The organism is Streptomyces sp. NBC_00247 (assembly GCF_036188265.1).
Taxonomy (GTDB): Bacteria; Actinomycetota; Actinomycetes; order Streptomycetales; family Streptomycetaceae; genus Streptomyces.
In genome coordinates this window covers 2,591,324-2,705,740 of record NZ_CP108093.1, presented here as the reverse complement: position 1 = coordinate 2,705,740, position 114,417 = coordinate 2,591,324, and the positions used below count along the sequence as shown (strand labels likewise).

98 protein-coding genes, 2 tRNA genes and 2 pseudogenes (2 of these 102 only partly in view) are annotated in these 114,417 nt (G+C 72.2%); 60 read left to right on the top strand and 42 right to left on the bottom strand.

The annotated features are described in order from the left end of the window. The 7 genes in view from OHT52_RS11255 to OHT52_RS11225 are tightly spaced (at most 44 nt apart) and all read left to right on the top strand, a layout consistent with a single transcriptional unit that may run on beyond the window. Positions 1 to 147, top strand: the 3' portion of a protein-coding gene (locus OHT52_RS11255) for a hypothetical protein (protein WP_328720005.1). Its footprint begins 27 nt before the window's first position; the window shows 147 of its 174 coding nt (coding positions 28-174); its start codon lies off the left edge, out of view; it ends in the stop codon at positions 145 to 147. A gap of 29 nt (positions 148 to 176) precedes the next feature. After that, a complete protein-coding gene (locus OHT52_RS11250) occupies positions 177 to 1,346 on the top strand; it encodes an MFS transporter (RefSeq protein ID WP_328720004.1) in 1,170 nt (389 codons plus the stop codon). Beyond that, positions 1,343 to 3,700 carry a molybdopterin oxidoreductase family protein gene (locus tag OHT52_RS11245; RefSeq protein ID WP_443046551.1) on the top strand — a complete coding sequence of 786 codons (2,358 nt, stop codon included), beginning with the start codon at positions 1,343 to 1,345 and terminating at the stop codon, positions 3,698 to 3,700. The genes OHT52_RS11250 and OHT52_RS11245 overlap by 4 nt, the downstream gene beginning before the upstream one ends. Before the next feature lie 6 nt (positions 3,701 to 3,706). Then, the gene (locus OHT52_RS11240; RefSeq protein ID WP_328720002.1) at positions 3,707 to 4,309 is read left to right on the top strand and encodes a 4Fe-4S dicluster domain-containing protein; all 603 of its coding nucleotides are present in this window, start codon (positions 3,707 to 3,709) and stop codon (positions 4,307 to 4,309) included. Then, the gene (locus OHT52_RS11235; RefSeq protein ID WP_328720001.1) at positions 4,306 to 5,049 is read left to right on the top strand and encodes a Rieske (2Fe-2S) protein; all 744 of its coding nucleotides are present in this window, start codon (positions 4,306 to 4,308) and stop codon (positions 5,047 to 5,049) included. The genes OHT52_RS11240 and OHT52_RS11235 overlap by 4 nt, the downstream gene beginning before the upstream one ends. Further along, a complete protein-coding gene (locus OHT52_RS11230) occupies positions 5,046 to 5,423 on the top strand; it encodes a hypothetical protein (protein WP_328720000.1) in 378 nt (125 codons plus the stop codon). The genes OHT52_RS11235 and OHT52_RS11230 overlap by 4 nt, the downstream gene beginning before the upstream one ends. Before the next feature lie 44 nt (positions 5,424 to 5,467). Beyond that, a complete protein-coding gene (locus OHT52_RS11225; RefSeq protein ID WP_328719999.1) occupies positions 5,468 to 5,713 on the top strand; it encodes a hypothetical protein in 246 nt (81 codons plus the stop codon). Between the two features lie 74 nt (positions 5,714 to 5,787). Here the strand turns inward: OHT52_RS11225 and OHT52_RS11220 are convergent, their stop codons facing one another. The 5 genes and pseudogenes from OHT52_RS11220 to OHT52_RS11200 form a co-directional block, all read right to left on the bottom strand. Further along, the gene (locus OHT52_RS11220) at positions 5,788 to 6,489 is read right to left on the bottom strand and encodes a hypothetical protein (protein ID WP_328719998.1); all 702 of its coding nucleotides are present in this window, start codon (positions 6,487 to 6,489) and stop codon (positions 5,788 to 5,790) included. 180 nt (positions 6,490 to 6,669) lie between these two features. Next, positions 6,670 to 7,554, bottom strand: coding sequence for an S-methyl-5'-thioadenosine phosphorylase (locus OHT52_RS11215; RefSeq protein WP_328723695.1), 885 nt, complete (start codon positions 7,552 to 7,554; stop codon positions 6,670 to 6,672). A 236-nt stretch (positions 7,555 to 7,790) separates the two neighbouring features. Beyond that, entirely contained in the window at positions 7,791 to 8,147 is a 357-nt protein-coding gene (locus tag OHT52_RS11210) for an FmdB family zinc ribbon protein (protein ID WP_328719997.1), read from the bottom strand. A 66-nt stretch (positions 8,148 to 8,213) separates the two neighbouring features. Then, positions 8,214 to 9,494: an MFS transporter gene (locus tag OHT52_RS11205; RefSeq protein ID WP_328719996.1), complete on the bottom strand. Its 1,281-nt coding sequence runs from the start codon at positions 9,492 to 9,494 to the stop codon at positions 8,214 to 8,216. Positions 9,495 to 10,285: 791 nt separating this feature from the next. Then, positions 10,286 to 11,725: pseudogene (locus OHT52_RS11200) on the bottom strand (potassium/proton antiporter); the annotation flags it as partial. A gap of 278 nt (positions 11,726 to 12,003) precedes the next feature. On the opposite strand from OHT52_RS11200, the gene OHT52_RS11195 reads away from it, so the two are divergent. Then, positions 12,004 to 14,763 carry a penicillin acylase family protein gene (locus tag OHT52_RS11195; RefSeq protein ID WP_328719995.1) on the top strand — a complete coding sequence of 920 codons (2,760 nt, stop codon included), beginning with the start codon at positions 12,004 to 12,006 and terminating at the stop codon, positions 14,761 to 14,763. Positions 14,764 to 14,790: 27 nt separating this feature from the next. Here the strand turns inward: OHT52_RS11195 and OHT52_RS11190 are convergent, their stop codons facing one another. Beyond that, positions 14,791 to 15,396: a 5-formyltetrahydrofolate cyclo-ligase gene (locus OHT52_RS11190; RefSeq protein ID WP_328719994.1), complete on the bottom strand. Its 606-nt coding sequence runs from the start codon at positions 15,394 to 15,396 to the stop codon at positions 14,791 to 14,793. Positions 15,397 to 15,490: 94 nt separating this feature from the next. Between OHT52_RS11190 and galU the strand changes: the two genes are divergently transcribed. The 7 genes from galU (at position 15,491) to OHT52_RS11155 (ending at position 21,101) form a co-directional block, all read left to right on the top strand. Then, positions 15,491 to 16,393: a UTP--glucose-1-phosphate uridylyltransferase GalU gene (gene galU, locus OHT52_RS11185; RefSeq protein WP_328719993.1), complete on the top strand. Its 903-nt coding sequence runs from the start codon at positions 15,491 to 15,493 to the stop codon at positions 16,391 to 16,393. A gap of 4 nt (positions 16,394 to 16,397) precedes the next feature. Next, entirely contained in the window at positions 16,398 to 17,708 is a 1,311-nt protein-coding gene (gene glp / locus OHT52_RS11180) for a molybdotransferase-like divisome protein Glp (RefSeq protein ID WP_328719992.1), read from the top strand. Positions 17,709 to 17,831: 123 nt separating this feature from the next. Then, positions 17,832 to 18,332 (top strand): cyclic pyranopterin monophosphate synthase MoaC, encoded by a 501-nt coding sequence (moaC, locus tag OHT52_RS11175; RefSeq protein ID WP_328719991.1) that lies wholly within the window; start codon positions 17,832 to 17,834, stop codon positions 18,330 to 18,332. Further along, positions 18,329 to 18,880 (top strand): MogA/MoaB family molybdenum cofactor biosynthesis protein, encoded by a 552-nt coding sequence (locus OHT52_RS11170; RefSeq protein WP_328719990.1) that lies wholly within the window; start codon positions 18,329 to 18,331, stop codon positions 18,878 to 18,880. Before moaC ends, OHT52_RS11170 begins: the two co-directional genes overlap by 4 nt. A gap of 17 nt (positions 18,881 to 18,897) precedes the next feature. Next, on the top strand, positions 18,898 to 19,503 hold the full coding sequence (locus OHT52_RS11165; RefSeq protein ID WP_328719989.1) for a GNAT family N-acetyltransferase: 606 nt from the start codon (positions 18,898 to 18,900) through the stop codon (positions 19,501 to 19,503). Positions 19,504 to 19,668: 165 nt separating this feature from the next. After that, the gene (gene sepX / locus OHT52_RS11160) at positions 19,669 to 20,898 is read left to right on the top strand and encodes a divisome protein SepX/GlpR (RefSeq protein ID WP_328719988.1); all 1,230 of its coding nucleotides are present in this window, start codon (positions 19,669 to 19,671) and stop codon (positions 20,896 to 20,898) included. Positions 20,899 to 21,027: 129 nt separating this feature from the next. After that, positions 21,028 to 21,101 (top strand) — tRNA-Ala (locus tag OHT52_RS11155). A 197-nt stretch (positions 21,102 to 21,298) separates the two neighbouring features. Here the strand turns inward: OHT52_RS11155 and OHT52_RS11150 are convergent. Further along, entirely contained in the window at positions 21,299 to 21,997 is a 699-nt protein-coding gene (locus OHT52_RS11150) for a response regulator transcription factor (protein WP_328719987.1), read from the bottom strand. Next, positions 21,994 to 23,250, bottom strand: coding sequence for a sensor histidine kinase (locus OHT52_RS11145; protein ID WP_328719986.1), 1,257 nt, complete (start codon positions 23,248 to 23,250; stop codon positions 21,994 to 21,996). The genes OHT52_RS11150 and OHT52_RS11145 overlap by 4 nt, the downstream gene beginning before the upstream one ends. Before the next feature lie 373 nt (positions 23,251 to 23,623). On the opposite strand from OHT52_RS11145, the gene OHT52_RS11140 reads away from it, so the two are divergent. Together OHT52_RS11140 and OHT52_RS11135 are read left to right on the top strand one after the other, a co-directional pair. After that, positions 23,624 to 24,580 carry a CPBP family intramembrane glutamic endopeptidase gene (locus OHT52_RS11140; RefSeq protein ID WP_328719985.1) on the top strand — a complete coding sequence of 319 codons (957 nt, stop codon included), beginning with the start codon at positions 23,624 to 23,626 and terminating at the stop codon, positions 24,578 to 24,580. A gap of 402 nt (positions 24,581 to 24,982) precedes the next feature. Further along, on the top strand, positions 24,983 to 25,885 hold the full coding sequence (locus OHT52_RS11135) for an RNA polymerase sigma-70 factor (RefSeq protein WP_328719983.1): 903 nt from the start codon (positions 24,983 to 24,985) through the stop codon (positions 25,883 to 25,885). A gap of 30 nt (positions 25,886 to 25,915) precedes the next feature. Here OHT52_RS11135 and OHT52_RS11130 read toward each other — a convergent pair whose 3' ends face one another. After that, positions 25,916 to 26,401, bottom strand: a complete 486-nt coding sequence (locus OHT52_RS11130) for a GNAT family N-acetyltransferase (RefSeq protein ID WP_328719981.1) — start codon at positions 26,399 to 26,401, stop codon at positions 25,916 to 25,918. A 49-nt stretch (positions 26,402 to 26,450) separates the two neighbouring features. On the opposite strand from OHT52_RS11130, the gene OHT52_RS11125 reads away from it, so the two are divergent. Together OHT52_RS11125 and OHT52_RS11120 are read left to right on the top strand one after the other, a co-directional pair. Beyond that, positions 26,451 to 27,266 (top strand): exodeoxyribonuclease III, encoded by an 816-nt coding sequence (locus OHT52_RS11125; protein WP_328719980.1) that lies wholly within the window; start codon positions 26,451 to 26,453, stop codon positions 27,264 to 27,266. A gap of 21 nt (positions 27,267 to 27,287) precedes the next feature. Next, positions 27,288 to 27,395: pseudogene (locus OHT52_RS11120) on the top strand (NUDIX domain-containing protein); the annotation flags it as partial. 126 nt (positions 27,396 to 27,521) lie between these two features. Here OHT52_RS11120 and OHT52_RS11115 read toward each other — a convergent pair. Together OHT52_RS11115 and OHT52_RS11110 are read right to left on the bottom strand one after the other, a co-directional pair. Beyond that, positions 27,522 to 28,010: a hypothetical protein gene (locus OHT52_RS11115; RefSeq protein WP_328719979.1), complete on the bottom strand. Its 489-nt coding sequence runs from the start codon at positions 28,008 to 28,010 to the stop codon at positions 27,522 to 27,524. A 32-nt stretch (positions 28,011 to 28,042) separates the two neighbouring features. Beyond that, a complete protein-coding gene (locus OHT52_RS11110) occupies positions 28,043 to 28,702 on the bottom strand; it encodes a MerR family transcriptional regulator (RefSeq protein ID WP_328723694.1) in 660 nt (219 codons plus the stop codon). Positions 28,703 to 28,869: 167 nt separating this feature from the next. On the opposite strand from OHT52_RS11110, the gene OHT52_RS11105 reads away from it, so the two are divergent. The 4 genes from OHT52_RS11105 (at position 28,870) to OHT52_RS11090 (ending at position 32,661) form a co-directional block, all read left to right on the top strand. Then, the gene (locus OHT52_RS11105; protein ID WP_328719978.1) at positions 28,870 to 30,477 is read left to right on the top strand and encodes a flavin-containing monooxygenase; all 1,608 of its coding nucleotides are present in this window, start codon (positions 28,870 to 28,872) and stop codon (positions 30,475 to 30,477) included. Beyond that, the gene (locus OHT52_RS11100; RefSeq protein ID WP_328719977.1) at positions 30,474 to 31,421 is read left to right on the top strand and encodes an alpha/beta fold hydrolase; all 948 of its coding nucleotides are present in this window, start codon (positions 30,474 to 30,476) and stop codon (positions 31,419 to 31,421) included. Before OHT52_RS11105 ends, OHT52_RS11100 begins: the two co-directional genes overlap by 4 nt. Continuing rightward, positions 31,418 to 32,302: an SDR family oxidoreductase gene (locus OHT52_RS11095; RefSeq protein ID WP_328719976.1), complete on the top strand. Its 885-nt coding sequence runs from the start codon at positions 31,418 to 31,420 to the stop codon at positions 32,300 to 32,302. The genes OHT52_RS11100 and OHT52_RS11095 overlap by 4 nt, the downstream gene beginning before the upstream one ends. Positions 32,303 to 32,469: 167 nt before the next feature. Beyond that, positions 32,470 to 32,661, top strand: a complete 192-nt coding sequence (locus tag OHT52_RS11090; protein ID WP_328719975.1) for a hypothetical protein — start codon at positions 32,470 to 32,472, stop codon at positions 32,659 to 32,661. 171 nt (positions 32,662 to 32,832) lie between these two features. Here the strand turns inward: OHT52_RS11090 and OHT52_RS11085 are convergent, their stop codons facing one another. Continuing rightward, complete coding sequence (locus OHT52_RS11085; RefSeq protein ID WP_328719974.1) at positions 32,833 to 36,393, bottom strand: S41 family peptidase; 3,561 nt, start codon at positions 36,391 to 36,393, stop codon at positions 32,833 to 32,835. A 179-nt stretch (positions 36,394 to 36,572) separates the two neighbouring features. Between OHT52_RS11085 and OHT52_RS11080 the strand changes: the two genes are divergently transcribed. Then, positions 36,573 to 37,145, top strand: coding sequence for a TetR/AcrR family transcriptional regulator (locus OHT52_RS11080; protein WP_328719973.1), 573 nt, complete (start codon positions 36,573 to 36,575; stop codon positions 37,143 to 37,145). Positions 37,146 to 37,267: 122 nt separating this feature from the next. Then, the gene (locus OHT52_RS11075; RefSeq protein WP_328719972.1) at positions 37,268 to 39,484 is read left to right on the top strand and encodes an MMPL family transporter; all 2,217 of its coding nucleotides are present in this window, start codon (positions 37,268 to 37,270) and stop codon (positions 39,482 to 39,484) included. A gap of 217 nt (positions 39,485 to 39,701) precedes the next feature. Here the strand turns inward: OHT52_RS11075 and OHT52_RS11070 are convergent, their stop codons facing one another. Next, positions 39,702 to 40,055, bottom strand: a complete 354-nt coding sequence (locus OHT52_RS11070) for an SsgA family sporulation/cell division regulator (protein ID WP_328719971.1) — start codon at positions 40,053 to 40,055, stop codon at positions 39,702 to 39,704. Between the two features lie 202 nt (positions 40,056 to 40,257). Between OHT52_RS11070 and OHT52_RS11065 the strand changes: the two genes are divergently transcribed. From OHT52_RS11065 to OHT52_RS11050, 4 genes are all read left to right on the top strand, one after another. Further along, the gene (locus OHT52_RS11065; RefSeq protein ID WP_328719970.1) at positions 40,258 to 41,340 is read left to right on the top strand and encodes an energy-coupling factor ABC transporter permease; all 1,083 of its coding nucleotides are present in this window, start codon (positions 40,258 to 40,260) and stop codon (positions 41,338 to 41,340) included. Positions 41,341 to 41,349: 9 nt separating this feature from the next. Then, complete coding sequence (gene cbiQ / locus OHT52_RS11060) at positions 41,350 to 42,111, top strand: cobalt ECF transporter T component CbiQ (RefSeq protein WP_328719969.1); 762 nt, start codon at positions 41,350 to 41,352, stop codon at positions 42,109 to 42,111. 76 nt (positions 42,112 to 42,187) lie between these two features. After that, positions 42,188 to 42,979 (top strand): energy-coupling factor ABC transporter ATP-binding protein, encoded by a 792-nt coding sequence (locus OHT52_RS11055; protein ID WP_328719968.1) that lies wholly within the window; start codon positions 42,188 to 42,190, stop codon positions 42,977 to 42,979. Between the two features lie 66 nt (positions 42,980 to 43,045). Then, complete coding sequence (locus OHT52_RS11050) at positions 43,046 to 44,206, top strand: serine hydrolase domain-containing protein (protein WP_328723693.1); 1,161 nt, start codon at positions 43,046 to 43,048, stop codon at positions 44,204 to 44,206. Between the two features lie 27 nt (positions 44,207 to 44,233). Here OHT52_RS11050 and OHT52_RS11045 read toward each other — a convergent pair whose 3' ends face one another. Then, positions 44,234 to 45,181 (bottom strand): CehA/McbA family metallohydrolase, encoded by a 948-nt coding sequence (locus OHT52_RS11045; protein WP_328719967.1) that lies wholly within the window; start codon positions 45,179 to 45,181, stop codon positions 44,234 to 44,236. 124 nt (positions 45,182 to 45,305) lie between these two features. On the opposite strand from OHT52_RS11045, the gene OHT52_RS11040 reads away from it, so the two are divergent. Next, a complete protein-coding gene (locus OHT52_RS11040) occupies positions 45,306 to 46,103 on the top strand; it encodes an SDR family NAD(P)-dependent oxidoreductase (protein WP_328719966.1) in 798 nt (265 codons plus the stop codon). 15 nt (positions 46,104 to 46,118) lie between these two features. Here the strand turns inward: OHT52_RS11040 and OHT52_RS11035 are convergent, their stop codons facing one another. The 3 genes from OHT52_RS11035 to OHT52_RS11025 form a co-directional block, all read right to left on the bottom strand. Next, positions 46,119 to 46,970 carry an EamA family transporter gene (locus tag OHT52_RS11035; RefSeq protein ID WP_328719965.1) on the bottom strand — a complete coding sequence of 284 codons (852 nt, stop codon included), beginning with the start codon at positions 46,968 to 46,970 and terminating at the stop codon, positions 46,119 to 46,121. Then, positions 46,967 to 47,503: a YbaK/EbsC family protein gene (locus tag OHT52_RS11030; RefSeq protein ID WP_328719964.1), complete on the bottom strand. Its 537-nt coding sequence runs from the start codon at positions 47,501 to 47,503 to the stop codon at positions 46,967 to 46,969. The genes OHT52_RS11035 and OHT52_RS11030 overlap by 4 nt, the downstream gene beginning before the upstream one ends. A 134-nt stretch (positions 47,504 to 47,637) precedes the next feature. After that, entirely contained in the window at positions 47,638 to 49,266 is a 1,629-nt protein-coding gene (locus OHT52_RS11025; RefSeq protein WP_328719963.1) for a penicillin-binding transpeptidase domain-containing protein, read from the bottom strand. Positions 49,267 to 49,564: 298 nt separating this feature from the next. Between OHT52_RS11025 and OHT52_RS11020 the strand changes: the two genes are divergently transcribed. Then, on the top strand, positions 49,565 to 49,750 hold the full coding sequence (locus tag OHT52_RS11020) for a hypothetical protein (RefSeq protein WP_328719962.1): 186 nt from the start codon (positions 49,565 to 49,567) through the stop codon (positions 49,748 to 49,750). 247 nt (positions 49,751 to 49,997) lie between these two features. On the opposite strand, the gene OHT52_RS11015 is transcribed toward OHT52_RS11020, so the two are convergent. Continuing rightward, positions 49,998 to 51,773, bottom strand: coding sequence for a dolichyl-phosphate-mannose--protein mannosyltransferase (locus OHT52_RS11015; protein ID WP_328719961.1), 1,776 nt, complete (start codon positions 51,771 to 51,773; stop codon positions 49,998 to 50,000). A gap of 146 nt (positions 51,774 to 51,919) precedes the next feature. Here OHT52_RS11015 and rsmI point away from each other — a divergent pair, with 146 nt between their 5' ends. Beyond that, positions 51,920 to 52,768 (top strand): 16S rRNA (cytidine(1402)-2'-O)-methyltransferase, encoded by an 849-nt coding sequence (gene rsmI, locus OHT52_RS11010; RefSeq protein ID WP_328723692.1) that lies wholly within the window; start codon positions 51,920 to 51,922, stop codon positions 52,766 to 52,768. An 18-nt stretch (positions 52,769 to 52,786) separates the two neighbouring features. Here the strand turns inward: rsmI and OHT52_RS11005 are convergent, their stop codons facing one another. From OHT52_RS11005 to OHT52_RS10985, 5 genes are all read right to left on the bottom strand, one after another. After that, on the bottom strand, positions 52,787 to 53,830 hold the full coding sequence (locus tag OHT52_RS11005) for a serine hydrolase domain-containing protein (protein ID WP_328723691.1): 1,044 nt from the start codon (positions 53,828 to 53,830) through the stop codon (positions 52,787 to 52,789). A gap of 104 nt (positions 53,831 to 53,934) precedes the next feature. Then, positions 53,935 to 54,858 (bottom strand): DUF6895 family protein, encoded by a 924-nt coding sequence (locus OHT52_RS11000; RefSeq protein WP_328719960.1) that lies wholly within the window; start codon positions 54,856 to 54,858, stop codon positions 53,935 to 53,937. After that, positions 54,855 to 55,865: a DUF6895 family protein gene (locus OHT52_RS10995; RefSeq protein WP_328719959.1), complete on the bottom strand. Its 1,011-nt coding sequence runs from the start codon at positions 55,863 to 55,865 to the stop codon at positions 54,855 to 54,857. Before OHT52_RS10995 ends, OHT52_RS11000 begins: the two co-directional genes overlap by 4 nt. Positions 55,866 to 55,975: 110 nt before the next feature. Beyond that, complete coding sequence (locus OHT52_RS10990) at positions 55,976 to 56,689, bottom strand: hypothetical protein (protein ID WP_328719958.1); 714 nt, start codon at positions 56,687 to 56,689, stop codon at positions 55,976 to 55,978. A gap of 10 nt (positions 56,690 to 56,699) precedes the next feature. Then, entirely contained in the window at positions 56,700 to 56,882 is a 183-nt protein-coding gene (locus OHT52_RS10985; RefSeq protein WP_328719957.1) for a hypothetical protein, read from the bottom strand. Between the two features lie 476 nt (positions 56,883 to 57,358). On the opposite strand from OHT52_RS10985, the gene OHT52_RS10980 reads away from it, so the two are divergent. The 4 genes from OHT52_RS10980 to OHT52_RS10965 all read left to right on the top strand — a co-directional run bounded on the left by OHT52_RS10980 (position 57,359) and on the right by OHT52_RS10965 (position 60,594). After that, positions 57,359 to 57,778, top strand: coding sequence for a hypothetical protein (locus OHT52_RS10980; RefSeq protein ID WP_328719956.1), 420 nt, complete (start codon positions 57,359 to 57,361; stop codon positions 57,776 to 57,778). Positions 57,779 to 57,867: 89 nt separating this feature from the next. Beyond that, positions 57,868 to 58,734 (top strand): TatD family hydrolase, encoded by an 867-nt coding sequence (locus tag OHT52_RS10975; RefSeq protein ID WP_328719955.1) that lies wholly within the window; start codon positions 57,868 to 57,870, stop codon positions 58,732 to 58,734. A gap of 55 nt (positions 58,735 to 58,789) precedes the next feature. Continuing rightward, positions 58,790 to 59,662 carry a 16S rRNA (adenine(1518)-N(6)/adenine(1519)-N(6))-dimethyltransferase RsmA gene (gene rsmA / locus OHT52_RS10970; protein ID WP_328719954.1) on the top strand — a complete coding sequence of 291 codons (873 nt, stop codon included), beginning with the start codon at positions 58,790 to 58,792 and terminating at the stop codon, positions 59,660 to 59,662. After that, a complete protein-coding gene (locus OHT52_RS10965; RefSeq protein ID WP_328719953.1) occupies positions 59,659 to 60,594 on the top strand; it encodes a 4-(cytidine 5'-diphospho)-2-C-methyl-D-erythritol kinase in 936 nt (311 codons plus the stop codon). Before rsmA ends, OHT52_RS10965 begins: the two co-directional genes overlap by 4 nt. Before the next feature lie 218 nt (positions 60,595 to 60,812). Here OHT52_RS10965 and OHT52_RS10960 read toward each other — a convergent pair whose 3' ends face one another. Next, positions 60,813 to 61,496 carry a lipoprotein gene (locus tag OHT52_RS10960; RefSeq protein ID WP_328719952.1) on the bottom strand — a complete coding sequence of 228 codons (684 nt, stop codon included), beginning with the start codon at positions 61,494 to 61,496 and terminating at the stop codon, positions 60,813 to 60,815. A 119-nt stretch (positions 61,497 to 61,615) separates the two neighbouring features. On the opposite strand from OHT52_RS10960, the gene OHT52_RS10955 reads away from it, so the two are divergent. From OHT52_RS10955 to OHT52_RS10940, 4 genes are all read left to right on the top strand, one after another. Further along, the gene (locus OHT52_RS10955; RefSeq protein WP_328719951.1) at positions 61,616 to 63,433 is read left to right on the top strand and encodes an ABC-F family ATP-binding cassette domain-containing protein; all 1,818 of its coding nucleotides are present in this window, start codon (positions 61,616 to 61,618) and stop codon (positions 63,431 to 63,433) included. Between the two features lie 425 nt (positions 63,434 to 63,858). Beyond that, a complete protein-coding gene (locus OHT52_RS10950; RefSeq protein ID WP_328719950.1) occupies positions 63,859 to 65,814 on the top strand; it encodes a PQQ-binding-like beta-propeller repeat protein in 1,956 nt (651 codons plus the stop codon). Positions 65,815 to 65,875: 61 nt separating this feature from the next. Further along, positions 65,876 to 67,819: an outer membrane protein assembly factor BamB family protein gene (locus tag OHT52_RS10945; protein ID WP_328719949.1), complete on the top strand. Its 1,944-nt coding sequence runs from the start codon at positions 65,876 to 65,878 to the stop codon at positions 67,817 to 67,819. Between the two features lie 251 nt (positions 67,820 to 68,070). Continuing rightward, entirely contained in the window at positions 68,071 to 68,799 is a 729-nt protein-coding gene (locus tag OHT52_RS10940) for a helix-turn-helix transcriptional regulator (RefSeq protein ID WP_328719948.1), read from the top strand. A gap of 49 nt (positions 68,800 to 68,848) precedes the next feature. On the opposite strand, the gene OHT52_RS10935 is transcribed toward OHT52_RS10940, so the two are convergent. Both OHT52_RS10935 and OHT52_RS10930 read right to left on the bottom strand, forming a co-directional pair. Then, a complete protein-coding gene (locus OHT52_RS10935) occupies positions 68,849 to 69,145 on the bottom strand; it encodes a hypothetical protein (RefSeq protein ID WP_328719947.1) in 297 nt (98 codons plus the stop codon). Between the two features lie 14 nt (positions 69,146 to 69,159). Next, positions 69,160 to 70,830 (bottom strand): sodium:solute symporter family protein, encoded by a 1,671-nt coding sequence (locus OHT52_RS10930; RefSeq protein ID WP_328719946.1) that lies wholly within the window; start codon positions 70,828 to 70,830, stop codon positions 69,160 to 69,162. Positions 70,831 to 71,075: 245 nt separating this feature from the next. Here OHT52_RS10930 and galT point away from each other — a divergent pair, with 245 nt between their 5' ends. From galT to OHT52_RS10910, 4 genes are all read left to right on the top strand, one after another. Then, on the top strand, positions 71,076 to 72,119 hold the full coding sequence (galT, locus tag OHT52_RS10925; RefSeq protein WP_328719945.1) for a galactose-1-phosphate uridylyltransferase: 1,044 nt from the start codon (positions 71,076 to 71,078) through the stop codon (positions 72,117 to 72,119). Further along, the gene (gene galE / locus OHT52_RS10920) at positions 72,116 to 73,099 is read left to right on the top strand and encodes a UDP-glucose 4-epimerase GalE (protein WP_328719944.1); all 984 of its coding nucleotides are present in this window, start codon (positions 72,116 to 72,118) and stop codon (positions 73,097 to 73,099) included. The genes galT and galE overlap by 4 nt, the downstream gene beginning before the upstream one ends. Next, entirely contained in the window at positions 73,096 to 74,280 is a 1,185-nt protein-coding gene (galK, locus tag OHT52_RS10915) for a galactokinase (protein ID WP_328719943.1), read from the top strand. Before galE ends, galK begins: the two co-directional genes overlap by 4 nt. A 428-nt stretch (positions 74,281 to 74,708) precedes the next feature. After that, positions 74,709 to 75,479 (top strand): response regulator transcription factor, encoded by a 771-nt coding sequence (locus OHT52_RS10910; protein WP_328719942.1) that lies wholly within the window; start codon positions 74,709 to 74,711, stop codon positions 75,477 to 75,479. Here OHT52_RS10910 and OHT52_RS10905 read toward each other — a convergent pair. Then, positions 75,438 to 75,935, bottom strand: a complete 498-nt coding sequence (locus OHT52_RS10905; RefSeq protein ID WP_328719941.1) for a MarR family winged helix-turn-helix transcriptional regulator — start codon at positions 75,933 to 75,935, stop codon at positions 75,438 to 75,440. The two genes, OHT52_RS10910 and OHT52_RS10905, sit on opposite strands and share 42 nt — an antisense overlap. Before the next feature lie 87 nt (positions 75,936 to 76,022). On the opposite strand from OHT52_RS10905, the gene OHT52_RS10900 reads away from it, so the two are divergent. Together OHT52_RS10900 and OHT52_RS10895 are read left to right on the top strand one after the other, a co-directional pair. After that, on the top strand, positions 76,023 to 76,826 hold the full coding sequence (locus tag OHT52_RS10900; RefSeq protein ID WP_328719940.1) for a trans-aconitate 2-methyltransferase: 804 nt from the start codon (positions 76,023 to 76,025) through the stop codon (positions 76,824 to 76,826). A gap of 104 nt (positions 76,827 to 76,930) precedes the next feature. Then, positions 76,931 to 77,641, top strand: a complete 711-nt coding sequence (locus tag OHT52_RS10895; protein WP_328719939.1) for a hypothetical protein — start codon at positions 76,931 to 76,933, stop codon at positions 77,639 to 77,641. A 334-nt stretch (positions 77,642 to 77,975) separates the two neighbouring features. Here OHT52_RS10895 and OHT52_RS10890 read toward each other — a convergent pair whose 3' ends face one another. Together OHT52_RS10890 and OHT52_RS10885 are read right to left on the bottom strand one after the other, a co-directional pair. Then, entirely contained in the window at positions 77,976 to 78,662 is a 687-nt protein-coding gene (locus OHT52_RS10890; RefSeq protein WP_328719938.1) for a TetR/AcrR family transcriptional regulator, read from the bottom strand. Then, positions 78,659 to 79,666: an acyl-CoA desaturase gene (locus OHT52_RS10885; RefSeq protein ID WP_328719937.1), complete on the bottom strand. Its 1,008-nt coding sequence runs from the start codon at positions 79,664 to 79,666 to the stop codon at positions 78,659 to 78,661. The genes OHT52_RS10890 and OHT52_RS10885 overlap by 4 nt, the downstream gene beginning before the upstream one ends. 350 nt (positions 79,667 to 80,016) lie before the next feature. Here OHT52_RS10885 and ppc point away from each other — a divergent pair, with 350 nt between their 5' ends. Beyond that, entirely contained in the window at positions 80,017 to 82,749 is a 2,733-nt protein-coding gene (gene ppc, locus OHT52_RS10880) for a phosphoenolpyruvate carboxylase (RefSeq protein ID WP_328719936.1), read from the top strand. A 132-nt stretch (positions 82,750 to 82,881) separates the two neighbouring features. Here the strand turns inward: ppc and OHT52_RS10875 are convergent, their stop codons facing one another. Beyond that, complete coding sequence (locus OHT52_RS10875) at positions 82,882 to 83,400, bottom strand: hypothetical protein (protein ID WP_328719935.1); 519 nt, start codon at positions 83,398 to 83,400, stop codon at positions 82,882 to 82,884. A gap of 139 nt (positions 83,401 to 83,539) precedes the next feature. Further along, positions 83,540 to 84,004 (bottom strand): hypothetical protein, encoded by a 465-nt coding sequence (locus tag OHT52_RS10870; RefSeq protein ID WP_328719934.1) that lies wholly within the window; start codon positions 84,002 to 84,004, stop codon positions 83,540 to 83,542. Between the two features lie 1,119 nt (positions 84,005 to 85,123). On the opposite strand from OHT52_RS10870, the gene OHT52_RS10865 reads away from it, so the two are divergent. From OHT52_RS10865 to OHT52_RS10850, 4 genes are all read left to right on the top strand, one after another. Further along, complete coding sequence (locus OHT52_RS10865) at positions 85,124 to 85,669, top strand: hypothetical protein (RefSeq protein WP_328719933.1); 546 nt, start codon at positions 85,124 to 85,126, stop codon at positions 85,667 to 85,669. Between the two features lie 352 nt (positions 85,670 to 86,021). Further along, positions 86,022 to 87,548, top strand: coding sequence for an FG-GAP-like repeat-containing protein (locus tag OHT52_RS10860; RefSeq protein WP_328719932.1), 1,527 nt, complete (start codon positions 86,022 to 86,024; stop codon positions 87,546 to 87,548). 321 nt (positions 87,549 to 87,869) lie between these two features. Beyond that, positions 87,870 to 91,307 carry a hypothetical protein gene (locus OHT52_RS10855; RefSeq protein WP_328719931.1) on the top strand — a complete coding sequence of 1,146 codons (3,438 nt, stop codon included), beginning with the start codon at positions 87,870 to 87,872 and terminating at the stop codon, positions 91,305 to 91,307. Between the two features lie 168 nt (positions 91,308 to 91,475). Continuing rightward, positions 91,476 to 91,862, top strand: a complete 387-nt coding sequence (locus OHT52_RS10850) for a hypothetical protein (protein WP_328719930.1) — start codon at positions 91,476 to 91,478, stop codon at positions 91,860 to 91,862. Between the two features lie 155 nt (positions 91,863 to 92,017). Here the strand turns inward: OHT52_RS10850 and OHT52_RS10845 are convergent, their stop codons facing one another. The 4 genes from OHT52_RS10845 to OHT52_RS10830 all read right to left on the bottom strand — a co-directional run bounded on the left by OHT52_RS10845 (position 92,018) and on the right by OHT52_RS10830 (position 97,395). Next, entirely contained in the window at positions 92,018 to 93,985 is a 1,968-nt protein-coding gene (locus OHT52_RS10845) for an amylo-alpha-1,6-glucosidase (RefSeq protein WP_328719929.1), read from the bottom strand. Continuing rightward, positions 93,982 to 95,415 carry an MGH1-like glycoside hydrolase domain-containing protein gene (locus OHT52_RS10840; protein WP_443046548.1) on the bottom strand — a complete coding sequence of 478 codons (1,434 nt, stop codon included), beginning with the start codon at positions 95,413 to 95,415 and terminating at the stop codon, positions 93,982 to 93,984. Before OHT52_RS10840 ends, OHT52_RS10845 begins: the two co-directional genes overlap by 4 nt. Then, the gene (locus OHT52_RS10835; protein WP_328719928.1) at positions 95,412 to 96,224 is read right to left on the bottom strand and encodes a sugar phosphate isomerase/epimerase family protein; all 813 of its coding nucleotides are present in this window, start codon (positions 96,222 to 96,224) and stop codon (positions 95,412 to 95,414) included. The genes OHT52_RS10840 and OHT52_RS10835 overlap by 4 nt, the downstream gene beginning before the upstream one ends. Before the next feature lie 124 nt (positions 96,225 to 96,348). Continuing rightward, positions 96,349 to 97,395: a zinc-dependent alcohol dehydrogenase gene (locus OHT52_RS10830; RefSeq protein WP_328719927.1), complete on the bottom strand. Its 1,047-nt coding sequence runs from the start codon at positions 97,393 to 97,395 to the stop codon at positions 96,349 to 96,351. Positions 97,396 to 97,529: 134 nt separating this feature from the next. Here OHT52_RS10830 and OHT52_RS10825 point away from each other — a divergent pair, with 134 nt between their 5' ends. From OHT52_RS10825 to OHT52_RS10800, 6 genes are all read left to right on the top strand, one after another. Then, positions 97,530 to 98,933: an ABC transporter substrate-binding protein gene (locus tag OHT52_RS10825; protein WP_328719926.1), complete on the top strand. Its 1,404-nt coding sequence runs from the start codon at positions 97,530 to 97,532 to the stop codon at positions 98,931 to 98,933. Between the two features lie 35 nt (positions 98,934 to 98,968). Beyond that, entirely contained in the window at positions 98,969 to 99,949 is a 981-nt protein-coding gene (locus OHT52_RS10820) for a carbohydrate ABC transporter permease (RefSeq protein ID WP_328719925.1), read from the top strand. Between the two features lie 77 nt (positions 99,950 to 100,026). Beyond that, positions 100,027 to 100,893, top strand: coding sequence for a carbohydrate ABC transporter permease (locus tag OHT52_RS10815; protein WP_328723689.1), 867 nt, complete (start codon positions 100,027 to 100,029; stop codon positions 100,891 to 100,893). A gap of 89 nt (positions 100,894 to 100,982) precedes the next feature. After that, positions 100,983 to 102,227, top strand: a complete 1,245-nt coding sequence (locus OHT52_RS10810; RefSeq protein WP_328719924.1) for an ROK family transcriptional regulator — start codon at positions 100,983 to 100,985, stop codon at positions 102,225 to 102,227. A gap of 41 nt (positions 102,228 to 102,268) precedes the next feature. After that, positions 102,269 to 103,186 (top strand): Gfo/Idh/MocA family protein, encoded by a 918-nt coding sequence (locus tag OHT52_RS10805; protein ID WP_328719923.1) that lies wholly within the window; start codon positions 102,269 to 102,271, stop codon positions 103,184 to 103,186. 498 nt (positions 103,187 to 103,684) lie between these two features. Then, positions 103,685 to 104,074 (top strand): hypothetical protein, encoded by a 390-nt coding sequence (locus tag OHT52_RS10800; RefSeq protein WP_328719922.1) that lies wholly within the window; start codon positions 103,685 to 103,687, stop codon positions 104,072 to 104,074. A 71-nt stretch (positions 104,075 to 104,145) separates the two neighbouring features. Here OHT52_RS10800 and pth read toward each other — a convergent pair whose 3' ends face one another. The 5 genes from pth to OHT52_RS10775 all read right to left on the bottom strand — a co-directional run bounded on the left by pth (position 104,146) and on the right by OHT52_RS10775 (position 108,523). Next, the gene (pth, locus tag OHT52_RS10795; protein ID WP_328719921.1) at positions 104,146 to 104,739 is read right to left on the bottom strand and encodes an aminoacyl-tRNA hydrolase; all 594 of its coding nucleotides are present in this window, start codon (positions 104,737 to 104,739) and stop codon (positions 104,146 to 104,148) included. A gap of 172 nt (positions 104,740 to 104,911) precedes the next feature. Further along, a complete protein-coding gene (locus OHT52_RS10790) occupies positions 104,912 to 105,499 on the bottom strand; it encodes a 50S ribosomal protein L25/general stress protein Ctc (protein WP_328719920.1) in 588 nt (195 codons plus the stop codon). Positions 105,500 to 105,796: 297 nt separating this feature from the next. Then, complete coding sequence (locus OHT52_RS10785) at positions 105,797 to 106,777, bottom strand: ribose-phosphate diphosphokinase (protein WP_327177466.1); 981 nt, start codon at positions 106,775 to 106,777, stop codon at positions 105,797 to 105,799. A gap of 120 nt (positions 106,778 to 106,897) precedes the next feature. Then, on the bottom strand, positions 106,898 to 108,343 hold the full coding sequence (gene glmU, locus OHT52_RS10780) for a bifunctional UDP-N-acetylglucosamine diphosphorylase/glucosamine-1-phosphate N-acetyltransferase GlmU (protein ID WP_328719919.1): 1,446 nt from the start codon (positions 108,341 to 108,343) through the stop codon (positions 106,898 to 106,900). 109 nt (positions 108,344 to 108,452) lie between these two features. Beyond that, positions 108,453 to 108,523 (bottom strand) — tRNA-Gln (locus OHT52_RS10775). A gap of 343 nt (positions 108,524 to 108,866) precedes the next feature. Between OHT52_RS10775 and OHT52_RS10770 the strand changes: the two genes are divergently transcribed. Further along, positions 108,867 to 110,339 (top strand): sensor histidine kinase, encoded by a 1,473-nt coding sequence (locus OHT52_RS10770; RefSeq protein WP_328719918.1) that lies wholly within the window; start codon positions 108,867 to 108,869, stop codon positions 110,337 to 110,339. A 103-nt stretch (positions 110,340 to 110,442) separates the two neighbouring features. On the opposite strand, the gene OHT52_RS10765 is transcribed toward OHT52_RS10770, so the two are convergent. After that, positions 110,443 to 111,828 (bottom strand): LCP family protein, encoded by a 1,386-nt coding sequence (locus tag OHT52_RS10765; protein ID WP_443046547.1) that lies wholly within the window; start codon positions 111,826 to 111,828, stop codon positions 110,443 to 110,445. 298 nt (positions 111,829 to 112,126) lie between these two features. Then, positions 112,127 to 112,381, bottom strand: a complete 255-nt coding sequence (locus tag OHT52_RS10760; protein WP_328719917.1) for a hypothetical protein — start codon at positions 112,379 to 112,381, stop codon at positions 112,127 to 112,129. Between the two features lie 359 nt (positions 112,382 to 112,740). Here OHT52_RS10760 and OHT52_RS10755 point away from each other — a divergent pair, with 359 nt between their 5' ends. Together OHT52_RS10755 and OHT52_RS10750 are read left to right on the top strand one after the other, a co-directional pair. Beyond that, positions 112,741 to 113,760 (top strand): SGNH/GDSL hydrolase family protein, encoded by a 1,020-nt coding sequence (locus OHT52_RS10755; protein ID WP_328719916.1) that lies wholly within the window; start codon positions 112,741 to 112,743, stop codon positions 113,758 to 113,760. Between the two features lie 98 nt (positions 113,761 to 113,858). Further along, positions 113,859 to 114,417, top strand: the 5' portion of a protein-coding gene (locus tag OHT52_RS10750) for a DUF6193 family natural product biosynthesis protein (protein WP_328719915.1). 185 nt of this gene lie beyond the right edge of the window; only the first 559 of its 744 coding nucleotides appear in the window; its start codon is at positions 113,859 to 113,861; its stop codon lies off the right edge, out of view.

Genomic DNA, 114,417 nt, shown 5'->3' with positions numbered 1-114,417 from the left:
GACATCGGCGGTGCCGCCGCTTTCGCCGCCTCCCTCGGCAACGTCTCCCGCCTCGACGTGCTGCCCTTCCACAAGCCGGGGGGAGCGGAGGCGGGCGCCCGCCATGCAGGGGATGCGCTCACCCAGGCGAGGCCTAAAACAGGGTAAAACTACCCATAGGTACCTACGGTGGTCGAGTGACCGAGCCACCAGAAGCCTCCGCCGCACCACCTACGCCCGGTGATCCCACCTCCTCGTCCGGCGTCTCGGCGCGGGTGACCACCGACGCGCCGCCCCCGTCCGGTCCGGTCGGTGCCCTCCGCAAGGCGGCAGCCGCCCTGCCCGGGTCCGTCAACGCGCGGGCGACCATGGTCGGCGCGGCCGTCTCGGCCCTGCTGATCCTCGCGATCGTCCTCGGCAGCCGACTGCTGGTGAACTTCGACTCAGCCCTGCTCCCCTACGCCGTCGCCAGCGTCTTCCTGGCCTTCGGCGTCGCCTACCGCTACACGGTCTGGATCTCCGCCCCCGGTGCCGCGCGGCTCTTCAAGCAGGGCTGGCGCAGCCTCTTCTCCGCCGAGAACTTCCGTCAGGCCCCCACCGCCCTGCCGAAGATGATCGCCACCTACCTCGGGTTCCAGAAGTTCCTCGGCGCTCGCTCGCACGCCCGCTGGGCCGCCCACCAACTGATCTTCTGGGGCTGCGTCCTGGCCGCCCTGATCACCTTCCCGCTGATCTGGGGCTGGTTCACCTTCACCTCGGGGTCCGGTTCCGGCCCCGGGTACGAGATGCGGATCTGGGGCTTCAAGATCCTCGGCTTCGACTCGCTCAGCTTCATCGGATGGGTGATGTTCCACGGCCTGGACCTCGCGGCCGTCCTCGTCATCCCCGGCGCCTCGTACTTCCTCTGGCGCCGCATGAAGGACCGCGGCGCCAGCACCGGACAGCGCTTCGGCTACGACCTGATCCCGCTGATCGCGCTGATCGTCATCTCCGTCACCGGACTGCTGCTCACCTTCTCGTCGATCTTCCTGCACGGCGGAGGCTACGAGTTCCTCGCCGTCCTCCACATGGTCGCCGTGGTCTTCACCCTCATCTACATCCCGTTCGGGAAGTTCTTCCACATCGTCCAGCGCCCGGCCGCCGTCGGCATGCAGCTGTTCAAGTACACCGCCCGCCAGGGGGACGAGATCTTCGCCTGCCGGCGCTGCGGACAGGACATCGACACCGGGCCCTACGTCGAGAACCTCCGCGGCACCATGCGCGACCTGCGGCTCGACTTCGACGAGTGGGCCGAGTACTGCCCGCGCTGCAAGCGGGTGCTGCGCGGCAGCGCCTACCTCACCCACGTGAAGAAGGGCTTCAAGTGACCGCGGACCCGCGAGCCGCCGACCACGGCGCGGCCGTTCCCCCCGTTTCGTCGGGCCACCGTGCCGCCGTGCCCCTCGACCCCTCCCTCGCCCCTCCCGGCACCCGCGCGTTCCGCGACGCCGGAGGCATTCCCGCCGACCAGTGGCACGCCGACCAGGACGGCGAGACCCTCGTCCCCACCCACTGCTGCTTCTGCGGCGTCCAGTGCGGGATGTACCTGCGGGTCGACCGCGGCGGCAAGGTCTTCGGCGTGGAACCCCGCAACCACGACATCAACCGGATGCGGCTCTGCCCCAAGGGCATCAACGCCTACCAGCAGGTCAACCACCCCGACCGGCTCACCGCCCCGCTGATGCGCCGCTCCCGCGACGAGGAGTTCGCGGAGGTCTCCTGGGACGAGGCGCTCGCCTTCACCGTCTCCGAGATCCGCCGCATCCAGGAGATGTACGGGAAGGACGCGTTCGGCCTCCTCGGCGGCGCCAGCCTCTTCTCCGAGAAGACCTACCTGGTCGGCAAGTTCGCCCGGGTCGCGCTCAGGACCAAGCACGTCGACTACAACGGCCGGCTCTGCATGGTCAGCGCCGCCGGGGCCAACAAACTCGCCTTCGGCATCGACCGCGCCGGCAACCCCTTCTCCGACATCCTGCTCACCGACTGCCTGCTCATCGCCGGCTCCAACCTCGGCGAGTGCTTCCCGGTGCTGACCCAGTACGTCTGGGGAGCCCGGGACCGGGGCGCCAGCCTCATCGTCGTCGACCCGCGCGAGACCGCCGTCGCCCGCACCGCCGACATCCACGTGGCGCTCAAGCCCGGCACGGACTCGGCGTTCTTCAACTCCGTGCTCAGCGTGATCGTCGAGGAGGGGCTCACCGACGAGGAGTACCTCGCCGAGCACACCACCGGCTGGGAGGAGGTGAAGGCCAAGGCGGCCGAGTACCCGCCGTCCCGCGCGGCCGGGATCTGCGGCGTTCCCGCCGAGCAGATCGTCCAGGTCGCCCGGACCTTCGCCCGCGCACCCAAGGCCATGGCATGGCATGCCCGGGGCATCGAGCACCACTCGCAGGGGGTCGAGAACTGCCTCACCGTCATCAACCTCTGCGCCGCCACCGGCCACATCGGCAAACCCGGCGCCGGATACGGAACCCTCACCGGCCAGGGCAACGGCCAGGGCGGTCGCGAGCACGGCCAGAAGGCCGACCTGCTGCCCGGCGGACGTTCCATCCTCGACGAGGAGCACCGCCGCCAGATCTGCGAGGTCTGGGGCATCGAGGAGTCCGAACTCCCCACCGCCGGCACCTCCATGATGGAGATGGTCTGGCAGATGCAGCGCCGCGAGATCCGCGGCCTGATCGGCATCTGCAACAACCCCTTCGTCTCCCTCCCGAACTACCGGGTGGTCAAGGAGGGGTACGACGCCACCGAGTTCCACGCCCAGTTCGACTTCTTCCTCTCCGAGACCGCCGCCAACGCCCACGTGGTCTTCCCCGTCACCACCTGGGCCGAGGACGACGGCGTGATGGCCAACGCGGAGGCCCGCGTCGTCAAGCACAACAAGGCGCAGGAGCCGCCCCCCGGCGTCCGGACCGATACGTGGGTGATGTGCGAACTCGCCCGGCGCCTCGGAGCCGGCGACAAGTTCGCCTTCGCCGACTCGCGCGAGGTCTTCGAGGAGCTGCGCACCGCCTCCCGGGGCACCGTCATCGACTACTACGGCATCACCTACGAACGGCTGGAGGAGACCGGAGGCATCGCGTGGCCCTGCCCCACCACCGACCACCCCGGCACCCCCCGCCTCTTCGAGGACGGCCGGACCTACCACGAAGACGGCAAGATCCACCTCCAGGTCGTCGAGTGGCACCTGCCGATGGACCCGTACAGCGACGAGTTCCCGATGTCCCTCACCACCGGGCGCACCGTCGCGCACTTCCTCTCCGGCAACCAGACCCGCCGGCTCGGCGCCCTCGTGGAGCAGACGCCCCGGCCCTGGGCGGAGGTCCACCCGTCCCACGGCTTCCGCACCGGCGAACCCGTCCGGGTCGTCACCCGGCGAGGCAGCGAGGTCTTCCCCGCCCTCGTCACCGAGGCGATCCGCCCCGACACCGTCTTCCTGCCGTACCACTGGCCGGTCCCCACGTCCGCCAACGCCCTCACCATCGACGCGCTCGACCCCCGCTCGAAGATCCCCGAGTACAAGGTGTGCGCCTGCCGCATCGAGCACGCCTCCGAGCTCGACACCGTGCCCTCGCCGCCCGTCGCCCCCGGACACGTCGCGTACCCGGAGACCCAGGTCTCCCGGACCGACCCGCTGCCCCCCACGTCCCCGCAGGGCCGTGGCACCTCGGAGAGGAGCTGATGCCCCGTGATGGGCAGAACGATCTTCATCGATCCCGGCCGCTGCATCGGCTGCCAGGCCTGCGTCTCCGCCTGCCGCGAGTGCGACTCGCACCGCGGCAAGTCGATGATCCACCTCGACTACACCGACGAGGGCCGGTCCGTGGCCTCCCTTCCGACCGTCTGCATGCACTGTGAGGACCCCGTCGCCCCGTGCGCCGAGGTCTGCCCCGCCGACGCCATCCTCGTGACGGCCGACGGCGTGGTGCAGCAGGCCGACACCACCCGCTGCATCGGCTGCGCCAACTGCGTCAACGCCTGCCCCTTCGGCGTACCCAAGATCGACCTCGGCGCGAAGCTCCAGCTGAAGTGCAACCTCTGCTACGACCGCACCGCTTACGGCCTCGCCCCCATGTGCGCCACCGTCTGCCCCACCGGAGCCCTCTTCTACGGAACCGTCGAGGAGCTCCAGGCGGAGCGCCCGGGGGTCCAGGTCGCCGACACCTTCGTGTTCGGCGAGACCGAGGTACGCACCGGAGTCGCCATGGTCGTCCCCGCGGACAAGGTCCAGTGGCCCGTCCCCGGCGGGCTGCCCGTCGTCGAGATCAACGGTAAGGACGTCCGCCGATGAGCGTCACCGAACAGCCCCCGGGCAACGAACGGCCGCCCACCGGCGGCGACCCCCGCGAGGCCCTGCACGACCGGATCTCCGCCGACGCCCTCACCACCCGCCGCGACTACCTCCGGATCGTCACCACCGTCTCCGGCGGCCTGGCCGTCGGCGGCATCGGGGTGGCCGCCGGCATCCTGCACCGCCACGGCGACACCGACGACGGCAAGCCGGCCCGGCCCAAGATGATCGCCTCCCGGCTGCTCCCCGGCGAGTCCCTCGCCTTCCGCTACCCGGGCGAGGAGGACCGGGCGGTGGCCGTACGGCTCGACGACGGCACCCTCGTCGGCTACTCCGCCATCTGCACCCACCTCGCCTGCGCCGTGCTGTGGCGGAAGGACCGGGGTACCGAGGGCGAGTTGTACTGCCCCTGCCACGAGGGCGTCTTCGACGCGCGCACCGGCGAGGTCACGGCCGGCCCGCCGCCGCGCGGGCTGCCCAAGGTGGTCGTCACCGAGGAGGCGGACGGCAGCGTCTGGGCGATCGGCACGACCCGGTCCGGCGAGTCCATCGAGGAAGGCGTCTGCCGCCAGCTCCGGGAGACCAAACCCGGCCTCGCCGGCCGCCTCGACTGCCCCGGCACCGCCGACGGCGTCGAAGCACCGGGCCGGGGCGGGAACGGGGGCGCCGAGCCACCGGAACGCACCGGAACGGCGTCCGCGCACCGCGCCCGTGACACGGAGACGGGGGGCCGGGCGTGACCGGGGAACAGCCGCCCGAGGGCCCGGCATACCCGGACTACCACCCGGGGAGTGCCCGGCCCGAACTCAACCGGCCCGTCAAGGAGCGCTACCCGCAGATCCGGCCCACCAGCGGCTACGGCGACCCCCGGGTCCGGCACACCGGGCCCGGCCCCGGGGCCGGCACCGACCAGGAGCCGGAGCGGTCCGCCAAGCTGACCGCCCGACTGGTGCTGGCGATGACCGTGGTCGTCGGCCAGCTCTGGGGCCTGCTGGTGATCATCGACGAGTGGATGGAGGGCAACACCGGGACCGCCTGGTGGGGTGCGGGCTTCCTCTGCCTGTCGTTCGTGGTGGTCCTCGGGCTCTGGTGGCTGGACCCGAAGGACCGCTGACCGGGGCGCGGGGGCCGGTGCTCCCGCCGCCGTACCCTGGAGGCATGAGCACCGTCCCCGCCCCTGGACCCAGCGAGCCGCAGCCGAAGAACCCCGAGCGGCCCGAGTCGGCGCGGCCGAAGCCGAAGCCGGAGCAGGCCAGGCCGCGGCCGAAGCTGGACTTCGGCGATCCGCTGGATCAGCAGTCGTCCGACGACACGGACCAGGGCTGGGGAGGCCGGCCTTCGGCCGGTGGCGGCGCCGCGGACCTCGCCCGCTTCCTCGAAGAGAAGCCCCCGCACCACATCTGAGCCACCGGCCCGGCGAAGTCCCGGGCCGTGCGAGGGCCGTGACTCCGGGCGGCGCGAGGGCCGTGGCCGCGCCGTCACGCATCGGACACCGCCACCAGCAGCTCGCCCGACGCATGGGCTCCGGCCAGGGCCACCGCCGTCTCGCGGGTCACCGACAGCATCACCAGCGCGCCCCCGCCGGGATCGCCCCCGCCCGGATATCCGCCGCCCGGGTCTTCCCCGCCGGAGGGCGGCGGCCAGTCGGCGCGCGCCGTGCCCGGCCCGTGGGCGCCCGGGACGCGGCGTACCCGTACATCGCGCGCCACCACCCGGGCACCGTCCCCGGACGCCGGAGCGGAGATCACGTCCACCCGGTCGCCGGGACGCAGCAGCCGCACCGTCGCCGCGTCCGTGATCCGCACCGGCGCGGACACCAGACGGACCGGTGGACGCGCCCGCTCCGGACCCGCCGCGCTCGCGGCCCGGCCCTGCGCGGCACCCAGGCCCGACGCGGCGAGAGCGGCTGCCACCAGCGCGAAGCCCGCCGCGAGGGCGCGCTGCCGGCCGTACAGCGCGCGTCGCAGACGGAGCGTGCCGCCGCCGCCCCGCACCCGCAGCGGCGGGAAGTCCGGGACCGCGCACCGGGGCGGTACGGGTGACGGGAGCCGGGCGGTCCCGCCGGGACGTGCCCACCCCGGGGCGGCCTGGGCGGGGGCGGTCCGGGCGGGCCCGGCGGCGGAGTCCGGGTACGGGGCCGCGGGGCCCACGGGCGGACGGGTCGTCGTGTTCGGGAACATGGCGTCACCTGCGGTGTGTACGGAATGCCCGCCGGACGTCCCGGCCGGGCCCCCTCACCCTCCCCCGTGAGCGCGGATTCCGCTGAGGCCTGTGGACCGTCCACCGGTTGTGGAAAAGTTCGCCACCCGCAGGGGTGAAACGGACCCGGGCCCCCCGGCGCCGAGCCCGCGCCCCTGCGGCTACGGCAGCGCGATCCCCGTGTCGAGCCCGTCCAGCGCACGGGCGCACACACAGTCGCGGTTCTCCTCGGAGGGCAGTCGGCCCACCGCGTCGAAGAGCACCGAGCGCAGCCGGTCCACGTTCTCGGCGAACACCTGGAGCACCTCCTCGTGGGAGACCCCCTCACCCGCCTCGGCCCCCGCGTCCAGGTCCGTGACCAGGGCCATCGTGGAGTAGCAGAGGCCCAGCTCACGGGCGAGCACCGCCTCGGGGTGGCCCGTCATCCCCACCACCGACCAGCCCATCGCCGCGTGCCAGCGCGATTCCGCGCGGGTCGAGAAGCGCGGCCCCTCGACCACCACCAGCGTCCCGCCGTCCACCGCGTCCCAGTCCTGTCCGCGCGCGGCGGCGAGTGCGGCGGCGCGCCCCCGGGGGCAGTACGGGTCGGCGAATCCGAGGTGCACCACGTTCGGCACCGTGCCGTCGGGCAGCGGTTCGCCGTCGTAGTAGGTCTGGGTGCGCGCCTTGGTGCGGTCGACCAGCTGGTCCGGGACGAGCAGTGTGCCCGGGCCGTACTCGGGCCGCAGCCCGCCGACCGCGCAGGGGCCGAGCACCTGGCTCACACCGAGCGAGCGCAGCGCCCAGAGGTTGGCCCGGTAGTTGATGCGGTGCGGCGGAAGGTGGTGGCCGCCGCCGTGCCGGGGCAGGAAGGCGACCCGGCGACCGGCGATGTCGCCCAGGAACACGGAGTCGCTGGGGTCCCCGTACGGCGTCTTCACCCGGACCTCGGTGGCATCGTCCAGGAAGGAGTAGAAGCCCGAACCCCCGATGATGCCGATCTCCGCGCGGGGCCCGGAGGCCGCGCCCGGCACCGCCGCCGAACCCGTACCCGCACCAGTGCTCATGACGTCCCCCCCGGCCCGGCGCGTACCCGCGTCCGTGATCGTGCCTGCGTTCACCATGCTGTCAGGCTAGGGCGTGTGCCGAAAGTCCCGCCGGACCCGCCCTCCGGACGGACGGCGGGTCCGGCGGGACTTTCGGCACACGCCCTGACGGGAGACAGCACGAGGACTCCGCCGAGGTGATCGGCGGAGTCCCGGTGAAGCTGTGTACGTGGTGGAGCTGTCTGGTGCGGCCCGTCTCAGGCGGCCGAGCCGCTCGACGAGGTCGAGGAGGCCGACGAACCGGCCGACGACGAGGCCGAAGCGGTGGAAGCCGAAGACGACGACGAGCCGGAGTCGGAGCCCGACGAGGACGACGACTTCGAAGCGGAGTCGGACGACTTCGTGGACGGCGAAGCAGGGGTGCTGCTCGACGACGATCCACGACTGTCGTTCCGGTAGAAACCGGAACCCTTGAAGACGATGCCGACCGCGGAGAACACCTTCTTGAGGCGTCCATTGCAGTTCGGGCACACGGTCAAGGCGTCATCGGTGAACTTCTGCACCGCCTCAAGGCCTTCGCCACATTCGGTGCACTGGTACTGATAGGTCGGCACTTGCTCCTCCTGGCACTCTCACTCAGTGAGTGCTAACGACGTTCCATACTGACCTATTCCGTGGAATCAGTCCACCGTGACCGGCTCCCGGTGACCGATCCCACGTGCCACGGCCCGCGCGGACGCGGTCGGCAGAAGCCGCGAACGCAGGATCAGCAGGGTCGCCAGCGCGAGCACCGTGGCCACCAGCGGCACGACGAATCCGCTGCTCGCGCCCCGTTCGTCGGCCAGCCGGCCGGCCACCGTGACGGCCGCCGCCTGCCCCAGGGCCACCGAGCCGGTCAGCCAGGTGAAGGCCTCGGTCCGGGCGGAGGCCGGGACCAGCGCGTCGACCAGGGTGTACCCGCTGATCAGCGCGGGCGCGACGGAGAGCCCGACCAGGAAGCCGAGCCCGGCCATCAGCGGCGCGGAGTGCACCGCCCAGAGCGCGGACGCGGTCAGGGTCAGGGCGGCGTACCCGACGACGAGTCTGCGGCGGGGGCCGCGCTTCCAGGCGACGGCGCCGCAGACGATCCCGGCCAGCATGTTGCCGGAGGCGAAGACTCCGTACAGCAGGCCGTTCACCCCGGGGTGGCCGATCTCCTCGGCGAAGGCGGTCAGCGAGACCTGCATGCCGCCGAAGACCGCGCCGATGCCCAGGAAGGTGACGGCGAGCACCCGGACGCCGGGGACCGCGAGGGCGGAGGTACGCGGCGCGGAGTCCGCGGTGGGGGAGTGCGGGGCGGGCTCGGTGGAGCGCCGCGCCGCGAAGAGCGCCCCGCCGAGCAAGGTCAGCGTCGCTTCGGTGACCAGCCCGGCCGCCGGGTGCACGCCGGTGCAGAGCGCCGTGGTGAGGACCGGCCCCAGGACGAAGGTGAACTCGTCGGTCACCGATTCGAACGCGGCGGCGGTCGCCATCAGCGGGGAGGCCGGACGGCCGGGTGCGGGCCCCAGCAGCGCCGCCCAACGGGCGCGCACCATGGGGCCGATCTGCGGGATCGAGGCACCGGTCGGTACGGCGGCGGCGAAGAGCGCCCACAGGGGCGCGTGCGCCAGCGCGAGCGCCGTCAGTGCGCCGACCGACACCGCGTGCACCAGTACGCCGGGCAGCAGCACGGTCCGCTGCCCGAACCGGTCCGCCAGCCGGCCGCTCTGCGGGGCGAACAGGGCCATCGAGACACCGGAGACGGCCGCGACGGCGCCCGCGCTGCCGTAGGAGCCGGTGGTGTGCTGGACGAGCAGGACGATGCCGATGGTCAGCATCGCGAAGGGCTGCCGGGCGGCGAAGCCCGGGAGCAGGAAGGTCCACGCACCGGGGGTGCGCAGGAGTTGCCCGTATCCGGGACGGACGGGGACCGTGGACGCCACGGCCGTGCCTTTCTGCCGCCTGGTGGCACCGCGCCCGGGGTACGGGGGCTGCCGAGAGCTGTCCTCTTCGCGCGGAACTGCGGTAGATGCCGGGCGTCCCGCTCAAGGAGTGCGGAGCGACGCCACGACCGCCATACGGTCGCGCCAGCTCTGCATCAGACAGAGTTGGTCGATCAGGTCGGCCTCATGTTACAGCCGGAAGTCGCGGCGACCAGGGGCGGCGGGGAAGCGGTACGGGGAGCACGGCGGCGTACGCACCGCGCCGCACGGCGTACGCACCGCGCCGCACGGCGTACGCCAGGGCGAGTGGTCCCACAGGACCGCGGACCGGTCGTATACGGACCGGTGCGGCCGTGCCGTGTCCGACCGCTCCGTCAGCGTCGTGCGGTCGGCCCCTCCGAGTGGTCGCCCGCCCCCGGCCGATCCCCGCCCCCGTGACGTTCCGGGCGCTCGGGGTGCTCGGCGCGCCCCGGGCTCTTCCGGTCCCGCGCGGGCGCGCCCTTCGCCGAGGCCCGCCCGCCCTGCCCGGCGGCCCGCCCGCCCGGCTCCGGCCGCCCCGCCTTCTCCGTACGCGCGCCCTTCTCCCGCCGCCCGTCCTTCTCCGGACGCCCCGGGGCGTCCGCCACGCGGGCGGCCCCTGCCGCTCGGGCCGCCGCCGCGCCGCCCCGTCGGGCCTTCGGTTCGGGCGCGGGCCCGTCCGCCGCGCCGCTGAGCCGCTGCATCGTGTTCGCGAGCCGGTCCAGGTGGGTGGCCCGGGCGAGCCGGGCCACGGCATCGCCGTCCGCCGCGCCGCCCGGACGCTGCCCCGCGCCCAGCCAGCCGGCCAGCTTGCCGCCCTCGCCGACGGCCCGGAGCCGGGCCTCGGTCGCGTCGCGCACCGGGTCGGTCGAGACCACCAGGAGTTCGTCGCCGCGCCGCAGCACGGTCGCGGGGGCGGGTACGAAGCTCGTACCGTCCCGGACCACCAGGGTGACGGCGGAGCCGGCCGGGAGGCGCAGCTCGCCCACCTCCACGCCGTGCATCTTCGACCTCGCCGGGATCGCGACGGAGAGCAGGTGCCCGCGCAACCGCTCCAGGGGGGCGGACTCGATGCCCAGGTCGGCGGCTTCGGAGGGGTCCTCGGCGATCTTCAGCGCCTTGGCGAGCCAGGGCAGCGTCGGGCCCTGGATCAGTGTGTAGACGATGACCAGCACGAAGACGATGTTGAAGACGCGGGTGGAGCCGTCGATGCCGGCCACCATGGGGATGGTGGCGAGGATGATGGGGACGGCGCCGCGCAGTCCCGCCCACGACATCAGGGTCTTCTCGCGCTTGGGCAGCCGGAACGGCGCCAGGCTCAGGAAGACCGAGAGCGGCCGGGCCACCACGGTGAGCACCAGGCCCACGACCACCGCGGGCCAGAAGTCGTCGAGCAGGTCGTGCGGGGTGACGAGCAGGCCGAGCAGGACGAACATGCCGATCTGGGCGAGCCAGCCGAGCCCGTCGGCGAAGCCCCGGGTGGCCGGCCAGTGCGGCAGTTTGGAGTTGCCGAGCACCATGGCGGCCAGGTACACGGCGAGGAACCCGCTGCCGTGCGCGATGGCGCCCTCGGCGTACGCCGTGACCGCGATGGCCATCACGGCGATCGGGTAGAGGCCGGAGGCGGGCAGCGCGACGTGGCGGAGCGCGTAGGCGCCGAGCCAGCCGGCGGTGAGGCCGATGGCCGCGCCGATGGCGAGTTCCAGCGCTATCTCGCCGATCAGGACGTACCAGTGCTCGACCGGGCCGATCGTGGAGAACGCGAGGACGAGGATGACCACCGGGGCGTCGTTGAAGCCGGACTCGGCCTCCAGCACACCCGTTATCCGGGAGGGCAACGGCACTCTGCGGAGTACGGAGAAGACGGCGGCCGCGTCCGTCGAGGACACGACCGCGCCGATGATGAGCGCCTGCTTCCACTCCAGCCCGACGAGGTAGTGGGCCCCCGCCGCGGTGACTCCCACGCTGATGCCCACGCCCACGGTGGAGAGCACGGCCGCAGCCGGAAGCGCGGGCCTGACCTCTTTCCATTTCGTGCCCAGTCCGCCCTCGGCGAGGATCACTACCAGGGCGGCGTAGCCGATCACCTGGGTGAGTTCCGCGTTGTCGAACTGGACGTCGAAGATGCCGTCCTGTCCCAGCGCGATGCCGATCCCGAGGTACAGGAGCAGGCTGGGGAGCCCGCTGCGTGACGAGATCCGGACCGCCGCCACCGCGACGAGCAGGACGAGCGACGAGACCAGCAGGAGTTCGTTGAGCGTGTGGACAGTCAGGGCGCGCTTCCTTCCCCGCGTACGACCGCCGGGCAGGTTCCCGGCGGGTAGGTACTTCGTTACCTTACCTAATCTTTAACGCTTTCTTGACGCCTTCGATTTTGTGTACGACCTGTGTGCGGATGACCGCAGCCCCCCACCGCGTCCGAGTCGGATCGGCGCTGCGCCTATGGTTGCCCTTGCACTCCCAGGACCACCCTGCCCCGCGAAGGACAGCGATGCCCGCCAACACAACCGTCTCTGCCGGTCCTTCCGCTGCGAAGAAATCCGGCCGGAAGAAGGGGCGACGCGCCCGCCTCATCGTGATCGTCCTGGTCCTGGCGCTGGTCGCGGGCGTCGGGTACGGCGCGTACTGGTCCGTCGCCACGGTCCGGGCCTCGTACCCGCAGACCACAGGAACGATCGAGGTCCCCGGCCTGACCGGAGACGTCGAGGTCAAACGCGACGACTACGGCATCCCCCAGGTCTACGCGGACACCGACGCCGACCTCTTCCGCGCCCAGGGCTTCGTCCAGGCGCAGGACCGCTTCTACGAGATGGACGTCCGCCGTCACATGACGGCCGGGCGGCTCTCCGAGATGTTCGGTTCCAGCCAGGTGGAGACCGACTCCTTCCTCCGCACGCTCGGCTGGCGGAAGGTCGCGCAGGAGGAGTACGACAAGGTCCTCAGCGCCGACACCAAGAAGAACCTCCAGGCGTACGCGGACGGCGTCAACGCGTATCTGAAGGGCAAGGACGGGAAGGACATCTCCGTCGAGTACGCGGCGCTGAACCTGACCAACGACTACAAGCCCACCGAGTGGACTCCGGTCGACTCGGTCGCGTGGCTGAAGGCGATGGCCTGGGACCTGCGCGGCAACATGCAGGACGAGATCGACCGCTCGCTGATGACCAGCAGGCTCACGGCGAAGCAGATCGCGGACCTGTACCCCGAGTACCCGTACGACAAGCACGAGACGATCGTCGGCGAGGGCGCGGTCTCCTCCGCCACCGGCGAGTTCGACCCGGACGCCGAGGCGAGCGACTCGACCGTGGACGGGGACACCGTCACCGGTGCCACCGAGGGACTCAATACCCAGCTCGGCGCGCTCTCCGACACCCTGGACGAGATCCCGGCGCTGCTCGGCCCGAACGGCAACGGCATCGGGTCGAACTCCTGGGTCGTCTCCGGCTCCCACACCACCACCGGCAAGCCGCTGCTGGCGAACGACCCGCACCTGGCGCCGATGCTGCCCTCGCTCTGGTACCAGATGGGGCTGCACTGCCGCGAGGTCTCGGCGAAGTGCCAGTACGACACCGCCGGATACACCTTCTCGGGCATGCCCGGGGTGATCATCGGTCACAACCAGGACGTCGCCTGGGGGCTCACCAACCTCGGTGCCGACGTGACCGACCTCTTCCTGGAGAAGGTCTCCACCGACGGCTACCTCTACGACGGCAAGACGGTCCCCTTCACCACCCGTGAGGAGACCATCAAGGTCGCCGGCGGAAAGAGCCGGAAGATCACCGTCCGCGAGACCAACAACGGCCCCGTCGTCTCGGACCGGAGCGGCGAGCTGGAGAAGGTCGGCCAGAAGGCCCCGGTCGCCGGCGCCGCCCCCGACCGCGCGTCCGGGTACGCCGTCTCGCTCAAGTGGACCGCGCTCCAGCCCGGCCACTCCATGGACGCCGTCTTCGAGCTGGACCGCGCCGACGACTTCGCGTCCTTCCGCGAGGCCGCCGAGCACTTCGAGGTCCCCTCCCAGAACCTCGTCTACGCGGACACCAAGGGCAACATCGGCTACCAGGCACCCGGGTGGATCCCGGTCCGCAAGTCCGGTGACGGCACCATGCCGATGCCCGGCTGGTCCTCGAAGTACGGCTGGGAGAAGGACCCGATCCCCTTCAGCGAGCTGCCGTACGAGTACAACCCGGAGCGTGGCTACATCGTCACCGCGAACCAGGCGGTCGTGGACGAGAAGTACCCCGAGCTGCTCACCAAGGACTGGGGCTACGGGACCCGCAGCCAGCGCATCAACGACCTCATCGCGTCGAAGATCAAGGGCGGCGAGAAGATCTCGACCGACGACATGACGAAGATGCAGATGGACAACACCAGCGAGATCGCCGCGCTGCTGGTGCCCAAGCTGCTGAGCATCAACATCGCCGACAAGGACGTCCGCGAGGCGCAGAAGCTGCTGGAGGGCTGGGACTACACCCAGGACTCCGACTCGGCCGCCGCCGCGTACTTCAACGGCGTCTGGCGCAACATCCTGATGCTGGCCTTCGGCGACAAGCTGCCCAAGGAGATGCGCGTCGAGGGCGACTGCATCTACGTCACCCGGGCCGACTCCACCGGGCCCGTCGACGAGCAGAACAAGCTCGTCCGTGAATGCGGCCAGCGCGACGCCGACTCGGCGCAGCCCGACGGCGGCGACCGCTGGAACGAGGTCGTCTCCAAGATCCTGGACGACGAGGACAACGACTGGTGGAAGGTTCCGGCCCAGGGCCGCGAGACCGCCATCAACAACCGCGACCAGCTGTTCGCCCGTGCCATGGACGACGCCCGCTGGGAGCTGACCGCCAAGCTCGGCAAGGACATCTCCACCTGGAGCTGGGGCCGGCTGCACCAGCTGACGCTGAAGAACCAGACCCTCGGCACCTCCGGTCCCGGCCTGCTCCAGAAGGCCTTGAACCGCGGTCCGTGGAACCTCGGCGGTGGCGAGGCGGCGGTCGACGCCACCGGCTGGAACGCGGCCGGCGGCTACGACGTCATCTGGGTGCCGTCGATGCGGATGGTGCTGAACGTCGGTGACTGGGACAAGTCCCGCTGGATCAACCTGACCGGCGCCTCCGGGCACGCGTTCAGCGCGCACTACACCGACCAGACGGACAAGTGGGTCAACGGCGAACTGCTCGACTGGTCCTTCGGCGCCGACGCGGTCAGCGCCTCGACGGCCGAGACGCTGACCCTCAAGCCGGCTGCGGCCACCGGCTGACCCGGGGCCGGAGCGCGCGGCGGCCGGTCACCGGCCGAAGCGGCGGGTTCCGGCCGGAGTGACGACGGCGTCCACGGGGTGGTCGTGCGGTTCCGCCGGAACCCGCGCGACCACCTCGTCGTCGTACAGCAGCACCACCAGCGCCGGATGCGCCCCCGCCGCGGCGAGCCGGGCCAGCACCCGGTCGTAACTGCCCCCGCCCCGGCCGAGCCGCATGCCCCGGGTGTCGGCCGCGAGGCCGGGCAGCAGTACAGCGTCCGCGTCGAGGACGGCCGGAGGGCCGAGCCGGGGGCCGCCGGGTTCGAGCAGCCCGCGTCCCGCCTTCAGCAGCCGGTCCGGACCCTCGTACACCGCCCAGTCCAGGTCGTCGTCGGGCAGCAGCACCGGCAACAGGACGTGTACGCCCCGTGCCCGCAGCAGGTCGAGCAGCGCGCGGGTACCCGGCTCGCTCCCCACCGACACATAGGCGGCGACGGTCCGGGCACCGGAGAGTTCGGGCAGGGTGAGCGCGGTACCGGCCAGGGCGGCGGCGGAGCCGGCGAGTTCCCCGGTGGTCAACGCCGCCCGCGCGGCGAGGAGCTCACGCCGCAGGGCGGTCTTCGCGGACGGGGCGTCGGACGACTCGTCGGTCATAGGAAGCTCACACTTTTCTCATATGGGTGCGTATGACCACAAAGTTAACCAGTGGATCATCGTCCGTTCGTACGCAACCGTTATGGTTCAGCGCATGACTGAGTCGACACCCAGGATCAGCAAGGCCGTCATCCCGGCCGCAGGTCTGGGCACCCGCTTCCTGCCGGCCACGAAGGCCACTCCCAAGGAGATGCTGCCCGTCGTCGACAAGCCGGCCATCCAGTACGTCGTCGAAGAAGCCGTCACGGCGGGTCTCTCCGACGTACTGATGATCACCGGACGGAACAAGCGTCCGCTGGAAGACCACTTCGACCGGAACTACGAGCTGGAATCCGCGCTCACCCGCAAGGGGGACGACGAACGCCTCTCGAAGGTACAGGAGTCCAGCGACCTCGCCACCATGCACTACGTCCGCCAGGGCGACCCCCGCGGCCTCGGCCACGCCGTGCTGTGCGCCGCCCCGCACGTCGGCGACCAGCCGTTCGCGGTCCTCCTCGGCGACGACCTCATCGACCCGCGCGACGCGCTGCTGGCGCGGATGGTGGAGGTCCAGGAGCGCGAGGGCGGCAGCGTCGTCGCGCTGATGGAGGTCGATCCGGAACAGATCCACATGTACGGCTGCGCCGCGGTGGACGGCACCGCCACCGACGACGTCGTCCGGGTCACCGGCCTGGTGGAGAAGCCCGACCGGGCCGACGCGCCCAGCAACCTCGCCATCATCGGCCGGTACGTGCTCGACCCCGCCGTCTTCGACATACTCCGACGGACCGAGCCCGGCCGGGGCGGCGAGATCCAGCTCACCGACGCCCTCCAGCTGCTCGCCGCGGACGAGAAGATCGGCGGGCCCGTGCACGGCGTCGTCTTCAAGGGGCGCCGATACGACACCGGCGACCGGGGCGACTACCTGCGGGCCATCGTGCGGCTCGCGTGCGAACGCGAGGACCTGGGCCCGGACTTCCGTACCTGGCTCCGCCGTTACGTCAACGAGGAGATGTAGCACTGTGAGCAGCACGATCTGGTCGGTCGACGAGCACCTCGCCGACATCCTGGGCGCTGTCGGGCCGCTCGAACCCATCGAGCTGCAACTGGCCGACGCTCAAGGGTGCGTACTGGTCGAGGACGTCGTGGTGCGGATCGCGCTGCCCCCCTTCGACAACAGCTCCATGGACGGCTACGCGGTCCGGGTCGCCGACGTCACCGGGGCGAGCGAGGAGTTCCCCTCGGTGCTCACCGTCGTCGGCGACGTGGCGGCCGGCAGCGACGGGCTCCCCGACGGCGGGGCGGTCGGCCCCGGCCAGGCCGCCCGTGTCATGACCGGCGCCCCGCTGCCCAAGGGCGCCGAGGCGGTGGTCCCCGTCGAGTGGACGGACGGCGGTACGGGCGAGGGACCCGCCGCGACCATGCGCGCCCACCGGGATGCCCCCGAGGGCGCGAGCGGTGAGGTCAGGGTGTACCGCGCCGCCGAAGCCCGTGCCCACGTCCGGGCCTCCGGCAGCGATGTGAAGCCGGGTGACCTGGCCCTCGCGGCCGGGTCGGTCCTCGGGCCGCCGCAGATCGGCCTGCTCGCCGCGATCGGCCGCGCCACGGTCAAGGTCCGCCCCCGCCCCCGCGTGGTCGTCGTCTCCACCGGCAGCGAACTCGTCCAGCCCGGAGAAGAGTTGGCGGGCGGACAGATCTACGACTCCAACAGCTACGCGCTCACCGCCGCCGCCCGCGACGCCGGTGCCCTCGCCTACCGCGTCGGCGCGGTCACCGACGACGCCGAGACCCTCCGCACCACGATCGAGGACCAGCTCATCCGGGCCGACCTGGTGGTCACCACCGGAGGCGTCAGCGTGGGCGCGTACGACGTCGTCAAGGAGGCGCTCTCCTCGGTCGGCGACGAGGACGAGCCCGGCAGCGGCATCGACTTCCGCACACTCGCCATGCAGCCCGGCAAGCCCCAGGGCTTCGGCTCCATCGGCCACGACCACACCCCGCTGCTGGCTCTCCCGGGCAACCCGGTCTCCGCCTACGTCTCCTTCGAACTCTTCGTCCGCCCGGCGATCCGCGCGCTGATGGGCCTGGAAGAGGTGCGCCGGCCCACCGTCCGCGCCGCCCTCACCACCTCAGTGCCGCTCACCTCCCCGGCCGGGAAGCGGCAGTTCCTGCGCGGCACCTACGACGAGGTGTCGGGCACCGTCGTCCCCGTGGGCGGCTCCGGCTCGCACCTGATCGCCGCGCTGGCGCGGGCGGACGCGCTGATCGTGATCCCCGAGGACGTCACCTCCGTGGAGCCCGGCACGGAGACCGAAGTGGTCCTGCTCCGCTGAGACGGCCACGGTGGCGGTACGGTGTCTGCCGCTGCCTCACCGGGGGACGTACCCCGGGCCCCCGGCCCGCACTCCGGTGCGGGCCGCGCGGGCGAACGGCGCCCTACCGCTAGGCGGAGTGAGTTGAGTACGCAGAACAGGCTGACGCACATCGACGAGGCTGGCGCGGCCCGCATGGTCGACGTCTCGGCGAAGGACGTCACGGCGCGCGTCGCCCGGGCGAGCGGCCGGGTCCTCGTCTCGCCGCGGGTGATCGAACTGCTGCGGGGCGAGGGAGTCCCCAAGGGCGACGCCCTCGCCACCGCGCGGATCGCCGGGATCATGGGAGCCAAGCGCACCCCCGACCTCGTCCCGCTCTGCCACCCGCTCGCCGTCTCCGGCGTCGAGGTCGACCTGAGCGTGGCGGACGACGCCGTCGAGATCAGCGCCACGGTGAAGACCACGGACCGCACCGGCGTCGAGATGGAGGCGCTGACGGCGGTCACGGTCGCCGCGCTCACGGTGATCGACATGGTCAAGGCGGTCGACAAGGCGGCCGTCATCACCGACGTACGGGTCGAGGCCAAGTCCGGCGGCAAGTCCGGCGACTGGGTACGCCCGGAGCCGAGCGGAGCGGACGCGTGAGCGCCTCCGGCTTCCCGCCCGCCGGCGGCGACCCGTCCGAGGGCCCCGGCCCGGCCCCGTACACCGCCCTCGTCATCACCGCCTCCAACCGCGCCGCCGCGGGTGTCTACGCCGACAAGGGCGGACCGGTCCTCGTCGACGGACTCACCGCTCTCGGCTTCGCCACGGACGGACCGCTGGTCGTGCCGGACGGCGAACCGGTGGAGCTGTCGCTGCGCGCCGGGATCGCCACCGGCTACGACGTCATCCTGACCACGGGCGGCACCGGCATCTCGCCCACCGACCTCACTCCGGAGATGACCCGGCGGGTGCTGGACCACGAGGTACCCGGCATCCCGGAGGCGATCCGCGCCGAGAACCGCGCCGCCGTGCCGACCGCGGCGCTCTCCCGAGGGCTCGCCGGGGTCGCCGGGCGCACGCTGATCGTGAACCTGCCCGGTTCGACCGGCGGGGTGCGCGACGGGCTCGCCGTCCTCGGCCGGATCGTGACGCACGCCGTCGACCAACTGCGCGGCGGCGACCACCCCCTGCCCGGGAGCCCGTCCTGAACGCGCCCCTCTGGCCGGTGCTCCTCAAGGACGGGGAGGTGACGCTGCGGCCGATACGCCTGCGCGACCAGAACGTCTGGCGCGAGGTCAACCGCCGCAACCGCGACTGGCTCCGCCCCTGGGAGGCCACCGTCCCGCCGCCCGTCCCCGGTGGCCCGGTGATCCGCCGGCCCACGTACCGGCAGATGGTCCGGCACCTGCGCTCCGAGGCGAGAGCCGGCCGGATGCTGCCGTTCGCGATCGAGTACGAGGGCCGTCTCGTCGGCCAGTTGACCGTCGCGGGCATTACCTGGGGCTCGATGTGTTCGGCGCACATCGGCTACTGGGTCGACCAGGACGTCGCGGGTCGCGGTGTCATGCCCACCGCCGTGGCACTCGCCACCGACCATTGTTTCCGCCGGGTCGGGCTGCACCGCCTCGAGATCTGCATTCGCCCCGAGAACAGGCCGAGCCGCCGGGTCGTGGAGAAACTCGGATTCCGCGAGGAAGGGCTGCGCCCCCGCTATCTCCACATCGACGGCGCCTGGCGGGACCACCTCGTCTACGCGCTCACGTCGGAGGAGGCGGCCGACGGGCTGCTACGGCGCTGGCACCGGTCGAGGCCGGGGACGCACACCCCATAAATCAAATGCACGTTCGAAATGAACGCCTTGTTGTCGCATTAAGCGCCGGAGGCGTCACTCGTTGGTCTGAACAATCACAAAAAAGGCCCGTGATATCAGCCTGATCGTGCGACACACCGTGGCAATTGGCGGATGCCGCCGTGCAAACCCCTCTACGGTGTGAGCGTGAGCAGCAGCGGCCTCATCTACGCAGTCATCGTCGGGGCCTGGGCCGCCTACTTGGTGCCGATGTGGCTCCGAAGGCAGGACGAACTCAACGAAGCGCGTCCGACGGAACGCTTCAGCACCGCCATCCGGCTGCTGTCCGGACGGGCGGCGATGGAGCGTCGTTACGCCAAGGGGTTGCGGGAGCGTGGCGCCGAGGAGGCGGAACCGGTCGCCGACCCGGACGCCGAGACGGACCGGATGGAGTCCGTCGACGTCCGGGCCTTCGCCGCGCCCGGAGCGCACACCGAAGCCAGGATCCTCGGTCCGGCGCAGGCCGCCGGCCGGGCGTTCGGACGCCCGGCGGTGGAGCACCCGGCGCAACCGGCGCATGGCGCGCAGGAGCGGAACGACCCCCGCAACCGCCCCGCGGCGCAACGTCCGGCCGCCGGGCGGCCTCCCGAGCAGCGCGTCGCGCCGTCGGCGTCCGCGCAGTCGGCGCAGCGCGCCCGGGGCGGAGCCGAGGACGCCGAACGCGTCCGTCGCGCCCAGCGTTCCCAGGTACTGGCCCGGCGCCGGCGTACCACCAGCATCCTCTTCCTCGTCTTCACCGCCGGCGCCATCGTCGCGGCGGTCGGCGGCCTCGCCTTCCTCTGGGCCCCCGCCGCGCCCGCGGTGATGCTCAGCGCCTACATCGTGCACCTGCGCGCCCAGGAGCGGAGGCGGTTCGTCTTCACCATGGACCGCCGCCGGGCCGAGGACGCGGCGCAGCGCCTGCGCGAGAACCGCCCGCGCCGCCATCAGCAGACGGCGCCCGCGGTCGAGCCCGACGAGGAATCCGACGCGCACCGTCCGGCCGACCCGGTGCCCGTTCCGACCGTCTCCCCGCAGGAGGCCGGCCGCCGGGCCCTCGTCGAGCAGACGGACCACGCGGAGTGGGTGGACCAGCAGCGCGAACGCGGCCGGGCCCAGGGCGACAGCTGGGAGCCGGTCCCCGTACCGCTGCCGACGTACGTCACCGCCCCGGTCGCCCCGCGCGCCTCCGGCGGCGTCGAGGTCAACGACCCGGAGACCTGGAGCGCCGCCCGCTCCAGCACCGCCGAGCCCGCCCTGCCGGACCCGGCCGTCCCGGACGTGGACCAGACCCCCCGCCACCGGCCCGACGCCCGTCGCTCCCGCGACCGGGGCCGCACCCCTCTCTTCGACCAGTACGACGACGAGGAGGACCGACCCCGTGCCGCCAACGAATGACGGCAGCGGGACGGTCCTTCCGCCCGGGAGAGTCCGGGCGGGAGGGCCCCGGAAGCCCGGCACCCCTGACCAGCGGGGAACGGATTTCCAAGCACCCCCTGGAGGGTGCTAGAGTTTCACTCGTCGCAAGGGCCTGTGGCGCAGTCTGGTAGCGCACCTCGTTCGCATCGAGGGGGTCTGGGGTTCAAATCCCCACAGGTCCACAGACGACAGTTCGCGAGTAGCTCTCGTGGACGTCACAAGATCCCGCCCGGTCGGAAGACCGGGCGGGATCTTGGCGTTTCCGGGGCTTGCGGTCCGCCCGCCTCCCGGACCCGGGTTCTCCGGGGCGTCCCCGTGTCCGGGGGTGCGGGGGTGCCGGGGTGCCGTGGCGCCCTGGTGCGCACCGGCGGACCGGATGTCAGGCCCGGTCGCCTCCCGGGGCAAGTCCCGCCCGGTACGCCAGCACCACCGCCTGGACGCGGTCCCGGAGTTGCAGCTTGGTGAGGATGCGGGAGACGTAGGTCTTCACGGTCTCCGGGCTGAGGACCAGCTCGGTGGCTATCTCGGAGTTCGACAGCCCTTCGCTGATGAGCAGGAAAACCTCGCGTTCGCGCGGGGTGAGCGCCGTGAGGCGTTCGCGTTCGGGGGACGCGGGGGCGCCGGCCGGGCGCAGCCGTTCGGCGAAGCGGCCGATCAGGGTGCGCGTGACGACCGGGGACAGGAGGGACTCGCCACGGGCGACGGTGCGTACGGCGCCCAGCAGTTCGTCCGGTGCGGCGTCCTTCAGCAGGAAGCCACTGGCGCCGGCGCGCAGGGCCTCGTACACGTACTCGTCGACGTTGAAGGTCGTGACGACCAGGACCTTCGCCGGGCTGAGGGCGTCGGGGCCCGCCAGGTGGCGGGTGGCCTCGATGCCGTCGAGCAGGGGCATGCGGATGTCCATGACGACGACGTCGGGTCTCAGCTCCTCCGCCATGCGGATCGCGGCCCGCCCGTCCGCCGCCTCTCCCACGACCTCCATGTCGGGCTGGGCCGAGAAGATCGTGACGAAGCCGGCGCGTACGAGGGCCTGGTCCTCGCAGACCAGCAGCTTGATGGCGGTGGGCGAGGTGCTCATGCGGCACCTCCCGCCGGGATGCGCGCGTGCACCCGGAACCCGCCGTCCGGGGCGGGACCCGCCGTGAACTCGCCCCCCAGCATCTCCACCCGTTCCCGCAGCCCGGCCAGACCGCGGCCTCCCGAGACGTGCGGGCCGGCACCCCGCGGGGCGGCGGAGACGGGCGCACCCCGGGCCGCGCCGGCCGTGGTGATCTCGACGTCCGTCCAGCCGGGGGTGTGCGCCAGTCGGACGCGTGTCCGGTGTCCCGCCGCGTACTTCACGGCGTTCGTCAGGGATTCCTGCACGACGCGATAGGTGGTGAGTCGGGCTGCCATCGCCATGTCCGGTTGTTCTCCTTCCTCGGCCAGCTCGATCGGCTGGCCACCCGCGCGGGTCTGTTCCACCAGGTCCGGCACCCGGCCCGGCATCGGCGTGCGCTCCCGGGGCCCCGGCTCGCCGGTCGCCTCCAGCACGCCGAGCAGGAAGCGTAGTTCGGCCAGCGCGCGGCGGCCGGTGCCGTTGATGGCGTCGAGAGCCTCGTCGAGGCGCTCGGGCGCCGCGGTGAGGTACTTCGCCGCGCCGGCCTGGACGACCATCGCGGTCACGTGGTGGGTCACCACGTCGTGCAACTCCCGCGCCAGACGGCTGCGTTCCTCGGCAATGGTCGCCTGGGTGGCGAGCCGCCGCCGCTCGGCCTCGTGCGCCCGCCGCTCGCGGACCAGGACGCCCAGGCCCCACAGCACCGCCAGAACCGCGTAGTAGAGCAGGAAATCGCCCAGGTCATCGGGTGACCCCTGCGTGTGCAGGACGACGCAGAAGACCGCGTACCCGCCCGTGGCCGCCAGCGCGACGGACCGCCGCAGCCGGTCCTGGTGGGCGCCGGTCGAGTACAGCGCGATGTACAGCCCCATGCTGCCGAAGGTCGGCGGGCCGCCGAGGGACTCGTGAACCGCGAACGAACCCGCGGTCACCGCGAGGCAGAAGGCCGGCCGGCGGGTGCGCACCGCGAGCGGCAGGGTCTGCCCCAGGGTCAGCAGCACGCTCGCGACGGAGGCCTCGTGGGTGGGGAGGTCGCCGAACCGCGCCCCGATCCCCGACAGCGGCGCCGCGAAGGACAGCAGGGTGAAGACGACGGCGAACTCGCGGTCCCTGAGGGCGGCGGGGCGCGATCCCCACCATCGCGCCAGCCGGCGGAGCTGGGCCAGGGCGTCGGCCAGTGGGCTCGCGGAGGATGCCGTACGCCCGGGGGCACGAACTGCTCGGTCTTCCATGCCTCGTCCATGATCGGTGGGTCCGACCGGTGGGTCCGATCGGTGGGTGCGGCGACGGACGCATCGGTCCGGAGCCGTTGAACGGCCGTTGGGGAAACCCCACTTACCCCGCTGTCCCGCGTCCCCGGCCTTCGGCGTGGAGCGGGGGCCGAGCGGTCGTACGGCCTCGTACGGCCTCGCACGGCGACCGTAGTGCCTGGTGACGGGCGGGGGCATCCCTCCGGAGGGGGAGGGCCGGGTAGCTCGCCCGGGGGACCCGCCCACGCGCCAAGTGCCCACCCCACGGTGACGATCCGAAGGGGGCGCGGCCCGTAGTTTTCCGGCATCGGGAACGCGGACCGCCCGCTGCGAGCGGGACCTTGAGGAGGCAGCCATGCTGTTCAGCACAACTTCGTCGGCGGCACGGCCGTCAGGCGGCGACGTCCACCCGGCCGCGGCCGCAGGGGAGAGCACCGGGCGCCCCGCGCGGTGGGCCGCCTCGGCGTGGGTGCGCCTGCCGGTGATGTTCGTGGCCATGCTGGCCGTGGACGCGATCGCCGCCGCGGTCAACGGAGCGGCCGACGGTACGGCGTTGACCGCCTTGATCACCGGGGTGGTGACGGGCGGGCTGGCCGTGGCCGCGTACGTCGCTCTGGTGCGCTACCTGGAGGGCCGCCGCAGGCCACGGGAGCTCGCACTGGACCGGGCGCGGCCGGAACTGCGCCAGGGGGCCCTGCTCGGGCTGGGTCTCTTCTCCGTCACGATCGCGTCGGTCGCGCTGGTCGGCGGCTACCACGTCCAGGGCTGGGGCTCGATCGGTGGCGCGCTGACCACCCTGGGGTTGATGAGCTGCCTGTCGGTGGCCGAGGAACTGGCCTTCCGGGGCGCGCTGTTCCGGGTACTGGAGGAGAAGACGGGGACGTACGGGGCGGTGGCCGTCTCGGGGCTCGCCTTCGGCTCCCTGCACCTGGTCAACAAGGACGCGACCGTCTGGGGCGCGCTGGCCATCGCCGTCGAGGCGGGGCTGATGTTCGGCGCGATCTACGCCGCCACCCGCTCGCTGTGGCTGGTGATCGGCGTGCACCTGGGCTGGAACATGGCGGAGCAGGGCATCTTCGGTACCGCCGTCTCTGGCTCCGGGACCGGCACCGGAGGTCTGCTGGACGCCTCCGTCAGCGGACCCGACATCCTGTCCGGCGGGGCCTTCGGCCCGGAGGCCAGCATCTTCGCCATCCTGGTGTGCGCCGTACCCACCGTGCTGTTCCTGATGACCGCCAAGCGCAGGGGCCGGATCGTGGGACGGGGCCGTGGCGACGGTGGCCCCGACGGAACGGCGGGAGCGGCCCGGTGAGGAGTCCCCGGTCGAGAGGGACGTGGTGACGGGAGACCGGCGGTACCGCCGGCCCGCCCCGTCCGGTCGGGCCGGAAGCCCCGAGGCGCCCACCGCGTACCTGGCGGTGGGCGCCTCGTCGTCCGTACCCGCCGGGACGGACGGCCGCCGTGCGTACGGAACACCGCTCGGAGCTCTCAGCGGTCGCGGTACGGCGGCGCCCGTCGGCGTTGTCGGCCGTCACCAGGGTGAGAGGGCTGCCAGGGGGTGCTGACTGCGGAGACCACCCCGGGTCAAGCCGCTCGCCCCCCGGTAGCCTGCTCCGGCGGGCGGGGGCCCACCGGCCGGGGCATGTCACATCGTGCGGCGCTGTCCTGTCACTGCTGCGGAAGACACCTCACGACCGACCCGGAGGCACCCGTCATGGCCCGTGTACCGATCGACGAGGTACTCGCCCGGTTCCAGGAGCACCACGCGGCCCTGTTCGGCATCGCGTACCGGATGCTCGGCAGCGCGGCGGACGCCGAGGACATGCTCCAGGACACCTGGCTGTCCTGGAGCAAGGTCGACCACGCCCGGATCGACAGCCCCGGCGCCTACCTGGCCCGTACGATCACCAACCTCTCGCTCAACCGGCTGACCTCGGCGACCGTCCGGCGGGAGGCGTACGTCGGGCCGTGGCTGCCCGAACCGCTGGTCACCACGCCCGACGCGAGCGACGCGGTGGAGCAGGCGGAGGCGATCTCGCTGGCGATGCTGGTGGTGCTGGAGTCGTTGTCGCCGCTGGAGCGGGCCGTCTTCGTCCTCAAGGAGGTCTTCGGCTACCCGTACGCGGAGATCGCCGCGATGATCGACCGCACGGAGCCGGCGGTACGCCAGGCCGGCAGCAGGGCGCGCTCGCACGTACGGGCGCGCCGGCCGCGTTACGAGGCGGCGCCCGAGGTGCGCCGCAAGGTCACCGACGAGTTCCTGGCGGCGTGCGTCGGCGGCGACCTGAACCGGGTGCTGGGGATGCTGGCACCCGACGTGACTGTCTGGTCGGACGGCGGGGGCAAGGTCCAGGCGGCGCTGCGGCCGGTCCGGGGCGCGGACAAGGTGGCCCGCTGGCTGCTGGGCGTGATGTCCTCGCCGCTGCCCGACACGGGGTACCACCGGGTCGACGTGAACGGCGAGCCCGGCCTGCTGGTCACCGTGGCGGGGGTCACCGACGACGTCCTCGTACTGGAGACGGGCCCGGCCGGCATCGTGGGCATCCGGGTGGTCCGCAACCCCGACAAGCTGGAGCGGGTGCCCCTGCCCGACCGGCCGTTCCGGCCGCGCGGCTGAGGGGCTGCGGCCTCCTCGGTCGCGCCGCTGTCAGGACTCCTGGAGCGGCTTGGCCATGCAGATGCTGTTCTCGTACGTCCGGTAGTGGCCGAACTTCTCGCAGACCGTGTAGCCGCTCGACGTGTACAGCGCGATGGCCTCGGGCTGCTTGTCGCCGGTCTCCAGGACCATGCGCGTGCGGCCCGCGGCGCGGGCGTCCTCCTCCAGCAGGCAGAGGATGCGGCGGGCGAGACCTTGGCCACGTCCCTCCCGTACGACGAACATCCGCTTGAGTTCGGCGTCGCCGTCGGCGTACCCCTCCTCGTTCCGCTCCATGGCGCGCCAGCCGCCGGTCGCCACCGGGCGCTCCCGCTCGTCGTAGGCGAGGAGGTACAGGCCGTGGGGCGGATCGAACATGGTCGGGTCGAGGTAGGTCTGGTCGCCGCCGTCCTGGTACCGCTCGATGTATTCGAGCTGGACCTCGTCGTTGAGCTTGACGGCGTCGGGATGGTCGTACGACCGGGGCTGGATATTCACGCAGGTAAGCGTACATATGTGCGGGCCCGCGTTTGGGTACTGTCGGGGGGTGCTTACCGTCACCAGCGTCAACGTGAATGGGCTCCGCGCCGCCGCGAAGAAGGGCTTCGTCCCCTGGCTCGCGGAGACCGGGGCCGATGTCGTCTGCCTCCAGGAAGTACGTGCCGAGGCGGCCCAGCTCCCCGAGGAGGTACGGGACCCCGAGGGCTGGCACGTGGTGCACGCGCCGGCCGCCGCCAAGGGGCGTGCGGGCGTCTCCCTCTACTCCCGGCGTGCGCCGGAGCGCACCCAGATCGGCTTCGGCGGCTTCGGGATCGAGGGCGCCGAGGAGTTCGACCTGAGCGGCCGGTACGTCGAGATCGACCTCCCGGGCGTCACCGTCGCCAGTCTGTACCTGCCCTCCGGCGAGGTCGGAACCGAGCGGCAGGAGGAGAAGGAGCGCTTCATGGCGGCCTTCCTCCCCTACCTCGTCGGGCTCAAGGAGCGCGCCGCCGCCGAGGGGCGCGAGGTCGTCGTCTGCGGCGACTGGAACATCGCCCACCAGGAGGCCGACCTCAAGAACTGGAAGTCGAACCGGAAGAACTCCGGCTTCCTCCCGGAGGAGCGGGAGTGGCTGACCCGGGTCTTCGAGGAGGCCGCGTACGTGGACGTGGTACGCGCCCTCCACCCGGACCAGGAGGGGCCCTACTCCTGGTGGTCCTACCGGGGCCGCGCCTTCGACAACGACGCCGGGTGGCGTATCGACCTGATCGTCAGTTCGCCTCGCCTGGCGGGGCGCGCGGTGAAGGCGTACGTCGAGCGGGCAGCGGCCCACGCCGCGCGGTGGAGCGATCACGCGCCCGTGACCGCAGTGTTCGACCTGTAGGAAGCGGCTGCGGAAAGCCTCGCCTCCGCCGTTGTCACCGACGCGGACGGCCGCCTGCTTCTCCAGCGGCGCCGGGACAACGACCTGTGGGCGCTCCCTGGCGGGGCGATGCACCACACGCAGCGGCTACGGATCGGACTCTTTCTGGAGCGTCGCGCCACCCCGTACTTGGGGTAGGGGCATCCACTGGCCGCATATGTGCCAACTCGTCCGCGCACGGCTGCCGTTGCCTGGGTCGCTCCGCTGCGGCGGGCGTCAGCCGGTCCGGCCCGCGTGGCGGAGCGCCCAGTCGGAGACGCCGCTCAGGCGGGCGGCGGCTCTGGCGGGGTCGCCGGTTCGGGTGGGCTGGTCCACCTCGAAGTCGTGTCCGGTCATACCGCATTCGTCTTCGACGATGCGCGCGATGCGGTAGGCGATCTCCATGATCGCCGCTGCCGCCGCCCCCGTGTGGTGGTGGGCGACCTCGATGTGGGCGGTCTCCCCGCAGTGGTCGAGCTGGACGCGCCCCGGCGGCCCGAACGTCTCCAGGGTCAGGCTGTACGGGTACTCCGTGGACTCGACGGCCCCGGCCCCGGCCTCCCGGGAGACGCGGTCCAGGATGCGGGCCCACTCGTCCCGGTGTGCGTCGGTGGGGCGGAACGGGGGCGGTTCGGCGTCGGGGTCGTAGCCGGCGTTGAGGCGGTCGAGCGCCTTCTGGATGTTCAGCCCCGGTTCCACCCGTACGAGCGTGATGTCGTAGGTCACCGGGTGACCATGGGCTCCCCGCCCACCGCTGTCTACTCCGTTTCCGCGCCGGTCCGCCGCCCGTCGGGGGCGTCGTCGCTTTCGCGCAGCCGCCGGTCCAGGGCCATGGAGAGCTCCGCGTCCACGACCGCGCGGGCCAGCGGGCGGAGTTTCTCGATGGGGCTGTCCGCCGCGTGCACCTGGATGACCCGGACGAAGATCTCGGCCAGCGCCTCGGCGTGCTCGCGGATACGGCGGCCGGTGGAGAGCACGGTGGCCAACGGAACGCCCTCGCTCACCAGTTCGGCCGATACCTCCAACAGGCGACGGCTGATGTGCACGATCTCGTCGCCGTCCGTGGCGAGATAGCCGAGATCGAGGGCGGTGGCGAGGTTCTCCGGTGTGACTTCGCCCTCGAAGTAGTCGGCGAGTTGCTCCGGAGTGAGCCGGACCGGGGTCTCCTCGGTGGGCTCGCCGAGCCCCAGAACCTCGGCGACGTCGCGTCCGCTCTCGAAGGTGGCGGCGAGGTCGGCGATGCCGTTGAGGGTGTGGCCGCGTTCCAACAGGCCGGTGATGGTGCGTAGTCGTGCCAGGTGGTGGCTGTCGTACCAGGTGATGCGGCCCTCGCGGCGGGGCGGTGGGATGAGTCCGCGCTCACGGTAGAAGCGGAGGGTCCGCACGGTGATGCCGGCCTCCTGGGCCAGCTCCTCCATGCGGTATTCGCGTTGCTCATGTCCTTCGGCCACAGAGCGAACCTTATGTTGTACCGCCGGTAACTTCCCTGTCCTGCCCTCTACCCATCAGTACGGGCCTGCTCTACCCTCCGAAAGGTGCCAGTGATTGCTGGCAACGTCGTGTGACTACCGCGGGAGGCGGCGGCATGGCCCAGCACGAGCACGTACGGGTGGCGGTGATCGGATCCGGATTCGGGGGCCTCGGGGCCGCGGTCCGGCTGCGCCGCGAAGGCATCACCGATTTCGTCGTCCTGGAGCGGGCCGGCTCCGTGGGAGGCACCTGGCGCGACAACACGTACCCCGGGTGCGCCTGCGACGTGCCCTCGCACCTGTACTCCTTCTCCTTCGCGCCCAACTCCGACTGGCCGCGCACCTTCTCCGGCCAGGAGCACATACGCGCGTACCTGGAGCGGGTGGCGGACACCTTCGGCATCCGCCCGCACCTCAGGTTCAACCACGAGGTCACGGTGATGCGTTGGGACACCGAGGCGCTCAACTGGGTGATCGAGTGCGCCAACGGCACGACGATCGTCGCGGACGTCGTGGTCTCCGCCACCGGCCCCCTCTCCGACCCGAAGACGCCGGACGTCCCCGGCCTCGACACCTTCCCGGGCGAGGTCTTCCACTCCGCCCGCTGGAACCACGACTACGACCTGGCCGGCAAACGCGTCGCGATGATCGGCACCGGCGCCTCCGCCATCCAGATAGTGCCCGCCATCCAGCCGGAGGTGGGACGCCTCACGCTCTTCCAGCGGACACCGCCCTGGGTGATGCCGCGCGTCGACCGGGCCATCGGGAAGGCCGAGCGGTGGCTGCACCGCACCGTCCCCGCCACCGGCACCGCCCGGCGCGGACTGCTCTGGGGGATAAGGGAGTTGCAGGTCAGCGCCTTCACGAAGTACCCCGACGGGCTCGGCCTGATCGAGTCCCTGGCGAAGGCGGGCATGGCGCGGGCCATCAAGGACCCGGCGCTGCGTGCCAAGCTCACCCCGGACTACCGCATCGGGTGCAAGCGCATCCTGCTCTCCAGCAGCTACTATCCGGCGCTCGCCCGCCCCAACGTCGACGTCGTGGCCTCCGGCCTCGCCGAGGTGCGCGGATCGACGCTCGTCGCCTCGGACGGTACGGAGACCGAGGCCGACGCCATCATCTTCGGCACCGGCTTCCACGTCACCGACATGCCGATCGCCGAACGGGTCGTCGGCGCCGACGGCATCACCCTCGCCGAGAGCTGGAAGACCGGCATGCGCTCGCTGCGCGGCGCCACCGCCGCCGGGTTCCCCAACTGGATGACCATTATCGGCCCGAACACCGGGCTCGGTAACTCCTCGATGATCCTCATGATCGAGTCCCAGCTGAACTACATGGCCGACTACCTGCGGCAGCTGAAGGTGCTCGGCACCGGCACCGCGCTCGCCGCGCGCCCCGCCGCGGTGGACGGGTGGAACGACCGCGTCCAGCGGAGGATGGAGCGCACCGTCTGGAACACCGGCGGCTGCACCAGCTGGTACCTGGACGAGAACGGCCGCAACACCACCGTCTGGCCCGGTACCACGGCCGACTTCCGCCGCGCCACCAGGTCAGTCGATCTGGCGGAGTACGACGTGATCCGCGCCCCCGCGACCGTACGGCCCCCTACGGTGGTCGCCCAGAGGTCCGGTGGGTCCGGGAAGCCCTCCCGGGCCCCGAAGGCGGCACAGGGCACCGAACCCGCCGGACCGGACCGGACCGTGACCGAGGAGGCCAACCGATGAGTACACGGCACCCGCGACCCCCACGACAGCGTTCCGGGGGCCCCGTGCCCGTACCCGGGCGGACGCTCTTCGCCGTCTCCGCCGACGGCTCGCGCGTCCACGTCGAGGTGTACGGCCCCGAGGAGGCGCCCGCCGTCGTCCTCGCGCACGGCTGGACGTGCAGCACCCGGTTCTGGTCCGCCCAGATCGCCGATCTCGCCGCCGACCACCGGGTCATCGCCTACGACCAGCGCGGCCACGGAGGCAGCCCCGACGTGGGTCCCGGGGGACACAGCACGGACGCCCTCGCCGACGACCTGGAGGCGGTGCTCGCCGCCACCCTCGCGCCCGGCCGCAAGGCGGTGCTCGCGGGGCATTCCATGGGCGGGATGACGCTGATGGCCGCCGCCCGCCGCCCCCGGTTCCGGGAGCACGCCGCCGCCGTCCTGCTCTGCAGCACCGGCAGCGGGCGGCTGGCGGAGGAGGCCCGGGTGTTCGCGCTGCCGGGGGCGGCGCGTACCGGCGGGACCCGGGCGCTCCTGCGGGCGGCCCTCCCGCTGGGGCCGGTCAGCCCGGTCACCCGGACCCTGCTCAAGTACGCCACCATGGGGCCCGGTTCGTCGCCCGAGCGGGTGGACGTCTGCGCGCGCATCGTGCACGCCTGTCCCCGGAAGGCCCGCGCCGCCTGGGGGCACGTGCTCTCGGACCTCGATCTGGACCAGGAAGTCGCGGAGCTGCGGGTGCCGGCCGCCGTACTGGTGGGCCTGGAGGACCGGATGACCCCGCCCGCGCACGCCCGCGCGCTGGCGGCGGCGCTGCCGGACTTCCTCGGTCTCACCGAACTGCCCGGAATGGGGCACATGACGCCGCTCGAAGCGCCGGAAGCCGTCAGCGCGAAGATCCGGGAACTTGTCGCCGGTCACCTCACCGGGACCGCCACGAACGAGAAGGAGGACGTCGTATGAGCGCCGGTCGGAGTCTCGAAGGACAGGTCGTCGTCGTCACCGGCGCGGCCCGCGGGGTGGGCGAACTGCTCGCCCGCAAACTCTCCGCGCGCGGCGCCACACTCGCCCTGGTCGGCCTGGAGCCGGAGGAGCTGAAGCAGGTCTCGGAGCGGCTGTACGGCGAAAGCGCCCACTGGTACGCGGACGTCACCGACCACGAGGCGATGGAGCAGGTGGCCCAGGAGGTGAAGGCCCGCTTCGGCAAGGTGGACGTGGTCGTCGCCAACGCCGGGGTCGCCACCGGGGGACCGTTCGTCGACTCGGACCCGGTGGCCTGGCGGCGGGTCATCGAGGTCAACCTGATCGGCAGCGCGGTGACCGGCCGCGCGTTCCTGCCGGTACTGATGGAGAGCCGGGGCTACTTCCTCCAGATAGCGTCGCTCGCCGCGATCACCCCGGCGCCGATGATGAGCGCGTACTGCGCGTCGAAGTCGGGCGTCGAGGCGTTCGCGCACAGCCTGCGGGCCGAGGTCGGCTACCGGGGTGTGCGGGTCGGTGTCGGCTACCTCTCCTGGACCGACACCGACATGGTGCGCGGCGCCGACCAGGACGAGGTCATGCGGGAGCTGCGCGGCCGGCTGCCCTGGCCCGCCAACCGGACGTACCCGCTCGGCCCGGCGGTCGACCGGATCGTGGCCGGTATCGAGCGGCGCTCCTCGCACGTCTACGCCCAGTGGTGGCTGCGTGGGATGCAGTCGGTGCGGGGTTACCTGCCCACGCTCATCGGCACGGTCGGGGCCCGCGAGATGGAACGGTTCGCCTCCCGGCTCGACGCCATCCCCAAGGGGCTGGTCGGAGCGGGCGGAGCAGCGGACACGGAGGCACGCACGCCCCGCCGCTGACCGGTCGGCAACGGGTCGGACGGGAGGCCGAAGCGCTGGTCGAAAGGCGGTCGGCACACTGCGTCGTTGATCAAAATGCGCGGTATGTCCGGCCGTGCGAGGCTGAGCGAGGCCGCTCCTCACGGGCGGTCTCCCCAGACCCCACGCACCCCACAGGAGTGAACAGCATGGGTATCGCAGACCAGTTCAAGGACAAGGCGCAGGAACTCGCCGACCAGGCCAAGCAGAAGTCCGGCCAGGGCAAGGACGCCGCGAGCGACCGCGCCAAGGGCGCCGGCGACCGGGAGGACGAGAAGTCGGGTCTCCGCGACCGCGCCGACGACGCGGCCGACAAGGCCCGCGAGCGCTTTGACCGTTGACGGCCTGAGGTGCTGACCGGCTCCGGCCGGTGGGTACTTGGGAAGAGGCGCATCCGGACGACAGGATGCGCCTCTTCGGCGTGCCCGGAGCGGGCAGGATGCGCGGCGGGGAGCCCCGGGGCGATGCGCGCCCGGCCGGCCCGCGCCCGGCGCTCACGTCGCCCCGGGTCATCACCTCGGGGGCAGCGGCGGCCTCCGCAGGTCCGGGACCGCGTCGTACGTCGGCGGCGTCGCCGCGGGCCGCTCGTCCAGCAGCTCCAGTGCGAGGCGTACCGCGTCGTCCAGCACCGCGTGCCGGCCCTCCGCCCAGTCCAGCGGGGTGCGCAGCGCCTCGACGTCCGGCTCTACGCCGTGGTTCTCGACCGACCAGCCGTACGTGTCGAACCAGGCGGCGTTCATCGGCACCGTGATCACCGTGCCGTCCCCGAGCCGGTGGCGGCCGGTCATGCCGACCACCCCGCCCCAGGTGCGCTGCCCGACCACCGGGCCCAGCTTCAGCAACCGGAACGCGGCGGTGATCATGTCGCCGTCCGAGGAGGTGGCCTCGTCCGCGAGCGCCACCACGGGCCCGCGCGGCGCGTTCGAGGCGTACGAGACGGCCTGCGCGTTCCGGGTCAGGTCCCAGCCGAGGATCTTGCGGGTCAGTTTCTCCACCACCAGCTCGCTGATGTGGCCGCCCGCGTTGCCGCGTACGTCCACGATGAGGGCGGGCCGGGACACCTCCATCCGCAGGTCCCGGTTGAACTGTGCCCAGCCGGAGCCGCCGAGGTCCGGGATGTGCAGATAGCCGCACTTGCCGCCGCTCAACTCCCGTACGACCTCGCGGCGTTTGGCCACCCAGTCCTGATAGCGCAGCGGTCGTTCGTCCACCAGCGGCATGATCGCGACGCGGCGCGGGCGCCCTTGCCCGCCCGGCGGGAGGAAGGTCAGTTCGACCGTCGTGCCGCCCGCCGCGGTCAGCAGGGGGTAGGGGCCGGTGAGCGGGTCGACCGGGCGGCCGTCCACGTGGGTGAGGACCGCGCCCTCCCGGATGCCCGTACCGGCGAGCGGGGAACGGGCCTTGGAGTCGGAGGAGTCGCCGGGCAGGACGCGCCGGACGGTCCAGGCCCCGTCCCGGCAAACGAGGTTGGCGCCGAGCAGGCCGATCGCCCGCTGGTAGTGCGGGGGGCCCTCGTTGCGGCGGGCCGGGGAGACGTACGCGTGCGAGGTGCCCAGCTCGCCCAGGACTTCGCGGAGCAGATCGGCGAACTCGTCGGGGGAGGAGACGCGTTCGACGAGCGGACGGTACTGGTCGAGCACCCCCGACCAGTCGATCCCGCACATGTCCGGCTCCCAGAAGTAGGAGCGGATGATGCGCCCCGCCTCGTCGTACGCCTGCCGCCACTCCGCCGCCGGGTCCACCTCGTGCAGGATGCGGCGCAGGTCGAGATAGGTGGTGGAGTCGCTGTCGCCCGACTCGTTGGAGGGGACGGCCCGCAACTCCCCGTCGTCCATGACGACCAGCCGGGTCGCGTCGCCGCTGACCGCGAACCAGTCCAGGTGGTCCACGAGTTCGGTCCTGCGGGCCTTGGCGATGTTGAAGTGTTCCAGCGTCGGGCGGCCCGACATGTCCGCCGGGTTGGCGAAGGTCTCCCCCAGGGCCCCGGAGATGGGCCACCGCAGCCAGACCAGTCCGCCGCCGGCGACCGGGCGGAGCGCGGAGTACTTCGAGGCCGCGACCGGGAACGGTGCCACCCGGTTCTCCAGGCCCTCGAACTCGACGGTGACCGGCGCAGTCCCCTCGCTCGGACCGGCCTCCGGCAGGTCCAGCGGGTCGAGGCCGCCCGCCGCCGGGCGGCCGTCGGGCGAGAGCGCGAATGGCGACGGGGTCGCGGAGGAGAGCGGTACCAGGTACGGGCGGCAGCCCAGCGGGAACGAGAGGTCGCCGGTGTGGACGTCGTACACCGGGTCGAAGCCGCGCCAGGAGAGGAACGCGAGGTACCGGCCGTCCTCCGTGAACACCGGGTTCTCGTCCTCGAAACGGCCGTTGGTGACGTCCACGATCACCGGAGCGCCCGGTCCGGAGATCCGGGCCAGCTTGATCTGCCGCAGCGAACGGCCGATGCCGGGGTGCGACCAGGTGAGCCAGGCGCCGTCCGGCGAGAAGGCCAGGTCGCGGACGGGGCCGTTGACGGAGCGGATGAGCTCGGTGACCTCGGCGGGGGGCGCCGGTTCCTCGGCCGTACCCGTCGTACCGGCCGTGTCCGCTCCCTGCGCCGCGTCCGGTGCCCCGCCCGCAGGCTCAGGGCCCGCTCCCGAGGTCTCGGCGAGGGCGGCCACCGCCGTCTCCTCGACCGCCTCGGCCCGCTCGGCGACCCCCTCGGCCCGCGCGCGGAACACGTCCGCCCGGGTGGACCCGCCCGGCCCCGACGCCGGCGGCCCGGTGCCGTCCGCCGGTTCGCCGTCCGTCGGGGTGCCCGCCGCGGTGGCGTCCGCCTCGGCCGGGTCCGTCGTGTCCAGGAGCAGCAGCCGGCCGTCGTCCGAGGCGATGGCGAGGCGTTCGCCCTCCGGATCGGAGGTCATCTCCAGTACCCGGCCCAGTTGCCCGGAGGCGAGCCGCCGCACGGGGCGGTCGCCGGTGGCGCGGGGCAGCGCGGAGATCTCCACCGCGTCCTCTCCGTCCGCGTCGGTGACGTACGCGACCTGACCGCCGCTGCCGAGCATCTCCGGCAGCCGGACCCGTACCCCCGGGGTGTCGCTGATGGTGCGGGCGGGGCCGTCGCGGTGGGTGAGCCAGTACAGCGAGCCGCGCACGTTGACCGCGCTCGCCCGGCCGGTCTCGTCCACCGAGAGCGAGCCGACGTGGCTGGCGGCGGGCACCTGGTACGTACGGCGTCCGGTGCGCGGGCCGCCGAGCCGTACCTCCAGCTTCCGGGGGGTGGCGGCCGGGTCCTCCAGGTCGCCGGCCAGCCAGAGGTCGCCGGCGCACTGGTAGACGACGCGGGTGCCGTCGCTGGAGGCGTGGCGGGCGTAGAAGGCGTCGTGGTCGGTGTGGCGGCGCAGGTCGGTGCCGTCCATCAGGCAGGAGTAGAGGTTGCCGACGCCCTCGTGGTCGGAGAGGAACGCGATCCGCCGGCCGACGAACATCGGGGTGTCGAGATGCCCCCCGATGTCCGGCAGCAGCCGCTGACCGTGCAGCCAGAGCCGTCCGGTCGCACCGCCCCGGTACCGCTTCCAGGCGGCCGGCTCGTGCGGCGGTGTCCCGGTGAGCAGGAGGGTGCGGCGCTCGCCGTCGATGTCGGCGACGGCGATGTCGGAGACCGGGCCCCAGGGCAGGCGCCCGCCGGGGGAGCCGTCGGTGGGCACGCTGTAGGCCCAGGAGAAGTAGGAGAACGGCTGGCGGTGCGAGGAGACGGCCAGGATCTGCGCGCCGTCGCCGGTGTCGGGGGTCCAGCCGCAGACCCGGGCGTCGGTCGACCCCCAGTAGGTGAGGCGGCGCGCCGGTCCGCCGTCGACGGGGGCGAGGTGGATCTCGGGGTCGAGCGTGCGCCAGGTCGTGTAGGCGATGCGGCTGCCGTCGGGGGAGAAGCGCGGGTGGCTGACCCGGGTGCGGTCGGCGGTCAGTCGCCACGCGCGGCCCGGCCGGTGCCCGGCCGCGGCGAGGGGGGCGACCCAGAGGTCGTCCTCGGCCGCGAAACAGAGCAAGTCCTGGTGGAGGTGCGGGAAACGGAGATACGCGACGTCGTCACTCACCCCACCCATGCTTTCGGTGCGCGGGGCCCGGGGCAACTCGTGACGCGGGAAACGTGTGGCACACCCCACAAGCGAAACGGTCCCGTTTCGCTTCCCGCCCGACGTAGGCTCAGGTGTACGAAACGGTTTCGTTCCTGTGAGCGAGCCGTGGACCGGAGTACGGAAGGGGGTCGGCGCCCATGGCACGCACCAGGCTCACACCTGAACGCGAGAGCGAGCTGTTCGCGGCCGTCCTCGACCTGCTCCGCGAGGTCGGCTACGACGCCCTGACCATGGACGCCGTCGCGGCCCGTACCCACTCCAGCAAGGCGACCCTCTACCGCCAGTGGGGGAGCAAGCCCGAGCTGGTGGTGACTGCGATGCGGCACAACAAGCCGGTGCGGCTGGCCGACATCGACACGGGTTCGGTGCGGGGAGACTTCCTCGCCGTCGTGACCCGTACCGACGACTGTCGCATGGAACAGGACTCCGCGCTGATGCGGGGTCTGAGCCATGCCGTCCACGACAATCCCGATCTGCACCAGGCCCTGCGTGAGCTGCTGGTCGAGCCGGAGCTCTCCGGTCTCGCCGCGCTGCTGCGCAGGGGTGTGGAGCGGGGCGAGCTGAATCCGGAGAACCCGGCGCTCAAATACGTACCCCACATGCTGATCGGTGCGTTCGCCGCCCGGCAACTGGTCGACGGCCGCCCCGTCGACCAGGCCTTCCTTCTCGAATATGTCGACTCCGTGGTCCTCCAAGCCCTCGGCGTCTGACGTCCCCGGCCGCTCCCCGGCGGTCCGCTCCCCACCCGCTCCACCTGACACGCCGCTCTCGTCGTCGGGCTGGTTCCTCATGCCGAATTTCCCGCACACGACTTGACCGGGAGTCCGCCTCCGTGGCCACATTCCTTTACAAAATCGGGCGCCTCGCGTTCCGCAAGCGGGGCTACGTCGCCCTCATCTGGCTCGCCCTGCTGGCGATCGCCGGGGTCGGTGCCGCCACCGCGGCCACCCCTGCGGCCAGCTCCTTCTCGATACCGGGCACGGAGGCGCAGAAGGCCTTCGACCTGCTGGACCAGCGCTTCCCCGCCTCCCACGCCGACGGCGCCACCGCCCGGGTCGTCTTCCAGGTCCCGGACGGGCAGAAGATGAACGACCCGGCCAACAAGGCCGAGGTCGAGAAGATCGTCGCAGAGCTGAAGAGCGGCTCCGACCAGGTCGCCTCGGTGACCGATCCGTTCACGGCCAACGCCGTGAGCAAGGACGGTTCGACCGCGTACATCACCGTCTCCTACGACGACCCGTCCGCCAGCCTCACCGACGCGACCAAGGACGCCCTGCAGAAGGCGGGCGACCACGCCGAGGCGGGCGGGATGGCCGTGGCCGTCGGCGGTGACGCGCTCGAACCCGGCGCCGAAGGCGGCGCCACCGAGGCCATCGGCATCGTCCTCGCCGGCGTGGTGCTCGTCGTCACCCTGGGCTCGCTGGTGGCCGCCGGGCTTCCGCTGCTGACCGCGATCGTCGGCGTCGGTATCGGCGTCGCGTCGATCATGGCCCTCGCGAACGTGCTGGACCTGGGAACCACCACCTCCACCCTCGCGATGATGATCGGTCTCGCGGTCGGCATCGACTACGCGCTCTTCATCGTCTCCCGCTACCGGGCCGAACTGGCCGAGGGACGGGAACGCGAGGAAGCCGCCGGGCGGGCGGTCGGCACGGCCGGCTCCGCCGTCGTCTTCGCCGGGCTGACCGTCGTCATCGCCCTCGCGGGCCTTTCCGTCGTCAACGTGCCCATGCTCACCAAGATGGGCCTCGCCGCCGCCGGCACGGTCGTCATCGCCGTCCTCATCGCCCTCACCCTGGTCCCGGCCCTGATGGGCTTCGCGGGCAAGCGGATCATGGGCCGCAAGGCGCGCAAGGCCGCCGCCGCCGCGAACCGTCCCGACGCCAAGCCGAACGGCGGGACCCGCTGGGCCCGGTTCGTGCTGCGTCGCCCGGTGTGGGTCCTGGTCGTCGGCGTCCTCGGCCTCGGCGCCATCGCGCTGCCGGCCACCTCGCTGGAGATGGGCCTGCCGGACGACGGCTCCCAGCCCAAGAGCACCACGCAGCGCCAGGCGTACGACATGCTGTCGGACGGTTTCGGCCCCGGCTTCAACGGGCCGCTGATGGTCGTCGTCGACACCCGGCACAGCTCGGACGGCAAGACCGCCGTCAAGCAGGTCACCGACGAGATCGAGTCCCTCGGTCATGTCACGGCCGTCACCCCGGCCGTGTTCAACCCCGCCGGTGACACCGCGACGATCACCGTCATCCCGAAGGACCGGCCCAGCTCGGTCGGTACCGAAGAGCTCGTGCACTCGATCCGCGACGCGGGCGAGCACATCAAGAGCGACACCGGCGCCGAGGTCCTGGTCACCGGAGCCACCGCGATGACCATCGACTTCTCGCAGAGGATGAACGACGCGCTGATCCCCTACCTGGGGCTCGTCGTCGGCCTGGCCTTCCTCCTGCTGATCCTGGTCTTCCGCTCGATCCTCGTCCCGCTGAAGGCGGCCCTGGGCTTCCTGCTCTCGGTCGTGGCGGCGCTCGGCGCGGTCGTCGCGGTCTTCCAGTGGGGCTGGCTCGCCTCGCTGCTGGGTGTGGAGACGACCGGCCCGATCATGTCGATGATGCCGATCTTCATGGTCGGTGTGGTCTTCGGTCTGGCCATGGACTACGAGGTCTTCCTGGTCACCCGGATGCGGGAGGCGTACGTCCACGGCGAGACCCCGCACCAGGCGATCGAGACCGGTTTCAAGCACGGGGCCCGCGTGGTCACGGCGGCGGCCGTCATCATGATGGCGGTCTTCGGCGGCTTCATCGGCGCCACCGAGTCGATGATCAAGATGATCGGTTTCGGTCTCGCGATCGCCGTCTTCTTCGACGCCTTCGTGGTCCGCATGGCGATCGTCCCCGCCGTGCTCGCCCTGCTGGGCAAGCGCGCCTGGTGGCTCCCGCGCTGGCTGGACCGCGTCCTGCCGAACGTCGACGTCGAGGGCGAGGGGCTGCGCAAGCACCTCCCGGCCGACGGCGGCGACCCGGCCGGCGGTGAACGCGAGCTGAGCCGGGTCTGACCCCCGACGGCCGCCGGGCCCACCGGCCCGGCGGCCCCACCGGACTCCGGGGCCGCGCCTGAGCGGGGCGCGGCACCCGGACGCACCGGCATCTGTGGGGACGGGTGCCGGTGTGACGACAAGCCCCCCGTGCGAGCGGCACGGGGGGCTTGTCGTCGTACGTGCGGGGGCGCGGGCTCAAGCGGAGGGGTCCGGCGCCCGGCGGAGCGGTACGGGCTCAGCGTCCGGCGGCGGCGGGCGGGGCGGTCTCGGTGTGGGTGCGGCCCAGGAAGCGCTGGAGCGCGGCGTTCTCGATCTGGAAGACCTCGACTCCGCCGGTCGAGTGCAACTCCAGCACCAACTGCGCCCGCCCGGCGGGCCAGAGGCGCACCTCGCCGCTCTCGACCGGCGCGTTCATGCCGTCCTCCAGCAGTTCGCGGCGCAGCGCCCAGTCGGCGCCGCCGTCGAAGACGAGATGGACGGTGCCGGGGTCGCCGTCGGCGTCGTAGCGCAGGTCGACCGGGACCGGGCGTGTGAGCGGGCCGTCGGTGATGAGACGGGCCCGGGTGTGTTCTTCGATCACGGGGGACATCGGCCGACTCCTCCTGTTATTAACGCTTTGCACTCTAATGTCCCATATTTCACGGCGCGTGCGCCGCGCGTAAATGTGGGGAATGCGCTCTTGCGCATCATTCGCAAGAAAACCCTATGATTGGCGGGTTCATGGCCTGCCCGGGTCGCAGACCCTGGTCGCAGCCTCGTCCTCGCCGACCCCGCAGAAGCGGAGCCCTCCCATGCATGTACCCGACGGATTCATCAACGCACCTGTCTCCGTGGCCACCGGAGTCGTCGCCGCGGGCGCCGTCGCGGTCAGTCTGCGCGGCGCCCGCCGCGAGCTGGGCGAGCGCACCGCCCCGCTCGCCGGGCTGATGGCCGCCTTCATCTTCGCCGTGCAGATGCTGAACTTCCCGGTCGCCGCCGGCACCAGTGGGCATCTCCTCGGCGGGGCGCTGGCCGCGATACTCGTCGGGCCCTACACCGGGGTCCTCTGCGTCACCGTGGTGCTCCTCATGCAGGGCATCCTCTTCGCGGACGGCGGCCTCACCGCCCTCGGCGTCAACATCACGGACATGGGCGTCGTCACCACCGTCGTCGCGTACGTGGTCTTCCGCCTGCTGATGCGCGCCCTGCCGCGCCGCCGGTCCACCGTCACGGTCGCCTCCTTCGTCGCCGCGCTGGTCTCCGTGCCCGCCGCCGCCGTCGCCTTCACGCTCATCTACTGGATCGGCGGCACCACCGACATCCCCATCGGCGAGGTCTTCAAGGCGATGGTCGGCCTGCACGTCCTCATCGGTATCGGTGAAGCCGTCATCACCGCCGCCACGGTCGGCGCCGTCATCGCGGTCCGCCCGGACCTGGTGCACGGGGCCAAGGGCTTCGCCGCGCCGCTCAAGCTCCGCGTGGACGGGCAGCTGGTCGACGCGGCCCCCGCCGCCCCCGCCGCGAAGCCCGCCGTCGGCGTCGCGACCCGGTCCACGCGCGGTCTGCTGGCCGGCGGCCTGCTCACGGCGCTCGTGCTGGCCGGCTTCGTCTCGTACTACGCCTCCTCCAGCCCCGACGGCCTGGAGAAGGTCGCCACCGACAAGGGCATCGACCGGAACGTCGAGGAGCACGCCTCCGCCGACTCCCCGCTCGCCGACTACGGCGTCAAGGACGTGGACGACGCCCGCCTCTCCGGCGGACTCGCCGGGGTCATCGGCGTCGGTGTCACCGTCGTCGTGGGCGGCGCGGTGTTCTGGGTGGTCCGCCGCCGCCGGGTCGACGGTACCGACGTGGCCGCCGCGGAGGCGGACGCGTCGCTCGCCGAGAAGGTCTGAGGTACTTCCATGGGCGCCGGCCACGCGCACCGTCTCTACCGGCACGGGCACTCGCCCGTCCACCGGCTCCCCCCGCACTGCAAACTCGCCGCCGTCTGCTGCTTCGTCCTCGTCGTGGTCTCCACCCCGCGCGAGGCGGTGTGGGCGTTCGCGCTGTACGCGGTGCTGCTCGCCGCCGTCGCCGCGGTGGCCCGCATTCCCGCCGGGTACCTGCTGAAGCGGCTGGTCGTCGAGGTCCCGTTCGTCGCGTTCGCGCTGCTCATGCCGTTCTTCGTGCCGGGGGAGCGGACCGAGTTCCTCGGCCTCCACCTGAGCGTGGCCGGGCTCTGGGGCGCCTGGAACGTCCTCGCCAAGGGCACCCTCGGCGTCGCCGCCTCGGTGATCCTCGCCTCCACCACCGAACTCCGCGCCCTGCTGCTGGGCCTCCAGCGGCTCCGGCTGCCGCCGCTCCTCGTACAGATCGCGTCCTTCATGATCCGGTACGGGGACGTCGTCACCGACGAGATGCGCCGGATGTCCGTCGCCCGCCGCTCCCGCGGCTTCGAGGCGCGCGGCGTACGCCAGTGGGGCGTCCTCGCCAAGTCGGCCGGCGCCCTCTTCATCCGCTCCTACGAACGTGGCGAGCGGGTCCACCTGGCGATGGTCAGCCGCGGGTACGCGGGCACCATGCCCGTCATCGACGAGGTGACGGCCTCCCGCACCCAGTGGGCGTACGCGGCGGCGCTCCCGCTGCCCGCCCTCGTCGTCTGCGCCCTCGGCTGGGCCCTGTGACGGGCCAGCGTCCCGGGGCGTCCCGCGGGCACCCCGCACCTTCACCCTCCTGCCGCACGTCTGCTGGGATGAGCACATGAACAGCCCGACCCCCACCGATCCGCCCCTCACCCCCGTGCCGCCGTCCCTGGAGGTCAGCGGCCTCGCCTACGCCTACCCGGACGGGCACCAGGCGCTCTTCGGCGTGGACCTGACCGTCGGCCGGGGCGAGCGCGTCGCACTGCTCGGCCCCAACGGCGCCGGGAAGACCACCCTCGTCCTGCACCTCAACGGCATCCTCGACGCGGGCGCCGGAACCGTCCGGGTCGCCGGGCTCCCGGTCGAGAAGCGGAACCTCGCGGAGATCCGCCGCCGCGTCGGCATCGTCTTCCAGGACCCCGACGACCAGCTGTTCATGCCCACCGTCCGCGAGGACGTCGCCTTCGGCCCCGCCGCCTCCGGGCTGCGCGGCGCCGAACTGGAGGCCCGGGTCACCGCCGCCCTCACGCAGGTCGGCATGGCCGAGTACGCCGACCGCCCGCCGCACCACCTCTCCTTCGGGCAGCGCCGCCGGGTGGCCGTCGCCACCGTCCTCGCCATGGAGCCCGAGATCCTCGTCCTCGACGAGCCCTCCTCCAACCTGGACCCGGCCTCCCGCCGCGAACTCGCCGACATCCTCCGCTCCCTGGACGTCACCGTCCTGATGGTCACCCACGACCTCCCGTACGCCCTGGAGCTCTGCCGCCGCGCCGTCGTCCTCAGCGACGGGGTCATCGCCGCCGACGGACGTACGCAGGACCTCCTCCTCGACGAGGAGCTCATGCGCGCGCACCGGCTGGAGCTGCCCTTCGGCTTCGATCCAGGTTCCGTGACCGTAAACAGCAAGTGACCCGCCTCCCGTCGGACCCGCGCGGCCATGCAGGATGGGGGGATGAGCGGGAGCGCGGAAACAGGCGTGGACGTACGGGGCACGGTGGCCCCCGGATTCGAAGCGGTCCGGGACGCCTTCGTACGGAACTTCGAACAGCGCGGTGAGCGCGGCGCTGCCGTCGCCGTCTACCGCGACGGGCGCAAGGTCGTGGACCTCTGGGCCGGTACGAGAGACGTGGACGGCACCGAACCCTGGGCGGTCGACACCGTCCAGGTCGTCCGCTCGGCGGGCAAGGGCATCGCCGCCGCCGTCCCCCTGATGCTCCACCAGCGCGGCCAGGTGGACCTGGACGCCCCGGTCGGAACGTACTGGCCCGAGTTCAAGGCGAACGGCAAGGAGCGCGTCCTCGTGCGCGAACTCCTCGCCCACCGTGCCGGCGTCCCCGCCCTGGACCGCCCGCTCACCCCCGCCGAGGCCGCCGACGGCCACACCGGCCCGGCCGCCGTCGCCGCCCAGCGGCCCCAGTGGGAACCCGGCACCGACCACGGCTACCACCCCCAGACCTACAGCTGGCTCATCGGCGAACTCGTCCGCCGGGCCACCGGCCGGACCATCGGCCGCTGGATCGCCGAAGAGATCGCCCGCCCCCTCGGCCTCGACTTCTGGTTCGGGCTTCCCGCCGACGAAGCCCACCGCATCGGCCGGATCGGCCCCGTCGAACCACCCTCGACCGGCGACCCCGGCGCCCTGCGGATGCGGCCCAAGCGCGCCGTCACCGAGGCGTACGCCGACCCGCACTCCCTCACCCGCCGTGCCTTCGGCGCGATCCACCCCGACCCGGACGAGAACGACCCCGCCTACCGCACCGCCGAACTCCCCGCCTCCAACGGCATCGCCACCGCTCGCGCACTGGCTCGCTGCTACGCCGCGATGATCGGCGAGGTCGACGGCCACCGCCTCTTCGCCCCCGCCACCCTCACCCTGGCCCGCACCGAGGAGTCCTCCGGGCCCGACCGGGTCCTCGTGGTCAACACCCGTTTCGGACTGGGGTACATGCTCCACGGCCCGGCCGCCCCGCTGCTCGGCCCCGGTTCCTTCGGCCACCCCGGACGCGGCGGCTCCCTCGGCTTCGCCGACCCCGAGTCCCGTATCGCCCTCGGCTACGTCACCAACGGCCTCCAGAAGGGAGTCACCGCCGACCCGCGCGCCCAGGCCCTGGTCCGGGCGGTGCGCTCGGTGCTCTGAGGCGTCCCACCCCGGCCGTGCGGCAGGTCAGGTCAGGGCGACCGGGTTGGTGAGTGCCGCCATGTGCCCGCGCGGATCGCGCACTTCGGCGCGGACGAAGCCCGACTCCTGTGCGGTGGTACGCCATTCGACTTCGCCGGAGCCCTCCGGCGAAAGCTCGGTGTGGTGGACCGCTCCCCGTTCGGTGTGGAAGGAGACGGTCGCGGACGGGACGCCCCGCACCCGTGCCCGTACGACGACCTCCCGGCCACCGGTGTCGAGGCATCCGCCCACCTCCGCCGTCTTCGCACCGGCCGTGGCGGTGAACGACACGTCCACGGCGGCCGATCCGGCGATCCAGCTCCGCCCCGCACGGAGGGCGGCGAGCACGGCGGACGTACTCAGCTCCTCCGCGAACACGACGGTGTGCGGGACTCCGAGCTGCCCCGCCAGATGGGTGTCACTGTTGCCCACCGCCGGCCGCCACCGCCCCCGGTGGACGTCGGCTGCCAGGCCCCGCCCCCACTCGGCCAGAGCCGCTTCGTTGTCCGCGTTCCAGGGCAGGTCCGACGTCCAGAGTCCGTTCCACACCTCGACCGTGTCGAAGCCCTCGTACGCGTACGCGAACGTGCCCGACGGGTACGGCGCGTGGGGATGCGCGGCCACGCAGATCCCGCCGGCCCGGTGTACCCGGTCGAGGTGGGCGCCGATCAGCCCGTCCCGCACCCCGTACTCCCCACCGACGACCTCTCCCGGCCCGATGCCGAGCGCGAGCCAGTGCCCGGTCGCCGTCGTCACCTCCTCGCCCAGGATCACCAGGAGGCCGGCGTCGGCCTGCTCGGCCCACACCCCGTGCGCCGCAGCGGTGTTGTGGTCAGTGGTCGCGACGAAGTGGAGTCCCGCCGCCCGCGCGGCGGCCGCCGGCTCCGCCGCGGTCAGCTCTCCGTCCGAGTGCACCGAGTGCACGTGGCAGTCCCCGCGGTACCAGCCGCCCATCAGCCCCCCGTCCCGAGCGCCTCGGCGTGCGCACGGTCCGATTCTCGCCCGACTCCACCCCCGGCGGCGGCGATTCGACGCAGCACCCGTGACCCCATGCCACCCTCCGCAGTACGGTCGCCCCATGACGACACCCCTCTCCTTCGCGCGTTTCGACGGCCACGCCGTCCTCATCACCGGAGCGGGACAGGGAGTCGGCGCCGCCACAGCCCGCCGACTCGCCGCCGAGGGGGCGTCGGTGCTCGTCACCGACCTGGACCCCGCCCGCGCCGCCGCCACCGCCGCGCGGATACGGGACGAGGGGTGGGCCGCCGACTCCCTCGCCTGCGACGTCGGGGACCGGACGGCCGTGGAGGCGGCGGTGGCGTACGCGGTCACCGCCTTCGGCCGCCTCGACGTCCTGGTGAACAACGCCTACGCGGCGGGCCCGGACGCCGAACTGTTCGAGGACGAGGACGACGAGGAGTGGCAGCGCCGCCTCGACATCACCCTCGGCGGCGCCTTCCGCTGCTCCCGCGCCGCCCTTTCGCACCTCGCCGCCTCCGGCCGGGGCGCGATCGTCAACATCGGCTCGGTCAACGGCGAACAGGACTTCGGCGGTCACGCCTACAGCGCCGCGAAGGCGGGACTGGCCAGCCTGACCCGTACCCTCGCCGGCCACGCCGGACCGCGCGGGGTGCGCGTCAACCTCATCGCCCCCGGCACCCTGCGCACCGACGCCTGGGCGGGCCGCGAGGCCGACCTCGACCGGGCCGCCGCCCTCTACCCGCTCGGCCGCGTCGGCGAACCGGACGACATCGCCGCCGCCGTCGCCTTCCTCGCCTCCGGCGACGCGTCCTGGATCACCGGCACCACCCTCCGCGTGGACGGCGGGCTGCTCGCCGTCCACACCGGCTTCAAGCGGGCGACGGGAGAGGAGTGAGCGGACGGCCGGGCATCAACCCGCGTGCAGCATCAGCCCGATGCCGACCACCATCAGCCCGGCCGCCGCGATCCTGGGGGCGCCGAACCGCTCCTTGAAGAGCAGCGCGCCCAGTGCCGCGCCCACGATGATCGAGGACTCCCGCAGCGCCGCGACGGGGGCGAGCGCGGCACGGGTCTGGGCCCACAGCACCAGCCCGTACGCGAGCACCGAGAGCGCCGCCCCGCCCAGTCCCCGCAACGCCAACGGGCGAAGCTGGGACACCAGTTCACCGCGCCGGAGGAAGAGGGCGTAGGCCGGCACGGCCAGGCCCTGCGCGATCATCAGCCAGGCGACGTACCCCAGCGAACTCCCCGACGCGCGTACCCCGACGCCGTCCACCGTGGTGTACCCGGCGATGGCGAGGCCCGTCCCGAGCGCCGCCACCAGGGCCGGCCAGTCCGGGCGGCGGCCGGAGCCCCGGATGCCCCAGAGGGCGAGGCCGACCAGGCCCGCCGAGGCCACCGCCACACCCGCCGTGGCCCAGGCGCCCGGCCGCTCGCCGACGAAGACGGCCGCCAGAAGGGTCACCACGAGCGGGGCTGTACCCCGGGCGATCGGATACATCTGGCCGAAGTCGCCCAGCGTGAACGACCGCATCAGCAGCAGCATGTACGCGATGTGCAGCAGCGCCGAGACGCCCAGGTACGGCCACGCCGCCGCGTCCGGGAACGGCAGGAACGGCGCGGCGACCGCGCTGATCAGCAGCCCGCCGCCGGAGATCAGCGTGAAGGAGAGAAGCTGGTCCTTGAGGGCGTGGGCCAGGGCGTTCCATCCGGCGTGGGTGAAGGCCGCCAGCAGTACCGCACCCACGACCAGTGGGGTCACGCGGTCCGCTCGCGCACGTCCACCACCGTGCCGCCCGCGTGGGCGATCAGACTCTTCGGATCGAGCGGGAAGACCGTGTGCGGAGTTCCCGCCGCGGCCCACACGACCGGGTGATCGAGCAGCCCTCGATCGGCCAGCACCCGGGGCTTCGTGACGTGCCCGAAGGGCGGTACGCCTCCGATCGCGTACCCGGTCGCCTCGCGGACCACGTCCGCCCCCGCGCGCTTCACCTTCGCCGCGCCCAGCACCTCGCGCACCCGCTCGACGTCCACCCGCGAAGCTCCGTCCATCAGGACCACCACGGGGTCGCCGTCGGCCACGAACACGAGGGACTTGGTGATCTCGGCCTGGTCGCAGCCGATCGCGGCGGCGGCTTCGGCGGCGGTCCGGGTGGCGTCGGGAAAGCGGCGCACCTCGACCTGGAGCCCCGACTCAGCCAGTGCGGCGGCGAATCGCGGGTGCGCCTCGGCGTGCGCGGCGGGGGCGGTGGGCTGCTGGGACCCGGCGTCGGAGCCGGTGGCGGAAGTGCTCATGATCCGCAGGCTACTCGCGCGAACGGGCCGTGCGCAGCACCGTACGGGCGCAGGGGAACGGCCCCGCACGCCGCGGTGCGCCGGTCCACGACCCGGACCGGCGCACCTGCAACAGGTCCAGCGGTGCTGCGGGTTCACCCCGCGCCCAGCACCGCCGCGACGACGGGGCCGGCCGCGTCGCCGCCGTGGCCGCCGGACTGGACGACTCCGGCCGCCGCGAGGTCGCCACTGAATCCGGTGAACCAGCTGTTGGAGGTTGCCTGCCCTTCGACCTCCGCCGAGCCCGTCTTGGCGCCCTTGTCACCGCCCACCGAGCTCATGGCCTTCGCGGCGGTACCCCACGAAGCGGTGGCCCGCATCATGGAGTTGAGCTGCTGGACGACTGAGGTCGGCAGTGAGCGTGAGGCCGTGGCGAGCGGCCGCCCGTCCAAGTCCTGGGGCACGATGACCGGCTGGTGGAACGTTCCGGTGTGGGCGGTTGCGGTGATGGACGCCATGTTGAGTACGTTCATCTGGATCGTGCCCTGTCCGATGTACTGGGCGGCGGCCTCACCGCCCACCTCCTCGGGCACACTGCCGTCCCAGGTGGTGACGCCGGACTTCCAGTCCAGACCTATCCCGAAGACCTCCTTCGCCTCCTTCGCGAGCGCCGAGTCGTCATCCACCTCGTCGATGAGCTTGATGAAGCCGGTGTTGCAGGAGTTCGCGAATGTCTGGGTGAGGGTACTGCCGTCCGGGAGCGTGAAGTTGTTCAGGTTGTGGAAGGTGCGGCCTCGCCACGTCGCTTCTTTCGGACACTCGACGGCCCCGTTCGCCGTGGCTATGCCGCGTTCCAGCAGCATCGCGGCGGTCACGATCTTCATCGTCGAACCGGGTGCCTGCTGGCCTTCGAGTGCCACGTTGAACTCGGTCGCGGGATTGTTGGCGACCGCCCGGATGGCCCCGGTGGACGGCCTGACCGCGACTACGGAGGCCCCGCTGAACTGCTTCACGGCATTTTCGGCCGCGGCCTGCATCTTCGCGTCGATGGTCGTCTGGACCTTGCCGGGCTTGCCCTTGGCGAGAGTGAGCAGGGTGATGTCGGGGGTGGCCTCGTCCGCACCCTGGATCCACGTCTCGATGCCGGCGGTGCCGCCCGCCTTCTCCCCGTATTTCTTGCGGAGCGTGGCGATGACCGGCGCGAGCGACGGGTACTTGTCCGGGGTCAGGACCACGCCGTTGCGGTCCACCGCCTCGATTTCCGGTGAGGACGACTCTCCGGTGACGAGCGTCGCGCCCTTGGTCAACTTCGGGTGCACGACCGTGGGTTGCCAGTCGACGAGCGGCTTGCCGGTGGTCAGCCCGCGCACCACGGTCAACTTGGAGGAGTAGGAGAGCGGCTGGCTCTTCCCCTCGAACGAGACGGTCCCCTTCACCGTGTACGGCACCGTCGCCCCGGCCGCCGGGCCCGGGGTGATCACGACGTTCTCGATGTGCGCCTCGGTGGAGTACCCGGTCAGTACGGGCTCCGCGTCCACCGGATTGTTCGTCAGCTGCGAGGCGGCGGGCCCGTTCCCGGACGACCAGGCGGCGAAGAACGCCTTCGACGTCGCGGCGATCTCCTTCGTGTCCGGTGGCCCGGTCCTCACCTCGGCGGGCGCGTCGGCCGAGGTGATGCCCCCGCTCCCGTCCTCGAACAGCACGGTGTACGCGCCATAGCTCAGCCCCCCGGCCACCAGCACGAACACCCCGCCGACAATGGCGACTTTGGCTCCGCCTCGCATGGTTGTGGTCCTTCCCCCGTGATCTTTCTTGAACGTGTTCAATAACCTGCCTGCGCGGAAGACTGTACGGGACATGCGTCGCGCGGGTGAAGGTTGTTACCAGACCGGGACGATGGCCGGGATCGGCGATGGGGAGCGCTCTCCCGATGGGTGGCCGGTTCTCGTCGGTGTGTGGTGCGTGGTGCGTGGTGCGGGTCGGAGCGGCGCCGCCCCGCCCGGAGGGCTTCTCGCGCAACGTTCACCCGTCCGTCAGCCGCCCAATGTGGTCATGGGCCTGTCAGTTCGGTGGAATCGGGTCATGGGAGACCACGGGCACCGTCATGCGCACGGGCACGACCATCATGGACACCACGACGGACACAACGGGCCGGGCTCCGGCGAGCGGGTCCCCGCACCGGGCCGCAGGACCGTGCTCGGCGCCGCCGCCGGAGCGATGCTCTTCATGGCGGCGGCGCCCGGCACCGCCCGGGCCGGGCTTCGCTGATCACGCGGGGGACGACCCTCGTCCACGCGGACCTGCACAACCACACCGCGATGTCGGACGGCGACGGGGACCCCGCGAACGCCTTTTCCTCGATGCGCGGCGCGGGCCTCGACGTGGCGGCACTCACCGACCACAGTGGCGTGTTCACCATCGGGGGCCTCAGCTCCGCCGAGTGGAAGCGCACGAGCGCCCCGTGGGCGGGAGGGCCCGATCACCGACCGGGCCCTCCCGCCCACGTTCGGGGCGGCTACACCCAGCTGTCCAGCCACATCCGGTTCCGCCACGCGTCCTCCGGGATCGGTGTTCCGGTGTAGAGCGGCCAGAAGTAGATGAAGTTCCACACGATCAGCAGCACCAGCAGCCCCGCCGCCACCGCGCCGATCGCGCGGCGGCGTTCGCCGGTGGGGTCGGAATCGGAAGTGGACAGACCCAGTTCGGCGCGGGTACCGGCGCCCGCGGCGGGGCCGATCATCGCGCCGATCATCATCGTGACGGCGAGACAGAGGAACGGCACGAAGACGACCGCGTAGAAGAAGAAGATCGTGCGTTCCTGGTAGAAGAACCACGGCACCCACCCCGCCGCGACCCCGCAGGCGATGGCGCCGGCCCGCCAGTCGCGGCGGAAGAGCCAGCGCCAGAGCACGTAGACGAGGGCGAAGCAGGCCGCCCACCAGAGCAGCGGGGTGCCGAGGGCGAGGACCTCGCGGGCGCACTTGCCGGTCGCCGAGTCGGTGCAGCCGGGCTCCTCGTAGAAGTACGAGACCGGGCGGCCCAGGACGATCCAGCTCCAGGGGTTCGACTGGTACGTGTGGCCGGAGGTCAGGCCGACGTGGAAGTCGTAGACCTGCCGTTCGTAGTGCCAGAGGCTGCGCAGCCAGTCGGGGAGCCAGGTCCAGCCGCCGCTGCTGCCCTCCGCCGTGTCCGCCCAGTGGCGGTCGTACCCCTTGTCGGTGATCAGCCAGCCCGTCCAGGAGACGAGGTACGTGGCGAGGGCGACCGGGACCGTGGAGACGAAGGCGGGCACCAGGTCACGGCGCAGGACCGCCGCGTACGGGCGGACGGCTCCGGCGGTGCGGCGGGCGCCCACGTCCCAGAGGACCGACATGACGGCGAACGCGGCCAGGACGTAGAGGCCGTTCCACTTGGTGCCGAAGGCGAGGCCCAGCATCAGCCCGGCCGCGAGCCGCCAGGGCCGCCACCCCAGGCGCAGGGTCTGGGCGATCAGGGTGTCCGGGCGGAGCACCCCCTCCTCGTCGACGGGGAGGGCCTCGGCGAGCTTGCGGCGGGCCCAGTCGCGGTCGTTGACCAGACAGCCGAAGGCCGCGACCACGAAGAACATCAGCACCAGGTCGAGCAGGGCGGTGCGGCTCATCACGAAGTGCAGCCCGTCCACCGCGAGCAGTCCGCCCGCCAGGCAGCCGAGAAACGTCGAGCGGAACATCCGGCGCCCGATGCGGCACAGCAGCAGCACCGAGAGGGTGCCGAGCAGGGCCACCATGAACCGCCAGCCGAACGGCGTGAAACCGAACATCTGCTCGCCGAGCCCGATGATCCACTTCCCGACCGGCGGATGCACCACGTATCCGGGGTCGACGGGGACCTTCACCCGGGACGGGTCGTTCAGGATGACCTTGTCGATGTCCTTGGGCCAGGCGCCCTCGTATCCCTGCTTGATCAGGGCCCAGGCGTCCTTGGCGTAGTACGTCTCGTCGAATATCACCGCGTCGGGCTGCCCCAGCCGCCAGAAGCGCAGCACCCCGGCGACCAGCGTCACCAGCAGCGGGCCGCCCCATCCCGACCACCGCTCCAGCCGGGCCGCGAGGGCCGGCGGCACGCCGAGGACCCCCCAGGTGCGGGGGCTCGGCCGGTTGTAGGGAGGGATGAGGCGCTCGCGCAGCCCGATGTCCTTCCGGGGCACGTGGCCGAAGCGGTGCAGCCGCCGCTCCCAGGGAGAAGGCTGCTCGCCGGAGAGCTCGTCCCCGGCGTCGTGGCCCTGCCGGGCGTCGGGCGCAGTACTCGTCACCGCGCCATCGTAGGGAAAACAGCTGTGCGACGGGGGCCGCCGGGGCTGGGAGGATGGTTCCCGTGACTGAAACGCCTGGAACGACCGGACCGCAGGGAACACCGACGACCGGAAAGCCGACGACCGGAAAGCCGACGGCCGGGACGCTGGTTCTCGCGGGGACCCCCATCGGCGACGTGGCGGACGCCCCGCCGCGTCTCGCCACCGAGCTGGAGACGGCCGACGTCGTGGCGGCCGAGGACACCCGGCGACTGCGCCGCCTGACCCAGGCGCTCGGCATCCACACCACGGGACGGGTCGTCTCGTACTTCGAGGGGAACGAGTCCGCCCGCACCCCTGAGCTGGTCGAGGCGCTGACCGGCGGCGCGCGGGTGCTGCTGGTCACCGACGCGGGGATGCCGTCCGTCTCCGACCCCGGCTACCGCTTGGTCGCCGCCGCCGTCGAGAAGGACATCAAGGTCACCGCCGTGCCCGGCCCCTCGGCGGTCCTCACCGCGCTGGCGCTGTCCGGACTGCCCGTCGACCGGTTCTGCTTCGAGGGCTTCCTGCCCCGCAAGGCGGGCGAGCGCCTCGGCCGCCTCCGCGAGGTGGGCGACGAGCGCCGCACCATGGTCTTCTTCGAAGCCCCGCACCGCCTGGACGACACCCTCGCCGCGATGGCCGAGGTCTTCGGCGCGGACCGCCGGGCCGCCGTGTGCCGCGAGCTGACGAAGACGTACGAAGAGGTGAAGCGCGGCCCGCTCGGCGAGCTGGCGGTGTGGGCGGCCGAGGGCGTACGCGGTGAGATCACCGTCGTCGTGGAGGGCGCGGGCGACACCGGCGCCGAGGAGCTCGACGCGGCGGAGCTGGTGCGCCGGGTGCAGGTCCGCGAGGAGGCTGGGGAGCGCCGCAAGGAGGCCATCGCCGCCGTCGCGGCCGACGCCGGGCTGCCCAAGCGCGAGGTGTTCGACGCGGTGGTCGCCGCGAAGAACGCGGCCCGCACACCGGGCGCCTGAGCGGCCCTTCGGCCGTACCTACTCCGTCAGCAGCCCGTGGACCGTCGCCACGAACGGGTCCCTGAACGACACCCGCCGGGTGCAGACGGCGGCCAGCGCCGTCCCGGTGTCCGGGCAGTAGCCGAGGAACGCCTGCTGCCCGGGGGTCGCCCCGGCGTGGAAGTTCACCGGGCCGTGCGGTGTGGCGTGCTGGAACCACGTCAGCGTGTGGGTGTGGGCGTGGCGTGAGCCCCGGCGCAGCACCGGGTGCCGCATCCCCGCGAGCGCGGTGGCGAGGGAGGCGTCCGGCGGAGGCACGAACGGTGTGACCCCGGCGGCCCCTGTCCCGGCGTACGCGCCGCTCGCCGCGAGGTGGGCCTCCAGGAAGGTGAGCAGGTCGTGCGGGGTGGAGCGGACGGCGCCCGCCCCGGCGAACCCGCCGATGCCGAGCACCGGCGCCGGGCTCCCGCCGCGCCGGTGGCCGACCGCGTCGGCGCCGGGTCCGCCCGGGGCGAGCGAGGTGGCGTCCAGGTGCAGCGGGGCGAGTACTTCCCGGTGGACGAGGACGTCCCAGGGGGTGCGGGTCGCGGCGGCGAGGGTGTGGGCGAGGACCGAGACGGCGAAGTTGGAGTAGTGCCAGCGGGTCCCGGGCGCGTGGCGCGGGCGGGCCCGCAGGAAGGCGCGGACGACCCGGTCGGTGGGGTAACCGGCGTACGGAGTGGTGGTCCAGCGCGGTACGGCCTGCGGGTAGAAGTCGGCCGGCAGCCCCGGCAGCCCCGAGGTGTGGGTGACCAGATGGCGCAGCGTGATCGCCCGTACGGACGGGTGCACCGGGTGTCCGGGTGCCAGGAGTTCGGCGGCGGGGGCGTCGTACGAGAGCCGGCCTGCGGCGACCAGCCGGGCGAGCAGCAGCCCGGTGAAGGTCTTGGACGCCGAGCCGAGCTCGTACCGGAGCCGGTCGCGCGGCCGGTCCTCGGGCGGTGGTGCGGTGCCGGTGGTGTGCAGGGTGCGCCGGCCGTGGCGGCTGAGCGCGAGCACCAGGTCGGGCGCCGGTCCGATCCGCGCGGCCGCCAGGGCCAGCAGCCGCGCGTCGGCCCCGGCGTCCCGGTCGGCCGGGTCGGGGAGCCCGGTGACGCCGGGGCCGACGGGACCCTCGGGTCCGGTACGGGCGACGGCGGGGCCGGTGCTCACGCGGAGGCCGCCGAGGAGAGGTCCGACAGGGAGCGGGACACCGCCAGCGCCGAGGCGAACGCGGCCACCAGCGTCGGGTGGTAGACGAGGTCGAACACCGCCTCCGGGTCGCCCTGCGGCATCTCCAGCAGCGCCGGCATCGCTCCGTCGGGCTGCTGCGCCGCGGCGAAGCCGTCCCAGGCCGCCGCGTCGAGCGTCGGTTCGGGCAGGCAGGCGTCGACGACCAGCAGCTCGCCGAGGAGGTCCCAGCGCTTGAGGTCGAGCCAGTCGTCCAGCCAGACCGGGAGCCAGAGCGCCAGGTAGTCGGCGATCGCGGGCGGAAGGCCCTCGGGGGACTGGCCCCAGTCGGTGAGGTGGAAGACGGTGTGGGTGATGCCGTAGCCGATGTGGCCCTCGACGGTCCACGGCTCCGGACGTCCGGCGAGCCAGGTCCGCCGGAACGCCTCGTCCTCCGGGAGGCTCGCCGCCAGCCCGAAGCGGCGCTCGACCGTGGAGATGCCGAGGCGCCGGGTCGGCTGCACCTCCAGCCGGCTCCAGCTGCCCAGCCGGTGGTTGAGGCGGACGGCCGCTTCGAGGCCCTGGTGCTGGTACCCGAGTTCCTTGAACGGCAGGTACACCTCCATCGGCGCCGGGGAGAGCGGCTCGCGGCGCTGGCCCTCCAGCAGGCGGTGGCCGGAGTCCAGCAGCTCGTGCCAGGCGAAGTCGAGGAGGGAGCGGGCGAGGGCGGCCTGCTCCGATCCGGCGACGCCCTCACGGAAGATCACCTTGCTGATGAGCGCCAGTTCGCCGAGGGGCTGGAACCGGTCCAGCAGGCCGGCCTCGGGGGAGGGGTCGTCCTCCAGCCGGAACCCGTCCCGGTGGGCGTGCAGCCACTTCAGGGCCTTCGCGCCCACCTCGTGGATCTGCTGGATACCGCTCATGCGGGCTGTTTCCTTCCGGATGTGGTGGTGACGGCGGCCGGGATCGAGTCCGCCGCGGTGCTCTCCTCCAGCCGGGCGACCGTGAGCGACGCGGCGAAGGCGGTCACCAGCGTGGAGTGGTAGCAGGCCAGGAACGGGTACGGCTCCCCGTCGCCCGGAACCGCGTCCTCCGGGAGCGCCACCGGCGGGCCGGTCTCGGGGAGGGAACCGCCCGGGTGCTGGACCCGGGCGAGCACCGGCCAGGCCGCCGCGAACAGCTCGACCGGCGGCGGGCCGGGCAGGCCCGCGCCGACCGCGAGCAGTTCGCCGGTGAGGTCCCACTGGTGGCTCTCCAGGCAGCCGTCCACCCAGGGCGGCAGCCAGGTCCGCAGATAGCCGTCGAGATCGGCCGGCATCCGCTCGGGGGCGGTGCTCCAGTCGGTCACGTGGTAGGCCGCGTGGGTCAGCGAGTAGCCGGAGGAGCGCTCCAGCATCCACGGCTCGCAGAGCCCGCCCAGCCAGGTGCGGCGCAGGACCTCCTCGGCGTCCGCGTGCGGGGCGACGCCCACCCGGCGCTCCGAGTTGATCAGCCCCAGCTGGCGGTTGGCGTGCTGTTCGGTGTGGGCCCAACCACGGGTGGTGGCGATCCGCCGGGCGAGGCGCTCGAAGCCCTCGTGGCGGAGCCCGTGACCGGCGAAGGCCGCGTAGATCTCGAACGGGTACGCGGCGAACGGCTCGGAGCGCAGGAGCTCCAGCAGCAGTTCGCCGTGGCGGGTCTGCTCCCACGCGAAGGCGATCAGCCGCCCGGCCGTGGCGTGCGCCGGGTCGGCGGGGGCGATGACCCGCTGGGCGGTGCCGCACAGCTGGGCCAGCTCGCCGAGCGGCTTGAGGGTGTGGTCGACCTTGGTGTGCGGCTCCAGCACGTCCTCGGGCAGGACGAAGCCGGTGAGGTGGTCCTCGGCCCAGGTCAGTGCGCGGTCGCGTACCCCGCGCACCTCGTGCGTGAGGCCGGCGGGCACCTCGGACACGGCAGGCACGTCGGACCCGGCAGGCACGTCGGAGCCGGAGGACGCGGCGGGACGGTGTGCCGCCGCGTCCCCGTGTCCCGCCGCGTTCCGACCGCCGGGGTGGTCCGCCGTCACCTGCCCCGCTCCTCGATCATCAGCCGGGCAGCGCGGACGTTCAGGGCCACCCGGGGGTCCTGGCCGCCCATCAGCTCGACGAAGTCGAGCCCCCGGCCGAGACCGAGCGTCGGCGGTTCCCCGCCCAGGGCCGCCAGCCAGCGGCCGGTGCCCGACGCCTGGAGCCAGTCGCGGCGGCGCACCGCGCGGACGAACCCGCGCGCGAGGTCGGTCACCCGGCCCCGGGCGATCCGCGCGACGGAAGACGCCGCCGCCGGGACGGCGAGCGGCGCGAGGAGGGAGACCTGGTGCGACAACGCCTGCCACGGCGCGTCGTCCAGGCCGGCGACGCCCGGTTCGTCCAGAGCCGGTACGCCGACCGTCAGGGGTCCGTTGGTGGAGGGGGCCACCCGGTGCAGGGTGGAGAGCATCGCCCAGTGGCTCCAGGCGGTGGAGGGGGAGGCGTCGGGGCGGGGCGGGAAGTCCCGTACCGCGCGGTGGAAGACCGCCACGTCGCCGGGGTGCGGGCTCTGTCCGTACAGCACGCTCGGCAGCAGCAGGTCGGCTCCGATGACCCGTACAGCGGCGATGCCCGTTCTGTCGTCCTCGTGGATTCCGGCCGCGCCGCACACCGTGGCGAGGTGGCCCCCGCTCCTAAGAGCGAGGACCACCTCGTTCGCCAGGTCGTGCACCGCGTCCGAGAGCCGGGACGAAGCGCTTGACTGGTTCATCGGTGAAGGGTCAGCCCTTCTTCGGCCGCGGGGTGGGCGGCGAAAGGAGGAGGAACGAGCCGCCACCGAGGAGCGCCAGGTACGCGCACTCGCGCGAGTCCCGGTGCAGGCCCTCGACCTCGCCCGGGTTGAGCGCGGCCTCCAGGTCCTTGTCCAGGTCGGTCGTCGTGGTGGGGGTGATTTCGGTGTGCATGAGCGTTCCCGTTCTGTTCTGTGGAAAAGCCGGGGTGTGTACTTGCGTACAGATTGAGTGAAAACCAGATAAGCGAACCGCGCAAACCGGACATGCTGTTTTGTCATTGTGCGGAATTCAATTGAATGCTCAATTCACTCTGCAACCCGTGAATGCGCCCTGGGTGCGCCCCCTGTCGACCCTTTGCCCGCAGGGATTCACGCCGCTGATCCAGGCGGACGGGAACCCGGCGCGCGGAGGTGCGGACGCCGGGAAATGCGCCCCCCGACCGTGTGAATGGGCGGTGCGCGCCCGCGCGTCCCCAACGGCTGGTTTCCGTCGGGGTGCCCTCGCACCATGCGCGGGCCAAGGGCTCACCAAGGAGTCCAAGAACGCATCAACACTGGTCCTGAGCCGGTGCGATTCACATGCGGCGGGTGTGCACTTGGAGGTGGAAACACTCGGAGCGGCTTGTCCTGCGGACAAGAGGAGCAAGTATGAGTGAGATCGCGGTGAACACGGTCCACGAGGCCTATGCCTTCGCCTGCATGCGATGCGGGCACGGCTGGGAGCAGGCCTACGAAATAGAGCACCACGTCGACGGGGCCGGAAACACCTTCGTGGTCTACAAGGCCGACGGGGAACGGGTCCCCTCTCCTCTGTCGACACCGACCTGCACGAACTGCGGCGGTCACGTGGTCCGCATCATGCGCTCGGGGCGGGTCTCCCTCGTACAGCAGCTGCTGCGGGGCACCCCGCGGCAGAAGCCCGCCGCCCTGGCCGGGGTCACCACCGCCGGCACGGCCGCCGGACCGGACGACGACGAGCGGGTGGCCGCCGTGGCCGTACCGGCGGGTGCCGGAGCCGCCCGCCACTGGCACCTGACCGACCTGTTCCACCCCTTCCAGCGCCGCTGACCCGGCCTCCCGACGGAAGAGCGCCCGCCCGTGTCCCCGGACCCCGGGCGGGCGCCCCCGCGTCCGGCGCTCCTCGTACGATCAAGGGCATGAGCCGCACCGAAGCGCCGCCGCTGCCCGAACCCCTGCGGGTTCCGGTCGCCGATTCGCACACCCACCTGGACATGCAGGACGGCACCGTCGAGGAGGCCCTCGCACGGGCCGCCGCCGTCAACGTCACCACCGTCGTCCAGGTCGGCTGCGACCTCGCCGGGTCCCGCTGGGCCGCCGAGACGGCCGCCGCCCACCCCCGGGTGCACGCTTCGGTCGCCCTCCACCCCAACGAGGCCCCGCGCATCGTCCACGGCGACCCCGACGGGCACACCCGCGAAGGGGTACGCGCGCCGGGCGGCCGGGCCGCGCTGGACGAGGCGCTCGCGGAGATCGACGCGCTCGCCGCCCTCGCCCACGTACGCGGCGTCGGCGAGACCGGCCTCGACCACTTCCGCACCGGGCCCGAGGGCCGCGCCGCCCAGGAGGAGTCCTTCCGGGCGCACATCGAGATCGCCAAGCGGCACGGCAAGGCCCTGGTCATCCACGACCGCGACGCCCACGCCGACGTGCTGCGGGTCCTCGCCGAGGTGGGCGCCCCGGACCGTACGGTCTTCCACTGCTACTCCGGCGACGCCGAGATGGCCCGGATCTGCGCGCGGGCCGGCTACTTCATGTCCTTCGCCGGCAACGTCACCTTCAAGAACGCCCAGCCGCTGCGGGACGCCCTCGCCGTCGCCCCCGCCGAACTGGTGCTGGTCGAGACCGACGCCCCCTTCCTCACCCCGGCTCCCTACCGGGGCCGCCCCAACGCCCCCTACCTCATCCCCGTCACACTGCGCGCGATGGCCGAGGTCAAGGGCGTCGACGAGGACACCCTCGCCGCGACCGTCGATGCCAACACGGCGCGGGCTTTCGACTACTGAGCGTAGACATGATGTGCGTTGCGTACGCGATGAACTTCGCCCGTACGCTTAGTGGGTGAGCAGCACAGAGCCCGACGCCCTCCTGGGCCCCGCAGACATCCGCGAACTGGCGGCGGCGCTGGGCGTACGCCCGACCAAGCAGCGCGGCCAGAACTTCGTCATCGACGCCAACACGGTCCGCAGGATCGTGCGCACCGCCGAGGTGCGGCCCGACGACGTCGTCGTCGAGGTCGGGCCGGGGCTCGGTTCGCTGACCCTGGCGCTGCTGGAGGCGGCCGACCGGGTCGTGGCCGTGGAGATCGACGACGTACTCGCCGCCGCGCTGCCCGCCACCGTCGCCGCCCGGATGCCCGGCCGCGCCGACCGCTTCGCCCTCGTCCACTCCGACGCGATGCTGGTCACCGAGCTGCCGGGCCCCGCGCCCACCGCGCTCGTCGCCAACCTCCCGTACAACGTCGCCGTGCCGGTGCTGCTCACCATGCTGGAGCGCTTCCCGAGCATCGAGCGGACGCTCGTCATGGTCCAGTCCGAGGTCGCCGACCGGCTCGCCGCCCGTCCCGGCAACAAGGTCTACGGCGTGCCGTCCGTGAAGGCCAACTGGTACGCCGACGTGAAGCGCGCCGGAGCCATCGGCCGCAAGGTCTTCTGGCCCGCGCCCAACGTCGACTCCGGGCTCGTCTCGCTGGTCCGGCGGGAGAAGCCGGTCGCCACCACCGCGAGCCGCACCGAGGTCTTCGCCGTCGTCGACGCCGCCTTCGCCCAGCGCCGCAAGACGCTGCGCGCCGCGCTCTCCGGCTGGGCGGGCTCCGCGCCCGCTGCCGAAGCCGCGCTGGTCGCCGCCGGAATCTCCCCGCAGGCCCGGGGCGAGGCGCTCACGGTCGAGGAGTTCGCCGCCATCGCCGAGAACAAGCCGGAGCTCCCCGTATGACCGACAGCGTCACCGCGACCGAGAGCCCGAGCACGGCCGCAAGCGTCACCGTCCGCGTACCGGCCAAGGTCAACGTCCAGCTCGCGGTGGGCGCCGCCCGCCCCGACGGCTTCCACGACCTGGCCAACGTCTTCCTCGCGGTCGGCCTCTACGACGAGGTCACCGCGACCCCCGCCGACGAGCTGGCGATCACCTGCTCCGGCCCGGACGCCGCCCAGGTGCCGCTGGACCGCGGCAACCTCGCCGCCCGCGCCGCCCTCGCGCTGGCCGGGCGGTACGGCATCGAGCCCGCCGTCCACCTCCACATCGCCAAGGACATCCCCGTCGCCGGCGGCATGGCCGGAGGCAGCGCCGACGGCGCCGCCGCCCTCCTCGCCTGCGACGCGCTCTGGTCCACCGGCGCCTCCCGCGAAGAGCTGCTGGAGATCTGCGCCGAACTCGGCAGCGACGTCCCCTTCAACCTGATCGGCGGCGCCGCCCTCGGCACCGGGCGCGGCGAACTCCTCACCCCGCTGACGACCGGCGGCACCTTCCGCTGGGTCTTCGCCGTCGCCGACGGCGGACTCTCCACCCCGGTCGTGTTCGGCGAGTTCGACCGGCTCACCGCCGGTACGGACGTCCCCGAGCCCACCGCGGCCCCGGCCCTGCTCGACGCCCTGGCCTCCGGCGACCCGGTCGCCCTGGCGAAGACCCTGAGCAACGACCTCCAGGCCGCCGCGCTCTCGCTGCGCCCCTCGCTCGCCGCGACCCTGGCCGCCGGAACCGACGCCGGAGCCCTCGCCGCCCTGGTCTCCGGCTCCGGCCCGACCACCGCGTTCCTCGTCCCCGACGAGGCCACCGCCCACCGGGTCGCCGCCGCCCTGACCGCCTCCGGCACCTGCCGCACGGCACGGGTCGCGGTCTCCCCGGCGCCGGGGGCGACGGTGGTCTGAGGAGGTCGGCCCCGCGTCGCCCGCGCACGTCGCGGACTCCCCGGTCCGCGCCGTGATGCCGGCCGAACCGCCGCTCCCGGCCTGACGGGGGCCGCGCGGCGCAGGCGGAGGGCATGGGCGGGCGGGGCGTACCGGCCCGGGCCCGGTAGGGGACCTCGCTCGGCCCGGCCTCGGCGAGGTCGACCGGTGTGAGACGCCCGCCCCGGAGCCGTCCCGCCTCAGCCCGCCCGCAGGCTCGACTTCGCCAGCTCGTACGCCGGGAGCATCTGCTCGTGCTCCTCGGTGTCCAGGCCGCCGAGGTGGACGACGACCGGGCCCTGCGCGGTGGGGACGAGGAAGGCGCGTTCCTTCTTCGTCTCGTCCAGGGCCTCGACGGTCACCGTGTAGGTGGCCTCGGCCCCGGCGACCGTGCCGGCCTCGATGTCCGTGTAGGTGGCGTCCGAGGCGCCCTCCTCGGCCGTCACGAACGCCTTGAGCTGCTCGCGCGGGGACGCGGAGGACTTCTCGCCCCGCCACACCCGCAGGTAGCCGATGTTCCCGGCCGGCTTCGCGTCGATCTCGCAGACCATGGTCATCGGACCCTGCTCGGCCAGGGCGGCGAGTTCGGGGACGGTGGTGACGTCGACGGCCTCGGGCGTCCACTCGGCGGCCAGGTCGAAGGTGACCGGCAGTTCGCAGGCGGAACCGGCGGCGCCGATGCTGCCGGCCTTGGCGGCGGGCTTCGCGGCGGGGTCGCTGTCCGTGCCGGTCGGTGTGGCGGAGGCGGTGGCCGAGGCCGCTGCGGCTTTCCCGCCGTCTTCCGCGCCGTCCGTACCGCAGCCGGACAGGGCGCAGAGCGCCGCTGTCACCGCCACCGCCGCCAGTACCGCCGGGACCCGGCGCCGTGCCGTCGTGCCTGCCATGACGTTCCCACCCCTGAGACGTTCCCGTCCGGGAGTCGCCCCCGGAAGATCGCCGCACGCTACCGCATCCGCGCGGCGACTACCCTGGGAAGTCGATCCATCCCCTGGGCAGGAGTGAAATGGCCGTCAATCTGGTCAATGTCGAGCAGGTAAGCAAGGTGTACGGCACCCGTGCGCTGCTCGACGGTGTGTCTCTCGGCGTCTCGGAGGGAGACCGGATCGGTGTCGTCGGCCGCAACGGCGACGGCAAGACGACCCTCATCCGGATGCTCGCCAAGCTGGAGGAGGCGGACTCCGGGCGGGTCACCCACCTCGGCGGGCTGCGCGCGGGTGTCCTCACCCAGCACGACTCCCTCGACCCGCGGGCGACGATCCGGCACGAGGTCATCGGTGACCTCGCCGATCACGAGTGGGCGGGCAGCGCCAAGATCCGTGACGTGCTGACCGGGCTCTTCGGCGGTCTCGCGCTGCCGGGCTTCGAGCACGGCCTGGACACCGTCATCGCCCCGCTCTCCGGTGGTGAGCGCCGGCGCATCGCGCTCGCCAAACTGCTCATCGCGGACCAGGACCTGATCGTCCTCGACGAGCCCACCAACCACCTCGACGTCGAGGGCATCTCCTGGCTCGCCGGACACCTGCGGGCCCGCCGCTCCGCGCTCGTCTGCGTGACCCACGACCGGTGGTTCCTCGACCAGGTCTGCACCCGCATGTGGGACGTGCAGCGCGGCACCGTCCACGAGTACGAGGGCGGCTACAGCGACTACGTCTTCGCCCGCGCCGAACGTGAGCGGATCGCCGCGACCGAGGAGTCCAAGCGGCAGAACCTCATGCGCAAGGAGCTGGCCTGGCTGCGGCGCGGCGCCCCCGCCCGTACCTCCAAGCCGCGCTACCGCATCGAGGCGGCCAACGAGCTGATCGCCGACGTGCCGCCGCCGCGCGACACCAGCGAGCTGATGAAGTTCGCCAACGCGCGCCTCGGCAAGACCGTCTTCGACCTGGAGGACGTGACCGTCCAGGCAGGTCCCAAGACGCTGCTCGAACACCTCACCTGGCAGCTCGGCCCCGGTGACCGCGTCGGTCTCGTCGGCGTGAACGGCGCGGGCAAGACCTCGCTGCTGCGCTCGCTCGCCGAGGCGTGCCGGAGCCAGGGCGACGTCCAGCCGGCCGGCGGGAAGATCGTCGTCGGCAAGACCGTCCGGCTCGCCTACCTCTCCCAGGAGGTGCACGAGCTCAAGCCCACCCTCCGGGTGCTGGAGGCCGTGCAGCAGGTCCGTGACCGGGTGGATCTCGGCAAGGGCCGCGAGATGACGGCGGGGCAGCTGTGCGAGCAGTTCGGCTTCACCAAGGAGAAGCAGTGGACGCCGGTCGGCGACCTCTCCGGTGGTGAGCGGCGCCGGCTCCAGATCCTGCGTCTGCTGATGGACGAGCCGAACGTCCTCTTCCTCGACGAGCCCACCAACGACCTGGACATCGAGACCCTCACGCAGCTGGAGGACCTCCTCGACGGCTGGCCCGGCTCCATGATCGTGATCTCCCACGACCGGTTCTTCATCGAGCGCACCACCGACAAGGTGATGGCGCTGCTCGGCGACCGCGCGCTGCGGATGCTGCCGCGCGGCATCGACGAGTACATCGAGCGCCGGCAGCGGATGGAGGAGTCGGCCACCCCGTCCGCCGCCCCCGCCGCGGCCAAGGAGTCCGCCGCGCCGGTCAACGCCCTCTCGGCGCAGGAATCGCGTGCCGCGAAGAAGGAGTTGCAGAAGGTCGAGCGCCAGCTCGGCAAGCTCTCGGACCGGGAGACCAAACTGCACGCCCAGATCGCGGAGAACGCCACCGACTTCGGGAAGGTCGCCAAGCTCGACGCGGAGCTGCGCGAACTGGTCACCGAGCGCGACGAGTTGGAGATGCGCTGGCTGGAGCTGGCCGAGGAGGCGTAGGCGCTGCGGACGGACCCCGGGCCCGGCCGCGTCCGGGGTCCGGGGTTCGTCCCGTTCCGTACGGGGCTGTTCAGGCAAAGCGGTCGATTCCGGTGGTCGAGGTCGGGGTTCCGGGTGACTCGGCCACCCGCACTCATGTGTGACTGTGCGTCGGCCGATGCCGGTGCCCGGGTTTCGGCAGGCGCGTAACGGCGGCATCACGGCCCGGTTCTCCCTTGGGCACAGGGGGTGGACCGATCCGGTGCGCGTGGTGGTGCGGGTGGTACAAAGAAGCCCCGCCAGACTGTCGCGACGCCGCGGTAGCCATGCCCGTTCCGCTCCATTCCGGGGAGTTCCGGAGGTACGTCGCACGACGTCTTCCGGTCACCGCGGGACCGCGGGGGAGGCCGGAACGGGCACCGGACCGCACGAAGGGGGACGTGCTGATGACCCAGCCGCCCAGCCAGCAACCGCCGCAGGGGGGCTCGGGGACTCCGCAGGAGCCGCCGTCCGGGTCGCCCCGCCGGCCGGTGACACCACCGCCCCCGTCCGCCCCGCCCGCACCTCCCGCGCAGCCCCCGGCACCCGGCGCTCCGGCGTACGGTTACCCGGCCGCGCCCGGCCCGTACGGCCAGCAGCCCCCGGCCGCCGGGACCCCCGGCTACGGCTACCCGCAGGCCCCCGGCCCGTACGGCCCGCCGCAGCCAGGCCCGTACGCCGAGCAGCCGCAGCCGGGTCCGTACGGGCAGCAGCCCGGCCCGTACGGCTCCCCGCAGCCGGGTCCGTACGGTCAGCAGCCCGGCCCGTACGGTTCCCCGCAGCCGGGTCCGTACGGCCAGCAGGCGGCCGGCGCCTACGGGCAGCCGCAGTCGGGCCCGAACGGGCAGCAGGGCTACCCGGGTTACCCCGCGCCGCCCGGCCCTCCGCCCCTCGCTCCCTCCCCCTCCTCCGGGCGCGGGTTCTTCCGCGGCCGGACCGGGGTGATCGTGGCGGCGGCCGTCGCGGTGGTGGTCGTGGCGGCCGTCGGTGTGGGCTTCGCCGTCAGCGGGGACGACCCCGGCGGGAAGCCGGTCGCCCAGGAGAGTTCGGACGGGAAGGACAAGTCCGGCCCCACCGCCTCGCCCTCGGGCGACGGGAACGACGAGGGCCGCGACACCGACGACGACCTGAACGCCGGGCGCAAGGCCGGTGAGGCGAAGATCCTCTGGATGAAGGACAACGACCTGAAGCTGCCGCGTGACGGCGCCACGGTCCGCGGTCCCTGGGTCGTCGGTGACACGCTGGTCAAGGCCGCCTACCGCGGCATATCCGGTTACTCGCTCGACACCGGCGACGAGAAGTGGACGGTCGGGTTCGACACCGACATCTGCGCCGGGTCCGTCAACGCCACCGCGGACGGCAAGGTCGTCCTCGGGCTCCTGGACGGTACCGGCGACCGGGCGGACTGCGCCGAGATCCAGCAGGTCGACCTCACGACGGGCAAGGCGGGCTGGAAGAAGACGATCCAGCCGAACGGCATCTGGGACCTGCTGACCGACATCGGTCTGGCGATCAGCGGCGACACCGTGACGGTCGGCCGTTCCGGCGGTACCAACGCCTTCCGGGTCAGCGACGGGAAGGAGCTGTTCGGTTCGACGACCGACAAGTGCAAGCCCGTCGCCTACGCGGGCGGTCCGAAGCTCATCGCCGCGGTCAACTGCACCACGGACGACCCGGAGAACCCGCAGCAGCAGATCCAGCAGCTCGACCCGGCCACCGGCAAGGCCCGCTGGACGTACCAGCCGGAACGCGGCTGGGAGGTCGACCGGGTGTACTCGGTCGACCCGCTCGTCGTGGCGCTGACCAACGAGAAGAAGAAGTCGTGGGGCGTCCTCGCCCTCAAGGACGACGGCACCCTCCGCTCCACGCTGAAGGGTGACGCGTCGGACAAGTTCGCCCCGGACTGCGGCGGCACGCTGCAGATCTTCGGCAAGACCCTGGACAACTGCGCCGGAGTCGCGGCGGACGCCGACACCTTCTACATGGCGACCCAGGCGACCAGCACCACGGACCGCACCAACACGGTGGTCGCCTTCGACCTCGACTCCGGCAAGACCAAGTGGAAGTCGGCCGCCCCGGCCGGCCGGCTCATGCAGCCGATGCGGATGGACGGCGCCAACCTGGTCGTCCGTCTGGAGGCCACCTACGAAGCCGGTGGCGCCATCGCCTCCGTCGCACCGACCGGAGGGGCCCCGAAGATCCTGCTCCAGCACCCGGCGTCCACGGCGCTCACCGAGGAGTCCATCTTCGGCGGCAAGTTCATCTGGCTGGACGGGCGTTCCATCATCGTCGCCGACCGGCTCACCGAGGCCAACAACCGGGGCGACGACCGCGAGACGGCGATGATCGCGTTCGGCGAGTGACACGCCCCGGCGCCCACGACTCCCCCCGCCCCGACCACCCTTTCCCCGAGGAACGTACGAGATGACCCAGCCGCCCCCTCCCCCTCAGCAGCCCGACGAGCCGCCGAAGGGCGGGTTCGGCGCCCCGCAGGACCCGCCGCCCGGCGGATTCGGCGCGCCGCCGCCCTCCCCGTACGGGAAGCCCCCGCCGCCGCAGCAGCAGCCGCAGGCTCCCGGCCCGTACGGCGCACCGCCGCAGGCCCCCCAGCCGCCGCAGGCTCAGCCCTCGGCCCCCCAGCCGCCGCAGGCTCAGCCCTCGGCCCCCCAGCCGCCCCAGGGGCCCGCTGCCGGACCCGCGTACGGATACCCCCAGGCCCAGCCCCAGCCCGGGTACGGCTATCCGCAGGGGCAGCCCGGGTACGGCTACCCGAACACGCCGTCCCCCTCGCAGCCCGGCCAGCCCGGCTACTTCGGCCAGCCAGGTCCCGGGCAGCCGGGATACGGCCACCCGACACAGGCGCAGTACGCGCAGCCGCAGCCGCCCCAGGGCGCCGGCGGCGGCAAGAGGATCAGTGCCCAGGCGAAGATCATCATCGGGGCGGCTCTCGCCGTGGTGCTGATCGTCGGCGCCGGGATCGTCTACTCGGCGTCCGGCGACGGCGGCGGCACGAACGTCTCCACCGCGGGCCCCACCGGCGGTAGCGGTGCCAACGGCGGCGGTGGCGACAAGGGTGAGGGCGGCGGCGGTCTCGCCGGAGGCACCGAGAAGGTGCCCGCCTCCACCAAGTCGCACGTCGCCTTCGAGATCCCCAAGCCGAAGGTCTCCGACGTCACCTCCGTCTACGGATCCTGGGTCACCGACAAGGCGTACGTGAAGACCGGGGTCTACGAGGTGGCCGGGTACGACCTGGTCAAGGGCACCAAGCTCTGGTCCATCCCGACGGCGGGGCAGCTCTGCGCGGCCTCCCGGCACATGACGAAGGACTACAAGACCGCGATCGTCTTCCAGGAGGGCAAGCCGACCTCGGCGGACAAGTACCCGTCCTGCGACAAGCTCGGCGCGCTCGATCTGAACACCGGCAAGATGATCTGGTCGAAGTCGGTCGTCGCCTCCTCCAACGGTGACGAGCCGGTGAGCTTCGAGGAGGTGACGGTCAGCGGCACGACCGTCGCCGCGGGGGGCACCGACGGCGGCGCGGCCTTCGACATCGCCACCGGAGCCCAGCTCTGGGCTCCGAAGGTCTCCACCGACGACTGCTACGACACCGGATACGCCGGCGGCCCGGCGCTCGTCACCGTCCGCAAGTGCGGTTCGTACGACGACCCGACGCTCTCCGTCCAGACCCTGGACGCCAAGACCGGAGCCCCGCTCTCCTCGTACGAGATGCCGCCCGGCATCGACTACGCGGGGGTCGTCTCCACCTCGCCGCTGGTCGTCGCCGCCGACATCGGCGACACGGCCGGCGACGGTTCCAGCATCTCCGACTACTTCTCCATCGACGCGGAGACCGGCAAGCTGATCGTCCGGATCTCCGCGGACGCCGAGCGGTACGCGGGGGAGTGCGGTTCCACCGAGGTGGAACGGTGCGTCGGGATGACGGTCGGCAACAACCGCCTGTACGTGCCCACCGAGTCCCACGAGGGCACCGCCGAGTTCGGCGACACCAACGAGATCGTCGCCTTCGACCTCACCACCGGCAAGCTGCTCGGCGCCCGCGCCGACGCCGGCGAGCGGTACAGCATGGTCCCGCTCCGCATGGACGGCACCAACGTCATCGCGTACAAGGTGCCCCCGTACGACAAGGGCGGCCAGGTCGTCTCGCTCGACGGAGCCACCCTTGAGGAGACGGTGCTGATGGAGAACCCCAGCACCGAGAAGACCCGGGACGCGGAGACGTACTTCGGTTACGACCGCGGGGAGTTCCTGTACGAGAAGGGGCGGCTCTTCCTGTCGCCGAACATTCTCAGCGAGTCGAGGGGGACCGACGACGACCGGCTTCTCGCCATGGCGTTCACCACCGGCTGACCCGCCGCCGGACGTCGTCCGGATGCCGCACGAAGGCCCCGCCGGCCGGAAGGAGACCGGCGGGGCCGATCGTTTTCCGTCAACCCGGTGACGTCCGAAGCAGAAGAAATCGGCCTTCTGGGGGGCTTCTGCCACGTATGGGCGCCACGGCGTCGAACAAGCGTGTAGCTTGCCGGGTCTAGGCCGGGGGGCCGACGGTCGTGGCACACCTGCGCACGGCGGTTCACGGCGGTACTGGGGGTATCTGCGCGATGAGCGTGCGGCTCATGGTGGTCGACGACCACCGCCTGTTGGCCGAGGCGCTCGCCTCGGCACTCAAGCTCCGGGGGCACCGCGTGCTCGCGGCCACGGCGCCGACTTCGGGCGCCGCCGACCTGGTCATAGCCAGGGCCCCGGAGGTCTGTCTCTTCGGGACGGCCTCTCCCGCCGCGCCGGGCGCCTTCGATCCGATCCAGCGGATCGGACGCGAGCGCCCGCAGGTGGCGGTGGTGGTGCTGGGCCCGGTGCCCAGCCCCCGGGGTATCGCGGCGGCCTTCGCGGCCGGAGCGGCCGGATACGTCCGGCACGACGAGCGCATCGAGGGTGTGGAGCGGGCCATGATGAAGGCCAGGGCAGGTGAGGCGTCGGTGGCGCCCGCCCTGCTCAGGGGGGCCTTCTCGGAGTTGCTGCACCCGGTGGAGAAGCCCGACGACGAGGGCCAGCGGCTGCTGCGGCTGCTGACGCCCCGCGAGGCCGAGGTGCTGGTACGCGTCGCCGAGGGCGAGGGCACCCGGCTGATCGCCGCCGGGATGCGGATCGCGCCGAGCACCGCGCGCACCCATGTCCAGCGGGTCCTGATGAAGCTCGGGGTGGGTTCCCGCCTGGAAGCCGCCGCGCTCGCGGCCCGTACCGGGCTGCTGGACCGGGCGGTCGTCCACACGGCGATGGGCGCGGCGCGCGAACCGGGGTACGACGCGGCGCAGGGGCCGGACGCACCCTGAGTGGCGGGTGGGTCCGGCCCCTGCGGGGACCGTGCGGGGAACCGGCCGGTCAGTGGCCGGCGGGGCCGTCCGGCTCGATGGGCTCGACGGGGGCCTGCGTCGGGCGCAGCCACATCCAGACCAGGAACAGCAGTCCGAGGACCAGCATCGCGAGGCCGGTCCAGAGGTTGATGTGGACGCCCTCGGCCTTCTTGAGGTCGGCGTCGGACGGGTTGATGCCCGCGATGGTGACGATGACTCCGTAGACCACGAAGAGACCGCCGATGATCCGCCTGATGTCGAAGAGGCGTGCCGCCGTGGCGGACTTGCTCTCCAGGTCGGAGACTTCCTTGTGCAGCTCGGACATGGTGGTTCCTCCGATCAGAACGAGTAGGGGATGTAGCAGGCGGCGGCGATCACGATGGCGCCCCAGCCCAGCAGGGCCGGCTTGCGGTACCACGCGGCGTCGGACTCCTCCGGCACCTCGGGTGCGTCGGGGGACTCGGTGCCGTAGACCAGTCCGGCCAGTTCGGCTTCCGGCTTGGGGGCCGTGAAGAGGGTGACGATCACCATGACGACCGCACCGGCGACGAAGCCGACGATGGCGGAGACGAAGTTCGCGCCCTGGTCGGTCGGGATGGAGATGACGCCCTGCTTGTAGAAGACGAAGTAGTTGACCATCGCGGCGGTGGTACCCGCGACCAGGCCCCAGACACCGGACTTCATCGACGCGCGCTTCCAGAACATGCCGATGATGAACACGACGAACATCGGGACGTTGAAGAACGAGAAGAGCGTCTGCAGGTAGCTCATGATGTTCGAGAAGCTCGACGCGATGAACGCGGTGCCGATCGAGGCGAGCACACCGACGGCGGTGACGAGGCGGCCGAACTTGAGGTAGTACGCGTCCGGCTTGTCCTTCTTCACGTACCGCGCCCAGATGTCCGTGGTGAACACCGTGTTGAACGAGGAGACGTTGGCGGCCATACCGGCCATGAACGCGGCCAGCAGACCGGTCACGGCGATGCCGAGCACACCGTTCGGGAGCAGTTCGCGCATCAGCAGCGGGATGGCGTCGTTGTACGTCAGGTCCGAGCGGTCGGTGCCGATGTTCGGGACGACGACGGCGGCGACCATGCCCGGGATCATCACCAGGAAGACGATGAAGATCTTCGGGAACGCGGCGATGAGCGGGGTGCGCTGCGCGGCCGAGAGGTTCTTCGCGGAGAGGGCGCGCTGCACCTCGGCGAAGTTGGTCGTCCAGTAGCCGAAGGAGAGGACGAAGCCGAGGCCGAGGATGATCGTCAGCCAGTTGGCGCCCAGCGCGTTGCTGTCACCGATGCCCGTGTCGCTCCAGGCGGACATGAAGCTGGAGCCGTGGCTCTTCTCCAGCGAGTGGGTCAGACCGTCCCAGCCGCCTACCCGCTTGAGGCCGAGGATGGTCAGGGGTATGAGCGCGGCGAGGATGACGAAGAACTGGAGCACCTCGTTGTAGATCGCCGAGGAGAGTCCGCCGATGGTGATGTAGAGCAGGACGAACACGCCGGCGACGACGATCGCGACCCAGCGGTCCCAGCCCAGCAGCGCTTCCACGACGATCGAGAGCGCGTACAGGTTGACGCCGGCTATCAGGATGGCGGCGAAGGCGAACAGGGCCGAACTCAGTACGTGGGCCGACTTGTCGAACCGCTGGAGAAGGAACTCCGGCACGGAACGGACCTTCGAGCGGTAGTAGAACGGCATCATCACCAGGCCGAGGAAGACCATGGCGGGGATGGCGCCGATCCAGTACCAGTGGACGACCGAGACGCCGTACTGCGCGCCGGTCGCCGCCATGCCCAGGATCTCGGTGGCACCGAGGTTGGCGGCCACGAAGGCCAGACCGGTGACCCAGGCGGGCAGGGAGCGGCCGGACAGGAAGAAGTCGAGGCTGGTCTTCACGCTGGCGCGAGCCGCGAAGCCGATGCCGAGGACCACGACGAAGTAGATGGCCAGGATCGTGTAATCCAGGCCGTTCGTGGGGAGCCGGAGCCCGTCAGCCAGATAGTTCATGGGGGGTACTCGCTTCGTTGCGCGAACTGAACCTGATGAAACCTACGCCCCTGCGTTCAATATCTGAACAAAGTAACTGGTGTTCTTTGTTTGATCGTGATGCGCGGGGGCGAAATGACCTGATGTAAAGAACCAGGTATCCACTTAAGTCAACACAGAGGAACAACTTGTCTACAAAGAGTTATGTCATTGACGCTCCTGTTCGATTGTGATTAGTTGTGTTTAGTTATGTTTGGAGGAACCTGGTGAAGAAGACGGCAACGACCCTCGCCGACGGTCGGGAACTGATCTATTACGACTCCGCCGAGGGCACTGTGCGTGACGCGGTGGACCGCAGGCCGCTCGACGCCGTCGCCACCTCGTCCGAGATCCGGCGCGACCCGCTCCTCGGGGACGCGGTGGCCATCGCGTCCCACCGCCAGGGCCGCACCTACCACCCGCCGGCCGACGAGTGCCCGCTCTGCCCGTCCCGGGACGGGCGGCTCAGCGAGATCCCCGACGACGATTACGACGTCGTCGTCTTCGAGAACCGCTTCCCCTCGCTCGCCGGTGACTCCGGCCGCTGCGAGGTCGTCTGCTTCGCCTCCGACCACGACTCCTCCTTCGCCGACCTCACCGAGGACCAGGCGGCTCTCGTGCTGGCCGCCTGGACCGACCGCACCGCCGCGCTCTCCCGGCTCGACCAGGTCGCCCAGGTCTTCCCCTTCGAAAACCGCGGCGCCGAGATCGGTGTGACGCTCGGTCACCCTCACGGCCAGATCTACGGGTACCCCTTCGTCACGCCCCGAACCGAACTGATGTTGCGTTCCGCCGTCGCCCACCGCGAGGAGACCGGCCGCAACCTCTTCGAGGACGTCGTCACCCGTGAGATCGCCGAGGGCGACCGGATCGTCCTCACCGGCGAGCACTGGGTCGCGTTCGTGCCGTACGCCGCCCACTGGCCGTACGAGGTGCACCTCTACCCCCGTCACCGCGCGGCCGACTTCCGTGACCTGGACGACGCCGCCCGCGCGGAGTTCCCGCAGATGTATCTGGAACTCCTGCGGCGCTTCGACCGGATCTTCGGCCCCGGTGAGCCCCCCACCCCGTACATCGCCGCCTGGCACCAGGCGCCGTTCCGCGCCCCCGGGCGCGAGGAGCTCGCTCTCCACCTGGAGCTGTTCACCATCCGTCGCACGACCGGCAAGCTGAAGTTCCTCGCCGGATCGGAGTCCGGCATGGGAGCGTTCATCAACGACGTGCCGCCGGAGACCGCGGCCGAGCGACTGCGAGAGGTAGCGAGCAAGTGAGCAGCAGCACCCCGAAGAAGTACCTGGTCACCGGCGGCGCCGGTTACGTGGGCAGTGTGGTCGCCACCCACCTGCTGGAGGCCGGGCACACCGTCACGGTGCTCGACGACCTCTCCACGGGCTTTTGGGAGGGCGTCCCGCAGGGCGCCGAGTTCATCGAGGGCCGTATCCAGGACGCCGCGAAGTGGCTCGACGCCTCCTACGACGCCGTCCTCCACTTCGCCGCGTTCTCCCAGGTCGGCGAGTCCGTCGTGAACCCGGAGAAGTACTGGCTCAACAACGTCGGCGGCACCACCGCGCTGCTCGCCGCGATGCGTGACGCCGGGGTGCGCACCCTGGTCTTCTCCTCCACCGCCGCCACCTACGGCGAGCCGGTCTCCAGTCCCATCACGGAGACCGACCCGACCGCGCCCACCAACCCGTACGGCGCGACCAAGCTGGCCGTCGACCACATGATCACCGGGGAGGCCGCCGCCCACGGGCTGGCCGCCGTCTCGCTCCGCTACTTCAACGTGGCCGGCGCGTACGGGAACACCGGGGAGCGCCACGACCCCGAGTCCCACCTCATCCCGCTGGTCCTCCAGGTCGCCGCGGGCGAGCGCGAGTCGATCAACGTCTACGGCGACGACTACCCCACCCCCGACGGCACCTGCGTCCGCGACTACATCCACGTCGCCGACCTCGCCGAGGCCCACCTCCTCGCGCTGGGCGCCGCCACCGCGGGCGAGCACCTCATCTGCAACCTGGGCAACGGCAACGGCTTCTCGGTCCGCCAGGTCATCGAGACGGTCCGCGAGGTCACCGGCCACCCGATCCCGGAGACCGCCGCCCCGCGCCGGGCCGGCGACCCCGCCGTCCTCGTCGCCTCCGCCGCCACCGCACACGAGCGCCTCGGCTGGACCCCGAGCCGTCCCGGCCTGGCCGCGATCGTCGCCGACGCCTGGGCGTTCGCCCGCCGAGAGGAGAACACCGCATCATGACCGAGTCCACCACCGCCGTCACCGACGCCGAGCTCGCCGCCTCCTTCCGCGCGCTGTACGCCGGCGAGCCCGAAGGCGTCTGGGCCGCCCCCGGGCGCGTCAACCTCATAGGCGAGTACACCGACTTCAACGACGGCTTCGTCATGCCGCTCGCCCTCCCGCACGTCGCCCGTGCCGCCGTGGCCCGGCGCACCGACGGGCAGCTGCGCCTGCACTCCACCGACGTACCCGGTGGCATCGTGCAGCTCTCCGTCGACGGCCTGACCCCGAACGAGGGCCACGGCTGGGCCGCGTACCCGGCGGGTGTCGTCTGGGCGCTGCGCCGGGCCGGGCACGAGATCACCGGCGCGGACATCCAGCTCACCTCGACCGTGCCGACCGGCGCCGGGCTCTCCTCGTCCGCCGCCCTCGAAGTGGTCGTCGCGCTCGCGCTGAACGACCTCTTCGGCCTCGGCCTGAGCGCCGCCGAGCTGGCGGTCCTCGGCCAGGCCGCCGAGAACGACTTCGTCGGCGTGCCCTGCGGTGTCATGGACCAGATGGCGTCCGCCTGCTGCACCGACGGCCACGCCCTCCACCTCGACACCCGCGACCTCACCGTGCGCCAGGTGCCCTTCGATCTGGCCGCGCACGGGCTGCGGCTGCTGGTCGTCGACACCCGCGTCAAGCACGCGCTGGGCGACGGCGCCTACGCCGAGCGCCGGGCCGGCTGCGAGGAAGGCGCCCGCCTGCTCGGGCTGGGCAAGCTGCGCGAGCTGGGTCACGAGGACCTCCCCGACGCCCTCGCCCGGCTCGAGGCGGCCGGCGCGGACGAGTCCGTCGTCCGCTACGTACGCCACGTGGTCAGCGACAACGCCCGTGTCGAGCAGGTCATCGCGCTGCTCGACGCCGGGGACGTGCGCGCGGCGGGCCCGGTGCTCACCGAGGGCCACACCTCGCTCCGTGACGACCTGCGGGTCTCCTGCGCCGAGCTGGACCTCGCCGTGGCGACCGCGAACGGGGCCGGCGCGCTCGGTGCCCGCATGACCGGCGGCGGCTTCGGCGGCTCGGCGATCGTGCTGGTCGAGGAGTCCGACGCCGAGGCGGTCACCAAGTCCGTGCTCGACGCCTTCGCGGCGACCGGTCACGCGGCCCCGGGCGTCTTCGCCGCGGTTCCCTCGCAGGGAGCGCGGCGCCTGGTCTGACCCCCCGTCCGCACCCCACTCGCGTGAACGAGCGCCGGGACCGGCCCCACGGCCGTGTCCCGGCGCTCCGCCGTTCCCCGGGACCTCCGTGTCCGGGTGCAGAATGCGCCCTCATTCGTCCACTTCCGTCCCACGACGGGACAGGAAGCACCCTCTGAACGCCGGGGACGGTCACTTCCGTGGAATCGGCTTCCCGTCCACCCGTACGCCCGTACGCTGATGCGCAGCACCGGTGGGGGCCGGATGCCGTTCAGGGCCGAGACGGACGGTGCGGCACCCGGGCACGGACGGCGGCTCGGTGCGCGCGGCGGGGCCGTGCGGACGGTTCCTTCCCTCCGCGGGGCCGGGCGTCCCGTCCGCCCCGATGTGTTCTCACCCGGGTCCGGCCTCAGGACGGCGGCCCGGGACCGTTCCACTGGGGGGTAGACGTGGCCCGTATCCGGGTTCTCGTGGTCGACGACCACCGTATTTTCGCCGAGTCGCTCGCCGCGGCGCTCGCCGCCGAGCCGGACGTGGACGTGGCCGCCGCGGGCAGCGGCCCGGCCGCCCTGCGCTGCCTCGACCGCGCCGCGACCGAGGGCCGCGCCTACGACGTGATGCTGGTCGACGCGGAGTTGGGCGGCGGGCCGCAGGTGGGCGGGGTCCCGCACCAGGGCGGTCCGGTCGACGGGATCTCGCTCGTCGCGGGGGTCCGCGAGGGGCGGCCGGGCGTCCGCACGGTGGTGCTCGCCGAGCGGGACGACCCGCGCCGGGCGGCGGCGGCGCTCCAGGCGGGCGCCTCCGGCTGGGTCGCCAAGGACTGCTCCCTGCAACGCCTGTTGACGGTCATCCGCGGCGTGCTGCGCGGCGAGACCCATCTGCCGCCGGCCCTGCTCACCGGTGTACTGCGGGAGTTGACGGCCGCGCGCAAACACCGCACCGAGAGCGAACTGCTGGTGGAGTCGCTGACCCCGCGCGAGCGGGAGGTGCTGCGCTGCATGGTCGCGGGGCTGGGGCGCAAGGCGGTGGCGGAGCGGCTCTACCTCTCGCCGCACACGGTCCGTACCCACATGCAGAACGTCCTGGGCAAGCTCGGGGTGCATTCGACGCTGGCGGCCGTCGCCCTGGCCCGCAGGGCGGGCGTGGGCCCGGTCGACCTGACGTCCGAAGTGGTGGTGCTACCCGGGGACGTTGTCGAACGGGGCGGTCAACTGGCGTAGCAAGTCCGCGAGTTCGCCGCGTTGACGCGAGGAGAGCTCGCCGAGGATGGCGCGTTCCTGGTCGAGCAGCCCGGCCAGCGACTGGTCGGCCTTGTCGCGTCCCTCGGCGGTCAGCCGGACCAGCACCCCGCGCCGGTCGTTGGGGTCGGGGAGGCGCTCCACCAGGTTCTTCTTGGTCAGCCGGTCGATGCGGTTGGTCATCGTGCCCGAGGTGACCAGGGTCTGCGTCAGCAACTGGCCCGGGGAGAGCTGGTACGGGGCGCCGGCCCGGCGCAGCGACGTGAGGACGTCGAACTCCCAGGGTTCCAGGCTGTGCTCGGCGAACGCGATGCGGCGGGCCCGGTCGAGGTGGCGCGCGAGGCGCGACACCCGGCTGAGGACCTCTAGTGGTTCCACGTCGAGGTCGGGGCGCTCGCGGCGCCATGCTGCGACCAGACGGTCGACCTCGTCCTCCATGCCGATCAGTGTAGAGGGTCCCTCGACATGAAGTCTCTTGATTCCGAGTGTCTTGACGTCAAGATACTCTGGGTCGATGCTGGAGTCATGAGCGAATCCGTCTGGGACCCCGGCCAGTACCTCCGCCACGCGGAGCACCGGGCGCGCCCGTTCCTCGATCTCCTCGCCCGGGTCGGCGACCTCCCCGGCGGCGCCCGCCCGCGTATCGCCGACCTCGGCTGCGGCCCCGGCAACGTCACGACGCTCCTCGCCGACCGCTGGCCCGGGGCCCGGATCACCGGCTACGACAACTCCCCGCAGATGCTGGAGAAGGCCCGTGCCCACGCCACCGCCACCCTCGACTTCGCCGAGGCGGACGTGTCGGCCTGGACCCCCTCGGAGCCGTACGGCCTGATCGTCTCCAACGCCCTGCTCCAGTGGGTCCCCGGCCACGCCGACCGCTTCCCCGCCTGGCTGGACGGCCTCGCCCCCGGCGGCACCCTCGCCTTCCAGGTACCCAGCAACTTCACCGCCCCCAGCCACGCCCTGATGCGCGAGCTCGCCGAGTCCCCCCGCTGGCACGACCGCCTGGGCGGTCTCCTCCGCCACGAGGACGCCGTCCTGGAGCCCGCCGCCTACTACGACCGGCTCACCGCAGCCGGGTGCACGGCGGTGGACGTCTGGGAGACCACCTACCTCCAGGTCCTGCACGGCGACGACCCGGTGCTCGACTGGGTCAGGGGCACCGGCCTGCGCCCGGTCCTCGCCGCCCTCGCCGACGACCCCGGAGCACTCGACGACTTCCTCGCCCAGTACCGGGACCTGCTGCGCGCCGCCTACCCGCAGCGCCCGCACGGCACCGTCTTCCCGTTCCGGCGGATCTTCGCCGTCGCCCGGAGGGGGGAGACGTGAGCGCCGCACTCCCGGCGCACCGCCGTTCCCGCGGCGCGGACGCCTGGGTGACCGGCGAAAAGCCTTCGACGGAGCGCCCCGCCCCCGGTGCAGGATTCCTACCCGTGACGACGACGAAGCGGTCCCTGGTCCTGGCGTCCGCCCGGAACAACGCCGACTGGTGCGCGGTGATGAGCCGCACCCACGGGGTGCCGGGCGAGTTCGGGGCGCAGGCATGGACGGCACCGGTCCGCACGCCGCCCTACTACCCCGACGCGGTGACCCTGGTCCCCGGCGCCGATCCGGCCGAGGTCACCGGGCGCATCGACCTCACGGTGCCCGGTGCCACCGTGAAGGACAGCTTCGCCGACCTCGACCTGACGGCGGCCGGATTCCAGGTGCTGTTCGTGGCCGCGTGGATCCACCGCCCGGCCGGCCCGCCCGCCGCCTTCTCCGGCGCTCCGTGGGAGGTGGCCGGGGACCCGGACGCGGTACGCGCCTGGGCGGACGCCTGGGACGACGGCGGCGGCGACGCGGACCTCTTCCGGCCCGCCCTCCTCGACGACCCCGCCACCTCCCTGCTCGCCGCCCGCGCCCCGGACGGCCGGATCACCGCAGGGGCGGTGGCGAGCCGCAGTGAGGGCGTGCTCGGCCTGTCCAACGTCTTCGCCCGGGACGGGGGCGCGGACGCCGCCCGGCCCGGGGCCCTGGACGCGGCGCACCGGCTCTTCCCCGGGCTGCCGGTGGTCGGCTACGAACACGGCGAGGAGCTCGACACCGCCCTGCGCCACGGCTTCACCGCCGCGGGCCCGCTGCGGATCTGGCTGCACGGCTGACAGGCCCTTCGAGGTCACGTCGTACGACGCCGACACCGACAAGCGCGACCGGGAAGAGGAGGCCGCCGCCTACGCCGAGACCGGCATCCCGGTGCATCTGCTGATCGACCGTGACCACTGCGAGGCCCTCGTGTACGGCGAGCCCGACGCGGGTTCCCGCACCAGGATCCTGCGCCGCCCCTTCGGCAGGACCATCGAGATCCCCCCCCGTCCGCTTCGCCCTCGACACCGAACCGCTCGAGGACCGGGTGCGCCGACCGTCCGGCCCGTACGACGAAGGGGTCCCGCCACTTGAGGTGGCGGGACCCCTTCCGCGTGTGCGGGCGACCGCGTCTCAGCTCTTGCGGTGTCCTATCAGCCGGGGCTTGGGCTCCAGGTTCTCCAGGCCGTGCCAGGCCAGGTTCACCAGGTGCGCCGCCACCTCCGCCTTGCGCGGCTTGCGGACGTCCAGCCACCACTGGCCGGTGAGGGCCACCATGCCGACCAGCGCCTGCGCGTAGAGCGGGGCCAGCCGCTGGTCGAAGCCCCGGGCCTTGAACTCCATGCCCAGGATGTCTTCCACCTGCGTGGCGATGTCGCTGATCAGCGAGGCGAAGGTGCCCGTCGACTGGGCGACCGGGGAGTCCCGGACGAGGATGCGGAAGCCGTCCGTGTACGTCTCGATGTAGTCGAGCAGCGCGAACGCCGCCTGCTCCAGCAGCTCACGCGGGTGCCCCGCGGTGAGGGCGCCCGTCACCATGTCCAGCAGCTGGCGCATCTCCCGGTCGACCACGACGGCGTACAGGCCCTCCTTGCCGCCGAAGTGCTCGTACACCACCGGCTTGGAGACCCCGGCGCGTGCCGCGATCTCCTCCACCGAGGTCCCTTCGAACCCCTTGTCGGCGAAGAGGGTGCGGCCGACGTCCAGCAGTTGTTCGCGCCGCTCTTTCCCGGTCATGCGGACCCGCCGGGTCCGGCGTGCGGGGGGAGGGCTGCTCTTCTCGCTGCGCGTGCTGCCGTCGGTCGCCACGGTTCCCATCATGCCGCGTCGGCGGACACGGCCTCGCGCCGGGACTCCTTGCGTCGTGAGTCGATGCGGTCGGCGTCCGGCCACCGGACGTCGTACGCCCAGCCGAATTGTTCGAACCAGCGGATGAGCCTGGCGCTGGAGTCGATCTGGCCGCGCATCACCCCGTGCCGGGCGCTCGTGGGGTCGGCGTGGTGCAGGTTGTGCCAGGACTCGCCGCAGGACAGCACGGCCAGCCACCACACGTTCCCCGACTTGTCGCGGGACCTGAAGGGGCGCTTGCCGACCGCGTGGCAGATCGAGTTGATCGCCCAGGTGACGTGGTGCAGCAGCGCCACACGGACCAGCGAACCCCAGAAGAACGCCGTCGCCGCACCCCACCAGGACATCGTCACCAGACCGCCCACCAGCGGCGGGATACCCAGCGAGATGATGGTGAAGGTCAAAAAGTGACGCGAGATCGCCCTCATGGCCGGGTCCTTGACCAGGTCGGGGGCGTACTTCTGCTGCGGGGTCTGCTCCTCGTTGAACATCCAGCCGATGTGCGCCCACCACAGGCCCTTCATCAGGGCCGGCAGCGTCTCGCCGAAGCGCCACGGCGAGTGGGGGTCGCCCTCGGCGTCGGAGAACCGGTGGTGCTTGCGGTGGTCGGCGACCCACCGCACGAGCGGGCCCTCCACCGCCAGCGAACCGGCGACGGCCAGTGCGATGCGCAGCGGGCGCTTCGCCTTGAAGGAGCCGTGGGTGAAGTAGCGGTGGAAACCGATCGTGACGCCGTGGCAGCCGATGTAGTACATCGCCACCATCAGCCCCAGATCGAGCCAGCTGACGCCGTGGCCCCAGGTCAGCGGCACCGCCGCCACCAGGGCCGCGAACGGCACCACGATGAAGAGCAGCAGAGCGATCTGTTCGATCGACCGTTTGCTGTCGCCGCCCAGCGTGGCGGAGGGGAGTGGATCGGAGGCAGGCCCTGGTGTCGGTGGGTCCGGCTGGTCGGCCAGATCGGGGCTGATGGTCATGTGGTCCCCCGGGGGGTGAGGAGAACAAATCGGAATCGGCCTTGGCTACGGGACCGTAACCTACGGGATCGTAAGTACCGCAGTGACGCGGCCCACACCACCAGACCACGTTCCGTGCGCCGTTCGTGGTATCTCCTGCCCCCGTACGGGTAAAGCCTGTACGGCTCCGGCCGTCGAATGCCCCCGCCGTCCCACCCTGTGAGGCCACCGGACGCGCCGACGCCGGTGCCACATATCCTTGGAAGGGTCGGACAGCGCGGTCCGCACCCCGCTCGTCCCGGGGGCGGCAACAGCACGCTGCGGCCGTTGGCCCCGGATTCGTGCTCAACCACTGCAAGGAGCCGCACACTGTGAGCAGTGCCGACCAGACCCCTGCCGCCAGCAGCCCCGAACTGCGGGCCGACATCCGACGCCTCGGCGACCTGCTGGGCGAGACCCTGGTACGCCAGGAGGGCCCGGAACTCCTCGAACTCGTCGAACGCGTTCGCGCCCTCACCCGCACGGACGGCGAAGCGGCGGCCGAGCTTCTCGGTGACACCGACCTGGAGACCGCGGCGCAGCTCGTGCGCGCCTTCTCCACCTACTTCCACCTGGCCAACGTCACCGAGCAGGTGCACCGCGCCCACGAGATGCGCGACCGGCGTGCCGCGGAGGGCGGGCTCCTCGCCCGTACCGCCGACCGCCTCAAGGACGCCGACCCCGAGCACCTGCGCGAGACGGTCAAGAACCTCAACGTGCGGCCCGTCTTCACGGCCCACCCCACCGAGGCCGCGCGCCGCTCGGTGCTGAACAAGCTCCGCCGCATCGCCGCCCTGCTGGAGACCCCGGTCATCGAGGCGGACCGGCGCCGCGTCGACCTGCGGCTCGCGGAGAACATCGACCTCATCTGGCAGACCGACGAGCTGCGCGTCGTCCGCCCGGAGCCGGCCGACGAAGCCCGTAACGCCATCTACTATCTGGACGAACTGCACGCCAACGCCGTCGGCGACGTCCTCGAAGACCTCTCCGCCGAGCTGGAGCGCGTCGGCGCCCCGCTCCCCGAGGGCACCCGCCCGCTCACCTTCGGCACCTGGATCGGCGGCGACCGCGACGGCAACCCCAACGTGACGCCCGCCGTCACCTGGGACGTGCTGATCCTCCAGCACGAGCACGGCATCACCGACGCCCTCGAACTCATCGACCACCTGCGCGGGCTGCTCTCCAACTCCATCCGCTACACGGGCGCCACCGAAGAGCTGCTCGAATCCCTCCAGGCCGACCTGGAGCGCCTCCCGGAGATCAGCCCGCGCTACAAGCGGCTGAACGCCGAGGAGCCGTACCGGCTCAAGGCCACCTGCATCCGCCAGAAGCTCGTCAACACCCGTGAGCGCCTCGCCAAGGGCACCCCGCACCGCGTCGGCTGCGACTACCTCGGCACCTCCGAGCTCCTCGCGGACCTCACCCTCATCCAGACCTCGCTGCGCGAGCACCGCGGCGGCCTCTTCGCCGACGGCCGGATGGACCGCACCATCCGTACGCTGGGCGCCTTCGGCCTCCAGCTCGCCACCATGGACGTACGCGAGCACGCCGACGCCCACCACCACGCCCTCGGCCAGCTCTTCGACCGGCTCGGCGAGGAGTCCTGGCGCTACACCGACATGCCGCGCGACTACCGGCAGAAGCTCCTCGCCAAGGAGCTCCGCTCGCGTCGCCCGCTCGCCCCGACCCCGGCTCCGCTGGACGCGGCGGGCGAGAAGACCCTCGGCGTCTTCCACACCATCCAGGAGGCGTTCGAGCGCTTCGGCCCCGAGGTCATCGAGTCGTACATCATCTCGATGTGCCAGGGTGCCGACGACGTGTTCGCGGCGGCGGTCCTCGCCCGCGAGGCGGGTCTCCTCGACCTGCACGCCGGCTGGGCGAAGATCGGCATCGTGCCGCTCCTGGAGACCACCGACGAGCTGCGCGCCGCCGACGTCATCCTCGACGAGATGCTCGCCGACCCGTCGTACCGGCGCCTGGTCTCGCTGCGCGGCGACGTCCAGGAGGTCATGCTCGGCTACTCCGACTCCTCCAAGTTCGGCGGCATCACCACCTCCCAGTGGGAGATCCACCGAGCCCAGCGCCGACTGCGCGACGTCGCCCACCGCTACGGCGTACGGCTGCGCCTCTTCCACGGCCGCGGCGGCACCGTCGGCCGCGGTGGCGGCCCCTCGCACGACGCGATCCTCGCCCAGCCCTGGGGAACCCTGGAGGGCGAGATCAAGGTGACCGAGCAGGGCGAGGTCATCTCCGACAAGTACCTCATCCCGGCGCTCGCCCGCGAGAACCTCGAACTCACCGTCGCGGCCACCCTGCAGGCCTCCGCCCTGCACACCGCGCCCCGCCAGTCCGACGAGGCGCTGGCCCGCTGGGACGCGGCCATGGACACCGTCTCCGACGCCGCCCACTCCGCGTACCGCCGGCTGGTCGAGGACCCGGACCTGCCCGCGTACTTCCTCTCCTCCACCCCGGTCGACCAGCTCGCCGAACTCCACCTCGGCTCGCGGCCCTCGCGCCGCCCCGACTCGGGTCTCGGCCTCGACGGACTGCGCGCCATCCCGTGGGTGTTCGGCTGGACCCAGTCCCGCCAGATCGTCCCCGGCTGGTTCGGCGTCGGCTCCGGCCTCAAGGCCCTGCGCGAGGCCGGTCTCGACACCGTCCTGGACGAGATGCACGGCCAGTGGCACTTCTTCCAGAACTTCCTGTCCAACGTCGAGATGACGCTGGCCAAGACGGACCTGCGGATCGCCCGCCACTACGTCGACACGCTCGTCCCCGACGAGCTGAAGCACGTCTTCGACGTCATCGAGGCCGAGCACGCCCTCACCGTCCAGGAAGTCCTGCGGATCACCGGGAACACCGAGCTCCTCGGCACCAGCCCGGTCCTCCAGCAGACCTTCGCCATCCGCGACGCCTACCTGGACCCGATCTCCTACCTCCAGGTCGCCCTCCTCAAGCGCCAGCGCGACGCGGCGGCGGCCGGCGAGGAAGCGGACCCGCTCCTGGCCCGCGCGCTGCTCCTCACCGTCAACGGTGTGGCGGCGGGTCTCCGTAACACCGGCTGATCCAGCGGCACGTGACGCGGCGGGCGCCCCCGTCCGGACCAGTGGTCCGGGCGGGGGCGCCTTCGTGTCGTGGGACCCGGACGCCGCCCGGCCCGGGCTGATCGCCCCGCACCCCCGCCGCCGGCCCCGTGCTCAGGGGAAGTAGAGGGCGAGCTTGTCCAGTGTGTGGCGCGTGAACATGCCGCCGTAGCCGGTCCCGCCCCGGTACGCCGTGGTGCGCGCCCCGCCGGGGGCGACCTCGACCGTGAGGGGGCGGCTGATCAGTGTCGTGCCGAGGAGGCGGGCGTCCTGGGCCGCCCACTGGGCCGCTTCGGGCCGGACGCGGGTGCTCACCAGTGCGGGGAGCACCTGTCCCGCGTTGCGGGCGCCGGGTATGCCTGCGCGCACGCTCTTCGCGTAGCGCATGGCCCATGCCGTGAACTCGTTCAGGACGGCCACGTCGATCTCGGGAACGGCCGCCGCGAAGACGAACAGCTCGACCCTCGTCCCGAACCAGCGGGCCTTGCGATCGGCGCGGTAGCCGGTCAGCGACGGGTGGCCGTTCCAGTCCGACGACCTCACGGTGCAGCCGTCGGCCGTCAGGCGTCGGTTGAGAGCCGTGAGGTAGGTGGCAGCCGCGTCGGCGGTCGGGTCGGGCGCAGGCGAATTCATGCGCGGATTCTCCAACGCCCTTGGCCCGCAAGGGAAGAGGGGCGTGCGCCGGATGACGTACGCGGTACGGTCCGCCGGCGTTCTCCTCCTGTGTGCGTGCCCGGGGGGCAGGTTGACCCCGTCGGCCGGGCGCTGTCCGCTACAGCGCGAGGAACGTGGCCACCAGCAGCGTCGCCCCCGCGACCCCGGCCGTCCACGCCGTTCGGGTCAGGCGCAGGCCGCCGCCCAGGACCAGCGACGCCAGGATCAGGGCGCCGCCCAACGGCAGCCAGGAGTGCAGGAATCCGGGAACGCCGGTCCGTACGGCCTCGGCGGTGCCGGGCTTCAGCACCACCGGGAACGTGTCGCCGCGCTGCGCCGCGACCGAGCGCGTGACGATCACACCCGAGCGCGGTGGGGACTGCGCGTCGGGGGCGTACGTCCCGGTGCAGGTGTCCTCGCCGCAGCCGGTCACCGTCAACGTGCCGTGCTCGCGGCCCTTGGCGAGGATGATGTGGTGCGCCGTCTCCCAGGACGCCCACCCGCCCGCGACGAGCAGGAGCAGGGTGACCAGGGCCATCGCGCCGTTTCGGGCGGCCAGGGCCACACGCTGGGAGGACTTCATGGGGGCCGATCTTTGGCCAGAACGATGCCCTCGGTCAACTTGCGACCGAAAAGGGGCCCAGTAGCAGCGGGAATGTCGGGAGTTGGGCGTTCTGGGTGCGCGCCGACGGCGTACGGCGGTGGGGCGGGGAGAGCGTGGGCAGGGGCGCTCGTGGCCCGGCCGGTGCGGTCGTCGCGCACGGCCCGAAGAGGGCGGGCGGAGATCCGCCGTGTCCGGGCCCCGTCCCGTGGGCGGCTTCCTTCGCCCGCCGCCGGCGGTGGTGCGAGGCTCCGGGCCGGTGTCCGGAGTCTCCCCGTGAGGCTCCGGCCCGGTGCTGAAAATCCCTGCGGACGGCCGTCGGGCGGTGTGGTTCGTCACCGAATTTTCGGAATTCGCATGGAATGCTGGTACGTGGATGATGATGTGGCATCCCGCGCGATGTGGGGGCTGTTCCCCAATTCCCCAATTCCCCGATTCCTGGCGGGCGCGTGATGGCGGCTACGGCACTTCGCCGCGCCCCCAGGGCTGTCCGGTCGGGGTCGGGGACGAATTGAGGAGGGGCGTGAGGTCGCGCGACGCGCCGTGCGGCCTGTCCGCTCCACCGTGCGGTGCGCGCGTTTGCGGAGGCCCGAGCGGGCGCGTGATCGGCGGCTCGGGCGATCCGGTCCCGGCGCGGGGCCGATCCGGCCCCAAAACGTCTGATCAGGCCGTAAGCGTGATCGATACGCGCCAAGTGGGCACATGCGGTATGCGGGGTGGGAAAGCAGACGACCGGGCGCAAGTCGCTGCAAACGGCGTGGGGTGCCGCGCTTTCTTGAGGTTTCTTTAACCGGCTTCGAGGCAACCATCGCCATGCTGTGATCGTCGTCACGTCACAACCGGGAAATCCGTCTGCTATACCCGTTTTGGTCGGTTGATAAAGGGTGGGCCAAGGGATTCCATTGCGGGGCCGTCTCCGTTTGAATTCCCCCAGGTCGTTGTGGTCCCGGGGGAATCGGCGGAGGCGTCGGGGGGTAGGGCCGCAGGAAAGTGGGCGTCCGTGGCGGGGTGGTCGAATCCATCCCATCGGAATCGTTTCATCCTGAATGTGGTTGACACGGGCCTTTGTTTCCCCTCGCCGAACGATGAAAAGGGAGAGCGATGAAGGCAAGACCCGTACGGGGTTCCGTGTCGAGGACGAAGATCCTCGTGCGTACGGCCTTGGCTGCCACGGCGGCCGGTGCGCTGAGCTGGGTCGCGCTGGCCGGGGGCAGCTCGGGTGCGACGGTGACGGCCGCGCCCGTCGCCGACGAGGCCCCGGGGTACGCGGTCGAAGACTTCAGCTACCCCGGCGCGGACCAGATCCTCGCGGAGCGGAACATCACGCTGAAGCGCGGTGACGGCCACATCGTCCTGGCCGAATGCGTCTCCGGAACCGGCCAGTTGGAGGTCACCCCGCGCGTCGCCGCAGGTGCCGCGCCGAAGATCTGCTTCCAGGTCACGGGTGACTCCGGCTGGCTCACTCTGGAGATCCCCCAGGTGTTCGGGATGAAGAGCAGCGAGGACTACTCCACGCAGGTCGAGCTGACCAGCGGCACCGACGAGCAGTCCCTCGCCATCCCCAAGAACTCCTACGCGGGTGTGGGCGAGAGCGTGGACCCCGACGGCCGCGACTTCACGCTGGTGGAGATCCGGACGTCCAAGTAAGGGTTGTCCCGCAGCCGCGTCGCGGGGGCTCGTCGGAGACGGAGCCCTGACCGGACCCGCCGCACCCGTGCGGCCTCGCGGCCCGCACGCCGCCTCACGCGTCCTCACGCCCTCCGCCACGCGGCGCACCCCGCGACGCCGCGTGGCGGCGCGCGTCATGGAGTCCACCCTGTCCGCCGGACCCGCCCTCCGGGCGGACGGCGCCACTTTCGACACACGCCCCACGACGGGCCCGAGCACGCACCGGTGGCGGTGCCGTGCGCCGTCCGTACCGGCCCGCGCACCCTTTCGCGGTGCGCGCGGCACCTCGAACCGTGTCCGCGCGCCGGACACACCCCTCGGAGAGGAACCCATGACCAGCACGTACAGACACCGGAGCCGTTGGGGCGGTGCTGTCGCCGCCGCGCTGCTGGCCGGCCTCTCCGCCGGTTCGCCCGCCCTGGCCCTGGAAGGGACCGTGGCCACGGACGCGTACGGCTACACCGCGAAGATCGTCGTCGGCGACTCCGAACGCGCCTGCACCGGAACCCTCGTGGCTCCGCGGTGGGTTCTGTCCGCCGCGAGCTGTTTCGCCGATTCGACGGGCGGGGTGCCGGCAGGGAAGCCCCAGGGCGTCACCGTCACGGTCGGCCGTACGGACCTGACCCGGACCACGGCCGGAGCCACCCGGACCGCGATCCAGCTCGTCCCCCACCCCGACCGGGACCTCGTCATGGTGAAGCTGGACGTCGGTGTCGCGGGCGTGAAGCCGGTGGCCCTGGCCTCCACCCCGGTGGCGACGGGCGAGACCGTGCGGGCGGCCGGGTTCGGGCGCACCAGGACGACGTGGGTACCCGACACACTCCACACCGCCTCGTTCACCGCGGTCGGCGACGGCTCGGCGGACCTCGGGCTGACCGCCACCGGCGACGCGGTCGTCTGCCAGGGGGACGGGGGCGGCCCGGTCGTGCGTGAGGCGGGCGGAGTACCGCAACTCGTCGCCGTCGTCAGCAGGTCGTGGCAGGGCGGATGCCTCGGGGTCTCGTCCGAGGAGACCCGTACGGGAGCGGTCGCCGCCCGCGTGGACGACGTGGCCGCCTGGATCGGGGACACCGCGTACGACCCGCCGGGCGACTTGGACGGCGACAACAGGCCGGACCTCGTCGCGGTCGACGACACCGGCGAGCTGCGCCTGTACCCCGGCACCGGAACAGGTGCCCTCGGATCGCCCGTCGACATCGGAACCGGTGGCTGGACGGGTTCCTCCGTCACGCACCGCGGCGACTGGACCGGGGACGGCTCGGAGGACGTCGTCGCCCGCGTCGGGAGCGAGTTGCGTGTCTACGCCAACCTCGGCGACGGCAGGCTCGCCGCTCCGGTCAGGATCGCCACCGGCCTGGCCACCAACGCCCAGGTCGTCGGCGTCGGCGACGTCACTCTGGACGGGCGGCCCGACCTCGTCCTCTCGTACGACGACAAGCTCTACCTGTACGCGGGTGCCGGAGCCGGGTCCACCCCGGCCGTCGCGGCGCCCCTGCTCGTCGGCACCGGAGGCTGGGGCGTCATGACGCTCACCGCGCCCGGCGACGCGGACGGAGACGGCCGCGTCGACCTGCTCGCCCGGGACACCCGCGACGGCATCCTCTACCACTACCTCGGACAGCCCGGCGGGAAGTTCGGCGACCGGACCGAGTACGGCCACGGCTACACCGTCTCCAACCGGCCCCTGATCGCGGGCGCCTCCGACGCCGACGGTGACGGCGTCGCCGACATGTGGGCCACCGCGGGCGACGGCACCCTCTGGTTCTACAAGGGCGGTTCTTCGATCCACGGCCCGATCGACGGCCCGAGCACGAAGGTCGGCACCGGCGGCTGGAACGCCGTCAGGTCCATCAGCTGACCCGGCGCCGGGGAGCTCGGGTGCGCCGACCGCCTGCCACGGTTCCGGCCGTACAGGGCGAGGCCACCCGCTCCCGCGGTGTTCCGCGTCTTCGCGCGGAGCGCCGCGAAGGCACGCGGGGACCGTACCCCTCCGCATGATTCCGGGCGGACGTCCTCACCCGGCGTTCTCGTCCCGGGCGCCACTCCTCACACGTTCGTCCAGGCAGTCAGTTCAGTACGGCGATGCGCCACCAACGGCATTGGCCGCAAGCCACCCGTACGGACGGTCGTCACCACCGGGTGAACGACCGTCCGCCGCCTTCCGATTGGGATTCGAACCGTGAACACCACGTTCTGGAGCCGACGGCGCGTCCTGAGCGCCGCCGCGGCCGCGACCGCAGTCGCCGCGCTGCCTCTCACCACCACCGCCAGGGCCTTCGCCGCCACGGCGGACACGGGCACCGGCCCTGCCCTTCCGTCGCTGCCCGACACCCCCCGGGCCAAGGCCGTAGCCGCGTGGCAGGTCGGTGGCAAAGCGACCCGGGCGGCCGCCGCCGCGGCCCTCGTCGGCACCGACGCGGACGTCGAGGCGTTCGTCGCCACGGGCCTGCCCTCCGCCGTCGCCGAGGACAACCGCGTCGCCCTGTTCAAGTCGCTCTCCATCTCGGGCAAGGGCACGGCCGCCGAGATCGCGCGGGTGCTCGACGCGGGGGACACCGAGATCGAGGGCTTCCTCTCCGGCGGATTCGCCAGGGTGCAGCAGGAGGACCTGAGCGTCCTCACCTACACGCTGCGGAGCCTCGGCGGCAAGAGCGTGCAGGCCGCCGCCGACATCGCGCTGACCGACGGCTCCGGCGACGCGCTGATGAAGTTCGTCACCGACACCCAGTTCTCCGCCCGTCTCCAGGACGAGATCGCCGAGATCTACAAGCTCCTCAACGGCGCGGGGCCGGAGCTCTCCACGTACGCCTCGCGCGCCCTGGACGACGGCGGTGCGACCGCGATCCGCTGGTTCCTGGAGATCGGGCAGAACATCGCACGGGCCCGTGACGACGAGGCCGCCACCATCGAGCAGTTGGTCGCCGTCGCCCAACGGCAGTCCAAGCAGGCCGAGCTGACGATGGGCAAGGCCAAGGAGGAGTCGGACAAGGCGGTTTCGGCCGCAGCCGAGGCCAAGAAGGCCGCCCTGGAGGCGGCCGACGAGGCGCAGGCGGCCAAGGAGGACGTGGCCAAGTCGGCGGCAGCCGCCCGGAAGGCGGCGAGTGCCGCCAAGGGGGCGGCGAACGCCGCGTCCACCGCCATCTCCGCCTCCTACGCGGCCCAGTCCGCCGCGCGCAAAGCCGCGTGGGCCGCTCATGCGGCGACCTCCGCCGCGGCCACGGCGGCGCACGCCGCCTCCAGCGCCTACCAGGCGGCCATGGCGGCGTCCAAGGACGCGTCCAAGACCAAGGCGGCCACCGACGCGGCGGTCGCCGCCCGCAACGCCGCCGCCAAGGCGCGTACGGCGGCGAAGGCCGCGGACGCGGCGAACGCCGCATCCAAGCAGGCGATTTCGGCCGGCAACTCCGCAGCTGCGGCCGCCCGCGACGCCGCGGCCGCGGCGAACGCCTCGGCCGCCGCCGCCAGCGCCGCCGGGGCCGCCCGGTCGGAGGCCGCCGCCGCCCGTGCCGCCGCCGTCGAGGCCGACGCCCAGGCCGCCCGCGCCACCCGTGCCGCCGGCCAGGCGCAGACCCTCGCCAACAGCGCGTCGACGGCCGCCGCGGCGGCCCGCGACGCGGCCAACTCCGCGGCCGACCACGCCGAGAAGGCCGCCGCCGCAGCCGAGGAAGCCGTCAAGTACGCGGGTCAGTCCCTCGACTTCGCCAACAAGTCCACCGCCTACGCCAACGACTCGCAGGCCGCCGCCGACGCCGCGGTCAAGGCCGTCCTGGACGCGCAGGAGGTGGAGCGGCTGGCCCGCGAGGCCGAGCTCGCGAAGATCGACGAGTACACCGAGCAGGGCAGGGCCGAGGCAGTCGCGCTCGCCGCCCTGGAGCAGGAGGACAACGCCGCGGCCCGCAACCAGCTCACCCAGCAGCAGGCCACGGACTCGGCCACGCTGGACCTGATCGCGGCGGCGCAGACGGCGTTCTCGGCGGGCGACCATCCGACCGCCGTCGGGCACGGCCGCAACGCCGCTCTCAGCCTGCTGTCGTCCCACGGCACCTGGACCCGCCAGGCCGCGGCGTTCGCGCTGGCGTCGGGCGAGGAGTCGGTCCTGAACTGGATCGACGCCGACCGGACCCTCGCGCAGCAGCAGGACGACCGCGAGACCGTCCTGTTCATCAGCCAGGTCTCCACGACCGACGTGGCTCTGGCGGCGCAGGGCGCCCTGGAGTCCGACGACGAGTCCGCTCCCGCCGCGTTCCTCACCGCCGGCGCGGTCCAGGCGTCCAGGACCGACCAGACCGCGCAGATCTACCGGGTACTCGCCGGCAATCCCGGCAAGGCGGTGACCCAGGCGGCGACCGAGGCCCTGGACGACGGCTCGGCCAAGGCCGTGCACGACTTCTTCACCGAGAAGTACGCGGCCGCGCAGGCGGAGGACGACAACGTCGCGGTCTTCTCCGCGCTCGACTCCGCGGGGCCGTACACCAAGATGGCGGCGACGCTGGCGCTCGAAGGCCCGGTGTGGATGCGCCGCAACTTCGTCCTCAACACCCACCCGCGGATGCTGCAGCTCGACGCGGACTCCGCCGCCCACATCGCGGCCATGCAGGCCCTGCTCGCCCACGCCGCGAAGCTGGCCCAGGACGCGACGACGAACGCGGCGTACGCGCAGAAGACGGCGGCCCTCGCCCGCAACGCGGCCGACGATGCTCAGGACTGGGCCGACGCGGCCACGGACTCCGCGACCAAGGCGAACGTCTACAAGGACCAGGCGGACGCCCACGCCGACGACGCGGAGAAGTCGGCGGCCGACGCCCAGGCTTCCGCCGAGAAGGCGAAGGCCGCCGCGCTCGCCGCCAGAGGCTCGGCCCGGCGCGCCAACTACTCGGCGAACCAGGCGACCGCCGCCGCCGATGCCGCGACGGCGTCCTCGATCAGCGCGCAGGCCTCCGCCAGCTCCGCCGCGGCCTCGGCCGTCCAGGCGGGCAAGGACGCCAAGACCGCGGCCGCCGCCGCGTCCGAGGCGCACCGGATCGAGATCGCCAAGCGCAAGGCGGAGGCGGTGGAGGCGGTCAAGAGGGCCGCCGCAGCCGCCGCCAAGGCCAAGGAACTAGGCCTCGACCCGGCCGACAACTCCGACAACGACGGTGCGAAGAAGCCCGGCACCTTCCTGGGCGGTACCAAGGGTGACTGGCAGGACGCCGCCAGCACGCTCGGCACCATGTCCACGTACGCGGGCTACGCGGCCGCGCTCTCCCTGCTCGTCCCGCCGCCGGCGGGCGAGGTCCTCTACGGGGTCTTCGGCGGGGTCTCCCTGATCACGGGGGTGGCCAGCACCGTGATCTACGGCTTCACCAACGGCCTCGACTCCGCGGAGTTCCTGACCTCGGCGTTCGGTGTGGCGGTGGGGGTCTTCACCACCGGTCTCCCGTGGGGCAAGTTCACCGGTACGGTCGGGGCCATCGACGACGCGTTCATGGGACTGGAGAAGGGCGTCATGTCGGCCGGTGTCCAGGCCCAGCGCCTGGGGGCGGCGGTTCTCTCCCCGGCCACCGGTGCCGTCGTCGAAGCCGGAAAGGCGGTGGGTGACGCCGTCAGCGACACCTGGCACGACCTGACCCCCTGGTGATGCCCGGCTGACGTCCGCCGGGGCGGGGCCCGGAGCCCTCGAAGCTCCTGGACTCCGCCCCGGTGCGGCGTACCGCCCCGGCCGGACCCCGCTCCCGGGGAGCGGGCGCCGGGCGGGAGGAGGCTCCCGGCCGGGAGAAAGCGCCGTCCGTCGAGGGGAGTGGTGAACATGCTGTCCCAACTGGCGACGAGTGCCTGGTGGCTGATCTCGGTCGGCGTCACCGTCGTCTACCTGGCCACCATGCTCCGGGTCATGCCGACGCCGAAGTCCCGTCGGAGCATGGCTCTGGCTCCGGTGGCCGGCTGGGCCTTCCTGGTGCCCAACGCCGTGGTCAAGGGCTATCCCGTCGCCTTCACCCTGTACCTCTACTGCGCCGTGCTGGTGACCTTCGTCGTGATGCTGGCCCCGGTCGCGAAACGGGTCGGCGCCGACATCGCGGAACAGGAGCGCGCCCCCTGGCGCAAGGTGCCCCTCAACACCTTCTCCCTGTACTGGATCCTGGGGTCGGCCGGGGTGTGCATGGTGGCGGCGATCGTCCTCTGGCCGTCCCCCTGAGCCGCCGTGGCGGTGTGGGCCGGTCCGCGCGTCCGGCCTGAGCCCGGGTGCGTGCGGAGGGGGCGGGCGGTCCGGAGACCGTCCTCAGGCCGTGTGTCGAAAGCCCCGCCTGACCGGCGCCACTTTCGACACACGCCCCAGGCGCGCCCGGGGCTCTACGCCCCCGTCTCCCGGAGCGCCGTGAGGATCGCCAGAGGGGTCGCCGCCGCCCACGCCTGCGGGGAGCAGGAGTGCGGGTAGGGAACCGGGCGCGGGTGGTCGGTGCGGCCGTAGCCGGCCATCACCTCGGGCAGCCGGTCGCCGTGGTGGCCGGCCGCGTCCAGCAGACCGCGGGAGACCGTACGGACCTCGTCGGCCAGGCCCGCCCGCGCGAGTCCGAGCACGATGACCGCGTTGTCGTGCGGCCAGGAGGTGCCCCGGTGGTAGGAGAGCGGGTGGTAGCCCGGCTGTCCCGCCGCGAGGGTGCGGATCGCCCAGCCCGAGAAGAAGTCGGGCTCCAGCAGCCGCAGTCCGACCCGGCGGGCGTGCTCGTCGTCGAGGATGCCGGACCAGAGCAGGTGGCCCGCGTCGGAGGCGAGCGAGTCGACCTGCCGGCCCTTCCCGTCCAGCGCGAGCGCCGGGAAGTCCGGGCCGGCCATCCAGAAGTCCCGCAAGAAGCGTTCCTTCAACTCCCCAGCGGCCCGATCCAGTTCATCGGCCCAGTCGGCATCGCCCCATACGGTGCGGGCGAGCCGGGCGGTGCGGACCAAGGCGTCGTACGCGTACCCCTGCGCCTCCGCGACCGCGATCGGGCCCTCGGCCTGGGTGCCGTCGAGGAAGCAGATCGCGCCCTCGGAGTCCTTCCAGTTCTGGTTGACCAGCCCGTCCGGGTCCGGGGTGTAGACGAGGTAGCCGCTGTCGGTCAGCCCGCCGTCCCGGAACATCCACGCCACCGCCGCCCGCGCCTGCGGTTCGAGGCGCGCGGCGAGCGCGGTGTCGCCCGTGGCGAGGGCGTGGGCGTCCAGCAGCGTCAGGAAGAGCGGGGTCGCGTCCACCGAGCCGTAGTAACGGCCGTACGGGACCTGGCGGAACGCGGCGAGTTCGCCGTGCCGGATCTCGTGCACGACGCGCCCCGGCTGCTCGCCCCGGAACGCGTCGTACTCCGTGCCCTGGGTCGCCGCGAGCGCGGCGAGGGTGGCCGCCGCCAGTTCCGGGCGGTAGGGGAGCGCGAAGTGCGAGGTGAGCAGGGCGTCCCGGCCGAAGAGCGTCAGGAACCACGGCACACCCGCCCCCGGTACCCGCAGGTGCTCGCCGTCCGGTCCGAGCGCCGGTACGCGCAGTGCGGCCAGGTCGGCGAGCCCGCGTGCGCAGGCCGCCGCGAGCCCGTCCGGAGCGTCGGCGGGCAGGGGGAGCGCGCCCTGATCGGCGGACCCCGTGAACGCGACGGTGTCCAGACGCTGTTCGGCCGCGGCGGCGTCCGGCGTGACCGAAGGTCCGGGCGTCGGCGCCCCGTTCGGCTGCGCGGTCACCGTCAGCAGCAGCTCGGCCGCACCCTGGGCGGGCACCTCCAGGTGCCAGAGCAGCACCCGGGCGGTCTTCTCCCCGTCCACGGGGGCGACTTCGGTCGGGGCGGGGACCGAGGTGACCGTCGTCCGCGACAGCCAGTCGTCGCCGCGTCCGTAGGAGAAGACCACCCCGTCCGGGGTGGGCGTCGCGGTGCGTCGCGCCCCGCTCTTGTCGTAACGGCGCCGGTCCGAACGCAGTTCGAACTGGTCGGCGAAGTCCGCGTCCACGGTGATGCCCAGAACGGCGGAGACCGGTTCGTCGCGGTTACCGACCAGCCGGACACGTTCCGTCAAGTAGCCGTCACCGAGGACCTGTTCGCGGAAGACCGTGTAAGCGGGCGGCTCGTCGCGGGTGCCCGGCGGGGTCAGTACGCTCTGTGCGCACACCTCTCCGGCGGCCGGTACGAGGACACCGGGAACCACGCCGTCCACGGTCAGGGTCCAGTGGCTCAGGTGGCGGGCGTCCCGGCGGAAGAGGCCGTCCGGGGAGGCGCCCCGGCGGCCGGTGATCCCGCCGTCCGCGCCGAGCACCGCGAACGTGCCCGCGCGGACCAGGGTGGGTCCGGTGCCGGCCGTCATGCGTCCGCTCCGACCGTCGCGTCCTGCGGAGCCCCGGGGCCGGGAGCACCGCTTCCGGTCTGTCCGGCCTGTCCGTCCTGTCCGGCCGGCATCAGCAGGTCCAGTGTCAGCGCGGCCGTCCAGCCGAAGTCGCGGGTGCCGCGGGCCTCGGCGGTGACGGGGTCCACGTACTCCGCGAAGCCGCTGCGGCCGGCCGCCGTCAGCATCGCCGCGCGCAGCCGGTCGGCCGCACGGGTGTGCCCGTACTGCCGCAGGCCGCGCTCCAGCAGCCAGTTGGTGTTGAACCAGGCGGGGCCGCGCCAGTAGCGGGACGGGTCGAACACGGTGCCGGTGAAGTCGTACGACGGGACCATCGGGACCTCGTCGAGCCGGAAGGCGGTGCTCCGGGCCGTCGCGACCAGCGTGTCCACGATCTCCTGCGGGAGACCGGGGACGATCAGCGGGATCAGTCCGGTGACGCTCTTCTGGGGGATGAGCCCGCCGCCCACGAGGTCGCGGCAGAGGAACATGCCCGCCTCCGGCGACCAGAGCCGCTCCACCAGCGCCTCGGTGAGGCGGGCGGCGCGCTCTTCGTGCGGCGCCGGGTCGGCGCCCGTCTCGGCGGCGATGCGGGCGAGCGCGTGCTCCGAGACGATCAGCAGCGCGTTGACGCACGGGTCCTCGACGGCGAAGGCGTGGCCGGTGCCCGCGTCGGCGTAGCCGCCGTCGCGGTAGTCGGTGGCGAGCCGTACGTACCGTCCGTAGTCCAGGTCGGTGGGCCGCTCGGAGGGCTGGCCGTGGTCGAGGTCGGCGCGCCGGTACGAGCCGGAGGCCGCGGGTTCCACGCGCTCGAGCGGCGCGTCCCAGCAGGGGCTGTTGTCCATGCCCGGCTCCCAGGGATGGACCATCGCGGCGAGGCCGCCGCCGCCCAGGTCGCGGGGGCCGGTGAGGTAGTCGTGCCAGGCGGCGAGCCGCCCGTAGACCCGGGGCAGGAAGCCGCGCCGGCGGGAGTCCTCCGGGTCGGCGAGGTGCACCAGCCAGGCGGCCAGCGCGTGCACCGGGGGCTGCACGATCCCGGAGGTCTCGGTTCCGGCGGGGGCACCGGCCGCCGCTCCGGCGCTGGAGGAGCGCCAGAAGTCGGGGCTCGGGAAGTACGCGTCGTGCGGGACCGAGGGGTTGAACACGATGTGCGGGACCCGGCCGTCCTCCCACTGCGCGTGCAGCAGCGTCTCCAGCTCCCGCTGGGCCCGCCGCACCGACAGATGGCGGAGGCCGATCGCGATGAACGCGGAGTCCCAGCTCCACTGGTGCGGGTACAGGCCGCGGGACGGCACCGTGGAGGCGCCCGTCCAGTTGCTGAGCAGCACCTGTGCGGCGCCGCGCCGGAGCGCGTCGGAGGCATCGTCCCCGGCCGCGGCACCGGCGGGGGTCTCGACGAGGAGCGAGGTCACGCGCCCGACCTCCGCAGGAACGCCGGGATGGAGCGGACGGCCTCGACCGGGTCGCCGGTCAGGCGGCACTCGGCGGCGAGGTAGCCGTCGAATCCGATGGTGTGCAACGCGCCGATCCAGGCCGGCCAGTCCAGGTGGCCGGCGCCCGGCTGGAACCGGTTGGAGTCGCTGACCTGCGCGTGGCCGATGTACGGGGCCGCAGCGAGGATGGCGGCCGACGGGTCGGCCTCCTCGATGTTCATGTGGTAGCTGTCGATACCGATCTTCACCGAGTCCAGGCCCACCGCGCGCAGCAGGTCGACGGCCTGGTCCAGTCGGTTGACCATGTGGTCCTCGTACCGGTTGAGCGGCTCCAGGTAGAGGGTGACGCCCTCCGCGCGGGCGTGCTCGCCGAGCTCGGTGAGACCCGCCAGGAGTACCTCGCGGTCCTCCTCCTCGGAGCGCGGCGGCTCGAACGGGGGCAGCCGGCGCGAGAACATCCCGTACGACGCCGGCGTCTGCACGCCCCGCGCGCCGATCTCGGCCGCGACGCTGAGCTGCGACTTCATCTGCTCCAGGGCGTCCTTGCGCAGGCCGTCGTCGAACGCGGCGAAGAAGTGCAGCATCTCGACGCAGACGGTCGGCATGACGACGCCGTCGGCCAGCGCCCGCTTCAGCTCGGGAAGGCGGTCCCGGAAGTGGAAGTCGCCCCGCGAGCGCAGCTCGACGGCGTCGAACCCGGCGTCCTGGGCGAACGCCCATTTCTCCTGGAGCGTGTCACCGGGGAGCAGCTGTTCCTGGCAGGCGGTCTTCAGCGAGGTCTTCGGCATGAGTGGCCTTTCGGGCGCCGCCGGCGGGCAGCGCGCGGGGGAGGGGCGGGGCGAGGAGCGGGGCCGGTACGGGACTGGGCGTCCCGTACCGGCGGGAACGCGCGGGGTGGGGCCGGAGTACGGCTCAGAACTCCAGGACGACCTGGAGGGCTTCGGCCGGACGCTCGTCCAGCAGGACGTAGGCGTCGGCGGCGTCCGCCACCGGGACGACATGGCTGACCAGGGACTTCACGTCGACCAGACCCTCGGCGACCAGCGAGAGGAAGGTCTGCTGGAGCCGCTCGACGGTCCACCGTCCGGCCAGCTGCGGCGGCACTCCGCCGATCTGGGAGCAGATGAGCTGGACCCGGTTGTGGTGGAACTCGTCGCCGAGCCGCAGCCCGGCGCCGTCACCCTGGTAGAAGCCGGAGGCGACGACACGGCCGCCCACGGTCACCGAGCGCAGGGCCTCGTGGAGCGCCGGGTAGACGCCGCTGATCTCGATGGCGACGTCCGCGCCCAGGCCGCCGGTGGCCTCGCGGACGCGCTCGGCGACGCTGTCGGTGCGGGCGTTCAGGGTGCGGCGCGCACCGTAGGAGCGGGCGGTGTCGAGGCGGCCGTCGAGGGCGTCGACGGCGGTGACGCGCGCGCCGTTGAGCTGGGCGAGGCGGGTGGTGAGCAGGCCGATGACGCCCTGCCCGAAGACGGCGACCTCTTCACCGAGGTGGATGTCGGCGGCGAGCACCGCGTTGTACGCGATGGCGCCGACCCGGGCGAAAGCGCCCGCCAGCGGTTCGAGCCCGGCCGGGAGGGTGTGGCCGACCATCCGCTCGGCGGGCACGATGCCCTCGCTGCGGTGGCCCCAGATGCCCCAGACCAGGTCGCCCACGACCGGCATCCCGGGTACGGCGGTCAGCTCGGGGGAGACCTCGGTGACCTCGCCGACCTCGGAGTACCCCCAGCCCGCCACCGGGTACTCGATGCCCGCCGCGCCGTCGCGGAAGATGCGGGCCTCGGCGTCCCAGGTCCGCGTCAGATACGGGTTGGTGCCCCGGTAGGCGGTGAGTTCGGTGCCCGCGGAGATGCCGGAGTAGCGCGTACGGACCCGCAGGTGGCCCGCCGGGAGGTCGGCACTCTCGTGCTCGGCGACTTCTACCTGGCGAGGGCCGGTGAACTGGACGACGCGTTCCACGGGGGTCTCCGTTGGTGCTGGGAGGTGACTGCTGCTGACTTAGGTCGAAGATATCTCAGAGTTATGTCTTGTCAATAAGCAAAAGTGATGCTGAGATGCGTCATGGAAGTGCGTAAGTGGCGTGAGGAAACAGCATGGTGATGAAGACCCGACGGTCGAAGGCGACCCTCTTCGGACTCGCCGCGACCCTGGGCGCCGGCCTGCTCGCGGGCTGCTCCGGCAGCACCGATGCCGAGAAGCCGGACAACCGGATCACGGTGTGGTCGCAGGAGAACCTGGCACCGCGCATGGCGGCGACCAAGAAGGTGGTCAGCCGCTTCGAGAAAGAGACCGGGATCAAGGTCGACCTGGTCGGCGTGGACGAGGCCCAGCTCCCGCAGCTGATCATGTCCGCGGCCGCAGCAGGCGACCTCCCCGACGTGATCGGCGCCGTCCCCATGGGACAGGTCTGGCAGATGTACGGCAGCGGGCTGCTCAACACGGAGGTCGCCGGGAAGATCGTCGACGACCTCGGCGCCGGAACCTTCAACGCCAACGCCCTCAAGCTCACCGAGGACTCCGGCACCACCCTCGCCGTGCCCTCCGACGCCTGGCTCCAGCTCCTCGTCTACCGCAAGGACCTCTTCGCCAAGGCCGGACTCGGCGCCCCCGACACCTACGCCGCCGCCCTGAAGGCCGCCAAGACCCTCGACAAGGGCCCCGTCGACGGCATCTCGCTGGCCACCGACCCCTCGGACGCCTTCACCCAGCAGAGCTTCGAGGACCTCGCCCTCGCGAACGGCTGCCAACTGGTGGACGACGACGGTGAACCCGCCCTCGACTCCGCCGCCTGCCGCAACGCCTTCGCCGCCTACGACGAACTGGGCGGGAAGCACGGCGCACCCGGCACCCAGACCGTGGACTCCACCCGCGCCACCTACTTCTCCGGCAAGTCCTCCATGATGGTCTGGTCCTCGTTCCTCCTGGACGAGCTGGCCGGCCTGCGCTCCGACGCACTGCCCAGCTGCGCCCAGTGCAAGGACGACCCGGGCTTCCTCGCCCGCAACACCGGCATCGTCACCTCCCTCCAGGGCCCCGACGGCAAGGAACCCGCCCAGTTCGGCGAGATCACCTCCTGGGCCGTCACCAAGACCGCCGAGACCGGCGCCTCCGCCAAGTTCATCGAGTACATGATGGACAAGGGGTACGAGGACTGGTTCGGCATGGCCCCCGAGGGCAAGATCCCGGTCCGCACCGGCACCGCCACCGACCCCGGCGCCTTCCAGAAGGCCTGGCGCGCCAGTGTCATGGGCGTCGACACGCGCGAGTCCATGCAGAAGGCGTACCCCTCCGAGCTCCTCGACCGGCTCGTCTCCGGCGTCGGCGACATGCAGCGGTGGGGCCTCGCCCAGGGCCAGGGCGCCCTCGTCGGAGCCACCAACGGCGAACTGCCCGTCGCCAAGGCCATCGGTGCGATGACCAGCGGCCAGAGCTCACCGGACGAGGCGGCCAAGGAAGCCAACGACGAAGTGGCAGCCCTCCAGAAGTCCCTCCAGTAGCCGCACGGCCGCTCTCTCCCCGAGGTAACCGACCCATGAGTACGAAAACCAGCGGCGCGACGGTGCGCCGCGGACGTCCACGGACCACCAGCAGCCGGGAGAACCGCGCGGGCCTCGCCTTCGTGACCCCGACCTTCCTGGTCGTCCTGGTCGTGGTGATCCTGCCGATCCTGTGGACCGTGCTGCTCGCCTTCCAGAACGCCAAGCTCGTCGACATCCAGGAGAACGGCCTCTTCGGCAACTGGACCCTGGACAACTTCCAGCAGGTCTTCGGCTCGCCCGGCTTCTGGAGCAGCCTCGGCACCACCCTGCTCTACACGGTCGGCGCCACCGCGGGCTCCATCCTCCTCGGCCTGGTCGCCGCCCTCGCGCTGCGCAAGCCCTTCCGGGGCCGCGGCATCCTGCGCGCCTCGATGCTGCTGCCGTACGTCGCACCGGTCGTCGCCGTCTCCTTCGTCTGGGAGGTGGCCCTCAGCCCGCAGTACGGCATCGTCAACGAGTGGGGCGGCAAGCTCCTCGGCTGGGACGACCCGATCGCCTTCCTCTCCACCCGCTCCTACGAAGTCAGCCTGCTCGGGGCGCACTTCGACATCCCGCTGGCGCTGCTCACCGTCATCGCCTTCGAGTCCTGGCGCTACTTCCCGTTCGCCTTCCTCTTCATGCTGGCCCGTCTCCAGGCGGTTCCGGACAGCCTGGAGGAGGCCGCCGAGGTCGACGGCGCCACCCTCTCGCAGCGCTTCCGCCACATCCTGCTGCCGCAGATGATGCCCGTCATCGCCCTGCTGTCCGTCCTGCGCTTCATCATGACGTTCAACAAGTTCGACGACATCTACCTGCTCACCGGCGGCGGTTCGGGCACGGACGTCGTCGCGGTCCGCGTGTACGACTTCCTCACCTCGCGCTTCGACGTCGGCGCGGCCTCCGCCCAGGCGCTGATCCTCGCCCTCGTCCTCATGGTCCTGCTGGGCCTCTACTTCATGTTCTTCGGCAAGAAGGTCCAGGAGGAGCAGGCATGACCACCGCCCCGTCCGTGACACGGCCCGAGGCCACCCGCCCCGGCGGCGGCACCGGCCCCGCCCCGCGCAAGCGGCGCATGAGCCGCGCCCAGTTCGAGGAACGGTTCTTCGGCATCGCCCGCTGGGTCGTGATCGTCTTCCTCGCGGTGATCACGATCGTGCCCTTCTACTACATGCTGCTGCTGTCGGTGAAGCCCATCGACTCGCTGCTGGTGGACCCCGGGAGCCTCTGGGTCTCCTCGAAGGACTTCACCCTCGACACCTATCGCAGCGTCCTGAAGTCCACCGAGGACGGCGGCCAGGGCTTCCTCGGCATGCTGGGCAACTCCGCCCTGGTGGCCGTCGCCACCGTCCTGCTGACGCTGGCCGCCGCCGTGCCCGGCGCGTACGCCGTCAGCCGCCTCAAGTTCTTCGGCAGCAGGCACGTCAGCGCGCTCTTCCTGGCCGTCTACCTCTTCCCGGCCACCCTGCTCGCCGTCCCGCTCTTCGTGATGTTCGCGAAAATGGGGCTCTCGGGCAGCCTCGTCGGACTCGCCATCGTGTACATCGCGCAGACGGTCCCGGTCTCGATCTACATGATGAAGAACTACTTCGTCACCATCCCGTTCTCCATCGAGGAGGCCGCCGCCATCGACGGCGCCTCCCGCCTCCAGACCGTGCGCAAGGTGATCCTGCCGCTGGCGCTGCCCACCCTGATGGCGACCGGGCTGTACGTCTTCATGATCGCCTGGAACGAGTTCCTCTTCGCGCTGCTCTTCCTCGCCGCCGACCCGGACAAGTGGACGGTCTCCCTCGGCCTCCAGCAGCTCGCCAACGGCATCGAGGTCTCCAAGACGGTCCTGATGGCCGGTTCGGTCATCCTCACCATTCCCGTGGTAATCCTGTTCTTCGCCTCCGAGCGGCTCCTCACCGAGGGGCTGACCAGCGGCGCGGACAAGGGCTGACAACCTGGCAGCGAGCGGCCCCGGCTGATGCCGGGTCAGTGAAGGCCGGCCCGCGGGGGCACGGGAGACGGGACGAGGACGGCGACGACATGGCAGGAAACCAGGCGAGCGCGGGACACCTGCTGCGGCTCATCCGCAGCGGCGAGGCCACCACCCGCGGCGAACTCCAACAGGCCACCGGCCTCTCCCGGTCGACCGTCGGACACCGCCTCGACCAGCTCTTCGGAGCCGGCTGGCTGCGCGGCGCGACCGGTACGTCCACCGGCGGACGTCCGTCCTCCCGGCTGGAGTTCGACCCCACGCACGCCGTGGTGCTCGTCGCGGACCTGGAGACCCGGCACGGCCGCGCCGCCGTCGCCGACCTGTCCGGGAAGGTCCTCGCCGAGCGGACCGGGACCCTGGTCATCGCCGACGGCCCCGACGTCGTCCTCGACCGGCTCGCCCGCTGGTTCGGGCCGCTCCTGGAGGAAGCGGGCGCCGCACCGGACCGGGTCTGCGGCATCGGCCTCTCCGTCCCCGGACCCGTCGACTGGGAGAGCGCCCAGGTCGTCCAGCCGCCGATCATGCCCGGCTGGGACCGCTTCCCCGTCCGTGAGCGGATGCGCGCCGCGCTCGCGGAGCACTTCGGCCCGGACGCCTTCGGCCCGGCCGTTTTTGGGGCGGAGGCCGCCGGTACCGATTCGCTGCCCGTCTACGTCGACAACGACGCCAACCTCATGGCGCTGGCCGAACAGCGTGAGAACTACGCCGACTGCGGCGCGTTCGTCCTGGTCAAGGCGTCCACCGGCATCGGCGCGGGCATGGTCGTGGGCGGCGAGATGTACCGGGGCATCGACGGCGGCTCCGGCGACATCGGCCACATCCGCCTGCACGACCGGCTCGACGCGCTCTGCATGTGCGGGTCCTACGGCTGCCTCGCCGCCGTCGCGAGCGGCCGGGCCATCGCCGAACAGCTCACCGCCGCCGGAGTCCCCACCGCCTCCGGCTCCGACGTGCGCCGCCACCTCGCCGCCGGCCAGCCGGACGCCCTCCGGCTGGCCCGCGCCGCCGGACAGCGCGTCGGCGAGGTCCTCGTCACCGTGGTCACCCTTCTCAACCCGGGCGTCCTGATGCTCGGCGGCGACCTCGCGAGCACCCCGTTCCTCACCGGCGTACGCGAACTTCTCTACCAGCGGGCCATGCCCCGCACCACCGCCAACCTCCAGGTGGTCACCACCTCGCTCGGCGACCGCGCCGCCCTCGCCGGGGCGGCCGTCATGGTGGTCGAGCGCCTCTACGACCCCGACCGGGCCGACGCCCGCCTCGCCGCGCTCGCCGCCGGCGCGGCCGGCTGACGGCACGCACCCCCGCCGTACGCACCTCGATGGAGAGCACCATGTCCCAGAGCCCCGCCACCAGCACCCCGCCCGACGCCTGGCCGTACCCGCCGGTGCGCGTCGGTCTGGTCGGGGCGGGGCCGTGGGCCCGCACCATGCACGCCCGGATGCTGGCGGCCGGACCCGAGACCACGCTGACCGGGGTCTGGGCCCGGCGCCCCGAGGCCGCCGCCGAGGTCGCGGGTGCCTACGGGACGACGGCCGCCGGCTCCTTCGAGGAACTGCTCGACGGCTGCGACGCGGTCGCCTTCGCCGTACCGCCCGCCGTGCAGGCTTCGCTCGCCCCCCGCGCCGCGAAGGCCGGCAAGGCCCTGCTCCTCGAGAAGCCGCTCGGCGCCGACCTCGCCGCCGCCCGCACGGTCGCCGACGCGGTCGCCGAGCACGGGGTGGTCTCGCAGCTCGTCCTCACCAAGCGTTACCATCCGGCGACCCGCGCCTTCCTCGCCCAAGCGGCCGGCCGCGAGTTCACCGGGGCCCGCTCCTGCTACCTCCACGGGGCGTTCCTCGGAGGCGAGTTCGCCACCTCCTGGCGGCTGGAACACGGCGCGCTGCTCGACCTCGGACCGCACCTGCTGGACCTGCTCGACAGCGCGGTCGCCCCGATCGTCTCCGTACGCGGGACCGGCGACCCCCGCCGCTGGATCGAGCTGACCTGCGAACACGAGAACGGAGCGGTCAGCCAGGCGTCCCTCTCCGGGAGCGTCCAACTGCCCCGCGCGCGTACGCGTATCGAACTCTTCGGCACCGGCGAGGAGTTGGTGTACGACACGGCCGGTATCGACCACGAGGAGTGCTGGCCGGTGCTCCGCCGCGAGTTCGCCGAGGCCGTGCGCACCGGGAGGGGCACCGGCATCGACGCCGCCCGGGGGCTGCGCATCCAGCAACTCCTCGACCAGGCCCGCCCGCAGGCCGCCTGACGGCCCCACCGGTCGGCGGGCGCCCTTGTGCTCGGAAGTCACAGTTCGGGGGCAGGGGGACCAGAATTCTGTGAAAGTTCCGGGGATATCGCGATACTTTCCGCCCCGAGCCGTGACGGGGAGTTCCGGATGGAATGAACGGCGCCGGAATTTCGAGGACTTGGCTCTCTGCCGGAGCCGAAAGCCCGGACGGGACCGGGCGGCGGAGGCACCTTGCCGGAAAGCGGAAGAACGCGGCCGTTTCTGTTGCCGGAGGCTGTCCGTGCACCGCCGGTGAGGGACAGTCCTTAGCTGTCCCGCAATTCCTGGCGGGTACGCGGCGAATCGCGGCACAACCCTTAGGATCAACGCGATGACTTCACTGAAGTTCGCGACGCCCGGCGCCGCGTTCGAGTCGCTCGCCGCTCCGTCGGTCGCAGCGGCGTGAGCACCCCCGGGGAGCCTGGCGCCCCGGGGCGGGAAGTCGCATCGTGCGTGACCTCGGGGGGAATCGCGATCATGCTTTCTGATCTGACCGCCACCACGTGGTGGACCATTGCGGGAGTCGTCACCGTCGCCTGTGCGGCCGGAATGTACGTGCTGTATCCGGCGGGCAAGCTGAGGTGGTTCATGGTCGTGGTCATGCCACTCCTCGCCATGGTCCTGGTGCCCGGTTATGCGGCGCTGGGGGACTATTCGGTCGAAGACACCCTGTATCTCTACTGCGTCTGCCTGGTGCTGATCCTCATCCTCTTCGGCCTGCTGGCGAAGAAGTTCGTGGCAGCGACCGCGGAACAGCTGAAGCACCCCGAGCGTCGGGTCCAGGTGAGCAGAGCCTCCTTGTACGGGGCTGCCGGAGCGGGCATGGTGTGGCTGGCGGTCGCGGTCTGCTTCTGGCCGTCCGCCTGAGAGACGGCCGCCGGGCCGGTCCGCGGACCGGCCCGGCGGAGAGCCCCCACGCCCGTCACGCCTCCGGTCGCTCAGGAGTTGTACGTCCCCTGAGCCCGTTCCAGCCCGTCCGCGAGCAGTGACTCCACCGCGTCCGCCGCCCGGTCCACCAGGTAGGCCAGTTCCTTGCGTTCGGTGGAGGAGAAGTCCTTCAGCACGAAGTCCGCGACCTGCATCCGGCCCGGCGGGCGGCCGATGCCGAAGCGCACCCGGTGGTACTCGGGGCCCATCGACTTCGTCATCGACTTCAGACCGTTGTGCCCGTTGTCGCCGCCGCCCAGCTTCAGCCGCAGTGCCCCGAAGTCGATGTCCAACTCGTCGTGGATCGCGACGACATGGTCGGTCGGCACCTTGTAGAAGTCGCGCAGCGCCGTCACCGGTCCGCCCGACAGGTTCATGTACGACTGCGGCTTCGCCAGGATCACCCGACGGTTCGCCGGTCCGGGCGGGCCGACGCGGCCCTCCAGCACCTGCGCCTGCGCCTTCTGCGCCCGCTTGAACTTCCCGCCGATCCGCTCCGCCAGCAGGTCGGCGACCATGAAGCCGACGTTGTGGCGGTTCGCGGTGTACTCGGGGCCGGGGTTGCCGAGGCCCACGATGAGCCAGGGGTCGGTGACGTCGGACATCTGCGCGCTGTCTCCTCGGATGCGGGCCGCGCGGGAAGGACGGCCGGAGGGCGGGGCTGGTACGGGTGTTGTACGGGCCTGGAGGTGCCCCGCACAGGCCGACGGGGCGGCGGCCCCCCGGTGAAGGGAGGCCGCCGCCCCGTCAGTCAAGCAGGTCGGACGAGGTCGAGGCTCAGGCCTCGGTGCTCTCGGCCTCGGCGTCGGCGGACGGCTCCTCGGCCTGCGCGGAGACGACCTGGAGCACGATGGCGTCCTCGTCACCGGAGAGCACGGAGCCCTTCGGCAGCGCGATGTCCTTCGCGAGGATCGAGTCACCAGCGGTGAGACCGGCGACGGAGACCGTGACGGACTCGGGGATGTGGGTGGCCTCGGCCTCGACGCTCAGGGTGTTCTGGACGAACTCCAGCAGGAAGGCGCCCGGGGCCAGGTCGCCCTCGGTCTCGACGGCGATCTCGACGTTGACCTTCTCGCCGCGCTTCACGGTCAGCAGGTCGACGTGCTCGATGTTGCCCTTGAGGGCGTTGCGCTGCACGGCCTTCGGGATGACCAGCGCGCTCTTGCCGTCGAGCTCAAGGCCGATCAGGACGTTCGGGGTGCGGAGCGCGAGCTGCAGCTCGTGGGCCGGCAGGTTGATGTGCACGGACTCGGCGCCGTGGCCGTAGACGACCGCGGGAACCAGGTTGGCGCGGCGGGCGCGACGGGCGGCGCCCTTGCCGAACTCGGAACGGGCTTCGACGGCGAGGTTGATCTGGTCGGCCATGGCTGCACTCCTCGTGAGGTGACGGAAAACGGAACTGGTCACCCGGCCACGACTTGATGGCCTGCTACGAAGAGCGCGTCGATAACGGAGCGCCGTACATGAGTACGGCCTCCCTCGCCGAGCAACTCGGTGAGTCTACCCGGCGGGGAGGCCGTCCCCCAAGTGGATCAGTCACGCCGCCACCAGCACCCCTGTGACCTGCGGGTTACTCGTGCAACGTGGTGGAGCTCCGGACGGTGCGGACGGCGGTGGGGACCACCGTCTCCGGTCGGCGCCGTTCAGCGCCGATCCGTCCGGTCAGTGCTCGTCGCTCTCGAACAGGCTGGTGACCGAACCGTCCTCGAAGACCTCGCGCACCGCACGCGCGATCGTCGGGGCGATGGAGAGCACCGTGATCTTGTCGAGCTCCAGCTCGCCCGGGGTCGGCAGGGTGTCCGTGAAGACGAACTCGCTGACCTTGGAGTTCTTCAGCCGGTCCGCGGCCGGACCCGAGAGGACACCGTGGGTGGCCGTCACTATGACGTCCTCGGCACCGTGCGCGAACAGGGCGTCGGCGGCGGCGCAGATCGTGCCACCGGTGTCGATCATGTCGTCGACCAGGACACAGACCCGGCCTTCGACGTTGCCGACGACCTCGTGGACGCTGACCTGGTTCGGGACGTCCTTGTCGCGGCGCTTGTGCACGATCGCCAGCGGGGCGTCGAGGCGGTCGCACCAGCGGTCGGCGACGCGCACGCGGCCGGCGTCCGGGGAGACGATCGTCAGCTTCGAGCGGTCGACCTTGGCACCGACGTAGTCGGCGAGGATCGGCAGCGCGAAGAGGTGGTCGACCGGGCCGTCGAAGAAGCCCTGGATCTGGTCGGTGTGCAGGTCGACGGTGAGGATGCGGTCGGCACCCGCCGTCTTCATCAGGTCCGCGACCAGACGGGCCGAGATCGGCTCGCGACCGCGGTGCTTCTTGTCCTGGCGGGCGTACCCGTAGAACGGCACGATCACCGTCACCGAACGTGCCGAGGCGCGCTTGAGCGCGTCCAGCATGATCAGCTGCTCCATGATCCACTTGTTGATCGGAGCCGTGTGGCTCTGGATCAGGAAGCAGTCGGCGCCGCGGGCGGACTCCTGGAAGCGGACGTAGATCTCACCGTTGGCGAAATCGAAGGCCTTCGTCGGCACGAGACCGACACCCAGCTGGTGTGCGACCTCCTCGGCCAGCTCGGGGTGGGCGCGGCCGGAGAAGAACATGAGTTTCTTCTCGCCGGTCGTCTTGATCCCGGTCACAGCACAGTCTCCTCAGACGTGTATCTGACCGCTGCACGCATCTGTCCCGATGTGCAACGTGCCAGCCGAAATGGGTGAGCATCTATCACGGTACGCCGAGTCCGGCGCACGTGTTTCCGGTCAGCTTTCGCCGTCGGAATCCTGCGTGGCGGCCAAGGCGGCCTGAGCGGCGGCGCTTCCGGGCCGCTTGCGCGCGACCCAACCCTCGATATTCCGCTGCTGGCCCCGGGCGACGGCCAGGGAACCCGCGGGTACATCCTTGGTGATGACCGAGCCCGCGGCGGTGTAAACCCCGTCGCCGACCGTGACCGGTGCCACAAACATATTGTCCGAGCCGGTGCGGCAGTGCGAACCGATCGTCGTGTGGTGCTTGGCCACCCCGTCGTAGTTCACGAACACGCTGGCGGCGCCGATGTTGCTGTGGTCGCCGATGGTCGCGTCGCCCACGTACGACAGGTGGGGGACCTTGGTCCCCTCGCCGATCGTGGCGTTCTTCATCTCGACGTACGTACCGGCCTTCGCCTTCGCCCCGAGCTTCGTGCCGGGCCGCAGATAGGCGTAGGGGCCCACGGTGGCACCGGGGCCGATCTCGGCACTGTCGGAGACGGTGTTGTCCACCCGGGCGCCCTCGTGGACGACGGTGTCCTTCAGCCGCGAGTTCGGGCCGACCTCGGCGTCCTCGGCGACGTGGGTGTTCCCGAGCAGCTGCGTACCGGGGTGCACCACGGCGTCCTGCCCGAAGGTGACCGTCACGTCGACCAGCGTGGAGGCCGGGTCCACGATCGTCACACCGGCCAGCATGGCCTCTTCCAGCAGCCGCTGGTTGAGCAGGCGGCGGGCTTCTGCGAGTTGTACGCGGTTGTTGATGCCGAGGATCTCCCGGTGGTCCCCGGCGACCGAGGCGCCGACCCGGTGGCCCGCCTCGCGCAGCAGGGACAGCACGTCGGTGAGGTACTCCTCGCCCTGGCTGTTGTCGGAGCGCAGCTTGCCGAGCGCGTCCGCGAGCAGCCGGCCGTCGAAGGCGAAGACCCCGGAGTTGATCTCCCGGATCGCGTGCTGGGACGGGCTGGCGTCCTTGTGCTCGACGATCTCGGTGACCGCGCCGGTGACGGCGTCGCGCACGATCCGGCCGTACCCGGTGGAGTCGGGGACCTCGGCGGTGAGCACGGTGACGGCGTTGCCGTCCGTGGTGTGGGTGGCGGCGAGCGCGCCGAGCGTCGCACCGGTGAGCAGCGGGGTGTCGCCGCAGACGACGATCACCGTGCCCTCGGCGCCGCCGAGTTCCTGGAGCCCGATGCGGGTGGCGTGCCCGGTGCCGTTCTGCTCCGCCTGGAAGGCGGTGCGTACGCCCGCGTCCGTCTCCGTGAGGTGCGCGACGACCTGTTCGCCGGCGTGCCCGACCACCACGACGAGGTGTTCCGGCGCGAGTTCACGGGCTGCGGCGACGACGTGCCCGACGAGCGAGCGTCCGGCGACCTCGTGGAGGACCTTGGGCGTCTTCGACTTCATGCGGGTGCCTCCACCCGCTGCGAGGACGACGACTGCTGCGGGGCTGTTGGCGCTCACGGATGTGCCCTTCGGCTTTCGGGTGCGGTCACCCGCAGGATACCGGGGGTGCACGTGCCGGAAACGGGCGCGGGCCCCGACCGGTGAGGTCGGGGCCCGCGCCGAAGAGCTCCCGGGGAAGGAATCGAACCCTCATTCAATGGACCAAAACCATTTGTCCTGCCATTAGACGACCCGGGATGGCTTGTCTCTTATGTCCGGTTCTGTGGAACCGGATGATCGGCAGCCACCACTATGCCGTACCTGTGGCCTCCGACGCGACGGTGCGGATGGGCACTTTTCGGGATGTGCGCGGCAAGCGGTCTCCGATGTTCGACGCCGGGATTCCGTTCCCGGCGACGCCCCACGCCCGCCGACGGCATCCCTCACGTGGCGGTCATCACCCGGGACGCCCGGCCGTCGCCCGCGTTCCCTGGGGAATCGCCGGTTCCGGGGATCCCCCGCGCCTCACCCTCGTTCGAACACGCGTCGTGCTGTCGAGGTCACCCGAAAATGGGATGCGGGCGCCCGTAGGGTGGATGGCATGACCGCAACGGGGGCAGACCAGGAAGCGGCGGGAATGACCACCCGCGGTTACTGGTGGTGGGAACGGCGGCGCGGTGTCGCCCTGGACGTGGGACTGGCACTCTTCTCGGCGCTGGAGTGCGGGCTGGAGGGCATCCAGTTCGCGCAGGAGGCCCGGCTGCCGGTGCCGGTCGGCGTGCTCTTCGGGCTGCTGGCCGGGTCGGTCCTGGTGCTGCGGCGCCGGTGGCCGATCGTCGTGGTGCTGGTGTCGATCGCGACGACCCCCGCCGAGGTCGGCTTCCTGATGGGCATCGTCGGCCTCTACTCGCTCGCCGCGTCCGACCTCCCGCGCAGGATCACCGTCGTCCTGACCGGGATGTCCCTGGTCGGCAGCTTCATCGTGACCTACCTGCGGCTGAGCCGGAACCTCGTCGACCAGGCGTCCTCCGCCGTGCCCGGGGACTGGTACGCCCCCGTCGTCTCCCTCTTCATGGCGCTGGGGCTGACCGCGCCCCCGCTCCTCTTCGGCCTCTACATCGGCGCCCGCCGACGGCTGATGGAGAGCCTGCGCGAACGGGCCGACTCGCTGGAGCGGGAGCTGTCGCTGCTCGCGGACCGGGCCGAGGAGCGCGCGGAGTGGGCGCGTACGGAGGAGCGGACCCGGATCGCCCGGGAGATGCACGACGTGGTCGCGCACCGGGTGAGCCTGATGGTGGTGCACGCGGCGGCGCTCCAGGCCATCGCCCCGAAGGACCCCGCCAAGGCGGTCCGCAACGCCGCGCTCGTCGGGGACATGGGGCGCCAGGCGCTGACCGAGCTGCGCGAGATGCTGGGCGTGCTGCGCAGCGGGGACACCCTGGTCGCGCCGCGTACGGGCTCGGGTCCGGATGCCGGTGCCGGGCGGCAGCCGCTGGCCTCCGTGGGCCGGGCCGCCGCTGCCGCTGCCGCCTTCGCGGCGGACGACGGGCCGCGCCTCGGCGAGCTGGAGGAGTTGGTCGCCCAGTCGCGGCAGGCGGGCATGACCGTGGAGCTGTCCGTGCAGGGTGCCCCCCGCCCGTACGCCCCGCAGGTCGAGCGGACCGCGTACCGGGTGGTGCAGGAGGCGCTGACCAACGTGCACAAGCACGCGGCCGGCGCGAAGACGTGGGTACGGCTCGCGCACCGCGAGGCGGAGGTCGCGATGCAGGTGGAGAACGGCCCCTGCGACGCGGCCGTCGCGGACGCCGATCTGCCGAGCGGCGGCAACGGCCTCGTCGGGATGCGGGAGCGGGTGACCGGACTCGGCGGTGTCTTCGTCTCCGGCCCGACCGACGCGGGCGGCTTCCGGGTGTCGGCGGTGCTGCCGGACGGGTCGGCCGCCCCGGAGACCGAGGACGCCCCGGAGGTCGTCGTGGTGGCGCCCGAGGTGGAGTCGGTACCGATCGAGGTGGTGGTGCCGGGGCAGGGCGGCGTCCGCGAGGTGACGGGCGAGAGGGAGTCCGGGGCGCGGTAGCCGGCCGGTTCCGGCGCACCGGTCGCGTCCGCGCTCCGGGGCCCGCCCGGCTTGGCTCCGGGGGCGCGGTGATGTGTGCCGAACGGTGCCGCCCGGCCGGGCGTCAGCCGGTGAGGTCCGGGAAGTCGGGGCCGATGACCAGGGTGATGCCCGCGCCGGTGTCCGGTGCGGCGGGGGTCGGGGTGAGGCCGGGCAGGCGTCCGGCGAGGGACTTGGCCCGGTCCGCCTGGTCCGGGGTGTAGGTGAGCGTGGTCTTGTCGACGTGGGCGGGGGCGTTGCCGGTGGCCGCGATCTGGAAGCCGAGGGCGCGGAGCGCTTCGGCGACCTCCACGGCCTTGCCCCGGGTTCCGGTTCCGTTGAGGACGGTGACGTGGACCGTACCGGCCGCCGCCGGCAGTTCGGCGACGGCCGCCTTGAGGGCGGCCGGTAGCGTCTCACGGTCCTCGTTCATGGCGGTGAACAGATCCCGGGCCGCGGGCTGTTGCCAGGACACGTTCGCCTTGTCCGTCGGTATGTCGCGCTCACGTGGGTAGTTGGGGACGGTCAGGAAGGAGATCCGGTCGGCCGGTATGCCCTTGATGCTGTCGGCCAGGCTGTAGAGGGGCTTGATGCCATCGAGTTCCGGGTCGGTGGTCAGCGACTTGGTGGCGGAGTCGAGGAAGCCGTACAGCGCGGTGGGGTTGTACAGCTTGGACTTGGCGCGGGCGGCCAGGGACTTCATGAACTCCTGCTGGCGGCCGATGCGGCCGATGTCCGAGCCGTCGCCGATGCTGTAGCGGGCGCGTACGTAGCCCAGGGCCTTGTCGTCCCGGACGAGTTGGCATCCTGCCTTCAGGTCGAGGTGGGCCTTGCTGTCGTGGATGTCCTCCTTCGGGCAGACCTCCACGCCCCCGAGCGCGTTGACCATTCCGGTGAAGCCGCGGAAGTCGGCGATCAGGAAGTGGTCGATGCGCACATGGGTGTTGGCTTCGACGGTCTTGATGGTGCAGGCGGCGGCCTGGGCCTTGTCGCCGGTGGAGCCGCCGATGGCGTACGCCTCGTTGATCTTGAAGTGGTGCGGCTCGGTGGCGGGGCCGTCGCCTTGTGCGCAGGACGGTATCCGCACCCAGGAGTCACGGGGGAACGAGACGACGGAGGCCCACTTCCCGTCCCCGCCGGTGTGCAGCAGCATCAGGGTGTCGGACTGCATCGTGGTGAGGTTCTTGCCGTAGGCGTCGCCGAGTCCCTCTCTGCTGTCCGAGCCGATGACGAGGATGTTCTGGCCCCCGGCCGCGGCCTCGGGGCGGTCGCCGCCCAGGGCGTCGTCCACGTCGACGCCCGTGATGTTGCCGCTGAGGTGGGAGTACATCCAGCCGCCCGTACCCGCCGCGCCCAGGACGAGGACGGACGCGGCTATCGCGATCCACCGTCCCGTACGCCGGCCGGTACGCCGTCGGCGCCGTCCTTCGGAGGGCGTGGGAGTGGCGTTCGCCCTGCGTTGTCCTGACACGACGTGCTCCTTCGCTGTGCGCGCGGTGATCCCGCGCGGATGGAGAGAGATCCGGGCCCTGAAGGCTGTCCCGCCGGCCGAGGCCAGTGATGGAGCGGCCGAATACGTGGACGACTCCGCCGGGTGCGTAGACGCCGCGGGGTCGCCGAACCGTTCCACCGTCCCGCACCGGGGGGCCGTGCTCTTCGTCACCGACCGGGTGGCGTCGCGCCGGATGTCCCGGCAGGGGGCCCGCCCGGTGTTCCGTCCGGCGCGGAAGCCGTGTCTCCCGCGAGGGGAGGGCCGGGGCGCGACCCCGTCAGCCGGAGACCGGACGCTCACGGCGCCGGCGCAGCACCCGTACGGGAACCGTCCATAGCCATGCGACGGCGACGACGCCGGCGGCGGCCGCGCCTGCGGGCTGGTGCCACCAGCCCGGATCGCCGGGCCGGTAGACCTCGTCGCCGCCGGAGTCCACGGCGGCGCGTGCCGAGCCGGCCGGAGCGTCGTCCACCCCCGCCATCCGTACCCGGTGCCGGACCGGCGCCTCGTCGTCGGGACGGAAGTCGCCCACTTCCTCGCAGCCGCGGCGGTCGCACGTCGGTCGCGTCGCGGTCCATGTGCCGAGGTGTCCCCTGCCCTGGTGGGCGGCTCAGCGGGGTCCGGTCGCGACGGCGAGTGCGATGCAGGCGACCACGGCTCCGGGGCCGGCCACGCAACGCCACCAGAGCCGCCACCGGCCCGCCGCACGCAGGTGCATGGTGGGCAATGTACGGCCCCGGCGGCCGGTCCGGAACGGGGCTTGCGGACCGCGCGTGCGAGCGGTGGCCGACCGGAGCCGGGCGACGGGGGCGACTCTGGCCGTGCGTAGCCGCTTCGTCGCGCAACGTAGTATCCGTGAGCTCCTGTTGTCGCTCCACGGAAGGAACTCGCGTGCGCAAGACCGCTGCTGCCGCGCTCGTCGTGCTCGGGCTGTGGGTGACGGCCGCCGCCCCGGCTCCCGCCGCCGCCCCGGCTCCCGCCTCCGTCACCGCCGTGCCCGCGGTGGAGACCGTGTTCATCGGTGACTCCTCCACCGCCAACTTCGGCATCGCCCCCACGCGCGGCCCGGAGGGGTGTCTGCGGTCCGCCGGGAACTACCCGGTCAAGACCGTCGAGCGGCTCGCCTCCGCCGGTGTCCGGCTCGACGTCCGGGGTGACGTGTCCTGCGGGGGTGCCGAGATCCGCCACGTGTGGGACGCGCAGAGCCTCGCGCCGTCCGGTGGGGGGCGGGTCGCCCCGCAGGCTGCCGCGATCGGGCCGGACACCGCGCTGGTGGTCGGCAGCGTCGGCGGCAACACCGCCGGGGTCGCGAGCATCCTCAAGCAGTGCTCCCGACGGCTCAGAGGGGCCGAGGGGTTGCTGATGCCCGCCGATCCGGTGGACGCCTCCTCGCCGGCCTCGGAGTGCCCGGCGTTCTTCGCGGGGGAGGGGGCGGAGTGGCTGGAAGGGCGCATGGCGGCCGTCCGTGCGGACTTGGGCCGGATGTTCGCGCGGGTGCGGGAGGAGTCTCCCCACGCCCGCGTGGTGCTGGTCGGTTACCCCCGGCTGGTGCCCGCCGACACCGGGCGGTGCCTCGCCGAGGTCCCGGGCGGGACGGAGAAGCCGTTCGCCGACATCGGGCAGGACGCCCTGGCGTTCCTCGACGCCGGAGTGCAGCGCCCCCTCGACGCCCTCATGAGGGAGGCGGCCGAGGAGGCGGGGGCGGCCTTCGTCGACCTCTACGCCCGGACCGGCGCCACGACCGGGTGCGACGGCGGCCGGCGCGGTGTCGGCGCCCTGCTGGAGAGCTCCGAGGTGCGGTACGGAGGCCGTGAACTGCCCTGGTACGTCCACCCGAACCGCACCGGCCGCGACATCCAGGCGGCGGCGGTCGCCGACGCCATCGAGCGGCTGCTCGCCGAACGGCGTTGAAGGCGGCGCAGGTTGGGCGCCTGGCGGGGGGTGCGGGCCGGCTTCGCCCGCTCGTCGGCGGACCGCGGTGGCCGGACGGTTCTGCCACACTCGGTCGTATGACCGAGAGGCTCCCCGTGGGTGCTGCACCGACCGATGTCTCCCATCCGCTGTACACGTACGCGGCCCACTATCCCGACGTGGTGAGGGCGGGCTCCTTGCGGAACGCGCTCCAGGCGGCGGCCGACCGCGCGCGCCGCGGTCTCTGGTACGGGCTCACCTCGTCACCGGGCTGGCGCCATGTGGCGGCGAAGGTGGTGGCCGACGGCCGCGAAGCGACCGTTCTGCTCGTCGGCGCCGACGAACGCACCTTCGTGGTCGACTGCTGGGCCCGTGGCATCCACATGGCGACGGGTCGTACGCAGGACCTGGCGGCGGTCGCCGGCGCGACGGGCTCCTGGGCCGGAGGGGTCAGGGTGCGCGAACTCACGGAGCAGTGGTCCTTCTTGAGCACCTGGGATCTCGCCGAGGCCCATGAGCGCGGCGAGGCCGTACCGGCACGCTGGCAGTCGATGCGCAGGTACAGGCACAGGCACGGGACCGACTGGCAGGACCTGGTCGAGGCCGCCTTCGCAGAACCGAGGCTGCGAGCCCTGTCGCCGGGGTCGTCCGTGGGCC

What these genes read in the sequence shown, in the direction of transcription:
- OHT52_RS11235 (WP_328720001.1), top strand. Translation starts at nt 4,306, where the DNA reads ATGAGCGTCACCGAACAGCCCCCGGGCAACGAACGGCCGCCCACCGGC.
- OHT52_RS11225 (WP_328719999.1), top strand. Translation starts at nt 5,468, where the DNA reads ATGAGCACCGTCCCCGCCCCTGGACCCAGCGAGCCGCAGCCGAAGAAC.
- OHT52_RS11220 (WP_328719998.1), bottom strand. Translation starts at nt 6,489, where the DNA reads ATGTTCCCGAACACGACGACCCGTCCGCCCGTGGGCCCCGCGGCCCCG.
- OHT52_RS11215 (WP_328723695.1), bottom strand. Translation starts at nt 7,554, where the DNA reads ATGAGCACTGGTGCGGGTACGGGTTCGGCGGCGGTGCCGGGCGCGGCC.
- OHT52_RS11195 (WP_328719995.1), top strand. Translation starts at nt 12,004, where the DNA reads ATGCCCGCCAACACAACCGTCTCTGCCGGTCCTTCCGCTGCGAAGAAA.
- OHT52_RS11190 (WP_328719994.1), bottom strand. Translation starts at nt 15,396, where the DNA reads ATGACCGACGAGTCGTCCGACGCCCCGTCCGCGAAGACCGCCCTGCGG.
- galU (WP_328719993.1), top strand. Translation starts at nt 15,491, where the DNA reads ATGACTGAGTCGACACCCAGGATCAGCAAGGCCGTCATCCCGGCCGCA.
- OHT52_RS11150 (WP_328719987.1), bottom strand. Translation starts at nt 21,997, where the DNA reads ATGAGCACCTCGCCCACCGCCATCAAGCTGCTGGTCTGCGAGGACCAG.
- OHT52_RS11145 (WP_328719986.1), bottom strand. Translation starts at nt 23,250, where the DNA reads ATGGAAGACCGAGCAGTTCGTGCCCCCGGGCGTACGGCATCCTCCGCG.
- OHT52_RS11140 (WP_328719985.1), top strand. Translation starts at nt 23,624, where the DNA reads ATGCTGTTCAGCACAACTTCGTCGGCGGCACGGCCGTCAGGCGGCGAC.
- OHT52_RS11135 (WP_328719983.1), top strand. Translation starts at nt 24,983, where the DNA reads ATGGCCCGTGTACCGATCGACGAGGTACTCGCCCGGTTCCAGGAGCAC.
- OHT52_RS11110 (WP_328723694.1), bottom strand. Translation starts at nt 28,702, where the DNA reads ATGGAGGAGCTGGCCCAGGAGGCCGGCATCACCGTGCGGACCCTCCGC.
- OHT52_RS11105 (WP_328719978.1), top strand. Translation starts at nt 28,870, where the DNA reads ATGGCCCAGCACGAGCACGTACGGGTGGCGGTGATCGGATCCGGATTC.
- OHT52_RS11100 (WP_328719977.1), top strand. Translation starts at nt 30,474, where the DNA reads ATGAGTACACGGCACCCGCGACCCCCACGACAGCGTTCCGGGGGCCCC.
- OHT52_RS11095 (WP_328719976.1), top strand. Translation starts at nt 31,418, where the DNA reads ATGAGCGCCGGTCGGAGTCTCGAAGGACAGGTCGTCGTCGTCACCGGC.
- OHT52_RS11090 (WP_328719975.1), top strand. Translation starts at nt 32,470, where the DNA reads ATGGGTATCGCAGACCAGTTCAAGGACAAGGCGCAGGAACTCGCCGAC.
- OHT52_RS11080 (WP_328719973.1), top strand. Translation starts at nt 36,573, where the DNA reads ATGGCACGCACCAGGCTCACACCTGAACGCGAGAGCGAGCTGTTCGCG.
- OHT52_RS11070 (WP_328719971.1), bottom strand. Translation starts at nt 40,055, where the DNA reads ATGTCCCCCGTGATCGAAGAACACACCCGGGCCCGTCTCATCACCGAC.
- OHT52_RS11065 (WP_328719970.1), top strand. Translation starts at nt 40,258, where the DNA reads ATGCATGTACCCGACGGATTCATCAACGCACCTGTCTCCGTGGCCACC.
- cbiQ (WP_328719969.1), top strand. Translation starts at nt 41,350, where the DNA reads ATGGGCGCCGGCCACGCGCACCGTCTCTACCGGCACGGGCACTCGCCC.
- OHT52_RS11055 (WP_328719968.1), top strand. Translation starts at nt 42,188, where the DNA reads ATGAACAGCCCGACCCCCACCGATCCGCCCCTCACCCCCGTGCCGCCG.
- OHT52_RS11045 (WP_328719967.1), bottom strand. Translation starts at nt 45,181, where the DNA reads ATGGGCGGCTGGTACCGCGGGGACTGCCACGTGCACTCGGTGCACTCG.
- OHT52_RS11040 (WP_328719966.1), top strand. Translation starts at nt 45,306, where the DNA reads ATGACGACACCCCTCTCCTTCGCGCGTTTCGACGGCCACGCCGTCCTC.
- OHT52_RS11030 (WP_328719964.1), bottom strand. Translation starts at nt 47,503, where the DNA reads ATGAGCACTTCCGCCACCGGCTCCGACGCCGGGTCCCAGCAGCCCACC.
- OHT52_RS11025 (WP_328719963.1), bottom strand. Translation starts at nt 49,266, where the DNA reads ATGCGAGGCGGAGCCAAAGTCGCCATTGTCGGCGGGGTGTTCGTGCTG.
- OHT52_RS11020 (WP_328719962.1), top strand. Translation starts at nt 49,565, where the DNA reads ATGGGAGACCACGGGCACCGTCATGCGCACGGGCACGACCATCATGGA.
- OHT52_RS11000 (WP_328719960.1), bottom strand. Translation starts at nt 54,858, where the DNA reads ATGAGCGGTATCCAGCAGATCCACGAGGTGGGCGCGAAGGCCCTGAAG.
- OHT52_RS10990 (WP_328719958.1), bottom strand. Translation starts at nt 56,689, where the DNA reads ATGAACCAGTCAAGCGCTTCGTCCCGGCTCTCGGACGCGGTGCACGAC.
- OHT52_RS10985 (WP_328719957.1), bottom strand. Translation starts at nt 56,882, where the DNA reads ATGCACACCGAAATCACCCCCACCACGACGACCGACCTGGACAAGGAC.
- OHT52_RS10980 (WP_328719956.1), top strand. Translation starts at nt 57,359, where the DNA reads ATGAGTGAGATCGCGGTGAACACGGTCCACGAGGCCTATGCCTTCGCC.
- OHT52_RS10975 (WP_328719955.1), top strand. Translation starts at nt 57,868, where the DNA reads ATGAGCCGCACCGAAGCGCCGCCGCTGCCCGAACCCCTGCGGGTTCCG.
- OHT52_RS10965 (WP_328719953.1), top strand. Translation starts at nt 59,659, where the DNA reads ATGACCGACAGCGTCACCGCGACCGAGAGCCCGAGCACGGCCGCAAGC.
- OHT52_RS10960 (WP_328719952.1), bottom strand. Translation starts at nt 61,496, where the DNA reads ATGGCAGGCACGACGGCACGGCGCCGGGTCCCGGCGGTACTGGCGGCG.
- OHT52_RS10955 (WP_328719951.1), top strand. Translation starts at nt 61,616, where the DNA reads ATGGCCGTCAATCTGGTCAATGTCGAGCAGGTAAGCAAGGTGTACGGC.
- OHT52_RS10950 (WP_328719950.1), top strand. Translation starts at nt 63,859, where the DNA reads ATGACCCAGCCGCCCAGCCAGCAACCGCCGCAGGGGGGCTCGGGGACT.
- OHT52_RS10945 (WP_328719949.1), top strand. Translation starts at nt 65,876, where the DNA reads ATGACCCAGCCGCCCCCTCCCCCTCAGCAGCCCGACGAGCCGCCGAAG.
- OHT52_RS10940 (WP_328719948.1), top strand. Translation starts at nt 68,071, where the DNA reads ATGAGCGTGCGGCTCATGGTGGTCGACGACCACCGCCTGTTGGCCGAG.
- OHT52_RS10935 (WP_328719947.1), bottom strand. Translation starts at nt 69,145, where the DNA reads ATGTCCGAGCTGCACAAGGAAGTCTCCGACCTGGAGAGCAAGTCCGCC.
- OHT52_RS10930 (WP_328719946.1), bottom strand. Translation starts at nt 70,830, where the DNA reads ATGAACTATCTGGCTGACGGGCTCCGGCTCCCCACGAACGGCCTGGAT.
- galK (WP_328719943.1), top strand. Translation starts at nt 73,096, where the DNA reads ATGACCGAGTCCACCACCGCCGTCACCGACGCCGAGCTCGCCGCCTCC.
- OHT52_RS10905 (WP_328719941.1), bottom strand. Translation starts at nt 75,935, where the DNA reads ATGGAGGACGAGGTCGACCGTCTGGTCGCAGCATGGCGCCGCGAGCGC.
- OHT52_RS10900 (WP_328719940.1), top strand. Translation starts at nt 76,023, where the DNA reads ATGAGCGAATCCGTCTGGGACCCCGGCCAGTACCTCCGCCACGCGGAG.
- OHT52_RS10890 (WP_328719938.1), bottom strand. Translation starts at nt 78,662, where the DNA reads ATGATGGGAACCGTGGCGACCGACGGCAGCACGCGCAGCGAGAAGAGC.
- OHT52_RS10885 (WP_328719937.1), bottom strand. Translation starts at nt 79,666, where the DNA reads ATGACCATCAGCCCCGATCTGGCCGACCAGCCGGACCCACCGACACCA.
- OHT52_RS10875 (WP_328719935.1), bottom strand. Translation starts at nt 83,400, where the DNA reads ATGAATTCGCCTGCGCCCGACCCGACCGCCGACGCGGCTGCCACCTAC.
- OHT52_RS10870 (WP_328719934.1), bottom strand. Translation starts at nt 84,004, where the DNA reads ATGAAGTCCTCCCAGCGTGTGGCCCTGGCCGCCCGAAACGGCGCGATG.
- OHT52_RS10865 (WP_328719933.1), top strand. Translation starts at nt 85,124, where the DNA reads ATGAAGGCAAGACCCGTACGGGGTTCCGTGTCGAGGACGAAGATCCTC.
- OHT52_RS10860 (WP_328719932.1), top strand. Translation starts at nt 86,022, where the DNA reads ATGACCAGCACGTACAGACACCGGAGCCGTTGGGGCGGTGCTGTCGCC.
- OHT52_RS10850 (WP_328719930.1), top strand. Translation starts at nt 91,476, where the DNA reads ATGCTGTCCCAACTGGCGACGAGTGCCTGGTGGCTGATCTCGGTCGGC.
- OHT52_RS10845 (WP_328719929.1), bottom strand. Translation starts at nt 93,985, where the DNA reads ATGACGGCCGGCACCGGACCCACCCTGGTCCGCGCGGGCACGTTCGCG.
- OHT52_RS10835 (WP_328719928.1), bottom strand. Translation starts at nt 96,224, where the DNA reads ATGCCGAAGACCTCGCTGAAGACCGCCTGCCAGGAACAGCTGCTCCCC.
- OHT52_RS10825 (WP_328719926.1), top strand. Translation starts at nt 97,530, where the DNA reads ATGGTGATGAAGACCCGACGGTCGAAGGCGACCCTCTTCGGACTCGCC.
- OHT52_RS10820 (WP_328719925.1), top strand. Translation starts at nt 98,969, where the DNA reads ATGAGTACGAAAACCAGCGGCGCGACGGTGCGCCGCGGACGTCCACGG.
- OHT52_RS10815 (WP_328723689.1), top strand. Translation starts at nt 100,027, where the DNA reads ATGAGCCGCGCCCAGTTCGAGGAACGGTTCTTCGGCATCGCCCGCTGG.
- OHT52_RS10810 (WP_328719924.1), top strand. Translation starts at nt 100,983, where the DNA reads ATGGCAGGAAACCAGGCGAGCGCGGGACACCTGCTGCGGCTCATCCGC.
- OHT52_RS10805 (WP_328719923.1), top strand. Translation starts at nt 102,269, where the DNA reads ATGTCCCAGAGCCCCGCCACCAGCACCCCGCCCGACGCCTGGCCGTAC.
- OHT52_RS10800 (WP_328719922.1), top strand. Translation starts at nt 103,685, where the DNA reads ATGCTTTCTGATCTGACCGCCACCACGTGGTGGACCATTGCGGGAGTC.
- pth (WP_328719921.1), bottom strand. Translation starts at nt 104,739, where the DNA reads ATGTCCGACGTCACCGACCCCTGGCTCATCGTGGGCCTCGGCAACCCC.
- OHT52_RS10790 (WP_328719920.1), bottom strand. Translation starts at nt 105,499, where the DNA reads ATGGCCGACCAGATCAACCTCGCCGTCGAAGCCCGTTCCGAGTTCGGC.
- OHT52_RS10770 (WP_328719918.1), top strand. Translation starts at nt 108,867, where the DNA reads ATGACCGCAACGGGGGCAGACCAGGAAGCGGCGGGAATGACCACCCGC.